Source organism: Microvirga sp. HBU67558 (assembly GCF_018069605.1).
In the GTDB taxonomy this organism is placed as follows: domain Bacteria; phylum Pseudomonadota; class Alphaproteobacteria; order Rhizobiales; family Beijerinckiaceae; genus Microvirga; species Microvirga terrae.
In genome coordinates this window covers 1-104,761 of the sequence record NZ_JAGPUP010000555.1, presented here as the reverse complement: position 1 = coordinate 104,761, position 104,761 = coordinate 1, and the positions used below count along the sequence as shown (strand labels likewise).

The 104,761-nt window shown below is 66.9% G+C and carries 101 protein-coding genes and 1 riboswitch; of the genes, 44 read left to right on the top strand and 57 right to left on the bottom strand.

Annotated elements, in window-relative coordinates:
- Positions 1–338 precede the first annotated feature (338 nt).
- Positions 339–1,688 carry an aspartate aminotransferase family protein gene (locus KBI52_RS26605; RefSeq protein ID WP_210272236.1) on the bottom strand — a complete coding sequence of 450 codons (1,350 nt, stop codon included), beginning with the start codon at positions 1,686–1,688 and terminating at the stop codon, positions 339–341.
- Positions 1,689–1,791: 103 nt separating this feature from the next.
- Complete coding sequence (locus tag KBI52_RS26600; RefSeq protein WP_173948807.1) at positions 1,792–2,013, bottom strand: heavy-metal-associated domain-containing protein; 222 nt, start codon at positions 2,011–2,013, stop codon at positions 1,792–1,794.
- 178 nt (positions 2,014–2,191) lie between these two features.
- Here KBI52_RS26600 and KBI52_RS26595 point away from each other — a divergent pair, with 178 nt between their 5' ends.
- The 3 genes from KBI52_RS26595 to KBI52_RS26585 all read left to right on the top strand — a co-directional run bounded on the left by KBI52_RS26595 (position 2,192) and on the right by KBI52_RS26585 (position 5,686).
- Positions 2,192–3,445, top strand: a complete 1,254-nt coding sequence (locus tag KBI52_RS26595; RefSeq protein ID WP_173948808.1) for an EAL domain-containing protein — start codon at positions 2,192–2,194, stop codon at positions 3,443–3,445.
- 179 nt (positions 3,446–3,624) lie between these two features.
- Positions 3,625–4,500: a TIGR01459 family HAD-type hydrolase gene (locus KBI52_RS26590; RefSeq protein WP_210812276.1), complete on the top strand. Its 876-nt coding sequence runs from the start codon at positions 3,625–3,627 to the stop codon at positions 4,498–4,500.
- 241 nt (positions 4,501–4,741) lie between these two features.
- The gene (locus tag KBI52_RS26585) at positions 4,742–5,686 is read left to right on the top strand and encodes a bifunctional riboflavin kinase/FAD synthetase (RefSeq protein WP_210812275.1); all 945 of its coding nucleotides are present in this window, start codon (positions 4,742–4,744) and stop codon (positions 5,684–5,686) included.
- Between the two features lie 20 nt (positions 5,687–5,706).
- On the opposite strand, the gene KBI52_RS26580 is transcribed toward KBI52_RS26585, so the two are convergent.
- The 3 genes from KBI52_RS26580 to KBI52_RS26570 are packed head-to-tail and all read right to left on the bottom strand — an operon-like array spanning position 5,707 to position 8,187.
- Positions 5,707–6,876, bottom strand: coding sequence for a DUF3095 domain-containing protein (locus KBI52_RS26580; RefSeq protein ID WP_210812274.1), 1,170 nt, complete (start codon positions 6,874–6,876; stop codon positions 5,707–5,709).
- Positions 6,877–6,884: 8 nt separating this feature from the next.
- A complete protein-coding gene (msrB, locus tag KBI52_RS26575) occupies positions 6,885–7,388 on the bottom strand; it encodes a peptide-methionine (R)-S-oxide reductase MsrB (protein WP_173948812.1) in 504 nt (167 codons plus the stop codon).
- Positions 7,389–7,419: 31 nt separating this feature from the next.
- On the bottom strand, positions 7,420–8,187 hold the full coding sequence (locus KBI52_RS26570; RefSeq protein ID WP_315974842.1) for a catalase family protein: 768 nt from the start codon (positions 8,185–8,187) through the stop codon (positions 7,420–7,422).
- A 656-nt stretch (positions 8,188–8,843) separates the two neighbouring features.
- Between KBI52_RS26570 and ileS the strand changes: the two genes are divergently transcribed.
- The 8 genes from ileS to KBI52_RS26530 all read left to right on the top strand — a co-directional run bounded on the left by ileS (position 8,844) and on the right by KBI52_RS26530 (position 20,709).
- Complete coding sequence (ileS, locus tag KBI52_RS26565; protein ID WP_210812273.1) at positions 8,844–11,792, top strand: isoleucine--tRNA ligase; 2,949 nt, start codon at positions 8,844–8,846, stop codon at positions 11,790–11,792.
- A gap of 167 nt (positions 11,793–11,959) precedes the next feature.
- Positions 11,960–12,424: a signal peptidase II gene (gene lspA / locus KBI52_RS26560; RefSeq protein WP_247654672.1), complete on the top strand. Its 465-nt coding sequence runs from the start codon at positions 11,960–11,962 to the stop codon at positions 12,422–12,424.
- Positions 12,425–12,511: 87 nt separating this feature from the next.
- Positions 12,512–13,150 carry a hypothetical protein gene (locus tag KBI52_RS26555; protein ID WP_210812272.1) on the top strand — a complete coding sequence of 213 codons (639 nt, stop codon included), beginning with the start codon at positions 12,512–12,514 and terminating at the stop codon, positions 13,148–13,150.
- 212 nt (positions 13,151–13,362) lie between these two features.
- A complete protein-coding gene (locus KBI52_RS26550) occupies positions 13,363–14,694 on the top strand; it encodes a pitrilysin family protein (RefSeq protein ID WP_173948815.1) in 1,332 nt (443 codons plus the stop codon).
- A 32-nt stretch (positions 14,695–14,726) separates the two neighbouring features.
- Positions 14,727–16,004 (top strand): pitrilysin family protein, encoded by a 1,278-nt coding sequence (locus KBI52_RS26545; protein WP_210812271.1) that lies wholly within the window; start codon positions 14,727–14,729, stop codon positions 16,002–16,004.
- A 167-nt stretch (positions 16,005–16,171) separates the two neighbouring features.
- The gene (locus tag KBI52_RS26540; RefSeq protein WP_173948817.1) at positions 16,172–17,488 is read left to right on the top strand and encodes a glucose-6-phosphate isomerase; all 1,317 of its coding nucleotides are present in this window, start codon (positions 16,172–16,174) and stop codon (positions 17,486–17,488) included.
- A 299-nt stretch (positions 17,489–17,787) separates the two neighbouring features.
- Complete coding sequence (mutL, locus tag KBI52_RS26535) at positions 17,788–19,638, top strand: DNA mismatch repair endonuclease MutL (RefSeq protein WP_210812270.1); 1,851 nt, start codon at positions 17,788–17,790, stop codon at positions 19,636–19,638.
- A 216-nt stretch (positions 19,639–19,854) separates the two neighbouring features.
- On the top strand, positions 19,855–20,709 hold the full coding sequence (locus KBI52_RS26530) for a transporter substrate-binding domain-containing protein (RefSeq protein ID WP_210812269.1): 855 nt from the start codon (positions 19,855–19,857) through the stop codon (positions 20,707–20,709).
- A gap of 32 nt (positions 20,710–20,741) precedes the next feature.
- On the opposite strand, the gene KBI52_RS26525 is transcribed toward KBI52_RS26530, so the two are convergent.
- From KBI52_RS26525 to KBI52_RS26505, 5 genes are all read right to left on the bottom strand, one after another.
- Positions 20,742–21,146, bottom strand: coding sequence for a PilZ domain-containing protein (locus KBI52_RS26525; protein WP_210812268.1), 405 nt, complete (start codon positions 21,144–21,146; stop codon positions 20,742–20,744).
- 243 nt (positions 21,147–21,389) lie between these two features.
- Positions 21,390–22,433, bottom strand: coding sequence for an L-glyceraldehyde 3-phosphate reductase (gene mgrA / locus KBI52_RS26520; protein WP_173948821.1), 1,044 nt, complete (start codon positions 22,431–22,433; stop codon positions 21,390–21,392).
- A gap of 76 nt (positions 22,434–22,509) precedes the next feature.
- Positions 22,510–23,553: a zinc-dependent alcohol dehydrogenase family protein gene (locus KBI52_RS26515; protein ID WP_210812267.1), complete on the bottom strand. Its 1,044-nt coding sequence runs from the start codon at positions 23,551–23,553 to the stop codon at positions 22,510–22,512.
- A 92-nt stretch (positions 23,554–23,645) separates the two neighbouring features.
- Positions 23,646–24,203: a 16S rRNA (guanine(966)-N(2))-methyltransferase RsmD gene (gene rsmD, locus KBI52_RS26510; RefSeq protein ID WP_173948823.1), complete on the bottom strand. Its 558-nt coding sequence runs from the start codon at positions 24,201–24,203 to the stop codon at positions 23,646–23,648.
- Between the two features lie 13 nt (positions 24,204–24,216).
- Positions 24,217–26,316: a pseudouridine synthase gene (locus KBI52_RS26505; RefSeq protein ID WP_247654671.1), complete on the bottom strand. Its 2,100-nt coding sequence runs from the start codon at positions 26,314–26,316 to the stop codon at positions 24,217–24,219.
- Positions 26,317–26,421: 105 nt separating this feature from the next.
- On the opposite strand from KBI52_RS26505, the gene KBI52_RS26500 reads away from it, so the two are divergent.
- On the top strand, positions 26,422–26,850 hold the full coding sequence (locus tag KBI52_RS26500; RefSeq protein WP_173948900.1) for a nucleoside deaminase: 429 nt from the start codon (positions 26,422–26,424) through the stop codon (positions 26,848–26,850).
- A gap of 96 nt (positions 26,851–26,946) precedes the next feature.
- Here KBI52_RS26500 and KBI52_RS26495 read toward each other — a convergent pair whose 3' ends face one another.
- Both KBI52_RS26495 and purD read right to left on the bottom strand, forming a co-directional pair.
- Positions 26,947–27,855, bottom strand: coding sequence for an alpha/beta fold hydrolase (locus tag KBI52_RS26495; RefSeq protein WP_173948825.1), 909 nt, complete (start codon positions 27,853–27,855; stop codon positions 26,947–26,949).
- 151 nt (positions 27,856–28,006) lie between these two features.
- Positions 28,007–29,284, bottom strand: coding sequence for a phosphoribosylamine--glycine ligase (gene purD, locus KBI52_RS26490; protein ID WP_210812266.1), 1,278 nt, complete (start codon positions 29,282–29,284; stop codon positions 28,007–28,009).
- A gap of 188 nt (positions 29,285–29,472) precedes the next feature.
- Between purD and xseA the strand changes: the two genes are divergently transcribed.
- Positions 29,473–31,047, top strand: a complete 1,575-nt coding sequence (gene xseA / locus KBI52_RS26485) for an exodeoxyribonuclease VII large subunit (RefSeq protein WP_173948827.1) — start codon at positions 29,473–29,475, stop codon at positions 31,045–31,047.
- Positions 31,048–31,117: 70 nt separating this feature from the next.
- A complete protein-coding gene (locus KBI52_RS26480) occupies positions 31,118–31,339 on the top strand; it encodes a DUF2093 domain-containing protein (protein ID WP_173948828.1) in 222 nt (73 codons plus the stop codon).
- Between the two features lie 9 nt (positions 31,340–31,348).
- Here KBI52_RS26480 and lpxK read toward each other — a convergent pair whose 3' ends face one another.
- The 7 genes from lpxK to KBI52_RS26445 form a co-directional block, all read right to left on the bottom strand.
- Positions 31,349–32,362, bottom strand: coding sequence for a tetraacyldisaccharide 4'-kinase (gene lpxK / locus KBI52_RS26475; protein WP_210812265.1), 1,014 nt, complete (start codon positions 32,360–32,362; stop codon positions 31,349–31,351).
- A complete protein-coding gene (locus KBI52_RS26470) occupies positions 32,362–33,651 on the bottom strand; it encodes a 3-deoxy-D-manno-octulosonic acid transferase (protein ID WP_210812264.1) in 1,290 nt (429 codons plus the stop codon). The genes lpxK and KBI52_RS26470 overlap by 1 nt, the downstream gene beginning before the upstream one ends.
- The gene (locus KBI52_RS26465; RefSeq protein WP_173948831.1) at positions 33,648–34,382 is read right to left on the bottom strand and encodes a lysophospholipid acyltransferase family protein; all 735 of its coding nucleotides are present in this window, start codon (positions 34,380–34,382) and stop codon (positions 33,648–33,650) included. The genes KBI52_RS26470 and KBI52_RS26465 overlap by 4 nt, the downstream gene beginning before the upstream one ends.
- Before the next feature lie 14 nt (positions 34,383–34,396).
- A complete protein-coding gene (locus tag KBI52_RS26460; RefSeq protein ID WP_173948832.1) occupies positions 34,397–34,630 on the bottom strand; it encodes a DUF4170 domain-containing protein in 234 nt (77 codons plus the stop codon).
- Between the two features lie 60 nt (positions 34,631–34,690).
- Entirely contained in the window at positions 34,691–35,494 is an 804-nt protein-coding gene (locus KBI52_RS26455; protein WP_173948833.1) for a 3'(2'),5'-bisphosphate nucleotidase CysQ, read from the bottom strand.
- Between the two features lie 82 nt (positions 35,495–35,576).
- Positions 35,577–36,506 (bottom strand): 4-hydroxybenzoate octaprenyltransferase, encoded by a 930-nt coding sequence (ubiA, locus tag KBI52_RS26450; RefSeq protein ID WP_173948834.1) that lies wholly within the window; start codon positions 36,504–36,506, stop codon positions 35,577–35,579.
- A 17-nt stretch (positions 36,507–36,523) separates the two neighbouring features.
- Positions 36,524–37,000, bottom strand: coding sequence for a hypothetical protein (locus KBI52_RS26445; RefSeq protein ID WP_173948835.1), 477 nt, complete (start codon positions 36,998–37,000; stop codon positions 36,524–36,526).
- Between the two features lie 204 nt (positions 37,001–37,204).
- Here KBI52_RS26445 and KBI52_RS26440 point away from each other — a divergent pair, with 204 nt between their 5' ends.
- The 4 genes from KBI52_RS26440 (at position 37,205) to KBI52_RS26425 (ending at position 43,458) form a co-directional block, all read left to right on the top strand.
- On the top strand, positions 37,205–37,951 hold the full coding sequence (locus KBI52_RS26440; protein WP_210812263.1) for a 16S rRNA (uracil(1498)-N(3))-methyltransferase: 747 nt from the start codon (positions 37,205–37,207) through the stop codon (positions 37,949–37,951).
- Positions 37,952–38,126: 175 nt separating this feature from the next.
- Positions 38,127–39,266: a carboxylate-amine ligase gene (locus KBI52_RS26435; protein ID WP_173948837.1), complete on the top strand. Its 1,140-nt coding sequence runs from the start codon at positions 38,127–38,129 to the stop codon at positions 39,264–39,266.
- A 176-nt stretch (positions 39,267–39,442) separates the two neighbouring features.
- Positions 39,443–40,813 carry a glutamate--cysteine ligase gene (locus tag KBI52_RS26430; protein ID WP_210812262.1) on the top strand — a complete coding sequence of 457 codons (1,371 nt, stop codon included), beginning with the start codon at positions 39,443–39,445 and terminating at the stop codon, positions 40,811–40,813.
- A gap of 215 nt (positions 40,814–41,028) precedes the next feature.
- Positions 41,029–43,458: a hypothetical protein gene (locus KBI52_RS26425; RefSeq protein ID WP_210812261.1), complete on the top strand. Its 2,430-nt coding sequence runs from the start codon at positions 41,029–41,031 to the stop codon at positions 43,456–43,458.
- Positions 43,459–43,707: 249 nt separating this feature from the next.
- On the opposite strand, the gene KBI52_RS26420 is transcribed toward KBI52_RS26425, so the two are convergent.
- The 4 genes from KBI52_RS26420 to ilvD form a co-directional block, all read right to left on the bottom strand.
- Positions 43,708–45,201: a sensor domain-containing diguanylate cyclase gene (locus KBI52_RS26420; RefSeq protein ID WP_210812260.1), complete on the bottom strand. Its 1,494-nt coding sequence runs from the start codon at positions 45,199–45,201 to the stop codon at positions 43,708–43,710.
- 25 nt (positions 45,202–45,226) lie between these two features.
- A complete protein-coding gene (gene sugE, locus KBI52_RS26415) occupies positions 45,227–45,544 on the bottom strand; it encodes a quaternary ammonium compound efflux SMR transporter SugE (RefSeq protein ID WP_210812259.1) in 318 nt (105 codons plus the stop codon).
- A gap of 138 nt (positions 45,545–45,682) precedes the next feature.
- Positions 45,683–45,982, bottom strand: a complete 300-nt coding sequence (locus tag KBI52_RS26410) for a hypothetical protein (RefSeq protein WP_173948842.1) — start codon at positions 45,980–45,982, stop codon at positions 45,683–45,685.
- 143 nt (positions 45,983–46,125) lie between these two features.
- The gene (ilvD, locus tag KBI52_RS26405; protein WP_173948843.1) at positions 46,126–47,955 is read right to left on the bottom strand and encodes a dihydroxy-acid dehydratase; all 1,830 of its coding nucleotides are present in this window, start codon (positions 47,953–47,955) and stop codon (positions 46,126–46,128) included.
- 410 nt (positions 47,956–48,365) lie between these two features.
- On the opposite strand from ilvD, the gene KBI52_RS26400 reads away from it, so the two are divergent.
- Positions 48,366–48,602, top strand: coding sequence for a hypothetical protein (locus tag KBI52_RS26400; protein ID WP_173948844.1), 237 nt, complete (start codon positions 48,366–48,368; stop codon positions 48,600–48,602).
- Here KBI52_RS26400 and KBI52_RS26395 read toward each other — a convergent pair.
- Positions 48,599–49,036, bottom strand: coding sequence for a YqaA family protein (locus tag KBI52_RS26395; RefSeq protein WP_173948845.1), 438 nt, complete (start codon positions 49,034–49,036; stop codon positions 48,599–48,601). The two genes, KBI52_RS26400 and KBI52_RS26395, sit on opposite strands and share 4 nt — an antisense overlap.
- A gap of 164 nt (positions 49,037–49,200) precedes the next feature.
- Positions 49,201–49,671, bottom strand: coding sequence for an aminoacyl-tRNA deacylase (locus tag KBI52_RS26390; protein ID WP_173948846.1), 471 nt, complete (start codon positions 49,669–49,671; stop codon positions 49,201–49,203).
- A 447-nt stretch (positions 49,672–50,118) separates the two neighbouring features.
- Between KBI52_RS26390 and KBI52_RS26385 the strand changes: the two genes are divergently transcribed.
- The 3 genes from KBI52_RS26385 to KBI52_RS26375 all read left to right on the top strand — a co-directional run bounded on the left by KBI52_RS26385 (position 50,119) and on the right by KBI52_RS26375 (position 52,677).
- The gene (locus tag KBI52_RS26385; RefSeq protein ID WP_210812258.1) at positions 50,119–51,297 is read left to right on the top strand and encodes an NAD(P)/FAD-dependent oxidoreductase; all 1,179 of its coding nucleotides are present in this window, start codon (positions 50,119–50,121) and stop codon (positions 51,295–51,297) included.
- A gap of 92 nt (positions 51,298–51,389) precedes the next feature.
- Complete coding sequence (locus tag KBI52_RS26380; RefSeq protein ID WP_173948848.1) at positions 51,390–51,635, top strand: hypothetical protein; 246 nt, start codon at positions 51,390–51,392, stop codon at positions 51,633–51,635.
- Positions 51,636–51,747: 112 nt separating this feature from the next.
- Entirely contained in the window at positions 51,748–52,677 is a 930-nt protein-coding gene (locus tag KBI52_RS26375) for a D-alanyl-D-alanine carboxypeptidase family protein (protein ID WP_210812257.1), read from the top strand.
- 66 nt (positions 52,678–52,743) lie between these two features.
- On the opposite strand, the gene KBI52_RS26370 is transcribed toward KBI52_RS26375, so the two are convergent.
- Both KBI52_RS26370 and kynA read right to left on the bottom strand, forming a co-directional pair.
- Entirely contained in the window at positions 52,744–53,937 is a 1,194-nt protein-coding gene (locus KBI52_RS26370; RefSeq protein ID WP_173948850.1) for an aminotransferase class V-fold PLP-dependent enzyme, read from the bottom strand.
- 15 nt (positions 53,938–53,952) lie between these two features.
- Complete coding sequence (kynA, locus tag KBI52_RS26365) at positions 53,953–54,783, bottom strand: tryptophan 2,3-dioxygenase (RefSeq protein WP_173948851.1); 831 nt, start codon at positions 54,781–54,783, stop codon at positions 53,953–53,955.
- A gap of 169 nt (positions 54,784–54,952) precedes the next feature.
- Here kynA and KBI52_RS26360 point away from each other — a divergent pair, with 169 nt between their 5' ends.
- Complete coding sequence (locus KBI52_RS26360; RefSeq protein WP_173948852.1) at positions 54,953–55,195, top strand: DUF3297 family protein; 243 nt, start codon at positions 54,953–54,955, stop codon at positions 55,193–55,195.
- A gap of 179 nt (positions 55,196–55,374) precedes the next feature.
- The gene (locus KBI52_RS26355) at positions 55,375–55,632 is read left to right on the top strand and encodes a hypothetical protein (protein WP_173948853.1); all 258 of its coding nucleotides are present in this window, start codon (positions 55,375–55,377) and stop codon (positions 55,630–55,632) included.
- Between the two features lie 29 nt (positions 55,633–55,661).
- On the opposite strand, the gene KBI52_RS26350 is transcribed toward KBI52_RS26355, so the two are convergent.
- From KBI52_RS26350 to KBI52_RS26330, 5 genes are all read right to left on the bottom strand, one after another.
- Positions 55,662–57,065: a virulence factor family protein gene (locus KBI52_RS26350; RefSeq protein ID WP_173948854.1), complete on the bottom strand. Its 1,404-nt coding sequence runs from the start codon at positions 57,063–57,065 to the stop codon at positions 55,662–55,664.
- Positions 57,062–59,722, bottom strand: a complete 2,661-nt coding sequence (mprF, locus tag KBI52_RS26345; RefSeq protein ID WP_210812256.1) for a bifunctional lysylphosphatidylglycerol flippase/synthetase MprF — start codon at positions 59,720–59,722, stop codon at positions 57,062–57,064. The genes KBI52_RS26350 and mprF overlap by 4 nt, the downstream gene beginning before the upstream one ends.
- A 135-nt stretch (positions 59,723–59,857) precedes the next feature.
- Positions 59,858–60,211, bottom strand: coding sequence for a hypothetical protein (locus KBI52_RS26340; RefSeq protein ID WP_173948856.1), 354 nt, complete (start codon positions 60,209–60,211; stop codon positions 59,858–59,860).
- Positions 60,212–60,656: 445 nt separating this feature from the next.
- The gene (locus KBI52_RS26335) at positions 60,657–60,923 is read right to left on the bottom strand and encodes a hypothetical protein (protein WP_173948857.1); all 267 of its coding nucleotides are present in this window, start codon (positions 60,921–60,923) and stop codon (positions 60,657–60,659) included.
- A gap of 114 nt (positions 60,924–61,037) precedes the next feature.
- Entirely contained in the window at positions 61,038–61,451 is a 414-nt protein-coding gene (locus KBI52_RS26330) for a response regulator (RefSeq protein ID WP_210812255.1), read from the bottom strand.
- A gap of 202 nt (positions 61,452–61,653) precedes the next feature.
- On the opposite strand from KBI52_RS26330, the gene KBI52_RS26325 reads away from it, so the two are divergent.
- Positions 61,654–61,965 (top strand): hypothetical protein, encoded by a 312-nt coding sequence (locus KBI52_RS26325; protein WP_210812254.1) that lies wholly within the window; start codon positions 61,654–61,656, stop codon positions 61,963–61,965.
- A gap of 25 nt (positions 61,966–61,990) precedes the next feature.
- Here the strand turns inward: KBI52_RS26325 and ampC are convergent, their stop codons facing one another.
- Positions 61,991–63,142, bottom strand: a complete 1,152-nt coding sequence (ampC, locus tag KBI52_RS26320; RefSeq protein WP_210812278.1) for a class C beta-lactamase — start codon at positions 63,140–63,142, stop codon at positions 61,991–61,993.
- A gap of 229 nt (positions 63,143–63,371) precedes the next feature.
- On the opposite strand from ampC, the gene KBI52_RS26315 reads away from it, so the two are divergent.
- Positions 63,372–63,668 carry a hypothetical protein gene (locus tag KBI52_RS26315; protein ID WP_173948861.1) on the top strand — a complete coding sequence of 99 codons (297 nt, stop codon included), beginning with the start codon at positions 63,372–63,374 and terminating at the stop codon, positions 63,666–63,668.
- A gap of 30 nt (positions 63,669–63,698) precedes the next feature.
- On the opposite strand, the gene KBI52_RS26310 is transcribed toward KBI52_RS26315, so the two are convergent.
- From KBI52_RS26310 to KBI52_RS26300, 3 genes are read right to left on the bottom strand one after another with little or no spacing between them, the layout of a single operon-like run.
- On the bottom strand, positions 63,699–64,469 hold the full coding sequence (locus KBI52_RS26310; protein WP_210812253.1) for an ABC transporter ATP-binding protein: 771 nt from the start codon (positions 64,467–64,469) through the stop codon (positions 63,699–63,701).
- A complete protein-coding gene (locus KBI52_RS26305) occupies positions 64,463–65,503 on the bottom strand; it encodes a FecCD family ABC transporter permease (RefSeq protein WP_371823215.1) in 1,041 nt (346 codons plus the stop codon). Before KBI52_RS26305 ends, KBI52_RS26310 begins: the two co-directional genes overlap by 7 nt.
- A 28-nt stretch (positions 65,504–65,531) precedes the next feature.
- Positions 65,532–66,668: an ABC transporter substrate-binding protein gene (locus KBI52_RS26300; RefSeq protein ID WP_210812251.1), complete on the bottom strand. Its 1,137-nt coding sequence runs from the start codon at positions 66,666–66,668 to the stop codon at positions 65,532–65,534.
- Positions 66,669–66,877: 209 nt separating this feature from the next.
- On the opposite strand from KBI52_RS26300, the gene KBI52_RS26295 reads away from it, so the two are divergent.
- Complete coding sequence (locus tag KBI52_RS26295) at positions 66,878–67,660, top strand: class I SAM-dependent methyltransferase (protein ID WP_210812250.1); 783 nt, start codon at positions 66,878–66,880, stop codon at positions 67,658–67,660.
- Between the two features lie 55 nt (positions 67,661–67,715).
- Here KBI52_RS26295 and KBI52_RS26290 read toward each other — a convergent pair whose 3' ends face one another.
- On the bottom strand, positions 67,716–68,723 hold the full coding sequence (locus KBI52_RS26290; protein WP_173948866.1) for a threo-3-hydroxy-L-aspartate ammonia-lyase: 1,008 nt from the start codon (positions 68,721–68,723) through the stop codon (positions 67,716–67,718).
- A gap of 242 nt (positions 68,724–68,965) precedes the next feature.
- Between KBI52_RS26290 and KBI52_RS26285 the strand changes: the two genes are divergently transcribed.
- The gene (locus tag KBI52_RS26285; protein WP_210812249.1) at positions 68,966–69,991 is read left to right on the top strand and encodes a hemerythrin domain-containing protein; all 1,026 of its coding nucleotides are present in this window, start codon (positions 68,966–68,968) and stop codon (positions 69,989–69,991) included.
- Positions 69,992–70,012: 21 nt separating this feature from the next.
- Here the strand turns inward: KBI52_RS26285 and KBI52_RS26280 are convergent, their stop codons facing one another.
- The 5 genes from KBI52_RS26280 to KBI52_RS26260 form a co-directional block, all read right to left on the bottom strand.
- Entirely contained in the window at positions 70,013–70,216 is a 204-nt protein-coding gene (locus KBI52_RS26280; protein WP_173948868.1) for a hypothetical protein, read from the bottom strand.
- A gap of 12 nt (positions 70,217–70,228) precedes the next feature.
- Positions 70,229–72,730, bottom strand: a complete 2,502-nt coding sequence (locus tag KBI52_RS26275) for a glucose/quinate/shikimate family membrane-bound PQQ-dependent dehydrogenase (RefSeq protein WP_210812248.1) — start codon at positions 72,728–72,730, stop codon at positions 70,229–70,231.
- Between the two features lie 93 nt (positions 72,731–72,823).
- On the bottom strand, positions 72,824–73,597 hold the full coding sequence (locus tag KBI52_RS26270) for an ABC transporter permease (RefSeq protein WP_173948870.1): 774 nt from the start codon (positions 73,595–73,597) through the stop codon (positions 72,824–72,826).
- On the bottom strand, positions 73,594–74,400 hold the full coding sequence (locus KBI52_RS26265) for an ABC transporter ATP-binding protein (protein WP_173948871.1): 807 nt from the start codon (positions 74,398–74,400) through the stop codon (positions 73,594–73,596). Before KBI52_RS26265 ends, KBI52_RS26270 begins: the two co-directional genes overlap by 4 nt.
- Entirely contained in the window at positions 74,400–75,374 is a 975-nt protein-coding gene (locus KBI52_RS26260; RefSeq protein WP_173948872.1) for an ABC transporter substrate-binding protein, read from the bottom strand. The genes KBI52_RS26265 and KBI52_RS26260 overlap by 1 nt, the downstream gene beginning before the upstream one ends.
- A gap of 356 nt (positions 75,375–75,730) precedes the next feature.
- Between KBI52_RS26260 and minD the strand changes: the two genes are divergently transcribed.
- The 9 genes from minD (at position 75,731) to pepT (ending at position 83,990) form a co-directional block, all read left to right on the top strand.
- Positions 75,731–76,540 carry a septum site-determining protein MinD gene (gene minD, locus KBI52_RS26255; RefSeq protein ID WP_173948873.1) on the top strand — a complete coding sequence of 270 codons (810 nt, stop codon included), beginning with the start codon at positions 75,731–75,733 and terminating at the stop codon, positions 76,538–76,540.
- The gene (gene minE, locus KBI52_RS26250; protein ID WP_173948874.1) at positions 76,537–76,815 is read left to right on the top strand and encodes a cell division topological specificity factor MinE; all 279 of its coding nucleotides are present in this window, start codon (positions 76,537–76,539) and stop codon (positions 76,813–76,815) included. Before minD ends, minE begins: the two co-directional genes overlap by 4 nt.
- A 169-nt stretch (positions 76,816–76,984) precedes the next feature.
- Positions 76,985–77,920 carry a DUF5996 family protein gene (locus KBI52_RS26245; RefSeq protein ID WP_173948875.1) on the top strand — a complete coding sequence of 312 codons (936 nt, stop codon included), beginning with the start codon at positions 76,985–76,987 and terminating at the stop codon, positions 77,918–77,920.
- Positions 77,921–78,107: 187 nt separating this feature from the next.
- Complete coding sequence (locus KBI52_RS33175; RefSeq protein ID WP_247654670.1) at positions 78,108–78,839, top strand: helix-hairpin-helix domain-containing protein; 732 nt, start codon at positions 78,108–78,110, stop codon at positions 78,837–78,839.
- A 69-nt stretch (positions 78,840–78,908) separates the two neighbouring features.
- A riboswitch (TPP riboswitch) is annotated at positions 78,909–79,020 on the top strand.
- Positions 79,011–79,619: a YkoF family thiamine/hydroxymethylpyrimidine-binding protein gene (locus tag KBI52_RS26235; RefSeq protein ID WP_210812247.1), complete on the top strand. Its 609-nt coding sequence runs from the start codon at positions 79,011–79,013 to the stop codon at positions 79,617–79,619. Its footprint overlaps the riboswitch before it by 10 nt.
- A gap of 41 nt (positions 79,620–79,660) precedes the next feature.
- Entirely contained in the window at positions 79,661–80,245 is a 585-nt protein-coding gene (locus KBI52_RS26230) for an ECF transporter S component (protein WP_173948876.1), read from the top strand.
- Positions 80,217–81,917 carry an ABC transporter ATP-binding protein gene (locus tag KBI52_RS26225; RefSeq protein WP_210812246.1) on the top strand — a complete coding sequence of 567 codons (1,701 nt, stop codon included), beginning with the start codon at positions 80,217–80,219 and terminating at the stop codon, positions 81,915–81,917. Before KBI52_RS26230 ends, KBI52_RS26225 begins: the two co-directional genes overlap by 29 nt.
- Positions 81,911–82,651: an energy-coupling factor transporter transmembrane protein EcfT gene (locus KBI52_RS26220; RefSeq protein ID WP_210812245.1), complete on the top strand. Its 741-nt coding sequence runs from the start codon at positions 81,911–81,913 to the stop codon at positions 82,649–82,651. Before KBI52_RS26225 ends, KBI52_RS26220 begins: the two co-directional genes overlap by 7 nt.
- Positions 82,652–82,754: 103 nt before the next feature.
- Positions 82,755–83,990 (top strand): peptidase T, encoded by a 1,236-nt coding sequence (gene pepT, locus KBI52_RS26215; RefSeq protein ID WP_210812244.1) that lies wholly within the window; start codon positions 82,755–82,757, stop codon positions 83,988–83,990.
- A 47-nt stretch (positions 83,991–84,037) separates the two neighbouring features.
- On the opposite strand, the gene KBI52_RS26210 is transcribed toward pepT, so the two are convergent.
- Positions 84,038–84,937, bottom strand: a complete 900-nt coding sequence (locus KBI52_RS26210) for a CAP domain-containing protein (RefSeq protein ID WP_210812243.1) — start codon at positions 84,935–84,937, stop codon at positions 84,038–84,040.
- Positions 84,938–85,230: 293 nt separating this feature from the next.
- Here KBI52_RS26210 and KBI52_RS26205 point away from each other — a divergent pair, with 293 nt between their 5' ends.
- Together KBI52_RS26205 and KBI52_RS26200 are read left to right on the top strand one after the other, a co-directional pair.
- The gene (locus KBI52_RS26205; RefSeq protein ID WP_173948881.1) at positions 85,231–85,770 is read left to right on the top strand and encodes a hypothetical protein; all 540 of its coding nucleotides are present in this window, start codon (positions 85,231–85,233) and stop codon (positions 85,768–85,770) included.
- Positions 85,771–85,983: 213 nt separating this feature from the next.
- Positions 85,984–86,916: a Bug family tripartite tricarboxylate transporter substrate binding protein gene (locus KBI52_RS26200; protein WP_371823214.1), complete on the top strand. Its 933-nt coding sequence runs from the start codon at positions 85,984–85,986 to the stop codon at positions 86,914–86,916.
- 83 nt (positions 86,917–86,999) lie between these two features.
- Here KBI52_RS26200 and KBI52_RS26195 read toward each other — a convergent pair whose 3' ends face one another.
- The 3 genes from KBI52_RS26195 to KBI52_RS26185 all read right to left on the bottom strand — a co-directional run bounded on the left by KBI52_RS26195 (position 87,000) and on the right by KBI52_RS26185 (position 90,291).
- Complete coding sequence (locus tag KBI52_RS26195; protein ID WP_210812241.1) at positions 87,000–87,266, bottom strand: hypothetical protein; 267 nt, start codon at positions 87,264–87,266, stop codon at positions 87,000–87,002.
- Positions 87,267–87,463: 197 nt separating this feature from the next.
- Positions 87,464–88,612, bottom strand: coding sequence for a glycerophosphodiester phosphodiesterase (locus KBI52_RS26190; protein WP_210812240.1), 1,149 nt, complete (start codon positions 88,610–88,612; stop codon positions 87,464–87,466).
- Positions 88,613–88,851: 239 nt separating this feature from the next.
- Positions 88,852–90,291, bottom strand: a complete 1,440-nt coding sequence (locus tag KBI52_RS26185; protein WP_210812239.1) for a calcium-binding protein — start codon at positions 90,289–90,291, stop codon at positions 88,852–88,854.
- A 516-nt stretch (positions 90,292–90,807) separates the two neighbouring features.
- On the opposite strand from KBI52_RS26185, the gene KBI52_RS26180 reads away from it, so the two are divergent.
- Complete coding sequence (locus tag KBI52_RS26180) at positions 90,808–91,176, top strand: hypothetical protein (RefSeq protein ID WP_173948885.1); 369 nt, start codon at positions 90,808–90,810, stop codon at positions 91,174–91,176.
- Positions 91,177–91,266: 90 nt separating this feature from the next.
- Here the strand turns inward: KBI52_RS26180 and KBI52_RS26175 are convergent, their stop codons facing one another.
- Positions 91,267–91,656: a hypothetical protein gene (locus KBI52_RS26175; protein ID WP_173948886.1), complete on the bottom strand. Its 390-nt coding sequence runs from the start codon at positions 91,654–91,656 to the stop codon at positions 91,267–91,269.
- Between the two features lie 303 nt (positions 91,657–91,959).
- On the bottom strand, positions 91,960–92,250 hold the full coding sequence (locus KBI52_RS26170) for a hypothetical protein (RefSeq protein ID WP_173948887.1): 291 nt from the start codon (positions 92,248–92,250) through the stop codon (positions 91,960–91,962).
- A 376-nt stretch (positions 92,251–92,626) separates the two neighbouring features.
- Here KBI52_RS26170 and KBI52_RS26165 point away from each other — a divergent pair, with 376 nt between their 5' ends.
- Entirely contained in the window at positions 92,627–92,800 is a 174-nt protein-coding gene (locus KBI52_RS26165; RefSeq protein WP_210812238.1) for a hypothetical protein, read from the top strand.
- A gap of 83 nt (positions 92,801–92,883) precedes the next feature.
- On the opposite strand, the gene KBI52_RS26160 is transcribed toward KBI52_RS26165, so the two are convergent.
- The gene (locus KBI52_RS26160; protein WP_210812237.1) at positions 92,884–94,104 is read right to left on the bottom strand and encodes an MFS transporter; all 1,221 of its coding nucleotides are present in this window, start codon (positions 94,102–94,104) and stop codon (positions 92,884–92,886) included.
- An 8-nt stretch (positions 94,105–94,112) separates the two neighbouring features.
- Entirely contained in the window at positions 94,113–95,432 is a 1,320-nt protein-coding gene (locus KBI52_RS26155) for a tetratricopeptide repeat protein (RefSeq protein ID WP_210812236.1), read from the bottom strand.
- A gap of 132 nt (positions 95,433–95,564) precedes the next feature.
- Here KBI52_RS26155 and KBI52_RS26150 point away from each other — a divergent pair, with 132 nt between their 5' ends.
- Together KBI52_RS26150 and KBI52_RS26145 are read left to right on the top strand one after the other, a co-directional pair.
- A complete protein-coding gene (locus KBI52_RS26150; RefSeq protein WP_210812235.1) occupies positions 95,565–96,356 on the top strand; it encodes a helix-turn-helix domain-containing protein in 792 nt (263 codons plus the stop codon).
- Between the two features lie 164 nt (positions 96,357–96,520).
- Positions 96,521–98,014 carry a tetratricopeptide repeat protein gene (locus KBI52_RS26145; protein ID WP_210812234.1) on the top strand — a complete coding sequence of 498 codons (1,494 nt, stop codon included), beginning with the start codon at positions 96,521–96,523 and terminating at the stop codon, positions 98,012–98,014.
- Between the two features lie 66 nt (positions 98,015–98,080).
- Here the strand turns inward: KBI52_RS26145 and KBI52_RS26140 are convergent, their stop codons facing one another.
- Both KBI52_RS26140 and KBI52_RS26135 read right to left on the bottom strand, forming a co-directional pair.
- Positions 98,081–98,929, bottom strand: coding sequence for a type 1 glutamine amidotransferase (locus KBI52_RS26140; protein WP_247654669.1), 849 nt, complete (start codon positions 98,927–98,929; stop codon positions 98,081–98,083).
- Positions 98,930–99,074: 145 nt separating this feature from the next.
- Positions 99,075–99,266, bottom strand: a complete 192-nt coding sequence (locus KBI52_RS26135) for a hypothetical protein (RefSeq protein WP_173948893.1) — start codon at positions 99,264–99,266, stop codon at positions 99,075–99,077.
- Between the two features lie 199 nt (positions 99,267–99,465).
- On the opposite strand from KBI52_RS26135, the gene KBI52_RS26130 reads away from it, so the two are divergent.
- Positions 99,466–100,890, top strand: a complete 1,425-nt coding sequence (locus KBI52_RS26130) for an aspartate aminotransferase family protein (RefSeq protein WP_210812232.1) — start codon at positions 99,466–99,468, stop codon at positions 100,888–100,890.
- 71 nt (positions 100,891–100,961) lie between these two features.
- Here the strand turns inward: KBI52_RS26130 and KBI52_RS26125 are convergent, their stop codons facing one another.
- The 5 genes from KBI52_RS26125 to KBI52_RS26105 form a co-directional block, all read right to left on the bottom strand.
- Positions 100,962–101,435: a VOC family protein gene (locus KBI52_RS26125; protein ID WP_210812231.1), complete on the bottom strand. Its 474-nt coding sequence runs from the start codon at positions 101,433–101,435 to the stop codon at positions 100,962–100,964.
- 94 nt (positions 101,436–101,529) lie between these two features.
- Positions 101,530–102,579: a hypothetical protein gene (locus KBI52_RS26120; RefSeq protein ID WP_247654668.1), complete on the bottom strand. Its 1,050-nt coding sequence runs from the start codon at positions 102,577–102,579 to the stop codon at positions 101,530–101,532.
- Entirely contained in the window at positions 102,554–103,927 is a 1,374-nt protein-coding gene (locus KBI52_RS26115; protein ID WP_210812230.1) for an MBOAT family protein, read from the bottom strand. Before KBI52_RS26115 ends, KBI52_RS26120 begins: the two co-directional genes overlap by 26 nt.
- Before the next feature lie 274 nt (positions 103,928–104,201).
- On the bottom strand, positions 104,202–104,354 hold the full coding sequence (locus KBI52_RS26110; protein WP_173948897.1) for a hypothetical protein: 153 nt from the start codon (positions 104,352–104,354) through the stop codon (positions 104,202–104,204).
- A gap of 142 nt (positions 104,355–104,496) precedes the next feature.
- Positions 104,497–104,761: hypothetical protein (locus KBI52_RS26105; protein ID WP_210812229.1), on the bottom strand; the 265-nt coding region annotated here is incomplete at its 5' end.

Genomic DNA, 104,761 nt, shown 5'->3' with positions numbered 1-104,761 from the left:
CACACCTGTCCACCACTCCCACGTCATCACCGGCCTTGGGCCGGTGATCCCGATCAGAAAGGCACAGCGCTCTTCCAATCGGGATGGCCGGGACAAGCCCGGCCATGACGGGGAGGGTGTCAGGACAGGCGGAGGATGGCCGGGACAAGCCCGGCCATGACCTGGAGCGTGCTAGGACGGGCTGAGGGTGACGGGCGAGGTGCAGGCCTGATGGTACTCGACCGACCCCCGATCCCACACCCATAGTCCTCATCCTGAGGAGGGCCGATGAGGGCCCGGCGGCAGAGAAGAAAAACCGCTCAAGGCCAGCACGGGGCCGGCCATGAGGAAGGCTGAAATCAGGCGACCGCCTTGATCACTTTGGTCAGCTTGTCGACGATCTCGCCGATCTGCTCCTCGGTGATGATGAGGGGCGGGGACAGGGCGATGGTGTCGCCGGTGATGCGCATCATCAGGCCGTATTCCTGGAAGCCGCGGTCCATGGCCTCGAAGGCGCGCTTGCCGACGGCATCGGGCCGGGACGCGAGGTCGATGGCCCCCACGAGCCCGATCGTGCGGATGTCGAGCACGTTCGGCAGCTCCTTCAGCGAATGGATCGCATCGGCCCAGACCGGCTCCAGGGCCTTGGCGCGCTCGAACAGCTTCTCGTCGCGGTAGATGTCCTGGGTGGCGAGGGCCGCCGCGCAGGCGAGCGGGTGGCCCGAATAGGTGTAGCCGTGGAACAGCTCGATCATATGGTCGGGGCCGTTCATGAAGGTCTTGTAGAGACCCTCGCGCACCAGCACGCCGCCCATGGGCACCGTGCCCGAATTCACCCCCTTGGCGAAGGTGATCATGTCCGGAATGACGCCGTAGCGCTCGGCCGCGAAGGCCGTGCCGAGGCGGCCGAAGCCCGAGATCACCTCGTCGAAGATGAGCAGGATGCCGTGCTTGTCGCAGATTTCGCGCAGGCGCTTGAGATAGCCCTTCGGCGGCGGCAGCACGCCCGTGGAGCCGGCCATCGGCTCGACGATTACGGCCGCGATGGTCGAGGCGTCGTGGAGCGCCACGATGCGCTCCAGCTCGTCGGCCAGATGCGCGCCCCATTCCGGCTCACCGCGGGAGAAGGCCTGCTCGGCCCGGTTGTAGGTGTGGGGCAGATGGTCGACGCCCGCCAGCAGGGTGCCGAAGAACTGGCGGTTCTTGACGATGCCGCCGACCGAGATGCCGCCGAAGCCGACGCCATGGTAGCCGCGCTCGCGGCCGATGAGGCGCGTCTTGCTGCCCTGGCCCTTCGCGTTCCAGTAGGCCAGCGCCACCTTGAGCGCCGTGTCCACCGCCTCGGAGCCCGAGTTGCAGAAGAAGACGTGGTTGAGATCGCCCGGCGCGAGCTGGGCGAGGCGCGAGGCCAGGGTGAAGCCGCCCGCATGGCCGAACTGGAAGGCGGGCGAATAGTCGAGTTCCTGCGCCTGGGCCTGGATGGCCGCCGTGATCTCGTCGCGGTTGTGGCCGGCATTGCAGCACCAGAGGCCGGCGGCGCCGTCGATCACCTCCCGGCCGTCGGGGGTGTAGTAGTACATGCCCTTGGCGCGGGCGATCATCCGGGGGCGCTGCTTGAAGGAGCGGTTGGCCGTGAACGGAAGCCACCAGGCATCCAGGTCGTTGGGTGCGATGAGGTCGTTGGCGGCTCTGGATGTCTGTGCGGTCATCATGGTCCCCGAGAATGTCTGGCTGATCGGGAACCTAGCAGCCGTTTCCGGGCGCGGCAAAAAGAACTTTGGGCGGAGCCATGAGCCCGGCGCAGCTCTCGGCTCAGCCGGTCATGGCGCGGGCTTCATAGCCGGCGGCGTCGAGGGCTCGCGCCACCTCGACGCTCTGCGCCGTGGTGGTGACATGCACGCGCCCATGCTCGAGGTCCACGTCGACCCTGGCGCCGGGATCGAGGCGCTGGATGGCCCGGGTGACCGAATTGACGCATCCCTGGCAGGTCATTCCATCCACCTGCATCAGCAGGTCCTTGCGCGGTTCTTCCATCGGATCGGTCCTTTCGTCGGCTCTGACGGGATGGCCGACATCATGGGCGGGCAACGCCGGACTGCGTAAAAATGTCCATTGCGGGAAAGCGAAACTTGCCCCGCGAATCGCGGTGATTCATTGTCTGTTAACACACTGATTCGCGCATATTCGCCGAGCCAGGGGAGCGGGGGCACCCATGGTGACGAACAAGAAAAACACTTCAGTCCTGCGGGACAGGAAGGCGGCGCTGCTCGCCTTCGCGCCGGCCATCCTGACGGCAGCCGCCTCGGCCACCATGCCGATGGAGGCGGGGCTCGTCCTGCCGGTTTTCGGCTTTCTGGTCATGACCGTCTTCTTCGGTCTCGTGGTCCTGTGGTGGCAGGCGGAAACGGAGCGGCAGACGCTGGCCATGCGGTTCGCGGCCGCTCCGCCGGACGGACAGGTTCCGCCGGCGCCTCTGGTCCTGCGTTCGCCCATGCTGGCGGGCGGCCCGGCGGCCGTTCTGCGCGAACTGGCCCGGTCGGCCGACGCGGTGGTCGACCCGCCTCCGCCGGCCCGCGCGCAGGTGGTCCGCTTCCCCGAACCGTCCCTGCTGCCGTCGATGCGCAGCCCCTCGACCGAAGAGGTCAGCCGGATGAGGCTGGTGGCCCAGGCCTTCGAGGCCGACCGGATCGAGCTGCACCTGCAGCCGGTCGTGTCTCTGCCGCAGCTCAAGATCCGCTTCTACGAGGCGCTGGCGCGGCTGCGCCTGGCCGATGGGACGCTCCTCGGACCGGCGGACTTCCTGCCCATCCTCGAAGCCTCCGGCCGCGCGTCGGATTTCGACCGCCGGGTCCTGATGCGCTCCATGGCGGTCGCGCGCCATCTCGTCGCCCGCGGCAGCGAGGCCATCGTGAGCGTGAACCTGACGGCCCATGCCGTCGCCGAGCCGGGCTTCCTGTGGTCGCTGGCGGGGCTCGTCGACGCCAGCCCGGATCTGCTCGGCAAGATCGTCCTGGAAATGCCTCAGCACAGCTGGCGCCATCTCGATGCGGATCACAGGGCTGCGCTGTCCGCTCTGCGCGAGCGGGGCGTGCCGTTCTCCCTCGACCGCGCCGCCGACCTGAGGTTCGATCCCGTGACCCTGGGCGACCTCGGCATCCGCTTCATGAAGTTGCCGGCGGACCTCATGATCAAGGCGGCCGAGCAGACGGACGGCCGCTATGCCGGGCCGGAGCTCGACGTGCGCGACTTCGCCCCGTCCCTGCGCCGCCAGGGCATCCGGCTGATCGCCGAGCGGGTGGACCAGGACGACATGGTCCCGGTCCTCTGCGATCTCGGCGTGCCGCTGGGACAGGGCTTCGCCTTCGCGGCTCCGCGCCCGGTCAAGCCGGAGATCGCCGGCGAGCAGGCGGCTCCGCAGCCCTTCGGCCTGGAGCCCGCGCCGACCCTTCTGCGGCGCACCGGTTGACTTGAGCGGCGCAAGGGCCTACCCGCCCGGTTTCAGAGCACAAGCATCGCACCTGAAAGCGCATCCCACTTTCAGGTGCGATGCTGATCATCAAAGTGCACATCGTTCGGCGCGGACGCAGAGGGCCGCGTCAGCGAAATCCGGGTCCACTTTTCCGCACGATGTGCCAGGGAGACCTCATGACCGCTCCGTCCCGTCCCGTTCACGTCGAGGGCCTGCAGCCTCTCGCCGAAAACTACGATCTCGTCCTGTGCGACGTCTGGGGCGTGCTGCACAACGGGATCAAGGCCTACGAGGCGGCCAGCGATGCGCTCACCCGGTTTCGCGCCAAGGGCGGACGGGTCGTCCTCGTGTCCAACGCGCCCCGGCCGGGGGCTTCGGTCGGAACGCAGCTCGACGGCTTCGGCGTGCCCCGCACGGCCTATGATGCCATCGTCACCTCGGGCGACCTGACGCGGCTCGCCATCCAGGAGCGCATCGACAGGATCGTTCACCATATCGGGCCGCCCCGCGACATGCCGATCTACGGCGGGCTCGATGTCCGCTTCGGCTCCATCGACGAGGCCGACTACGTGGTCTGCTCGGGCTTCGACAACGACGAGGAGGAGACGGTCGAGGATTACCGGCCGCAGCTCGAGGCCATGCTCGGCCGACGCCTGCTCATGGTCTGCGCCAATCCCGATCTCGTGGTCGAGCGCGGCAACATGATCCTGCCCTGCGCCGGAACGATCGCTCTCGCGTACGAGGAGATGGGCGGCGACGTCTTCTATGCGGGCAAGCCGCATGGTCCCGTTTACGACCGGGCTCTCGCCGTCGGGGCGGAACTCGCCGGCCGTTCCATCCCGAAGGAGAGGGTGCTCGCCGTCGGCGACGCCATCCGCACGGACATCGCGGGCGCGGCGGGTTACGGCATCGACTCGCTGATGGTTGCCCGCGGGATTCACGCCGAGGAGCTGGGCCTTCACGCAGGCGGCCTGATCTCCGACCACGTGCAGGACTGGGTCGACCGTCAGCCCGTCCGGCCGACGGCCTTCACGGAAGTCCTGTCCTGGTAGCGCGCGACGGGACATGAACCTGTCGTCACCGGGCTTGTCCCGGTGATCCCGATTGGCTGGAACGCGGCGCCTTTCCGATCGGGATGGCCGGAACAGGCCCGGCCATGACGAGGGAGGCCATCGTCGTCCGCGAACCACGCCCGATCGAATCCAAAGCGCCTCCCTTGACCCGCAGGCTGGTTTTCGACAGGGTCGCGCCCGCACCGATATCCGCCCGATGAGTTCCGAGGTCTCTCTCCCGATGCCCACCCCGTTCGCGATCTGCCGCGATGGCGAGCCCGTGCCCGAGAGCCTCGCGGGAGCCGTGGGGGCCATCGGCAATTTCGATGGCGTGCACCGGGGCCACCAGCATCTCCTGAGAATGGCCCAGGGTTCCGGGCGACCGTCCGCCGTCGTCACCTTCGAGCCGCATCCGCGCACCTTCTTCCAGCCCGACAGGCCGCTGTTCCGCCTGACCCCCGAGCCGGTGAAGCTCGAGATCTTCGAGCGACTGGGCCTCGACGGGGTCTTCCAAAGGCGCTTCAGCGGCAGCCTCGCGGCCCTGACGGCGCCGGGTTTCGTCGATCTGCTGGCCCGCGAGCTGCAGCTTTCGGGCGTGGTGATCGGCCACGATTTCCATTTCGGCCGCGGGCGCGAGGGCAATCCGGCCCGCATGGCGGAGCTCTGCCGGGAGCGCGGGCTCGACTGCCTGGTCGCCCCCGCAATCGTCGAGGGGACCGAGCCGGTCTCCTCCAGCGCCATCCGGGCCGCCCTGGAGGCGGGCGACATCGCCACGGCCAACCGGCTTCTCGGCTATCGCTGGTTCGTGCAGGCGCACGTGCGCCACGGCGACAAGCGCGGCCGGGAGCTCGGCTACCCCACGGCCAATATGCGGCTTTCCGACGATTGCCGCCTCCGCCACGGGATCTACGCGGTCAAGGCCAGCGTGGTGGGCCGGCCGGTTGACGGCGTCGCCAGCTTCGGCCGCAGGCCCACATTCGACAATGGCGCCCCGTTGCTCGAGGTGCATCTGTTCGACTTTTCGGGCGATCTCTACGGCCAGATACTCGACGTGGAATTCGTCGGCTGGATCCGCGGCGAGGAGCGTTTCGACGGCATCGACGCGCTGATCACCCAGATGGACCGGGATTCGGTCGAGGCGAAGCGGATGCTGGCCGAGGACACCACGGTCTCGATGATTGGCTGAACGTCCGACGCGATCCCGCTTCACACCGCCGGCTTGAGAGCCTGGGCGGCCATGGCGTAGCCCCCCATGGCGCCGTCGACGAAATGGATGTGGTCGCTGCGGGTCGCCGAGGGCACGAAGCAGGTCATGAGGGCGGCCTCCTGCCGGTGCAGGCCGTAATGGGCGATCCCCGCCCGCCGCGCCTCCGTCAGCAGGGCTTCGATCCGGTCGGCGAGCGCCGGGGTGCAGTCGAGGGTCATGCGCAGGCCGTCGTCGAACTTGCGGAAATCCGTGTTCTCGACGAGCTGGCGCCGGTAGCGGGCCGGATCGAACCGGCCGACCTTGAGCCCGAACCGGAGGACCACGAACGAGATCAGGCGGCGCACCGCCAGTTTCCCCAATGTAAGGAGGCCCGCCCCGTCCCTCGAGACGGTTTTCGCCTCGATGCCGAAGCCCCTGAAGGGCGTGGTCAGGGCCGGCCCGTTCTCAGGAAGGGGCCGGCCGGCCTCCTGGCCCTCGGCCAGGGACAGGACCTGCCCGACGAGGGCGTTGAAGGCGTCCGGGCCCGCCGTGGTCTCGGGCAACAGGATCAGGGACAGGATGACGCCGCGCTGGGGCGTGATCTCGTCGAAGCGGCAGGTCAGCCCGGTGAGATCGGGTAGGGTGCCGGGCGGTGCCGGAGGAACCGCAAAGGCGCCGTCCTTCATCCGCCGCTCGGCATAGGCGAGGCCGCCGCCGGAGAACATCGCGTAGGAAACGTCCGGGGAGGCCGCGAAGCGGGCGATCCGCACGTCGTGGCCCTTGGCCCGGATCTCCGCGACCGGGACCATGGCGATGCGCAGCTCGAAGCCGAAGACGTCCCGCACCCAGGCGGCCGCGGCGGCGAGCGCCTCGCGGGCGGGACCGGATTGCGAGGCCGGCAGGGCGAAGCTTGCTCCGTCGCCGCCGAACACGAAGGGGAATTCGCTCGTGCCGAGCGTGTTGGACACGGCCGCGATGACGGAGGCCGCCGCCGTGTTGACCTCCTTGTAGCGCCCGGCCGCGATGGCGGCGGTCGAGCGCACGATGTCGCTGAGGCCCAGCACCCAGTCGTCCGGCACGGGCATGTAGAGCCCGGGATCGGTCAGCTGGGAAAAATGGTCGAAGACCGGCAGGCGGGCGTAGAAATCCGCCTCCGCCTGCCGGCCCGGATCCTGAAGAGAAACGCCCATGGTGGGCGTCAGCCCGCCGTTTCGCCCTCCGGGGCTCCTCGGCCCAGCTCGTCCGGAAGCGGGTCGCCGTCGGCGACGAAGCGCATCGACACCGAGTTCATGCAGTAGCGCTCGCCGGTCGGCGGCGGGCCGTCGTTGAACACGTGGCCGAGATGACCCTCGCAGCGGGCGCAGCGGATCTCGGTGCGGACCATGCCGTAGCTGGTGTCGCGCACGAAGGCGATGTGCTCGCGGTCGATCGGGTCGAAGAAGCTCGGCCAGCCGGTGCCCGACTCGAACTTGGTGCCCGCATTGAACAGCGGCAGCCCGCAGAGGCGGCAGCAATAGGTGCCTTTTTCCTTGGCCTCGTTGAAGATGCCGCAGAACGGTCGCTCGGTGCCGTGCTCCAGCAGGACCCGGCGCTCCTCGTCGTCGAGGTTCGCCGCCAGGGCGTGCAGCTGCTCGCGGCTGGGCGGGGTGAGGTCGAAGCCGGCCTTCGAGCGCCGCTTCTCGTCCACGGGGGAGTGAGCCATCGTTCTTCCTCTCAATCAGCTTGGAGAAACCTTACACCGGAATCGCGTCCAGCGTCTTCGGCTCCTCGTTCGAATGCCCGTTGCGGGCCGCCCTGAACGCGGCGGAGGCCGCGTAGGCCGTTCGGCGCAGGCGCATGACGACGCCGAGGGGCTGGTGCGCGGCAAGGCCGTGCCACGGACTGAAGGACAGGCCTTCGTCGATGGCGGCCGCTTTGCCGTCGCTCCAGGCCTCCTGTGGCTCAACCGTGATGCGACCGACCGGAATATAGGGACTCCTGTCCTCCGGCCACAAGACGGAGGCATCCTCGACCGGCATGGTGTCGAGATCGGCGCAGAGCTGGACCCGGATTTCCCATTCCCCGCCATGCCGGTGGAAAAAATCCACGACGGCTTCGCGCAGGCCGTCGGACCTACGGTTCAGGTCGAGCGGAGCGCCCTTGAGCTCTTTCAGCTCCGCGCTTATCGGCGCGACCGAGACCTTGGCGGTGTAGGCGCCGTAGCGGATCGGCGCCTGCGAATAGAAGGTCTCGCCCAGGATATGGGTCTCCGGGTGCCCGCCGAGGGCCTGGAGCTTGGCGCTCTCGCCGCCGAAGGCCTCGATCAGGCTTTCCAGGCCGCGCGAGATGGCCGAGACTGCCTTCTTGGTCCGGTCGAGCCGGTCGGTAGTCTTCTCGAGGAGCTTGAGGTTTTGGGCGAACATGGACGGGCTCGACTGGAAGGCCGGGCCGTTCACCAGCACGAAATCCTGGGTCGTGGCGCCCTCCGAGCCCGGCAGGCGCTCGCCTTCGACGCCCGACACCTTGATCGAGAGGCCGCGCGGGGTGGAGATGCTGTCGTCAAGGATGTCGCCTGGCGTGGTGGAGAGCCGGAGAACGGCCGGGTAGGTGCCGGGCTTGGCGAAGAGGCCCTGGGCCAGGACCCCGGGCAGACCGGGCAGACCCGAAGTTCCCCTTTCAGGGCGCCGTGGCCTTCGGCGTGCACGCTGCGCATTGCGCGGCCGTAATCCGCAAAAGTCTTTTCCCGGATCTTCCGCATCGAATCCAGAATGCTCGCCCCGATCTCGGCCTCCTTCGGATGCGGCGTCTCGACGGACGGTTCGTAGCGGACCGGGGAGGAGGGGGGCATCGGGGACATGCTGGGGCTCCGTCTTCGAGCATAGGAGGGGCCATTCGGCCCGAACGAGGGCAAGGCGGAACTGTGGCAATGGTTCCGCGCCGGCTCCCGGCCGTTCGGCAAACCCATGTGTCTGCGCTTTATTATCCGGCCCGGCGCTGCTAAAAGGCTCGTCATGTCCACGGCTTCTCAGGCTCCGCTGGCCGCCCGCATAGGCGCTGCGCGAATTATCGGCCCGGCTTTCGCATGACCCGCGAAGGTCCGGGATCCTAGCCGTTCGCCTCCGACAGAAGCCCGATGCGCCCGCCTGATTCACGGGCCACACAAGACCGATTGACCACGATGACCGACAAGCCCGAAAGCGCCGCCCGCGATTATTCCGAAACCCTGTTCCTGCCCCAGACCGAGTTCCCCATGCGGGCCGGCCTGCCGCAGCGGGAGCCGCTCCTCCTCCAGCGCTGGAACGAGAACAGGCTCTACCAGCGCCTGCGCGAGGTCCAGAAGGGCCGTCCGCGCTTCGTGCTGCACGACGGCCCGCCCTATGCCAACGGCAACATCCATATCGGGCATGCGCTGAACAAGATCCTCAAGGACATGGTGGTCCGCTCCCAGGGCATGCTGGGCTTCGATTCCAACTACGTGCCCGGCTGGGACTGCCACGGCCTGCCGATCGAATGGAAGATCGAGGAGGAATACCGCGCCAAGGGCAAGAACAAGGACGACGTGGACATCGTCGAGTTCCGCCGCGAGTGCCGGGCCTTCGCCGAGAAGTGGATCGACGTGCAGCGTGAGGAGTTCAAGCGCCTCGGCGTCGAGGGCGACTGGACGAACCCCTACCAGACCATGTCCTATGACGCGGAAGCGCAGATCGCCCGCGAGATCATGAAGTTCGCGGTGAGCGACCAGCTCTACCGCGGCTCGAAGCCCGTCATGTGGTCATCCGTGGAGAAGACGGCGCTCGCCGAGGCCGAGGTCGAGTACCACGAGAAGACTTCCACGACGATCTGGGTGAAGTTCAGGATCACCAACACGCTGGACGGCGATCTCGACGGCGCGTCCGTGGTCATCTGGACCACGACTCCCTGGACGATCCCGGCCAACCGCGCCATCGCGTATGGCGACACCATCGCCTACGGGCTCTACGAGGTCACGGAGGCGGCGGACGACAACTGGGCCAAGGTGGGCGACCGTCTCGTGATCGCCGACAAGCTCGCGGCCGATGTCTTCGCCACCGCACGCGTCGCCGAATACCGACGCGTGAAGGACGTGCTGCCGGTGATGATCGAGCGCTGCGCGCATCCGTTCCGCGGGCTCAAGGGCGCGCACGGCTATTGGGATTTCGGCGTTCCGGTCCTGCCGGCCGACTACGTGACCGACGACGCGGGCACGGGCTTCGTGCATACGGCTCCCGGCCACGGCGCGGACGACTACAATACGTATGTGAAGCACCGCGACGTCTTCGCCGCCTGCGGCACCAAGGAGGTGCCGCACACGGTCTCGCCGGATTCGTCGTATTTCCCCGACGTGCCGTTCTTCGCCGGCGAGCGCATCTACGATGACAAGGGCAAGGATGCGGGCGCCAACGAGGCTGTGATCCGCAAGCTGGTCGAGGTCGGGGCGCTCATCGCGCGCGGGCGCCTCAAGCACCAGTATCCCCATTCCTGGCGCTCGAAGGGGCCGCTGATCTTCCGCAACACGCCGCAATGGTTCATCTCGATGGACAAGCCGCTCGACGGCAAGGGCGACACCCTGCGCCAGCGCGCGCTGCACGGCATCAAGACCGTCGAGTGGGTGCCCGAAACCGGCGAGAACCGCATCACCGGGATGATCGAGAACAGGCCCGACTGGGTGGTCTCGCGCCAGCGCGCCTGGGGCGTGCCGATCGCGGTCTTCGTCCGCAAGGGCACCAACGAGATCCTCAAGGACGAGCGCGTCAACGACGCCATCGCGCAGGCCTTCGAGCAGGACGGCGCGGATGCCTGGTATGCGGATGACGGCTCGCGCTTCCTGAAGGCGGGCGGCTACGACCTGAATGACTTCGACAAGATCAACGACATCCTCGACGTCTGGTTCGACTCCGGCTGCACCCACGCCTTCGCGCTCGAGAAGCGCGAGGACCTGAAGGTTCAGCGCAAGGTCGACGGCGGGCCCGATCAGGTCATGTATCTCGAAGGCTCGGACCAGCACCGCGGCTGGTTCCACTCCTCGCTGCTCGAGAGCTGCGGCACCCGCGGCCGCGCGCCCTACGACATCGTCGTCACCCATGGCTTCACGCTCGACGAGCAGGGCCGCAAGATGTCGAAGTCGCTCGGCAACACGGTCGCGCCGCAGAGCATCATTAAGGAATACGGCGCCGACATCCTGCGCCTCTGGACGGCCTCGGTCGATTATTGGGACGATCAGCGCATCGGCCCGGAGATCATCAAGACGACGGCCGAGACCTACCGCAAGCTGCGCAACACGATCCGCTGGATGCTGGGCTCGCTGGCGCATTTCCGCGAGGCCGACAAGGTCGCGTTCAACGAGATGCCCGATCTCGAGCGCTTCGTGCTTCACCGCCTGGTCGAACTCGGCGACGAGGTGCGCGAGGCCTACGGCAACTACGACTACAAGCGCGTGGTCGCGCTGCTGACCTCGTTCATGACGACGGATCTGTCGGCCTTCTACTTCGACATCCGCAAGGACTCGCTCTACTGCGATCCGATCTCCGGCAAGGTGCGCAAGAGCGCCCTCACGGTGATCGACCAGACCTTCCGCTGCGTGGCGACCTGGATCGCCCCGATCCTCGCGTTCACGGCGGAGGAATCCTGGCTCGCGCGCTATCCGCAGGCGGAGTCGGTGCATCTCGAAACCTTCCCGCAGGTGCCGGCCGAGTGGCGTGACGAGGCGCTCGCGGAGCGCTGGGCGAAGGTCCGCCGCGTGCGCCGCGTCGTCACCGGCGCGCTGGAGATCGAGCGCGCCCAGAAGCGCATCGGCGCGAGCCTGGAGGCGGCGCCCATCGTGCACATCGCCGACGAGAGCCTGTTCCGGGCCGTCGAGGGCCTCGACCTCGCCGAGATCTGCATCACGTCCGGCATCCAGGTGGTGCAGGGCGAAGGCCCGGCCGAGGCCTTCCGCCTCGAGGACGTCAGGGGCGTGGCGGTCGTGCCGGGGCTGGCCCAGGGCCGCAAATGCGCCCGCTCCTGGAAGGTCACGCCCGATGTCGGGACCGATCCCGATTATCCGGATGTGACGCCCCGCGACGCGGCGGCCCTGCGCGAGTGGGACCAGCTGAAGGCGGCGGCGGAATGAGCAAGCCCGACGACACCGGCGTGCCGCTGACGGATGCGGGAATGACGCCTCAGGCCGCTTCGCCGCGTCCGCGCGTAGCGAACCGGTCAGGAGGCTCGAAAGGCGGGAGCTCGAAGGGAAGGGGCAGGGGCCGCTCGGTCCAGAAGGGCCTGTCGGCCGCGGCGGTCCTGGGCTTCACTGCGGCCTTGCTCACCCTCGTGCTCGATCAGGCCACCAAGCTCTACACCCTTTTCGTCTACGATCTGCCGGTGCGGGAGCCGGTCGAACTCGCTCCTTTCGTCAATCTGATCGTCGTGTGGAACCGGGGCATTTCCTACGGCCTGTTCCAGCAAAGCTCGGAGGTCGGCCGCTGGGGGCTGATCGTCATCTCGATCCTGGCCGCCATCGGCCTGTCCTTCTGGATCCGGCGCACGACGGCCAAGCTTCTGGCCGTATCCCTCGGCCTGATCGTCGGCGGCGCCATCGGGAACGTCATCGACAGGCTGGCCTACGGGGCCGTGTTCGATTTCATCCAGATCCATGTCGGAACCTGGTCCTGGTACGTGTTCAACGTGGCCGATGCCGCCATCGTTGCGGGGGTGGTTGGTTTGCTTTATGACTCCTTCGTCCTGGAGGGGCGACGAGCGAAATAACGATATGTTGTGGCGCCGTTTGCCATATGTTCGCCAGAATGAGCGATCAGGCCTTCCGGCCACAATGAGAAACGAATGGTGGGTGCCATGAAGGGAATGAAAATCATAGGCCGCGTGGGGGCCTTGGCGCTTCTGATCGCCGCCACCGGCGCTTCGGCCCAGGAAGGCGAGGCCGTGAAGAGCATCCTCGGCGCCATCGGCATCATTCCCAAGGAAAAGGCACCCATCGCCTACAACGAGCGCGCGCCGCTCGTGCTTCCGCCCAAGATGGATCTGCCGGCTCCGGTCGCGAGCAGCGGTGCCGAGGCGCGCAACGCCAACTGGCCGAAGGATCCGGACGTGGCGGCCCGCCGCAAGGCCGCGGCCGAAGCCCGCATGCCTTATACCAATTCCGAACTCTACAAGAACACGGAAGGCAAGCGCCTCTCCATCGAGGAGATGCGTGCCGGACGCAATCCGAACGCCGCGGCCGCCGGCCCGCAATACCCGGTCGGTCGGCAGGCCGATATCGCCCGCATGAGCCCCGACGAGCTGCGCGCCTTCTCCAAGGAGGACAAGCCGCAGCTTGAAGGCAACGGCCTCGACCGCCGCTATCTCAGCGATCCTCCGGGCGATCTGCTCAGGGCCCAGGGCGGCCGCCGCATCAAGGCCACGGCCGATCCGATCGTGTCCGGCGATCCCGACAGCCCGTCGGCCTATCTCCGCCAGCAGCAGAGCAGGCAGTAAGCATTGTCTCCTCCCTCTTCCTTCAGGCGAACGGATCGACCGTTCGCCTGAAACCGTTATGGGGCCATCAAAAGCCAAGCCTGATCGGACATTTCCGGACAAATCGCGCCGCACAGGAAAGATCAGCGGCTTCGCTTGCATAGCCCCTTAATTTGACTATCCCGTAGGAACTGCCCTGCGAAACGCATTGATGTCGCCAAGGTTGAAACGTCATGGACACTGCCTCAAAGCCCCTTCTTCGCGCTGACGCCGCCTCATTCGGGCGGACGGAAGGCAGTGGCCCGAACCTGTCATCCTTCACGCTCGACAATGGTCTCGACGTCGTGGTCATCCCGGACCGCCGGGTCCCTGTCGCGACGCACATGATCTGGTACCGCAACGGTTCGGCCGATGATCCGCTCGGACAATCGGGCATCGCGCATTTCCTCGAGCACCTGATGTTCAAGGGCACGGAGAAGCACCCGGCCGGCGAGTTCTCGAAGGTTGTCTCGGGCCTCGGCGGTCAGGAGAATGCGTTCACGTCCTTCGACTACACGGCCTATTTCCAGCGCGTCGCCCGCGAGAACCTCAAGACCATGATGGAGTTCGAGGCCGACCGTATGACGAACCTCCTCCTGGAGGAATCCGTCATCGCGCCTGAGCGCGACGTGGTGCTGGAAGAACGCCGCATGCGCGTCGAGACCGATCCGTCGGCGCAGCTCTCCGAAGCGATGGCGGCTTCCCTGTTCGTGCATCACCCCTACGGCATTCCGATCATCGGCTGGATGCACGAGATCGAGACGCTCAATCGCGACCACGCGCTCGACTACTATCGCCGCTTCTACACGCCCGAGAACGGCATTCTGGTCGTGGCGGGCGACGTGAGCGAGGACGAGGTGCGCCGGCTGGCCGACGCCACCTACGGCCGCATCGCCCCGCAGGGCAAGCGTCCGGTGCGGATGCGTCCGCGCGAGCCCGAGCCCGTGGCGGCGCGCCACATCACCGTGGCCGATCCGAAGGTCGAGCAGCCGACCATGCAGCGGCTCTACCTCGTGCCGTCCTGCCGCACGGCCTCGCAGCGCGACTGCTACGCGCTTGAGCTTCTCGCCGAGGTGATCGGCGGCGGGCCGACCTCCTATCTCTACCGCAAGCTCGTGATGGAGCGCGGCATCGCCGTGAACGCGGGCGCCTGGTACATGTCCTCCGCCATGGAGGATACGCGCTTCTGCGTCTATGCGGTGCCGGCCGAAGGCGTGTCGCTGCAGGCGCTGGAAGAAGCCGTCGATCAGGTGCTCAAGACCATTCCGGCCGAGGCGCTCGACGCGGATTCCGTCGAACGCGCGAAGACGCGCCTCGTGGCCGAGACGATCTATTCCACCGACAGCCAATCGTCGCTCGCGCGCATCTACGGCTCGGCGCTCGCCATCGGCGAGACCATCGAGGAGGTGCGCCGCTGGCCGGTCGAGATCGAGACCGTCCTGAAGGACGATCTCGCCTCCGCGGCCGAGCGCTATCTCATCCCCCGCCGTTCCGTGACGGGCTATCTGCAGAAATCGGCCTCTTAAAAAAGCCCGCCTGCACAAGAACCGAGGTACCCATGACAGCTTCTGTCGAAACCATGTCCTCGTCTCCGACCACGGTAAAGGCGCTGACCTCCGCCCGTGGCGTCGAGGCATGGCACGTCGAGTCCGACGTGGTTCCGCTGATCGCCGTTTCCTTCATTTTCGAGGGAGGCTCGGCGCACGATCCCGCGGACAAGCCCGGCGTGGCGCAGATGCTCGCACGCCTGCTCGACGAAGGGGCAGGCGAGTACGATTCCGATGCCTTCCAGGAGCGCCTGGCCGCCCATGCGATCGAGCTGTCGTTCAATGCGGGCAATGATGCCCTCGGCGGCTCCCTGAAGACGCTGGTCAAGCATGCGGACGAAGCCTTCGAGCTGCTGCGCCTTGCGCTCGCCGAGCCGCGCTTCGATCAGGATTCCATCGAGCGCGTGCGCGCCCAGACCATCGCGGGGCTGAAGTACCAGCAGAACGATCCGGGCGTCATGGCGACGCGCCGCTTCTTCGAGGACGGCTTCGCCGGCCATCCCTACGGGCGTCCGACCTCGGGAACGCCCGAGAGCATCGCGGCGATCACCCGCGACGACCTGATCGCCATGCACAAGGCGATCATCGCCCGCGGGCGCGTCAAGATCGCCGTGGTCGGAGCCATCGGAGGCGACGATCTCTCCAGCCTGCTCGACAAGGTGTTCGGCGCCCTGCCGGACGCCAAGCCCCTCGGTCTCATCGAGCCCGCCTCGCTGCAGAAGCTGGGTTCGCGCATCGTGGTCGATCTCGACGTGCCCCAATCCGTCATCCGCTTCGGCATGAACGGCATCGCCTGGCGCGATCCGGGATTCATCCCGGCCTACGTGCTCAACCACATCCTGGGCGGCGGCGCGTTCACCTCGCGCCTGTTCCAGGAGGTCCGCGAGAAGCGCGGCCTCGCCTACAGCGTCGGCACCTCCCTCGTGAGCTACCGTTCAGCCAGCATGACATGGGGCTACACCGCCACCAAAAACGAGCGCGTCGTCGAGGCCCTCGACGTCATCACCGACGAGATGGCGAAGCTGACGAGCGAAGGCCCTTCCGACGAGGAGCTGCAGAAGGCCAAGGATTATCTCACCGGTTCCTACGCCCTCGGCTTCGACACCTCGACGAAGATCGCCCATACCCTGGCGCAGATCGCCTTCGAGGGCCTCGGCATCGACTACATCGCCCGCCGCAACGGCCTTGTCGCGGCCGTGACGCAGGCGGACATCCGCAAGGCCGCCGCGCAGATCTTCGGCGACGGCAAAATGCTCACCGTGATCGCCGGCCGGCCCACCGGCGTTTGATCGCCACGCCGTCACCGGGCTTGTCCCGGTGATCTCGATCCGAGGGGCGCGGCGCTCCAGACCAGCCTTCGGAGGCAGACGCTTCAGGCCTGTTGCGACGGCCCTAGCCTCGGGCTCCTCTCTGCCCTAATCTTTCGCTCCTGCTTTGAACGAGTCGGAGTACGCCCATGGCCCTGCAGCAATCGATCGATCTTGCCCTTGACGTGAATATCGGGGAAGGCGGTCTGCCGCAGGCGGCGCTCGACGATGCGCTCGGGCTCGTGGGCGAGGCCATGAAGCGCCTCGCAGAGGACGATGCGTCGGGCCGGCTGCCGCTTCTCCACATGCCGCGCACCACCGACGATCTGGCGGACATCCGTGAGGCGGCCGCGTTCCTGCGCGACGATGCGACCGACGTGGTCATCCTGGGCGTCGGCGGATCGAGCCTCGGCGGCCAGACCTTGGCGCAGCTGAAGGATTACGCGGTGCCGGGCACGGGCCGCTTCACCGAGAGCCCCCGCATCCACTTCCTCGACAACCTCGATCCGATCACCTTCGACCGCATCCTGCACAAGCTGCCGCTCTCCTCGAGCAAGTTCGTGGCGATCTCGAAATCCGGCGGCACGGGCGAGACGCTGATGCAGACCATCGCGGTCCTCACGGCCCTGGAGAAGGCCGGCCTGCGCTCCCATCCCAACGATCTCTTCCTCGGCCTGTCCGAGCCCCGCAAGGACGGCGGCAAGAACGCCCTTCGCGATCTCCTCGAGCCGGAGGGCGTGCGCTTCCTGGAGCATCACACCGGAATCGGCGGACGCTACTCGGTGCTGACCAATGTGGGGCTCCTGCCGGCCGCCGTGCTCGGCCTGGACGTCGAAGCCATCCGCCAGGGCGCGGCCGACGCCTACGCGCCCTTCCGCAGCGGGGCCGCGGCCAAGGACGCGCCGGCCGCCCTCGGCGCCGCGCTCAACGTGGCGGCGGCCAAGGCCGGCAAGGGCATCGCGGTCACGATGGCCTATGCGGACAGGCTTGAGCGCTTCACGCGCTGGTGGGTGCAGCTCTGGGCCGAGAGCGTCGGCAAGGACGGCAAGGGCACGCAGCCGGTCGCCGCCATCGGTCCGGTGGACCAGCACAGCCAGCAGCAGCTCTATCTGGCCGGCCCGAACGACAAGCTCTTCACGGTGCTGACCACCGGCGTCGCCGGGAAGGGGCCCGTGATGGATGCGTCCCTGGCCAAGCGTGCGGGTCAAGCTGCGTTCGCCGGCAAGACCATCGGGGATCTGGTGGCCGCTCAGGGCCGTGCCATGGCCGACACCTTCGCCAAGAACAGCCGTCCGACTCGCCAGATCCATGTCGAGACCCTGAACGAGCGCACCCTGGGCGAGCTTCTCATGCATTTCATGCTGGAGACGATCCTGGCCGGCTACGCCATGGGGGTCGACCCGTTCGATCAGCCAGCAGTCGAAGAGGCCAAGATCCTGGCCAAGGAGTATCTAGCGCAGGGCTAGAGAGCGTAGGAGCACGAGTCCCGTCCCGCCATCTTCCCCGTCGTGGCCGGCCTTGTGCCGGCCATCCCGATCCGGGAAGACGCGGCGCTTCAGACAAGCGGGATCACCGGGACAAGCCCGGTGATGACGAGAGGGCGTTCAGTCCCGCAACGAGATCCGGAAGCCACGGATCCGGAGGCCGCGCAGCGGAGCCCGCGACGGGGGCCGAAGAGAGCAGGGGAATAACGTCGCGCGTTCTGGTTTCCGCCGCCTTCAGCCCCTATCTTCCCCTTGTCGAATCCGGAGCCCGGACGTCTCGCATGCCTGTTCGCCGCCTCGATCCCATCCTCGTCGACCGCATCGCTGCGGGCGAGGTCGTCGAGCGCCCGGCCGCGGCCGTGAAGGAACTCGTGGAGAACGCGGTCGATGCTGGCGCGACCTCGATCGAGATCGCCGTCGAGGCCGGCGGGCGGCGCCTGATCCGCATCGTCGACGATGGTCGGGGCATGACTCCGGAGGATCTCGAGCTCGCGGTCGAGCGCCATGCCACCTCGAAGCTTCCGGACGGCGACCTGTTCTCCATCAACACCCTGGGTTTCCGGGGCGAGGCGCTGCCGTCCATCGGGGCGGTCGCGCGCCTGTCCATCGTGACGCGAACAGCGGAGGCGGAGACCGGCTCCTCCATCCTGGTGGAGGCGGGCGTGAAGGGGCCCGTGCGCCCGGCTCCCGCCTCGAAGGGAACCCGGGTCGAGGTGACGGATCTGTTCTCCGCCACGCCGGCGCGTCTCAAATTCCTGAAGAGCGACCGCTCGGAAGCGCAGGCGGTGGCCGAGATCGTCAAGCGCCTCGCTGTCGCGCATCCGACGATCCGCTTCACCCTGTCGGGCGAACACCTGACCGCCTTCACCTGCCCGCCGGAGGAGCCCGGCGAACATGGATTCCTGCGCCGCCTCTCCCGGGTGCTCGGAGCCGAGTTCCATGAAAACGCCATGTCCATCGGGGTCGAGCGCGAGGGCGTGCGGCTCACCGGGTTCGCGAGCCTGCCGACCTATCACCGTGGCACCGGAACGGCGATCCACTTCGTGGTCAACGGCCGGCCGGTGCGCGACAAGCTGCTGCTCGGCGCGGTGCGCGGCGCCTACGCGGACGTGATGGCCTCCGACCGCCATCCGGTGCTCGCCATCATGATCGATCTCGATCCGCGCGCGGTGGACGTCAACGTGCATCCGGCCAAGACCGAGGTGCGCTTCCGCGATCCGGCCTTCGTGCGCGGCTACGTGGTCGGCGCGCTGAAGGAAGCGATCACCCGCTATTCGTTTCGCGCGTCGTCCACGGGCGGCGCGCGCGCGCTGGAGAGCCTGCGCCCGCAAGGCGCGCTGCCCATGCGCCCATCCTACCCGCACCGCACGCATGCGATCCGGCCCACCAGCGCCTTCGCCAATTGGCAGGCGCCGCTCGATGCGCCGGAGCGACCCTCTGCGCCCGCGTCCGGCTTCGCGGACAGGCAGGCGAGCCTGTCCGATCTGTCGGTTCCTTCCGCTGACAGCCGCGCGGCGACCCATGAGGTCGAGCCCGAGGCCGGGGAGGCGCCTCTGGGCGCCGCCCGCGCGCAGCTGCATGGCACCTATATCGTCGCACAGACCCAGGACGGCATCGTCATCGTCGATCAGCATGCGGCTCACGAGCGCCTGGTCTACGAGCGCCTCAAGCGTGAGCGCGCCTCGGCGGGCATCGCCCGTCAGTTGCTGCTGATTCCCGAAGTGGTCGACCTCGATTCCGTGGATGCGGACCGGGTGCTGGCGCAGGCCTCGTCTCTGGAAGGGCTCGGCCTCGTGGTCGAACCCTTCGGCCATAGTGCTCTGCTCGTGCGCGAGGTGCCGTCCGCGCTTGCGGGCGGTCGCATCAAGGCGCTGGTGCAGGACGTGGCCGACGCGCTGGCGGAATGGGGGCAGGGGGCTGCGAGCCCGCTGGAGGAGCGTCTCGACGCGGTGCTCTCGCGCATGTCCTGCCACGGTTCGATCCGGGCGGGGCGGCGCATGCGGCCCGAGGAGATGAACGCCCTGCTGCGCGAGATGGAGGCGACGCCGCTGTCCGGCCAGTGCAACCACGGCCGGCCGACCTATGTCGAGCTCAAGCTGACGGATATCGAGCGCCTGTTCGGACGGCGCTAGCGCAGCGCGCGGAAAAGCGCCCCCTTTTGGATCCGATGATCGAGGGAACACGGACCCGGTGCGTGGGCGTTTTCAGCATAGGCGTGACGATGTGCCGACCGTGCGGTGCCCCGGCGCCTTGTCGGCCCCGGCCCTTGCATCGGGCTGACGTCCATCGCAGGAGCGCGAGCGGCACCATTTTTCTTCAGGCCGGCCCTTTGAATCAGGAGAATGGCAATGAAGGTCTCAAGAATCGTTGGTCTCTCTCTCCTCGGCGCGGCACTGGCGGTCGGTGGCGCCGTCGCGCAAAGCAAGAAGTGGGAAACCGTCAAGATTGCGACGGAAGGTGCCTACGAGCCGTGGAACTTCACCGGTCCCGGCGGCAAGCTCGAAGGCTTCGAGATCGACCTCGCCAACGAGCTGTGCGCCCGCATGAAGGTGAAATGCGAGATCGTCGCCCAGGATTGGGACGGCATCATCCCGGCACTCACGGCCAAAAAGTACGACGCCATCATGGCCGGCATGAGCATCACCGACGAGCGCAAGAAGACCATCGATTTCTCGAACCCCTATGCGGCCGGTCCCAACGGCTTCCTCGTTTCGAAGGATTCCCCGCTCGCCAAGATGCCCGGGACGGGCCAAGCCTTCAACCTGTCGACCCAGCAGGCGGCGGCGGAGAAGGCGATCGCCGACCTGAAGCCGCTCCTGAAGGGCAAGACCATCGGCGTTCAGACCTCGACCATCCACTCGAACTTCGCCGACAAGTACCTGAAGGACGTGGCCGAGATCCGTGAGTACAAGACCACGGAGCAGCACGACCTCGATCTCGCGGCCGGCCGCATCGACGCGGTGCTGGCGGACGCGACCGCCCTGGGCGGAACGCTGCGCAAGCCCGAGTTCAAGGACTTCGCCATCGTCGGGCCATCGATCACCGGCGGGCTGCTCGGCCCCGGCGTCGGCGCGGGGATGCGCAAGGAGGACGCCGATCTGAAGGCCATGTTCAACGAGGCGATCGCGGCCGCGAAGGCGGACGGCACGATCAAGAAGCTGTCCGAGAAGTGGTTCAAGATCGACATCACGCCGACGACCTGAACGGCGTTCCGATCCGACGCGACGGCCTTCGATCAGACCGTGGTGCGATAGAGCTTGAGATCCTTGCGCGCCGGCTTGGACGCGAGATGCGCTGGCATGGCGGCCTGGTCGAGGCAATCCGCGAAGCTCAGCCCGTCGGCGGCTTCGCCGACCGGTGTCATGTCGGCCTCCTCGGCGCTGAACGCGATGCCGGCGAAATCGCCATGCCGCCAGCAGACCCGGGCGCGGCGCACCTGCAGGTCATGAGCCGCGATATACAGCTCGAAGGTTTCCGGCAGGTCCGTGTGCCGCTTGACCGCGATCCTGGCTCCGCCGGTCGAGATGTCCTTCACCGTGCAGGAGATCATCGCCTCGGGACCCAGCATGATCTTCGCCGGGTGATGCGTGGGGAAGCGCCTGGCTTGCCGACGATTATCGAGAGCGGTGACGGGAACCATGGAGGTGACCTTCGGTCAAATGGCCAACGAAGCTTGGCTTTAACCATTTGTTAACCGACTTCTCAAGTCCCTCCGAAGGAGTAGTCCCCCGGAAGCTGGGGCTTTGCCCCGTATTCTGTGGAGAAAGGGTGCCGTGTCGGCGCGCGCCGGGCTCGGTCGGCCACACGCGATCATGCCCAAGTCGAGGGTGGAGGGCCAGACCCGAGGGGACTTTCCCCCTCGGGCCCGGGCCTCGGCTGTGGATTACCGGGACGGGCCCTTCCGCTCGGCCGAGGCCGCCCAGATGTTCAGGTTGCCCTCGCCGGCATATTGGTCGATCTCGGCGAGCTCGTCGGCGGTAAACGATGGATTCTTGAGCGCGCCGACGCAGTCGACGACCTGTTCGGGGCGACTCGCCCCGATGAGCGCCGAGGTGACGCGTCCGCCACGCAGGACCCAGGCCAGGGCCATCTGCGCCAAGGTCTGGCCGCGCCGTTCGGCGATGCCGTTGAGGCCCCGGATGCGGGCGATGTTGTCATCATTGATGAAGCTCGTGCGCAGGGACTTGCCCTGGGCGGCGCGGCTCTCCTCGGGGATGCCGTTGAGGTATTTCGTCGTCAGCATGCCCTGGGCCAGGGGCGAGAACACGATCGACCCCATGCCGAGGTCCTCGAGCGTGTCGAGCAGCCCGTCCTCCTCGACCCAGCGGTTGAGCATGGAATAGCTCGGCTGATGGATGATGCAGGGGGTTCCGAGTTCGCGCAGGATGGCGAGCGCCTCGCGGGTGCGCTGGCTGTTGTAGGACGAGAGGCCGACATAGAGCGCCTTGCCCTGCCGCACGGCCGAGTCGAGCGCCAGCATGGTCTCTTCCAGGGGCGTGTCCGGGTCGAAGCGGTGGGAGTAGAAGATGTCGACATAGTCGAGCCCCATGCGCTTGAGGCTCTGGTCGAGGCTCGAGAGCAGATATTTGCGGCTGCCCCACTCGCCGTAGGGGCCGGGCCACATGCGGTAGCCGGCCTTGGTGGAGATCACGAGCTCGTCGCGCAGCCCGTGGAAGTCGTTGCGCAGGATCTCGCCGAACAGGGTCTCGGCCGAGCCCGGGGGAGGGCCGTAATTGTTGGCGAGGTCGAAATGCGTGATGCCGAGATCGAAGGCCGTCCGGCAGATCTCCCGCGCGGTCGCGGTCGACTTGTCCTCGCCGAAATTATGCCAGAGCCCGAGCGAGATCGCCGGCAGCAGAAGTCCGCTGCGGCCGCAGCGGTTGTAGAGCATCTCGTCGTAGCGGTTCTCGGCGGGCAGGTAGGCCATCGAATTCTCCGGGCATGTTCTGTGTCGGGCGCGAACAGGTTGATACCTGTGTCGTGCGGGGGCTAAATCCAGTTGCTCAGGAAAATCGCGTGATCACGCTGATGCCGAGCCCCTCGAACCGGTCCATGGCCATGAGCGCAGCCGGCGCCTCGTCGAGCCCGATATGCCGGCCGACGAGTTGCTGCGGCGTCAGCTTGCCGGTCCGGATCATGGCCATCATGTCCTGGTAGCGGAAGGCCTGCATGCCGTGGCTGCCGTAGATCTCCAGCTCGTGCGCGATGACCTGCGCCATCGGCACCTGAGCGCGGGCGTGCTCGCCCACCATCAGGCCGACCTGCACGTGACGCCCACGGCGGCGCAGGTTCGCGATGGAGTTGAAGCAGGTCGCCGGGTGACCGAGCGCATCGATGGACACATGCGCGCCGCCCTTCGTGATCTCCTTCACGGCCCCGACCACGTCCTTGCCGTCGCGCGCATTCACCGTCGCCACGGCTCCCATCGTCCTGGCGAAGGCGAGCTTCTCGTCCGTGAGATCGATGGCGATCACGTCCGCCCCCATGGCGGACGCGATCATGATGGCCGACAGGCCTACGCCGCCGCAGCCGTGCACGGCCACCCATTCGCCGGGCTTCACCCGGCCCTGGTCGACGATGGCGCGGAACGACGTGACAAAGCGGCAGCCGAGGCTCGCCGCGGTGGCGAAATCGAGCTCGTCCGGCAGGGCGACGAGGTTGGTGTCGGCGTAATCGACCGCGACGTATTCCGCAAACGAGCCCCAGGCCGTGAAGCCCGGCTGGAACTGCTGCTCGCAGACCTGGTGATTGCCGGAATGGCATTCATGGCAATGGCCGCAGCCGCCGACGAACGGCACCGTGACGCGGTCGCCCTTCTTCCAGCGCGTGACTTGGCGACCGGCGGCCAGCACCGTGCCGGCGAGCTCATGCCCCGGCACATGCGGCAGCACCACGTCGGGATCGTGCCCCATCCAGCCGTGCCAGTCGCTCCGGCACAGGCCCGTTGCCTCGACCTTGATCACGACGCCTTCCGCCGAGGGCGTCGGATCCGGTACGGTCTGCACGCGCGGCGGCTGGCCGAACTGCTCGAAGAGAACCGCTTTCATGATGGAGCTTCCTTCACGACCGAGAGGAAAAGGCGGTATAGCGGGCGGCCCGTGAGGGAGCAAATGCAGGATTGCGTGCGGCCTGCTGAAGGCTAAGCGCGGTACCGCCCGAACACCACCTTGGTCTCCCCGTAGTCCCGTCGCTCGATCTCCTCGAAATCGTCGGGCAGCGTCACCTCCACACCTTGCGCCTCCTCGACGATCACGAGCGCATCGGGCACGAGCCAGCCACCCTCGGCGCAGGCGCGCAGGGCCTTCGGCGCGAGGTCCCGGCCGTAGGGCGGATCGCAGAAGACGACCGAGAAGGGCGCGTTTGGAGCGGCCTCGCCCATGCGGGTGGCGTCGCGGCGGAAGAGGCGGGTCGCGCCGCCGGCCCCGAGAGCCTCCACGTTCTCGCGGATGATGCCGCGCGACTGCGCCCCGTCGTCGACGAAGAGCGCGAAGGCGGCGCCGCGTGAGAGCGCCTCAAGGCCCAGGGCGCCAGTGCCGGCGAAGAGATCAAGCACGCGCGCTCCCGCGATGGGATCGTCGTAGCCGTGCTGGAGGATGTTGAAGAGCGTCTCGCGCAGGCGGTCCGAGGTCGGCCGGATGGCGTCCGAGCTCGGTCCCTTGAGCGAGCGGCCGCGCCAGCGCCCGCCCACGATTCTCATCGTCTAGCCCTCATCAGCGGCGGCCGCGCGGACCGCCCTTGGAACCGCCGCCTTTGAAGCCGCCTTTGGAGGCTCCACCCTTGGACGCCCCGCCCTTGGAGGCACCCCGGGGACCACCCTTGAAGCCGCCGCCCCGAGGACCGCCGCGCGAGGGTGCATCACCCCGTGGCGGACCGCGACGGGGGCGATCGTCGTCGCCGCGGGCGCGGAACGGCCGGTCGCCCTGAGGCTTGCGCGGACGGTCGTCGCCGCCCTCGCGGGCGCGGAAGGGGCGCTCGCTCTGACGGGCGCGGGGACGATCCTCGCCGCCCTCGACCCGAGCCCGGAAGGGTCTGTCGCCGGCGGGGCGACGCGGACGCTCGTCGTCGCGCCGTGCCGGACGTTCACTGCCTTCGCGGCTGCGGCGAGCCGGCGCTGCGTCGCGGTCGTCGCGACGGCGGGGACGATCCTCGCCGGCAGCGGAGCCGCGGCGCCCGCGCGGCGCAGGCGCTTCCTCGTCCTCGGCCTGCCGCACTAGGCGCTCCACCACGACCTTGCGGCCTTCGCGCGACGCAATCGCCCCGACGCGCTCACGCTCGCGCTCGCCACTCGCCGCGCGCGCCTCCTTCGGATCGGTGCCCCGGCGCGGGACCCTCCGGCGCGGAGCGTCCTCGTCCGTCTCGCCGGCCCGCCACACGCTCGTCTTCACATCGAGGCGGGAGGGGCGCTTCCTGGGCTCCTCCTCGTCGCGCTCGAAACGGTCGGCGCCACGGCCGCGCGACGGGCGCTCATCGTCGTCACGGCGACGGCGCGGGCGTTCGTCGTCCCGGTCGCGGCTGAAGCGCGAGGGACGCTCGCTGCGCTCCTCCCGATCCTGCTTCTTCGGAGAGCCGAAAGGCGCGATGGGCTCGCGCACCGGGCTCTCGAAATCGACGCCGGCCTCGGCCGCGAGCGCCTCGCCGAGCTGATCCTTCAGCACCTTGGTGCGCACCTCCTCGACGAGGCCGACCTCGAGGTCGCCGAGCTGGAACGGACCGAAGGACATGCGGATCAGGCGGTTCACCTGCACGCCCATGTGTTCGAGAATGCGCTTGATCTCGCGGTTCTTGCCCTCGCGCAGGCCCATCGTGATCCACGCGTTGTCGCCCTGAATCCGGTCGAGGCGGGCCTCGATCGGACCGTAGTCGATGCCGTCGATGCTGATGCCGTCGCGCAACTTGTCCAAGTCTGCCTGATTGATCTCGCCGTGGGCGCGCACCTTGTAGCGGCGCAGCCAGCCGGTGTCCGGATGGGCGATCACGCGGGCGAGGCCGCCGTCGTTGGTCAGGAGCAGGAGGCCTTCGGTGTTGATGTCGAGCCGGCCCACCGCCACCACACGGGGCAGGTCCTCGGGCAGGTTATCGAACACGGTCGGCCGGCCTTCCGGATCCCGGGCCGTGGTCACGAGGCCGCGCGGCTTGTGGAAGAGCCACAGGCGCGTGCGCTCCTTGGCGGGCAGGGGCTCCCCATCCACGGTGATCCTGTCCGCCGCCGTCACGTTGACGGCAGGGGATTCGAGCACCGTGCCGTTGAGGGTGACGCGCCCCTCGGCGATCAGCACCTCCGCGTCGCGGCGGGATGCGATGCCGGCACGGGCGATCACCTTGGCGATCCGGTCCTCGGTAGGCTCCTGAGGCTCGGCCTGCACCTCGGGGCTGGTCTCGCGGGTGCGGCGCGGACGGTCCTCACCGGCGCGGTCGAAGCGGCGCGGGCGCTCATCGCCGGAGCGGCCCCGGAATGGCTTGTCCCCTGCGCTGCGGGCACGGAACGGCTTGTCGCCGCCCTCGCCGCGGGGTCGGAAGGGTTTCTTGTCTCCGCCCTCGAAGCGGCGGGGACGCTCATCGTTGTCGCGGCTGCGGAAAGGCCGGTCAGCTCCTTCTCCGCGCGGGCGGAACGGCTTGTCGCCGTCGCGGCTGCGGAAAGGCCGGTCGCCTCCGTCACGCGGCTTGCGCGGGCGGTCGTCGTCGCCGCGGGCGCGGAAGGGGCGCTCGCCGCCCTCGCGGGATTTGCGGAAGGGCTTGTCACCGGAGGTGCGGCCACGGTCGGAGCGTCCCGAGGAGCGGCCCCTGCGATTATCGTCGTTGCTGTCGGTCATGGGAGCCTGATAGCAGAGGAGTGTCAGAGAAGCGAGGACTAAGGAGCGAACCGATTGACGGATAACGCCGATCTGGAGCCGCTTGATCCGGTAAAACCGGATCCCATGAGCGTGGCCTTCGACGAGGCCCGGGCCGCCGCCGCGCGCGGGGAGGTGCCGGTAGGAGCCGCCATCGTCAGGGATGGCCGCATCGTCGCGTCGGCAGGGAACCGTCCGCGGGAGCTGCGCGACCCGTCCGCCCATGCCGAGATGCTCGCCATCCGTCAGGCTTGCGAGGCTCTGGACGACGAGCGGCTCACGGGCTGCGATCTCTACGTCACCCTGGAGCCCTGCACCATGTGTGCGGCCGCCGTCTCCTTCGCCCGCATCCGGAGGGTTTATTATGCGGCCTTCGATCCCAAGGGGGGCGCGGTCGACAACGGCGTCCGCTTCTTCGACCAGTCCACCTGCCATCACGCCCCGGAGGTCTATGGCGGCATTCGCGAGAGCGAGGCGGCGACGCTGTTGAAGAGCTTTTTCGAAGGAAAGCGTTAGAGCGCTCGCCAAGCCCGCGACGACGAAGACGCCCTGGGCGGACAGCGCCGCCCTGGCGCATCAGGCGGACGGGTGGGGCGATCCTCGGCCCGGAGCCTAGGCCGCCAGAAATGCCTGCAGGGCTTCCAGCGTCGCGCCCGGATTCTCCTCCGCCACGAAGTGGCCCGACGTCACGCCGATGCCGGTCGCTTTGGGCGCGAAGCTCTTGTGCCAGATGTCGAGCGGCTGCTTCCTGTCGCCGACCGGGCCGCTGACGAGATAATAGTCGCTCCAGATCACGTAGGTCGGGCATTGGATCGTCTTGCCCGCGGCGAGATCGGCCTCGTCGGCCTCGATGTCGCGGGTGGCTCCGGCGCGGTAGTCTTCGCAGAAGGCGTGGATGCGGTTGGGTTCGTTGCAGCTCTGCCAATAGGCGTGCAATGCGCGGGGATCGAAGGCGCCGAGATCGCCGGCGCCCGACCATTGCCGCATCAGCCCCTCGAAATAGGGAATCGGATCGCGCTCGATCTCTTCTTCCGGCTTCGGGTAGGCTTGCGAAAGATAGCCCCAGTGCGCCTCCGGCACCTTGCCTGTCCGCATCTGCTCCCACACATGGTAGGTCGGCAGGATGTCGAGGAGGGCGAGGCGCTCCACCCGACCCGGATGGTCGAGAGCCAGCCGATAGGCCACGCGGGCGCCGCGATCGTGCCCGGCCACGGCGAAATGCACGTGTCCCAGCGCTTCCATTACCTGGACGACGTCCCGGCCCATGGCACGCTTCGAATAAGTCTCGTGCTTCGCGTCGCCCTTCGGGGCCGACGACCAGCCATAGCCGCGCAGATCCATGCAGACGACCGTGTAGGTCTCGGCGAGCGCCGGCGCGAGGTGGTGCCACATGGCATGGGTTTGGGGAAAACCGTGCAGCAGCACCAACGGCTTTCCCGTCCCCTTCGAGCGCGCGAAGATTCGGCCGATCTCGGTGTCAATCCAGTGGCTGTCGAAACCGGGAAAGAGATCGTCGCTCATGGATGGCTGCTCGCTGGTTGCAATCACGAATGCTCCAGGAAGCTAGAGCATTTGCCCGCGAATGGGATGAAAAAGCTTAGCAATAAAAGGGATTACAACTATGAGTGGATAACATTCCGCATCGTCATCCCTCGATGGAATCATTTCATGCTCACTCCCCCTCGCGCTCCACCGCGCGCCAGCCGATATCCTTCCGGCAGAAGCCGTTCGGCCACTCGATCCTGGCGACAGCCTCGTAGGCCTTCCTCTGCGCGTCGGAAATCGTGCGTCCGAGCGCAGTGACGTTGAGCACGCGTCCGCCATTGGCAACGATCCTGTCGCCGTCCTGTTTCGTCCCCGCGTGGAAGACGATGACATCGTCGAGCGCTTCGGCCTTGTCGATGCCCCGGATCTCCGATCCCTTCTCGACCGAACCCGGATAGCCCTTCGCGGCCATCACGACAGTGAGCGCCGCCTCATCCGCCCATTGCAGGGAGACGCTGTTGAGAACGCCATCGCAGGCGGCAAGCAGCGCCGTCACGAGATCGGATTTGAGGCGCGGCAGCAGAACCTGCGTTTCAGGATCGCCGAGGCGGGCGTTGTATTCGATGAGCTGCGGGCCGTCTCCGGTGAGCATCAGCCCTGCATAGAGGATGCCCGTATAGGGCGTGCCGCGCGCCTTCATGCCGGCCAGGGTCGGCTCGATGATCTCACGCATGGCGCGGGCCTGGAGCTCCGGCGTCATCACGGCCGCCGGCGAATAGGCCCCCATGCCGCCGGTGTTGGGGCCCCTGTCCCCGTCGAAGACGCGCTTGTGGTCCTGCGCCGTGCCGAACGGGATCGCGTGCGTGCCGTCGCAGAGCGCGAAGAAGCTCGCCTCCTCGCCCTCGAGGAAGGCCTCGATCACGACCTCGGCGCCGGCTGCGCCGAGGCCGCCGCCGATCATCATGTCGATAGCCTCTTCGGCCTCTTCGAACGAGGTCGCGACCACCACGCCCTTGCCGGCGGCAAGCCCGTCCGCCTTGACGACGATCGGCACGCCGTAACTGCGGGTATAGGCCTTCGCCGCCTCCGCGTCGGTGAAGCGGCGGTAGGCGGCCGTCGGGATGCCGAACTCCGCGCACAGATCCTTGGTGAAGGCCTTGGAGCCTTCGAGCTGGGCAGCCGCCTTGCTCGGTCCGAAAGCCTTGATGCCGGCGGCCGCGAGGTCGTCTACGAGGCCCGCCACCAGGGGAGCCTCGGGACCGACGACCACAAAATCGACCTTCATGACCCGGCAGAACTCGATCACCGCTCCATGGTCGGTTACGTCGAGCACCACATTGGTTCCGTGCTGCGCCGTGCCGGGATTGCCCGGAGCGACGAGGAGCTTGCCGCACAGAGGGCTCGCCGAGAGGCTCCTGGCCAGAGCATGCTCGCGTCCGCCGGATCCGATGAGAAGGATGTTCATGGCCTCGAGCCCTCCCTGATGACGTTTGGGCTCTTAGCGCCTGTGGGCTGCTGCGCCTAGTCTCGAAGTGCGGATCCGGGGCCCGATCGACGGGCGCGGCGAAATGCACAGGGGATAGCTCGCCATTGTGAAGGCCAGTTGCGCCGCCGCCCTTGGCAGGCCCAGGGCGGAAAGATTAGGTTCACGGCATGTTCGCAGCCAAAGCTCCCTCCAATGCTCCCGAATGGTCGGTCTCCGATCTGGCGGGCGCCCTCAAGCGCACCCTCGAGGATGCGTTCGGCCATGTCCGCCTGCGGGGCGAGGTCTCGGGATATCGCGGCCCCCATTCCTCGGGTCATGCCTATTTCTGCCTGAAGGACCAGAACGCCCGCATCGACGCGGTGATCTGGAAGGGGGCCTTCGCCAAGCTCAGGATCCGCCCCGAGGAGGGGATGGAGGTCATCGCGACGGGGCGTATCACCACCTTCCCGGGCTCGTCCAAGTACCAGATCGTCGTCGAGTCCCTGGAGCCGGCCGGCATCGGCGCCCTCATGGCGCTGCTGGAGGAGCGGCGCCGCAAGCTCAATGCGGAAGGGCTGTTCGCCCAGGAGCGCAAGCGCCGGCTCCCCTTCCTGCCGCGGGTCGTCGGGGTCGTCACCTCGCCGACCGGGGCGGTGATCCGCGACATTCTTCACCGTCTGGAGGACCGGTTCCCGCGCCGTGTCCTGGTCTGGCCCGTGCGTGTGCAGGGCGAGACCTGCGCGGCCGAGGTCGCGGCGGCCATCCGGGGCTTCAACGCCCTCGAGCCGGGCGGACCTGTTCCGCGGCCGGACGTGCTGATCGTGGCCCGCGGCGGCGGCTCCATCGAGGACCTTTGGGGATTCAACGAAGAGATCGTGGTGCGGGCGGCGGCCGAGAGCGGCATCCCGCTCGTCTCGGCGGTCGGGCATGAAACCGACTGGACCCTGATCGACCATGCGGCCGACATGCGGGCGCCGACGCCCACGGGCGCCGCCGAGATGGTGGTGCCGGTGCGGGTCGAGCTCATGGCTGCCGTGAACGACCTGTCTCGGCGCCATGTGGAAGCCGCCCTCCGCCTCGTGGAGCGCCGCCGTTCGGACCTGCGCGCCACGGCCCGCGCGCTTCCCAGCCCCGAAGCCCTGGTCTCGCCCAAGCGCCAGCGGCTCGATCTTGCCGCCGCCAAGCTCTATCCGGCGCTCGCCCGCAATGCTCGCGGCCACGAGGAGCGGCTGCTCAAGGTGGCGCGACAGCTTGCCCACGTCTCGCCGGTGGCCAATGTCGCCCGCATGCGCGCCCGGCTCGATGCCGTGGGGCCGCGCCCTCACAACGCGGTCTGCCGCTCCATCCTCCTGCGCGAGGAGAGCCTGAAGCAGGTCGGCCGCCGCCTGGTCGTCTCCCGAGAGACGCTGCTGCGCGCCGAGCGGACGCGCCTCGCCCAGGCTCATGAACTCGCGCAACGGGTCGCCGAGCGCCTCGGCCCGGCGCTGCAGGGGCAGATCGCCCGCAAGGGCGACAGGCTGGAGGCCGTGTCCAAGCTCTTCGACAGCCTGAACTATAAGTCGGTGCTCAAGCGCGGCTTCGCTCTCGTCCGCGATGCGGACGGTCAGCCCCTCAACTCGGCGGATGCGGTGCTGGACGGCCAGGCGCTCGTGCTCGAGTTCGCCGACGGTCGGGCGGACGCGACCGGCGGCCGGATCGGCACACGGCCGAAGATGGCCAAGCCCAAGCTCGTGGTCGCAGAGGAGCAGGGCGCCTTGTTCTGAACGGGGATTGGAAATCCTCTCCGGGCCTGCTTATGTGAAGGACAGCGCAACGCATTCCTCGATGTCATCGATGTTGAACAAGATCGAACGCAGCGGCGGCGAAGCCGTCGTGCAATATCTCGACAGCAACCTCCGGGTCGTGAAGCCCGGGGCCTATGTGCGCTGCGCGGTGACGGGAGTCGCGATTCCCCTCGACGAGCTGAAGTACTGGAGCGTCGAGCGGCAGGAGGCCTATGCCTCTCCAGAAGCGGTGATGATGCGCATTACCGGCGGGAAGGGCCCTCAGACGTAGCGCCGCCGTTCAGGCGCCATGCAGGCGCCTTTCATTGATGCGGCGCAGGAGCAGGTTTCGCAGCCCGGTCTCGTCGTCGATTCGAAGGCGGACCGGCACGATCATCAGGTCCGGCCAGGGCTTGGCATCCTTCACGGCTCCGACCCGCGCACGATCCTTCTCCGTCGTCACGGCCTGAAGCCCGCGTTCCGCTGCCTCGCGGCGCAGAGCCGTGAGCTCGGACGCCGTGTAGCGATGATGGTCGGGAAAGGAACGAGCCGCCTCGACGAGTGCGCCGCAGCCCCGCAGGGTCTCGAAGAATTTCTCGGGGCGCCCGATACCGGCAAAGGCGAGCACTTTCCGGCCCTTGAGAGACCTTGTGGTCTCCATCGGCGGTTCGAGCCTCGCCATAAACACGCACTTGTCGCGCCGCTCCGCCTCCTCGGCGATCCGGCGCCCCGGCTCTCCCTCGCCGATGACGAGAACCGCATCTGTCTTGGGCCATTGCGCGTCCATGACGGCGCGCAGGGGGCCTGCCGGCAGGGGCAGTCCGTTGCCGATTCCGGTTGCCCCGTCGACGACCGCAATGGCGCAATCCTTGATCAGCGAGGGGTTCTGAAGTCCGTCATCCATGATGACGACCGTCGATCCGATCTCATGAGCCAACCGCGCTCCCGCGGGGCGGTTTCGGGACACGATGGTCTGCGCTGTGCCCGAGAGCAGGATGGGTTCGTCGCCCACGTCCCGGGCCGTATGCTCCGTCCGGACCTGCACCGGGCCGGGCAGGGAGCCGCCATAGCCGCGGGACAGGAAGGCCGGGCTCTCGCCGGCGGCATCGAGGATCCTTGCCACGGCCAGGGCTGTCGGCGTCTTGCCGGCGCCGCCGACGGTGAAGTTGCCGATGCAGATGACGGGAAGATCGGCCCGCTCGCCCGGCCGTTGCATCCGCCGTGCGGCGACGGCGGTGTAGAGAAGGCCTGCCGGACGCAGCAGCTCGGCCTGGAACGATGGGGAAGGCGCCCACCAGAAGCGCGGCGCCCGCATCAGCGGCGCGCCCCCAGTTTCGCCTGCACGATGAAGGGCTCGACCGATTGCATGGTCCGGTCCACAGCGCCGCCCAGGGCCTGCACGGCGTCTCCGGCCTTGCGGGCCATGTCGCGCGTCAGAGCCGCGTTGTTCAGCAATTCGTTGGCGGCCCGGGCCAGGGTGGCGCTGTCCTTCACCATCACGGCGCCGCGCGACCGATCGAGGGCGTCGTAGATCTCGGCCGCGGTATGGACATGAGGGCCGTGCAGGATGGCAGCGCCGAGCTTGGCCGGCTCGATGGGATTGTGGCCCCCGATCGGCACCAGGGTTCCGCCCATGAGAACGATGGGCGAGAGGCGGTAGAACAGGCCCATCTCGCCGATCGTGTCGACCACGTAGACGTCCGTGGCGCGGTCCGGGTGAATGCCCTCGGACCGTCGGCTCGCCCGCAAGCCTGCCTGTCCGGCCAGACCGGCGACCTCCGGGCCGCGATGGGGATGACGCGGCGCGATGATGGTGAGCAGGTGAGGGTGTCGGGCCGCCAGCGCGCGATGCACCGCGATGATCGCGCTTTCCTCGCCCGGGTGGGTGCTGGCCGCAAGCCAGACCGGGCGCCCGGCGATCAGCCCTGAGAGATGCGCCACCACGCGCGGATCGGCCGGCGGGGGAGCCGCGTCGAACTTGATGTTGCCGGTCACGATCACCCGGGGGGCGCCGAGCCTCGCCAGCCGTTCGGCATCCTCGGACGTCTGGGCGAGGCAGAGGGCGAAGCGCTCGAGAAGGCCCCGGATGATCCCCGGCATCTTCTGCCAGCGCCGGTACGATCGATCGGACATCCGGCCATTGACCATGACGAGCGGGATATCTCGCTCCGACAGCGACATGAGCGTGTTCGGCCAGATCTCGGATTCGGCAATCAGGGCCAGATCGGGCTGCCAGTGGTCCAGAAACCGTCTTATATAACGTGGCACGTCGAGCGGAACAAACTGGTGCAGGGCCCCGGGTGGAAGGCGCCGAGCGATCAGGGACGCGGAGGTCTTGGTCCCCGACGTGACGAGGACCGCAAGGCCACGCTGTGTCATCCGCTCCACGACCGGCAACAGAGACAGGGTCTCTCCTATGCTGGCGCCGTGAACCCAGATCAGGTGGCCCTTGGGCCGCTGCCGGCTCGGATAGCCCTGGCGCTCGCCGAGCCGCGTCCGGTCCTCGCGGCCCTTGTGCTGGCGCCAATAGAGGAGACCCAGCACAGCCGGCTCCAGGACGGACACGGCCGTGCGGTACGCCTTGAAGATGATCGGGAAGCTCATGCCCGGGAGCCTCCCATGAGCACGGAACTGGGCTTCGCGCCCGGATCCTTCGACCCCACAAGATCATAGGCGCGCGCATGCACCCGGTCGAGTTCCCTCTCGACGGCTCTTCTGAGGGATTCTAGCGTCTCTCCGTCCGCATCGCGCGGCACCGGGACCGGATCCCCGAGCACCATGGCGCCGCGGCCGAAGGGCAGGCCGATGCTCGCCTTGTCCCAGCTGTCGAAATCAATGCGGCGGCTGGTGACGACGGCAACCGGCACGATGGGGCGTCCCGACAGTTGGGCGAGAGTCACGATTCCCTGACCGCAGACCCGCGAGATCTTCGGGATGTCGGCCGTCATCACGACCATCTCCCCGTCGCCCAGTGCCCTGAGCATGGCCCGCATGGCCTGAGCCCCGCCCTTCTTGCGGATGTCGCGGCCGCGGGCACCGGAACCCCGGATGGCCCGCACCCCCAGATGGCGCAACGCGATGGCGTTGAACTCGCCGTCACCCGAGCGGGAGACGAGGCTTGCGGCCTTGTCCTGCGGCCTCCTGGCGAAGTGGATCATGAAATGCTGACCGTGCCACATGGCGGCGATCACGGGCATTTCGATCCGGTCATAGGCATCCGCCGGCTCCATGACGAACCGGTTCGTGCGCTGCACGAGTTTGAGATAGCCCGCGACGAGAAGACCCAGGACTTCCTGGACCGCTCGAGACCGGATGATGCGCTTGACGAGGCCCATGGTGACAGGAGGGATCAGCCGTTCTGCGGATCCAGCAGGCGGTGGAGGTGGACGATGAAGTAGCGCATCTGCGCATTGTCCACAGTCGCCTGCGCCTTGGCCTTCCAGGCCATGTGGGCGCTGGCGTAGTTCGGGAAGATTCCGACGATGTCGAGCTTGGAAAGATCCTTGAAATCGACGGATTCGAGACTGTTGAGCTCGCCGCCGAAAACCAGGTGCAGGAGTTGCTTGCCAGGCGTGTCGGTCATGGTGATAGGGCTCTTCTGAAGAGGGTTGGACGGATCGGTGGTAATACGAGCCGACGGTGTTCAGGCTCTCATGGCCCCAATAGCACGAGGATGCAACTGTGACGCAACGGCAATCATCTCACCATGCACGGGATGGGGACTGTTGTAGGTCGCGGTCGAACCGTCGAGCTCGGTCAGGCGTCCGCCCGCCTCCTGTAGGATGAGGTCCGCAGCGGCGATGTCCCAATCCTGGGCATGGGCTGAAACGAGTCCGACATCGATGGAGCCATCGGCGACCCGGGCCAGCCTGAGCGCCAGGGACGGCACTTTGGGCAGACGCTCCACCGGACCCATGTGGCGTTCGAGCCGGTCCACGAGGGGCTTGGGGCCCGCGACCCGGGGCGGCGGGACTCTGCCGGCCGCCGGCAATTGCAGCCTCTCGCCGTTGCACCAGGCTCCTTCGCCGAGCCTTGCTTCATAGAGACGCTCGTGGGCCGGAGCGTAAAGGACGCCGAGCACGGGCTTCCCGTCCCGCACCAGGGCGATGGAGACGGCCCAGTCCGGGTGGCCGGACGCAAAGGCCCTCGTGCCGTCGATGGGATCGACGATCCAGACATGGCTCTTCTCGAGGCGCGCCGGGTCGTCGGCGGTCTCCTCGGAGAGCCAGCCGGCCGCGGGAAACAGCCCGGAAAGATGGCCTTTCAGGAAGGTGTCGAGGGCGATGTCCGCCTCCGTCACCGGGGAGCTTTGCCCCTTGTACCAGAGCTTGGCCGCCGTCTGGGCGCCGGAGCGGAAATAGGGCAGGGCCAAGTCCCCCGCCCGGCGGGCAGCCTCGCGCACGGCAGGTGCGAGGGACGGGATGGAGAGGGGTGAGGAAGACGGCATCGAGCCTGAGATGGGAACCATGGGCAGGAGATACCATATCCCGCCTTCCCAAACCTTTCTTTTCGGAAGGAGCCGCGCCCGCCTAGACGAGGCAGTCGAGGGTGAGGGCGGCAAACAGGATCAGACCGGCGTCCCGGTTCGAGCGGAAGAGGCGCAGCGCGCCGGCCCCGTCCGAGGGGTCGATGCGCGCCACTTGCCAGCCCAGGTGAAGGGCGAAGAGACCCAGGCCCGCGAAGGACGTGAGGCCCGCTCCGGCCAAGCCCAGGGCAGCGGTGACGAAGACCAGGGTCAGCGCATAGCAGATGGCGACGCCGAGCCTGACGTTCTCGCCGAAATACCGGGCTGAGGATTTGATCCCGGCGATCTCGTCGTCCTCGATGTCCTGCAGGGCATAGATCGTGTCATACCCCACCACCCAGGCGATGCTGCCGAGATAGAGAAGGATGGCGGCCGGGCTCAAGGAGCCGAAGGTGGCGGCCCAGCCCATCAGGGCCCCCCAGGCGAAGGCGAAACCCAGGACGATCTGCGGCATCCAGAAGAAGCGCTTCATGAACGGGTAGAGGGCGACCACGCCCAGGGACGCGAAGCCGGTCGCGACCGCGAAGGCGTTGAACTGGAGCAGGACCAGCAGGCCGACGATCCCCTGGAGCGCGAGAAAGGCCAGGGCTCCCTTCAGGGTGACCTGGCCCGAGGGAAGGGGGCGCTGGCGGGTGCGCTCGACCCGGGTATCGAGATCCCGGTCGACGATGTCGTTATAGGTGCAGCCGGCCCCGCGCATGGCCACGGCGCCGATCAGAAAGAGCAGGCAGTGGACCGGGTTCGGCCAGGGCTGCCCGGCCGCGATGGCGGCGAGCGCGGCCGACCACCAGCAGGGCAGGAGAAGCAGCCACCAGCCGATGGGCCGCTCGATACGGGCGAGGCGCAGATAGGGCCTGAGGCCCGCCGGCGCCCACCGCTCGGCCCAATGGCCCTTGACGGCATCGGGCAGGGACGGCGCTGCAGGGGGCTCCATCGCTCAGACGGCCGGGCTTAGAGGGCGCCCTTCGGGACGGTCAGGGTGCCGGTCAGGCCGCCCCCCATCTTTCCCGCGATGCCGCCCTGCTGGCCTTGCTGCTGCTGCTGCTTGGCGCGCTTTTCCATCTCGGCCATCTTCGCGGCCGCCCCGCAGGCCTGGCCCTTGAACTGCTGGGAGCGCTTATGGTCCTCGGAGAAGCTCTGGATCAGCTGATCGGGAACCTGGCACCAATCCTTGTTGTCGGTCATCCATTTCTGGCCGGCGGCGCCGTTCGTCACGAGCTTGGTGAAGACCGTGCAGGCGGCGCGGGGGTCGATCTGTTTGTTCTTGCCGCCATTGGTGAGCTTGTTGACCTGCTGGATCAGGTTCTGCCGCTCCTGCAGGATCTTCTGGCCTTCCTGGCAGGCGCTCGACTGCGCGAAGGCAGGAGCCGTCACGAAAATGCCAGCGACGGCAAGCGCAGCCAGGATATGCGAACGGATATGCGTCATGCCCAAAATTCCCTCACTCGGCCCGCGACGTCTCGCAGGCCAGGGTTCTGTTAACAGGTTCAGGGCCTTGAGGCCAAGAGGCGAAAGGTCGCCTTGGGCATAAGCTGTGCCGTTTGGCACGTGAATATTCCGTGACCGATCGGACCCGGCCTCTCCCTCGGGGCTCGGGAACTTGATACAGGAGAGGCGGTTCGGAAGGTTCCCATGGCCGATTACGACTTCAAAGCCCCCCGCCTCTTCGTCGACACCCCTCTCCAGGCCGGGGCCAGGATCGCCCTCGACCGGGGGCAGGCCAATTACCTCCTGAACGTCCTGCGCCTGAAGGCCGGCGAGTCCGTGCTGATCTTCAACGGCCGGGACGGGGAGTGGCGGGCCGAGGTGGCCGTCGAGGGGCGCAAGGCCGCCGACCTCGTCTGTGCGGAACGGACCCGGGAGCAGGGGGCCGCACCCGACATCATCTACGCCTTCGCGCCGCTCAAGCATGCCCGCCTCGACTACATGGTCCAGAAAGCCGTGGAGATGGGAGCAGGCGTTCTCCAGCCGGTCCTGACGCGGCGGACGCAGTCCTCCCGGGTCAACCTGGAGCGCATGCGCAGCAACGCCGTCGAGGCGGCCGAGCAATGCGGGATCCTGTCGATTCCGGAGGTCCGCGAAGAGGAGAATTTGGAGCGTTTTCTCAAAGGCTTGGACAAGGACCGCCTGGTCGTCTTCTGCGACGAGAACGCGCCCGTTTCCAACCCCGTGGCGGCCCTGGCCAAGCTTGGGAACAATCAAGCTGGTCTGGCCGTTATCGTGGGCCCCGAAGGAGGGTTCACCGATCAGGAGAGAGCGCTTGTCGCCGCCCACGAAAGATGTGTTTGCGTATCGTTGGGTCCGCGAATCCTGCGAGCTGACACAGCCGCTGTGGCCGCGCTGGCGATCGTTCAGTCCGTGCTTGGCGATTGGAACTGACCTCGTCGTCCGACAACGCATAAAGCCGATCCGCCTCTAGCTTCAGAAGCTTAGCAGTTTCGCGCCGATTCGCCCCAATCTGGCCCCATTGAGCCGGAGTTTCGGCGCGGTCGCCGCAGGCCGATCCGCATGTGCGAAAGGTCATTTCTGAACAAGAACAGAGGACACCAAGGAAATGAGCTGGGACTTCAAGTTCGGCATCGAGGAAGAGTACTTCGTCAACGATGCGCCGAAACGGGATATCGCCAGGGGGAAAATCAAGGAATTCTTTGCCGCCTGCCGGGACCAGATCTCGGGCGACATCCAGCCCGAGATGCTCGAGCCGCAGATCGAGATCGCGAGCAAGCCCGCTCTGGAGTTCGCCGATGCCCGGGCGCAGCTGGCTGCGCTGCGCTCGTCGGTCGGGTCCGTCGCGCGTGATTTCGGCCTGTCGATCATGGCCTCGGGCACCCATCCGCTCGCCGTCTGGTCGCGGGTGCGTCCCACGGCGCAGCCGCGCTACGGGAAGGTCATGCACGACCTGCAGATGCTGGGCAGCCGCAACGTCCTGTGCGGCATGCATGTCCATGTGGAGGTGCCGGATCTTGACATGCGCGTCGACATCATGAACCGAATCCAGCCTTATCTGCCGCTCCTGCTCGCGCTGTCGACCTCCTCGCCATTCTGGCAGGCGCAGCGCACGGGCCTGCTCGGCTACCGGCTGGCCGCCTATCGCGAGCTGCCGCGCACGGGCCTTCCCGATCTGTTCGAGAGCGCGCAGGATTACCAGCGCTACATCGACACCCTCGTGGCGGCCCGCGCCATCGAGAATTCGAGCTATGTCTGGTGGGTGATCCGGCCGTCGCTGAAGCATCCGACCCTTGAGCTGCGCGTGGCCGACAGCTGCACCCGCCTCGACGACACCATCGCGATCGCGGCCCTCTACCGCTGCCTCGTCCGCCGCCTGAGCCTGGATACCTCGCTGAACGCCGGGCAGACTGGCGCCTCGCGGGCCATCAACGACGAGAACGGCTGGCGGGCCCAGCGCTACGGCATCCACGGCAGCTTCGTCGACGAGAAGACCCGCAGGGCCAAGCCCGTGCGGGAGCTCCTCGACGAGACCCTCGACCTCGTGGCCGAGGACGCCAAGGTGCTCGGCTGCCAGCGGGAGCTCGACCTCGCCCGCTGGATCGTGGCCCGCGGCACCAGCGCCGACCAGCAGCTGACGCTCTTCACGGAAGCGGTCGGCCGCGGCCTGTCGAACCGGGATGCGCTTGCCGGCGTGGTCGACTGGCTCAGTGCGGAAACGACGGGGGAAACGGCGATCCGGCATTAGCGTGCCGTGCGGATCCCGAGGTGGCATCCGCGCTTCACGTCCGATGCCGCGACGAGGGTGGTGACGCCCCCGTCGCTTTCTGCCGTCCCCCCTCATTGCGCCTTGGCCTTAAGCCCCTTATTGAGTCCCGACCCTGAGTCGGCGCGCCTTGAACGCGCTTTTTGATGAGGTGATGCATGGCGCGGGACGTATCCGATACGACCCCCATTGGTGCGCGGTCGGAGCTCGTGGAATGGATCGCCTCCGGCGAGAAGCCGCGCGAGGCCTGGCGGCTCGGCACCGAACACGAGAAGATCCCCTTCTATACGGCCGATGCCTCGCCCGTTCCCTATGAGGGGAGCCGGGGCATCCGCGCGCTCCTGGACGGGCTGCAGGCGCGCACCGGCTGGGAGCCGATCCTGGAGAACGATCGCCCGATCGGCTTGGCCGACGAGACCGACGGCGGCGCGATCTCGCTCGAGCCGGGCGGACAGTTCGAGCTGTCGGGAGCCCCGCTCGCGACGCTGCACGACACGGCCCGCGAGACGGCGCAGCACCTCGCGGACGCGAAGGCGGTGGGCGAGGGCCTCGGCCTCGGCTTCCTGACCCTCGGGATGAGCCCGCTCTGGACCCGGGCGCAGACGCCCGTGATGCCGAAGGCGCGCTACCGCATCATGACGGACTACATGCCGAAGGTCGGCTCGCTCGGCCTCGACATGATGTACCGCACGTCCACCGTGCAGGTGAACATGGACTACGCGTCCGAGGCCGACATGGTGAAGAAGCTGCGCGTCTCGCTGGCGCTGCAGCCGGTCGCCGCGGCGATCTTCGCCAACTCGCCCTTCACGGACGGCAAGCCCAACGGCTACCTGTCCATGCGCTCCGCCATCTGGCTCGACACCGACCGCGACCGGACCGGCATGATGGCCTTCGCGTTCGAGGACGGCTTCGGCTACGAGCGCTATGTGGACTGGGTGCTCGACGTGCCGATGTATTTCGTCAAGCGCGACGAGACCTATCACGACGTGGCGGGCTCGTCCTTCCGTGACCTCTTCGCGGGCCGGCATCCTCGACTGCCCGGCGAGCGCGCGACGCGCTCCGACTGGGCCAATCACGTGTCCACCGTGTTTCCGGAGGTGCGCCTCAAACGCTACCTCGAGATGCGCGGCGCCGACGTGGGCAACCTCGAGCACATCGTGGCCCTGTCGGCGTTCTGGACCGGTCTCCTCTACGACGAGACCGCCCTCGACGGGGCCTGGGAGCTGGTGAAGGGCTGGACCGCCCAGGAGCGCGAGCAGCTGCGCGCCGCCGTGCCGACGCAGGCCCTCAAGGCCCGCATCGCCGGCCGCTCCGTGCAGAACGTCGCCCGCGACGCCCTCGCGCTCGCCCGCACCGGCCTCCAGCGCCGCGGCTGCCGGGATGATTCCGGCCGTGACGAGACCCGCCATCTCGCCTATGCGGACGAGATCGTCGCCTCCGGCCGCACCCAGGCCGAGCGCCTGCTGGAGCTTTACCATGGGGAATGGAACGGCTCGGTCCTGCCGGCCTTCAAGGAATGCGTGTTCTAGAAACGCGGGAGCGGCAGGAACCCTGCCGCTCCTACCCTTCTGGACGCTGAAGATGACCCGTTTCCACGCGTACTATATCGATTTTCGATAGGGGACTTTTCTTATCGATTTATATAACTTAATAACGTTCATTGAAGCATCCGGTCGAACGGTCCCTGCCCAGGAACTATGCCAAGTCTCCTCGTCAGGACCGAACCCGGAAGAGGAGATGAACGATGGCCGGTCCGCAGATACTCAATTTTGGTTTTACGTCTATTCTTCGCGAGCCCGGGGAAACGGTTTTCATCGATCGAGGAACCGACGCGGTCGTTGTGGAAGGAGACCATCCCATCCGGTTCCTCGATGTTTACTTCGGCTCCCACGAGGTAACCGATGTTCTCGGTGTTCGCACTGCAGCGGGGGAGGTCGAGTTCCCGGACGGTCTCGAGACGGGCGAGAAGATCGTCGTTGCAGGCGTCGAAATCGGATTTGTCTCTTATGCCGATCAGGACCTCCTCCAATTCGAGTTCAATGACGATGCAACAGCCGAGCGGGTTCAAACTCTCGTCCGCTCGCTGACATACACCGACGAATCGACCGAAACCGGTTTCTCGAATACCCGGTACCTGACGGTTGCCCTGACCGACAGCAACAACCTTTATGCTCAGTTCGAGCTCACTGTCGGCGACAGCATCCAGGGAACGGCCGGGGACGACGTTTTCATGGCCGGCGAGGATGCGATCGGCTCAGGCGACGAACTGGATGGGGGAGCGGGCAACGATACCCTCAGCCTGACTGGCGGATATTACCGCCTTGATTCCATGAACAAGTTCACGAGTGTTGAAACCCTCGAAGGCTCGTCGACTGATGACTTGATCATCATCGGAAGTGAGCAGCTGGAGGATCTTCGGCGGATCGATGGAAAGGGCAGTGGAGCCGGAGGCGACAGGCTCTTCATCGACGGCATGGATGTCGATCTGACCGGCAAGACGATTTCGGGCTTCGACATCCATCTGCGATCCGACCATGCCGAGATCACGGTTGATACCTTCGATCTGGCGCAGCACGTCTACGGTTATGCCACGGCCGCTGACACGCTGATCTTGAAATCCGGAACGCTCACCGATCCCGAACGGCTGATCCTGCATCGGCATGGAATCGATACGATTACGGCAGGCGGCCGAACGACGACGCATCATGCCCCTGAGCTGACGGCCTTCGGCGAAGCCGCAATCCACGCGGAACGGGGAAAGCTGACCTTTCTCGACACGGGCCGAAACGCCGGTCTCAGCGCCGATGACGGCCTCATCAGAACGCTCAGTGTTTTTCTTCCCGGAGCTGACCAGAACGACCGATTGGGGATCGATGCGTCGAACGGAATTTCGCTCGTCGGCTCCCCTTCATCCGGACAGAAGCTCTTTGTCGATGGAACCCATATCGGCGAGTTCTACGACAACGACATCTCCATCAGCGTCTATTTCAACGGGAATGCGACGCCCGAGCGAGTGCAAAAGGTCATCCAGTCTCTGACCTACCGCAACGATGGCGAGGGTGGGGCAGGCACACGCTCGCTCTTCGTCATCCTTGATGATCCCGGCCGCCGCGAAAAGATCGTGCAACTTGACATCGATCTTGCGGCAACCGTGCCACCCGAGCCGAACCAGCGGCCGACGGATATCGTGCTTCAGGGCTCGTCCGTTCTCGAACTGGCGGCGAACGGCAGCAAGGTGGGCGACCTCTCGGCCACGGACGCCCCCGGCAGCACCTTCACGTTCCAGATCCTCAAGGCGGACGGGACCTGGGGAACGACGGATGGGCGCTTCACGATCGAAGGCAGCCAGCTCAAGGTGGCGAACGGCCTCCTGCTCGACTACGAGCAGGCCCGGTCCCACACGATCAAGATCAAGGTCACCGACGGCGGAGGTCTCAGCTTCGAGAAGGATGTCGTCGTCGCGGTCGGCGACGTGAACCCTGAGAACGCCGTCGGGTCGGCCGGGAGCGACTCGCTCGTCGGCGGTTTCGGGGACGATGTCCTGAACGGCATGGCCGGCGCTGACGTCCTGACGGGAGGCGCCGGGAACGACACCTACCATGTCGACAACGCAGGTGATCGCGTGATCGAGATGTCCAACGGCGGTGCGGCCGACGAGGTCGTCGCCAGCATCGGCTATACCCTGGCCGATCACGTGGAGAATCTCACGGCCAGCGGCCGGGACGCCATCAGCCTGACCGGCAACGCTCTCTCCAACCGGATCAAGGGCAACGCCGCCGGCAACGCCATCAGCGGCGGCAAGGGCGACGACACGCTCTTCGGCGGGGCAGGCAACGACACGCTCGCCGGCGGCGACGGGAAGGACGTGTTCGTGTTCGACACCGCCCCGGCGAAGTCGGGCAACAAGGACAAGATCATCGGCTGGAACGCCAAGCACGACACGATCCAGCTCGAGAATGCCGTCTTCAAGGCCCTGAAGAAGACCGGCGGGCTCAGCAAGGCTTACTTCGTCAAGGCCGCCAAGGCGCTCGACGGCAATGATCACGTCGGCTACGACGCCAGGACGGGCAACCTGTGGTACGACCCCAACGGCAGCAAGGCCGGGGGCCATGTCGTCTTCGCCCATATCGGGGCGCACAAGGCCATCGCGGCCAACGACTTCCTGGTCATCTGACGCTCAATCCCGTCATGGCCGGGCCCGGACTTGATCCGGGGAGCAGTCCCGGCCGTCCCGATACGGAAGAGCGCCGCGTTTCAGACGATCGGGATCACCGGCACGAGGCCGGTGATGACGGGGAGAGGAGTAGCAAGGTCAGCCGCGAGCCCGACATCCAGTATCGCACCCTGCTCGTCATGGCCGGCATGGGGCCGATGATGAGGTCAGGGGGATGCGCAACCGCTCGACGAGGATTCGTGCTCGTTCTCAGGCGGCCTTGGCGGTCGCGACGCGGTTGCGGCCAGCCTGCTTGGCCTTGTAGAGCGCGTCGTCCGCGAGGGCGATCAGGTCCGCCGGACCGATCCGGGTCCGGTCCAGGCTCGGAATGCGGGTCGCGCTGCCGATGCTGACCGTGAGAATCCGGGACGGGAAGCTGGCCTCGTGGCGCACGCGAAGCGCCTCGACCTTCGCCCGGATGTCCTCGGCCACGAGGGCCGCGCCGTCCTCGTCCAGATCCGGCAGGAGGACCACGAGCTCCTCGCCGCCGTAGCGGGCCGCCAGATCGCCGGGCCTGCGGGCCGCGCTGGCCACCGCCCGGGCGAGGGTGCGCAGGCATTCGTCGCCGGCCTGGTGCCCGTAGATGTCGTTGTAGGCCTTGAACTGGTCCACGTCGATGAGCAGCAGGGAAACCGGCGACTTCTCCCGCGACGCGCGGAGCCATTCGGTCTCGAGCTGCTTGTCGAACATGCGCCGGTTGGCCAGTCCCGTCAGGCCGTCGGTGACCGCCAGCACGGAGAGCTCGGCCTCCGTCTCCTCGCGCCGGCGCAGCTCCGCCGCCAGGGCCCAGCCGAGCGTGGCCAGCGTGCCCACGAGCAGGCTGATGACCACGCCGCGGAAAATGAATTCCCGGTTCCAGCTCGCCAGAGCCTCGTCCCGGCCCACGGACGCGAGGACCCCGATGGGGAAGACGTGGTTGCGGTGGTAGCCGCCCATGCGGGCCACGTTGTCGAACGGGGAGACGTAGTCGTAGGAGCCCGAGCCCCGCTTTTCCTTGAAGAGCGGATCGCTCGAGATGCTCGATCCGATGGCGCGCTCGATGTAGGGGGAGCGCGACAGGACCGTCCCGTCCCGGTGAATGAGCGTGATGCTGCCCTGCGTGCCGACATCGAAGCGGCCGAAGAAATTGGCGAAATAACGCGGCGGAATGCTGGCCTGGACGACGCCCCCGAAGCTGCCGTCCGGCTTGTCGATGCGGCGGGACAGGGTCAGAACCCAGTCTCCGCCGAGGGGATCGCGGATCAGGGGCCCCAGGAACCAGTCGCTGCTGGTGGATTCCCTGTGGTGCCGGAAAAAAGCCTGGTCCTCCACGTTCACCTTGCCCCGGTGCCCGGGCAGGGAGCTCGTCAGGAGGAAACCGTCGTTCTCATAGACCGACAGCGCCTTGATGCGCTGCAGGGATTGCACCCGCTCGACCAGGAAGGTGTCCAGCCTCTTGACCGCGTTGGGAAGGACGCCGCCCATCTCGACCCGGTCGACCACGTCCACCAGAAGCGCGTCCGCCACCTCGAAGGTATCCTCGGCATGCTGGACGAGCGATTTGGCGAGATTCACCGTCTCGGCGCTGATCCGGGCGGTTTCCTGCTCGCGCTCGCTCCAGTCGCGCCAGCCCTCGAGGCCGACGATCACGAGGCAGACCACGGCCACGAAGGCCTTGAGCCCTCGTGCCGCCGATTTCGGCCTGATGTGAGCGAATGCAGTCATGAGGCCCGCACCATAACCGCCGAGGCTAGCCTGAGGCTAACTTGAGGCCGAGGATTCCGGCCACGATCAGCCCGATGCAGACGAGGCGCATGGCGGTGGCGGGCTCGTTGAAGAGGATGATGCCGAGAATGGCCGTTCCGACCGTGCCGATCCCGGTCCAGACCGCATAGCCGGTCCCGACGGGGAGGGTTTTCAGCGCGATTCCGAGCAGCAGCACGCTGATGATCATGCTCACGGCCGTGAGAACGGACGGGACCGGGCGGGTGAAGCCATCCGTGTATTTCAGGCCGATCGCCCAGCCGATTTCGAACAAGCCGGCAAGAGCGAGCCAAGTCCATGCCATGACAGGACCTCCGTCATTGGCAGGGCCGTCCCCACCGGAGTCATGAAGGTGCGAGGTCGTCCTCACCTCTCCGAATATAGAGGGTCGGGAAAACCTTCTCAATACGATCCAGGCGCGGCCAAAGTGCTGTCTGCCGGCTTAGTTACCGGTCTCTTCCGACGGCTGGCCGGAGCGGCCGAGGGATGCCAGGGGATTGAAGGGAGCGTAGATCTGGTGCTTCCACGAGTCGCCGCAATTGATGCAGATCGACCGGATCATGTGGTCGCTCTGTTCGAGCCGCCTGAGCAGCCTCTCCTGCCGGGCCGTCGCTTCGTTGGCCTCGGCCTCGTAGCCCGAGGGCCGGACGGTCAGCTGCAGGGCGTTGCCGTCCGGCGCCTCCTGGGCGAAGCCGGAGCCGGCCAGGAGAAGGAGGCTGACGGTCAGGGCGAGGCGGGTCATTCAGGATCCTGCGGCTGATTTGGGTCTCTCCCCACAGGACTCCAGGAGACAGTGTTTCGTCAAGGCTCGAATGCCCGCCCGGGACCTTTGGCAGCGCCGGATTCATCCGGCGCCGCTTTCGTCAGGAACGCGGCCGGTTCGCGTCAGATCTGCCGGACCGCGCCCTTGGCCGCGCTGGTGGCAAGCATCGCGTAGGCCTTGAGGGCCGCCGAGACCTTGCGTTTGCGGGGAGCGGCAGGGTGCCAGCCCTTCGCCTGCTGGGCGGCGCGGCGGCGATCCAGCTCGGCCTCGTCGACGGCGAGACTGATGCGGCGGTTCGGGATGTCGATCTCGATCCGGTCGCCGTCCTGGACGAGCCCGATGGTGCCGCCCTCGGCGGCTTCCGGCGAAACGTGGCCGATGGACAGGCCCGAGGTGCCGCCGGAGAAGCGACCGTCGGTGATGAGCGCGCAGGCTTTACCCAGTCCCTTCGACTTCAGGTAGCTCGTGGGGTAGAGCATCTCCTGCATGCCGGGGCCGCCGCGCGGACCCTCGTAGCGGATCACCACCACGTCGCCGGCCTGCACCTTGCCGTTCAGGATGCCGCTCACCGCGTCGTCCTGGCTTTCGAACACGACGGCGGGGCCGGAGAACACCAGGATGCTCTCGTCGACGCCGGCCGTTTTCACGATGCAACCGTCGAGGGCGAGATTGCCCGACAGGACCGCGAGGCCGCCGTCCTGCGAGAAGGCGTGGTCCTTGTCGCGGATCGTCCCGGCGGCCCGGTCCGTGTCGACGCTGTCGTAGCGGCTCTCCTGGCTGAACGCGACCTGGGTCGGCACGCCGCCGGGCGCGGCGCTGAAGAACTCGTGCACGGCGTGGCTGTTGGTGCGGCGCACGTCCCACCGGTCGAGGGCCGTTTTCAGGGATTCGGAATGAACCGTCGGCACCGAGGTGTCGAGGAGGCCGGCGCGGTCGAGCTCGCCCAGGATGCCCATGATGCCGCCGGCCCGGTGTACGTCCTCCATGTGGACGTTGGCGACGGCGGGCGCGACCTTGCAGAGCACCGGCACGCGGCGCGACAGGCGGTCGATATCCGCCATGGTGAAGTCTACCTCCGCCTCGTGGGCGGCGGCCAGCAGGTGCAGCACCGTGTTGCTCGACCCGCCCATGGCGATGTCGAGGGTCATGGCGTTCTCGAAGGCCGCGAAGGAGGCGATCGCGCGCGGCAGCACGCTGGCGTCGTCCTGTTCGTAATGGCGGCGGGCGAGGTCGACGATCAGGTGGCCGGCCTCGACGAAGAGGCGGCGGCGGTCGGCGTGGGTGGCGAGCGTCGAGCCGTTGCCGGGAAGCGACAGGCCTAGCGCCTCCGTGAGGCAGTTCATGGAATTGGCCGTGAACATGCCCGAGCACGAGCCGCAGGTGGGGCAGGCGGAGCGCTCGATGACCTTGATGTCCTCGTCCGCCACCTTATCGTCGGCGGCCGCCACCATGGCGTCCACGAGGTCGAGCTTCTTGGTCACGCCATTGAGCACGACCTTGCCGGCCTCCATCGGGCCGCCGGAAACGAACACCACCGGGATGTTGAGCCGCAGGGCGGCCATCAGCATGCCGGGCGTGATCTTGTCGCAGTTGGAGATGCACACCATGGCGTCGGCGCAATGGGCGTTGACCATGTATTCCACGGAATCGGCGATCAGCTCCCGCGAGGGCAGGGAGTAGAGCATGCCATCATGGCCCATGGCGATGCCGTCGTCCACCGCGATGGTGTTGAACTCCTTGGCGACGCCGCCGGCCTTCTCGATCTCACGCGCCACGAGCTGGCCCAGGTCCTTGAGGTGGACGTGGCCCGGCACGAACTGGGTGAAGGAGTTCACCACCGCAATGATCGGCTTGCCGAAGTCGGAATCCTTCATTCCGGTCGCCCGCCAGAGGCCGCGGGCCCCTGCCATGTTGCGGCCGTGGGTGGTGGTGCGAGAACGATAGGCTGGCATGGTTTCCCCTCGAGCATTGGACCCAAAAGTCGTTGCACTTTTGGGATCGATCCGATGCTCCATCCCTTAAGCGGCGCATCATGGCCCACGACCCTCCGGGTCTGCACGACGCGCTGAACTTTGCGGCCTTGTTCGACTGAAATTGCGTAACTTGCAAGGAAAATTGCCATTCCTTGTGGTCGCGCCTGCTTTCCCGCAATGGAATTGCTGAGGCTTGGCGGTTCGTCCGTGATGGCCAGGCCTGTCCCGGCCATCCCGATCGGAAGAGCGCAGCGCCTCCGGGAGCGGGATCACCCGTGCAGGGCCGGTGATGACGTCGAGGGGCCTTCTGCCGATCACCAGGCTGCAACGCCTTGAGCCCGAAGAACGTTGTCCTGCTCAAATCCACACGAACGAGGCAGGACCGCGCCATGCTGAGCAAAGCCGAACTGGATGCCCCGGCCCATCTGCAATACGAACCGATCGGCACGGCCGGCCAAGGCCATCCGAGCGACGTGCGGGAATTCGCCACCCTTCGCGAGGCCGTTCACTGGGCCATGAACAACGAGCCGCCGGCCGGCATGGAGGCGGTCATCCGCGCCGCCTCCGGGGCCGTACTGGGGCCGCGGCACCTGGAGGAGATCTGGTCGAGCCTGCAGGGGCCTTAAATCCAGCCCAGGCTCAGGGCGCCGACGGCGAGATAGCGCCCCGTCTTGGCGAGGGCCACGAGCGGGATGAAGACCCGCAGGGGCTCGCGCATCACGCCCGCCACAATGGTGAGCGGGTCGCCGACGACAGGCAGCCAGCTCAGGAGCAGCGTCCAGCGCCCGTAGCGGTGATACCACCCCTCGGCCTTCGCCATCTGCCGGCGCTTCACCGGAAACCAGGCCCGATCCTCGAAGCGGGCGAAGAACCGTCCCAGGAACCAGTTCACGACGGACCCCAGGATGTTGCCCACGCTCGCCACGGCAATCAGGAGCCACCAGGGATAGTGCTCGGCCACCAGCATGGCGAAGAGCACGGCCTCCGACTGGAACGGGAAGATGGTGGCCGAGAGAAAGGCCGCGGCGAACAGGCCGCCGTATTCGGCAAGATGGGACATGGGGCGGAGCGGTGGGACCGGATGAAGGGAACACAGGATTTCAGGCCCCGCGCCGGGGCCTGAACGACAGGCGATCTATCACGGTTCCATCGTGCCGCCGAGCCGAGCCGAGCCGAGCCGCATGACGCGGACCGGCGATCAGGCTTCAGACCTCCCGGCCGAGGCTACATCCGGTCGCTGAACGTGCCGTGCTGGGCCCGCGGGTTGAGGCGCGCGAAGTCGTCGCCCTTCACGTGGACCAGGGTGGCGTGATCACCGCCTTCGAAATAGATGTCGGGCTGGCGTTCCACGCTGTCCTCGACGATGACGTCGAGGCCGTAGCACGTGCCGACGGGCGGAATGGCTCCGCGATCGCAGTCGCGGAACACCTCGACGATCTCGTCCTCCGAGGCCAGGCGCAACTCCTGGCCAAGCTCCGTCTTGAGATCGGACAGGCGCAGGTGGTGCGAGGCCGGCAGAACGGCCAGCATGTAGCTCTGACCATTGCTGAGCATGATGCCCTTGGCGAGCCGGTCCCCCGGCACATGCCCCGCATGGGCCGTGCCGAGCGACGTCATCGCCGGTTCGTGCGCGATCAGATCGTAGCTGATGCCTTGATCGGACATGTAGCGTTGAAGGGTGGGTGCGATCGTCATGACAACCTCCTGTGAGACGAGGACGCTCGCATGCCGGGAGGACGGCTCAACTGACACACCGTCGCTTCGGGCAGCGCGGTTGCTTTGAAACATCCCGATGGTACACCCCGGACCCATCGGCTTCAATCGATTGGGCGCTGCGGCCGCAAACATTGCCCGGCGAAGGGGCGCTCACCTGACCGACAATATCGCGTTATCACCGGCGTTGTGCCGGTGATCCCGATCATGGAAGCGCCCCGCTTCATACGACCGGGGTGACCGGGACAAGCCCGGCCATGACGTGAGAGGCCGTGGGGAGGTCGTGGGGAGGCTATGCGCTGATACTAGCACCCCTACTTGCGCCCCGTCCCGAGGTTTACTACCAACGGCACCATCTCGTTTCCACGCCAACCCTCCGTGCCAATTCCAAGCGGTGGCGCCGAGACATCTCTTTCAGGAAGACTTCTCTTGGATCAGTTCGACGTTGTGGTGATCGGCGCCGGGGCTGCCGGGATGATGTGCGCGGCGGAGGCCGGCAAGCGCGGCCGTTCCGTGCTCGTCCTCGACCATGCGGCCAAGCCCGGCGAAAAGATCCGCATTTCCGGCGGCGGCCGCTGCAACTTTACCAATCTCAACGCCGCCCCGGCCAACTTCATCTCGCGCAATCCGAGCTTCGCCATCTCGGCCCTGCGCCGCTATACGCAGCGCGACTTCATCGCTCTCGTGGAGCGCTACGGCATCGCCTATCATGAGAAGACCCTGGGCCAGCTCTTCTGCGACGGCTCGTCGAAGCAGATCGTCGATCTGCTCCTGAACGAGATGCGTCGGGCGAACACGGAGCTGCGGCTCTCGACCTCCGTCGACACCGTCGAGAAGACGCCGGATGGGTTTGCGCTCACGCTTTCGCAAGGCGCGGTGCGATGCCGGTCTCTCGTGGTCGCCACGGGCGGAAAGTCCATTCCGAAGATGGGCGCCACCGGGTTCGGCTACGATCTCGCGCAGCAATTCGGCCTGCCCATCGTCGAGACGCGGCCGGCCCTCGTGCCGCTCACCCTGGAGCCGTCGATGCTTGAGCGCCTCGCGCCCCTGGCGGGCGTCGCGGTTGACGCGGTGGCGGGCTGCGGGAAGACCACCTTCGCCGAGGCGCTGCTCTTCACTCATCGCGGCCTGAGCGGACCGGCGATCCTTCAGATCTCCTCGTATTGGCGCGAGGGCGACGAGATTGTGCTGTCCATGCTGCCGGGCGTCGATCTGTTCGAGGAACTGCGCGAGGCACGCGCGCAGAATGGCCGGCAGGCGCTTCAGACCGCTCTGTCCGCCTTCCTGCCCAAGCGCTTGGCCCAGCTGATCGCCGAAGCCGAGAAGGGACCAGCCAACCTAGCCGATTATTCCGACAAGAGGCTCAGGGCCATTGCCGAGACCATCAACCGCTGGCGCTTCAAGCCAGCCGGCTCGGAAGGCTACCGGACGGCCGAGGTGACGCTCGGGGGCGTCGACACGCGCCACCTCGATTCCCGGACCATGGAAGCCAAGGCGGTGCCCGGTCTCTACTTCATCGGCGAGGTGGTGGACGTCACCGGCTGGCTGGGCGGGTACAATTTCCAATGGGCGTGGTCGTCCGGCTGGTGCGCCGGGCAGGCGGCCTGACCGCGTGGGGGGTGAGCCATCCCCGTCCGCCTGTGTTCTCCCCCGGGCCTGTGCTATGCTCTCGGGGGTCGAACTCCATCGGGGAGGGGCGCATGCATTCGGGCATGGTCCTCATCTGGATCGGTGCGCTGCTCATCGTGGCCGGGATCGTGCTCGCGGCCGGTCAGGTGCTCTGGAAGGGGCGCCTGAGCGACCCTCATCGCATGGGCTCGACCGAGGGAGGCGCCACCCTGGAACCGCGGGAGCGGGCGCGTTCCCTGCATCCCAAGCATCATTGGCCCAGCATCGCCCTTGTGGCGCTCGGCATCGTGCTCATGCTGGCCGAAGCGGCCGTGTGACGGTTCCGCCCGCGGCCTCGAACCGGCGGTGCGCATCTCGAAAGGGGTAGAGCGGGGCAGTTTTTGCCCGGTTGCGCTTGCCTCAGGCCACGGTTCGGGCAACGATCCGGCCATGAAGCCGCTCTCGCTCCTCCTGGCTGCCGGCCTTCTCCTGATGCCTGCCGGCGTCGGCGCCTCTCCCATGTTGCTGGTGGACGCGTCCACGGGCGACGTTCTCGCCGCCCAGGAGGCGACCCGCTCCTGGCATCCAGCATCGCTCACCAAGATGATGACGGCGCATCTCGCCCTCTCGGCCGTGCGCGCGGGCCAGGTCGGCATGGACACGTCCGTGGTCATGAGCGCGAAGGCAGCGTCCCAGGCGCCCACGAAGCTCGGCATCCCGCCGGGCACGTCCCTGAGGCTCGAGGACGCGATCACGGTCATGATGGTCAAGAGCGCCAACGACGTCACCTTCGCGGTCGCGGAGGCCATCGGCGGCAGCGAGGAGGCGTTCGTGGCCGCCATGAACGCGGAGGCGCGGCGCCTCGGCATGACCGGGACCCGGTTCGCCAACCCGACCGGTCTGCACGACGACCGTCAGGTGACCAATGCGCGGGACATGGCCGTGCTCATGATGGTGCTCCTGAGCTACCACGGCGACCACATGGACCTGCTCAGGACGCCCTCCATCACCGTCAACGGCCGGATGCTCAAGAACACCAACAAGCTGGTGGAGGATTACGCGGGTCTCGAGGCCTCGAAGACCGGCTTCGTCTGCGCCTCCGGGTTCAACGTGGCCGTCTCGGCCCTGCGTGGAGACAGGCGCGTCATCGGGGTGGTGCTCGGATCGCCGAGCGCCGCGACCCGGACACTGGTCATGCGGGACCTTCTTAACACCGGCCTGTCGGAAGGAGCGAGCCCCGTCGGCAATCTGCGCACCATGAAGGCCGCAGGACCGGCGCCGGCCGCGGATCTGCGACGTCTCAAATGCGGTCGGCAGGATCCGGCCCGCCTGGAGGCGCGGGCCGCCGCGAAACGTGCCGAGGTTCAGCCGCTCCGCTGACGATCAGCGCATTGTGCGGCCCTTTGGGTCCGCGACGAACGATGCGCCGCTTAAGGGATCGATGCTCTAGGCGGCCGACGGCCTGTCGATGGGCAGTGATTCCAGCGCGCCGGCCTCGTCGATGCGGCGCACGAGATCGTCCACTTCCTCTTCCGTCTGATAGATGCCGAAGCCGACGCGCAGGCGCTGGCCGCGGACGTCGGTCACCACGCGCAGCTCCGAGAGGTCGCGATGGATCGTCTGCGCTTCGGGCGTCTGGAAGGTGAGGAAGTTGCCGCGCCGCGTCTCGTCCGCCGGCACCACGAGCGACGCGCGCTCGAACAGGGCCGACGCCTCGATGCGGCGCAGGAAGTGCTGCTGCAGCGCCTTCGCGTGGGCGTGAATGATGCCCGGCGTGATGCCCTCGTCCGCGAGCCAGCGCATCACCGCGTTGAAGCGGTAGAGGCCTGAGGGATCGAAGGTGGCACCCATGAATCGCCAGCCGTCGTCGCTGTAGCCGACTTGGCCGCCCTGCGCGTTGGTGAGGTTGCCGAAGGCCGCGTACCAACCGGTGTCGCGCGGGCGCAGGCCCCATCCGGGCGGGCAATGCATGAAGCACGCGCCTTCGCCGGCCATCGCGTATTTGTACCCTCCGGCCATGTAGAACACGCGCTCCGCGATGCCGCCGAGATCCGTCGGCCTCGCCATGAAGCCGTGATAGCCGTCGATTACGATCATGGCCCCGTCGCAGGCGCATTCGGCGAGCCTGCGACCGTCCGGCGCGAAGCCGGAATTGAAGAAGACCTGGCTGACGAACACGAGATCGTAGCCGTCCTGGGCGGCCGTGAAGAATCGGTCCTCGAAGGTCGTGAAGGGCTCCGCCGGCACGCGCGTGACGGCCACGATCCGCTCCTCCTCCAGCCGGGCGATCTGGCGCGTGAAGGAGTGGAATTCGCCGTCGGAGGTCAGGATCCGGACCGGGCGGTCCACCGGGAAGCAGGAGAGGATGCGCTTAAGGAATTCGTGGGTGTTGGGCGCCACCGCGATGGTCGACGGATCGGGCAGGTTGAGGTGCGAGGCCACGTGGCCGCGATATTCGTCGAGGACCGGGCCCAGGACATGCTCCCACTTGTCGTCGATAAGGCGGGCCGCATCGTCCCAGGCCTGGAGCTGCGCGTCGCGCGTCACGTCGGGCCAGGGATGATGGCTGTGGGCCGAGAAGTGCAGGCGGTCCGGTTCGGTGTTGAGGAAGCGGGAGAAATGCTGGCGAAGATCAAGCATGGCGCATCCCCTCCGTCAAAGCCTGCCGCGCACGGACCAGAGTTCGGGAAAGAAGTAGCGCTCGAGCGCCTTGCGCAGGTAGGTCACGCCGCTGCTGCCGCCCGTGCCGCTGCGCATGCCGATGATGCGCTCCACCGTCTTCATGTGCCGGAAACGCCATTGCTGGAAGGCATCCTCCAGGTCGACCAGTTCCTCGGCGAGTTCGTAGAGATCGAAATGCTCGCCCGCATGGCGGTAGATCTCCTCCCAGGCGGCTTCCACGCCCGCACTGGCCGCATACGGCTGCGTCACGTCGCGATCGAGCACCTCGGCCGGGATCGCGTAGCCGCGCCGGGCCAGGAGGCGCAGGGCCTCGTCGTAGAGGCTCGGCGCCCGGTAGGCGGCCTCGAGCTGCTCGGCCAAGTCGCCCCGGTGGCGGTGCGGCGCCATCTTGGCCGCGTCCTTGGCGCCGAGCTTGAACTCCACCAGCCGGTACTGCCAGGACTGGAACCCGGAGGACTTCCCGAGCGCCGGCCGGAAGCTCAGGTAATCGGACGGGGTCATGGTGGAGAGCACCGTCCAGGCCTGGATCAGCTGCTCCTGGATCCGGTTGATGCGCGCGGTGCATTTGAAGGCGGGCTGGAGCTCGTCGGCCCGGATATGCGCCAGGGCGGTATCGAGTTCCCGGTTGAGAAGCTTCAGCCAGAGCTCCATCACCTGATGGATGGTGATGAAGAGGAGTTCGTCGTGCTCGGCCGTCAGGGGAGATTGGGCGGAGAGGAGGGTGTCGAGCCGGAGATAGTCCCCATAGCTCATGCCGTCTGAAAAATCGGTGTGAATCCCGTCTGTCGCTGCGGACAACGCCATCTCCCTGATCTGCCTCCGCTTTGCTGCGGATTATTACGTTACCTTAGATGAATTCTACGAAAGTAGGACATTGCATCGGGCTTGTCACGTCGGGTCAGTCGGAATTGGCATTCCGTCCCCGACGGAGTAGGTTGCCGCCCGAACGATCCATCGCCGGAAAGAACCCCGCATGACTGACACCCTTCCCGACCGCCTGTCCTCGAACCCGAACAGCCCCTATTACGACGAGGAGCTGCTCGCGAAGGGGGTGGGAATCCGCTTCAACGGGGCCGAGAAGACCAATGTGGACGAGTATTGCGTCAGCGAGGGCTGGGTTCGCGTGACCGCCGGCAATGCCAAGGACCGCTTCGGCAATCCCATGACCATCAAGCTCAAGGGCAAGGTCGAGCCCTATCTCCAGACGAACGAGTGATGCCGGCCGTCGCCCTCGTCCCCTTGCGGCGCGTTGCCGCTGAGGCTCGGCCGTATCGGCCATGCCGGTGGGGTAGGGTGGCGCGAGCGCGGATCCAGGATAAGCTTGCCGCTTGGGGGATCCTCGGGAGGGGCTGAGCCAGGATGGTCGCTGGTCGGCGACGGACAACATTCGCAATCGTGGGCTGGCTCCTCGGCGCGCCGGCCTTGGCGCATGGCTGGTATCCGACATGGTGCTGCAGCGATCACGATTGCCGCGAACTGGCGCAGGCCAGAGGCGAGACCGTGACGGAGACCGAGGAGGGTTGGCGGCTCTGGGACGGGCGCCTCGTCGGTCGCGACGAGGCCAAGATGTCCCCGGATGGAAAGTTCCACATCTGCGAGGAGCCGACGACCCACGCGATCATCTGCTTCTTCGCCCCGCAGGGTTCGTCCTGACGGCCGGCTGATACGGGGCGTGCCGTCGTTTATGGGATCGGTTTGAGCCGCCCCCAGATCGCTTCCGCGGCCTTGGCGTAGTCGCCGTCGAAATGATGGCCGCCGTCCAGTTCGATCCGTTGCGTGTCGCCGAGTTCGGGCGCCGTGCAGGAGGTCTCGTTGTCCTCTGCCTCCTCCTTGCCGTAGATGCACTGCGTCCTGTCGAGAGGCAATTGATGGAGGAGAGGGGTCAAGGGCCGGCTCTCTGCTGAGGCCGCGCCGATGAAACCCTCCACGGTCACCTCGAAATCCGCGTTGGTGCCGAGCGCCAGGAGCGACACGAGACCGATCCGGTCTCTGATCGCCTTCGGCAGTTCCGGCCACACGTCGGGCATGATGTCGGAGCCGAACGAGAACCCGACGATCGCGTAGCGGTCGGTCCCGAATTCCGCACCGTAATGGTCGAACAGCAGGCCGAGATCGGCGGCCACGTCCTTCGGGCTCTTCTTGGACCAGAAGTAGCGCAGCGAATCGAGCCCCACGACGGCGATGCCCTTCTGCGCGAGCCATTCGCCGATGGACTTGTCGATGTCCCGCCAGCCGCCGTCTCCCGAGATGATGATGGCGAGACCTTTCGCCGGCCCCTCGGGGGCGATCACTGAGACCGGCAGCTGCGAGTGGCCGCGCTCGCCGGTCTTGCCCAGTTCGACCGCGCTGTCGACCAGGGCATCGCGAGTGGCGGCGTCATCCTCGGCCGGCACGAAGGCGACCTCGTCGCCGTCGCCCTGGAAGGCCTCGACGGCCTGACGCTCGCGCTCCGGTGCGATGGCCCGCCACGGCGCGGGCAGATCCGGCACCCGGCGCAGGGCGAAGAAGCCGTCGCCCGCAGGTTCGAGCTTGGGATCGAAGCAATAGGTCCTGTCGGTTCTCAACAGGGGCCTGAACCCGATCCCGATGGCCCCCCCGAGGGTGTTGGCCGGAGCCTGCGCGAGGGCCGCATAGGCGAAGGCGGCTCCGTCGCCCCGTCCGGCGATCACCGGGAAGAAGTATCGCTGCAGTCCGAGCTTGCGCTGCACCGCCTGGGCGAGATCCTTCAGGTCGTCCGACACGTAGTGGCACTCGTCCTCGGGCGGCGACTTGGCGAAATCCGCGCGCAGGGCGTCGAAGTTGAAGGAGACCGCCACCAGCCCGGCCTTCGCCAGGGCCAGGGCGTCCTCGCGGCGCGCCAGCGCATCGGCTTCATCGGCTACCAGGATGACCAGGCCCCTCGAGGGACGATCCTCCGCCCGGACGATGTCGACGGGGCCGAAGCCCTCGACGTCGATGGTCGTGGTGGAGACGGTTGGCGGCGTCAGGGCCGACCATGCGGAACGGCCGAGCAGCACGCTTCCGAACATCAGAGCGACGACGGACGCCACGATGGTCAGGTTCTGGATATGCTTGAACGCCCTCATGATCTCGCCCCCTTGCTGATGGATTTGATCGGGCTTCCCGAAATCAGGTTGCTCACGTCGAGCAGGATCTGCGGCAGCGCCCAGCCGCCCGGGCTCGCGAGATAGCGCGGCTCCCAGGCGGGGCCGAACTTCTCCTTGTAGGCCCTCAATCCCTTGAAGCAGTAGAAGCGCTCCCCGTTGCGCGCCACGAAGGCAGCGACCTTGTGCCAGCTCGGGGCCAGGCGATGCTCGGACAGGCCCGAGAGCGGCGCCATGCCGAGGTTGAACCAACGGTAGCCGCGCGCCTTGCCCTCCTGCATGAGGCTGACGAAGAGCAGGTCCATGATTCCGGAGATGCCCGGAAGATAGCGCATGAGATCGATGGTGATCTCGCCCCCGGGCTGGCCGTACCAGATGTTCGCGAAGGCCACGATGCGGCGGTCGCGGCGGATCACGGCCACGTCGAAATACGACAGGTAGCGCTCCGACCAGAAGCCGATCGAGAAGCCCTTCTCGCCGGCGCCGCGCCCGGCGAGCCAGGCATCCGAGACGCTCTTGAGTTCGGCGAGATGGCCAGGTACCTCGGCAGCCGGGATGATGGCGAATTCTAGGTTCTCCCGCTTGGCGCGGTTGAGCGCCGCACGCCAGTCCTTGCCGGCCTTGCCCTCCGTCGTGAAGGTTTCGAGATCCACATGCGCTTCCTCGCCGAGCTTCACGAGGGACAGCCCGCCGTCGAGATAGAGCGGCAGGTGAGTCGGGCTGACCTGATAGAACACGGGCCAACCCGCATGCCGGTCCACCTCCTCGAGGAACTGCCACATGACGTCGGCGGCATGTTCGGGCTTGCCGATGGGGTCGCCCATGGCGATCCAGCTCTTGCCGCGCACGGCATACATGAGGAAGGCTTCGCCCGAGGGGTGGAAGAGGAAGCGCTTGTCTTCGAGGAGGGCGAGATGCGCGTCCGCGCGTTCGGCGCAGGCGAGTGCGGGCGCGAGCGCGTCAGGCTTCAGGGGCTCCACGCGGCGCGCATCGGGATGACGATGGATCATCGCGTAGAGCGATAGGGCGGCCCCGATGATGATGGCCCCGAGGCTGCTGCGCAGGAAGCGGGACGCATCGTCGTGCCAGTTGAACTGCCACCACAGGTCATGGCTGTAGTCGACGTCCTGGAAGGCCGTGAACCCGAGCCAGAGGGAGCAGCCGAGAATGAAGGCCACGGCCACGAGCCAGCGCGGCTCCAGCGGTTCGGCGAAGATCCCGGCCTTGCGGTAGAAGGCCGAGCGGTGGGTCAGAAGCAGGGTGAGAACGGCCCCGAGAACAAGCGCCTCCTCCCAATCGAAGCCTTTGGCCAGCGACACCACGATGCCGGCCCCGATGACGACGACCGACAGGGTCCAGGCACTGGCAAGGCGGCGCATCAGGCCGCGAGACAGGATGAGGAGCACGACGCCCGCCGTGCTGCCGACGAGGTGCGAGACCTCGGCGAAGGGCAGGGGCACCAGAAGCCGCAGGGCCCGCACGCGCGAGTAATCGTTGGGAAGCGCGCCGGACGTGAGCAGCACGAGACCGCCGATGAAGGTGAGAATGGCCAGCGCGGCCGGCACGAAGGGCAGCACGAGACGCCGGACGCGCCGCGCCGCGAGGGTGAGTTTCGCATCCGAGCGCCGCACCTCGTGGGCCAGGAACAGTGCCACGGCGAACAGGAACGGAATCAGCGTGTAGGTGAGCCGCCAGACGAGGACGGCCGAGAGCAGCTCGGCTGCCGGAGCCTGCGGAAAGGCCAGCAGGATGGCCGCCTCGAAGGCGCCGAGCCCGGCCGGCACGTGACTGACCACGGCCAGCAGGATGGCGCTCGCGAAAACGGCCGCGAAGACAGGAAAGCCGATGCCGAGATCGGCCGGGAGAAGCACCCACAGGGCTGCGGCGGCCGCGCAGATGTCCGTCAGGCCGAGGCCGATCTGGACGAGCGCCGCTCCGCCGCCCGGCACGCGGATCTGCATCCGGCCCCGTCCGATCTCCCGTCCGCTCCCGCGGCTCCAGGCCAAGTAAGCCGCAAGGCCGGCCAGCAGTGCGATCCCGAGGCTGCAGTTGAGACCTGTGGGCAGATGGTCGAGGGCGGCGAGGGCCTGCGGCTCGAGAGCGGCGCTCAGCCCGAGCACCCCGGCCATCCCGACCCACAGGGTCATGGCGGCGACGGCGGTGAGCTTGGCGACCTCGCTCAGGCTCAGACCCGCCCCGCCATAGATCCGCCAGCGCACGGCGCCCGCCGTGACGAGCGGAAAGCCCAGGGTATGGCCGATGGCGTAGCTCGTGAAGGACCCAAGCGCGACGGTCCTGAGCGGCACCGTCTTCTCGGTGGCGGCACGGACGCCGAAGGCATCATACCCGATGAGGGCCCCATAGCTGACGGCGGCAAGGAGCAGGGAGATTCCGATAAGTGGGACCGGTGTGCTGAGGGCACTGGCGGCCACAGTCGCGAGATCGAGCCCGGACACAAGCCGCATGAGCAAGGCTGCGAGGGCCCCGCATCCTGCCAGGGCGAGAGCCGGCATCATCCAGCGCAGGAACCAAGGGCGCCGGTGAGGAGGGGTGACCTCAGCGGCCGGGGCCATCCCGGGCGTCTGCTGCGCCTCGGCGGCGGGACACGCCTCGGCTGTGCGAAGAGCGGTGGTGGGCATGGGAGATCTCGCCTGAGTGGTCTTTCGGCGCCGTCAATCGGGCGCCTGGGTGCTTTGAACCGCGTCAAAGCATGAGCAGGGGTGTGCCGCGACAGGGGCACACGGGAGCGCGGCGCACGACGGCGCCGCGAAAGCTCAGACGAAGGGAGGACCGGTCGGGGGAGCGGCGCAGGGCCGGTGCGAGGGTGGGGCGTTCGGATAGGCGATGCAGCCTGTCCTGATCAGGCGGGCATGATCGATCACGACCGTGGGGGTGACGCCCGGCAGGATGGAGCCCGGGGCATCGTCGCCACCCGGCACGGCCTGGAGGTCTGCCAGGACGCGTTCCGGCGATTCGACGATATCGCCGGGAAGAGCCAGCGCGGTCTCGGCCGCGCCGAGACGATCCCGGTCATCGATCAGGCACGGCTTCGCCTGCGCGGTTCCTGCCATGAGCAGGAGCGCCAGCAGGGACTGGGCAAGCGCCAGAAGGATGCGGTGCGGGATCACGGAAAATCGCCTTAACGCCGGTGCGATCATCTCACAGGAAACCTGAATGCTTCCTGATTATGGCGGAAGCAAGTGGAGCCTCGAACAGGTGGAGGCTCCGGCCCCAAAAAGAAAGCGCCCGCGTTCGGGGCGCTTCAAGGTCCGACCCGTAGGGGCAAATAATCAGGTCGGTGAACCTATCTATTCAGGGAGTAGTTTGGCCAAATTGTGACGGTCCGTGACACGAATGAGGCGTGTCAATAGAATATCTGCGCTATTCTGACGCTTCAGACCGTTCATTTGCGAACTATTTGCCCTTGATCGATCATCTCATATGATTTAATCCGAGCAAACCGTAGGGGCAAATACGGTTCGAAGGGTCGCGAACACGGTCGTTAAAGACTGGGCGCGGCCCTTTTCTTTTCTTTTTATTTCTAGGAGCCGGCTCTTTTAGGAGTCCTGTCCGTCATCGGGGCTTGGTACGGGCTTCCTGCAGCCGCTCCATGGTGGCCTTGATCTCATCGACCGCTTTTGGCCCCCGGATGCCAGCCACCCCGCGGTCGACCGTCTTCCCGTTCTCGTCTTTCCGCCCGTTGAAGAAGACATCCCGCTCCTGCTTGGACATTTTCAGGACGGTCCGGGCTTCGGTCTCGATCCGCCATTCCTCGGACCAAGTGCTGACGGGTTCGCCGGTGAACTCGGAGACGGCTTTGGTGTCGCGGGAATAGGTCATCCTGTCGGTATGCCGGACAGGGGTAACGAGATCGTTAACGCACGAGAGAGGCAGAAGGGCCCGCGTCCGGGCTCCGGCGCAACGGTGCCGCACGGCGCTGGGCCGCCGGAGCGATCAGGCCGCCTTCGCGCTCGGAAACGGCACAACCCGCGGCGTATCCGGGCTTGTGAGAACCTGCAGAGCCTCGAGCACTCTGACCGGAGCCGCAGGAGGGACGAAGACCGCGCGTGCCGACGACATCCGGGCTGGATCGAGGGATGTGATCAGCAGCGCGGGCCGATCGGGATGAAGCCGCTCATACTCGTCTTTCAGGATGAAGCCGCAGACGAGTCCCGGCAGGTCCAACTTGCTCACGAGCCAGTCGATCTCGTCACCCTGCTGGCACAGGATCAGCAGCGCGCGCTCTCCATTGGGGACGGCTGTCACGTCGTATCCGCCCGCTCGAAGAAGATGAGTGACGAGCTCGCGGGCGATAGCGTCATCGTCGACGACAAGGACCATCGCCTTGGAACGGGAATCGGAAACCATAGCGGTCTTCCCTGGATGATCGACGATTGTCCGCCACGGCCGATTAACATCGTGTTAATCGCGGCCGCTCCTTCGAGGGATCGTCCCAAAGGGTTGTAGCCGCAGTCTCGAGGCCACAACCCCCGCAATGGCCACGCTGAAACGCGGCGCTGCCTTCACCGTTGTCATGGCGGAGTCTTCTTCGACATGTGGAGAGCAGGTCATGCGTGTTTCTGATCTCAAGTTCGCGGCTGCCGCGCTGCTTCTGACGGTCCCGACCCTGGCAAGCGCGGAGGAGGGCGGCGCCGCGGCCGGCGCAATCGCCGGCGGCACGGCCGGAGCCGTGGTGGGCGGGCCTGTCGGCGCGGGCATCGGCGGCATCGCCGGTGGCGCCGCATCCGGTCCCGACCGGAAGGACGTGATCATCGAGCACCGCGACGTGGGGGCGACCGGCAGCACCGGATGCTCGACAACGACGCAGCAGAAGACGAACGAGTTCGGCGACACCACGACGAAACAGAAAACCGAGTGCTAGCTCGCCCTCTCTTGTTTGGCGCGGCCTATTCCGTCAGGCTCGAGAGCACCTGGTGGGCTGCCTCCACCCGGGCCTCGTTGGGATAGGCCTTGTTCGCCAGCATGACGATCCCGACCCTCCTGCCCGGAACGAAGGCCGCATAGGCCCCGAACCCGAGGGTCGACCCGGTCTTGTTGACGATTACGTCCTGCTGCGGCGCTATGGGCGGGTCGATCGCGACTGCCGGATGGACCTTCTGGTTCATCGTGTTGCCGGCGATGAAGGTGTCGAGGGCGACCGGATAGGGATATTGCTCCCACACGAGATCCTGGATCAGTCCGCCGGAGCGGAAATAGCCGGTCTGCGTCGCACGAAGTGCCTGGGCGAGTTTCTCCGGAACCGGGCCGATACTCATGTTCGCCTCAAGGAAGCGGAGCATGTCGACCGCGTTCGACTTCACGCCATAGGCCTCTGCCGCGAGGGGAGCGTCCGACACGCGGACGGGCTTGCCGTCGCGATTGTAGCCCCAGGCATAGGACGCCATCTCCGCCGCGGGAACGTCGATGAAGGTGCGCTGCAGGCCGAGATCGCGGAACAGCCGTCCCGCCAGGATCTCGAAGCTTGCGTCCATGGCGCGGGCGGTCGCCAGGCCGAGAAGGCCGATGCTCGGATTGGCGTAGCTGCGCTGGGTGCCGGGGGCGGCTTTCGGTTTCCATGCACGGTAATAGGCAGTGAGTTGCTTCTGATCCTTCACGGCTGCCGGCAACTGAAGGGGAAAGCCGCCCGCCGTATGCGTCGCGAGGTCGAGGAGCCGCACCTGATCGAGAGCGCTGCCCTTCAGTTCCGGCATGTGCCGGCTGACGGGGTCGGTCAGTGACAGCCGGCCTTCGACCGCCGCGAGGGTCGCCAGGGTGGCGGTGAACGTCTTGCTGATCGATCCGAGCTCGAAGAGCGTCTCTCGCGTGACAGGAACACGAGGATCCTTCGAGGCCACGCCGTAATCCATGAAGTGGCGCCTGCCGTCGACCGTCACCGCGACGGCCAGTCCAGGGATGCCGAAGCGTTCGATCACCGGCTTCACCGCCGCGTCGACGGCCTGGCGCACCTTCGCGTCCCGATCGGAGCCGGCGGCTAAGGCGGGGGACAGGGTCAGGACGGAGGCCATAAAAGCACCCGCAAGCCTGGAATAACGTCGCATCGGCACGGACATCTCCTTTCGATTCGGCAGGCGCGCCTGCGATGAGGACAGGTTCGGGCAGATGCCCGGAATGGCGAGCGAAATGACCCTGTAGGGTAAAGAAGCCGTTATGACGGTTCAGACGGCACGCACCTGTCTTTCAACAAAGAACGCGTCGCCGCCTGAAGAAAGTCTTTGCTTTGCTGCCGACATCTTGAGATCTCTTCTTGCCCTCTCCTGGAGCCCGACAATGCGCCTCGTGGTCATCGCCTCTGTTCTGACAATCGGTTTCGCCTGCCAGGCCGCAGCCCAAACCAGCCCTGCGACGTCCGCCGACGCGGTGACCGCGACACGCTCGGAGATGCGCGAGTTGATCGAGGCCGTGCAGGCGACCGCGAAAGCGTCCCGCGAGAATGTCGATCATGCCCGTGTCGTGCCTGACCTGCTGTACCAGATCCTGACGAAGCTCGATAAGATCGAGGACAAGCTCGACAAGGTCGAGACGACCCTGAAGGAGACTCAGGCTTCCGCTTCCAGGAAGCGCTGAGAGCGGCTATCGTGCCGGGACGGTGCTGCCTCAGGCCCGCCCAAGCGGCCCGTCGATGATCACGTGCGGGGATTGGCGCGAGCAGCGCTCGATGCGGCCTTCCACCCGGTAGATGGTCTGGAGCAGAGCCGGGGTGATTACCGATTCCACCGGCCCGCAGGAGACCATCGTGCCGGCATCGATCACCATCACCCGGTCGGCCACCCGCAGGACCTGATTGAGATCGTGGATGGCCAGGATGACGCAGATTCCGCGATCCCTCGCGAGCGTGCGGATCAGGGCCAGCACCTCCACCTGCCGGTGCAGGTCGAGGGCGCTCGTGGGCTCGTCGAGGAGCAGGATCTTCGGGTCGCGTACCAGCACCTGAGCGAGCGAGACCAGCTGGCGCTGACCGCCGCTGAGTTCGTGCAGGCCCTTGAAGGAGATAGGCTCGATCTGCAGGTCGTAGAGGATGCGGTCGACCTCATGAAGATCGTCGTCCGTCACCTTGCGGCCGGCGCCCTGCTTGCGGGCGAGCAGCACCGATTCGTAGACGGTCAGCACCGTGTTCACCGACGTGTCCTGCGGCATGTAGCAGACATGGCCCGGGTCGGGCCGGAGCGCCCCGTCGCCGATGCGGATGGTGCCGGGGCCGTCGAGGAGGCCCGCGATGCGCCGGAACAGGCTCGACTTGCCGGCGGCGTTCGGCCCGATCACGGCCGTGACCTCGCCGCCCTTCAGCACCGGCGTGGTGACGCCCGAAAGCACCTCCTGCTTGCCGTAGCGCACGCCGACATCGGTGAGTTGCAGGGTCGCTACCATGAGCGCCTCCGGCTGGACATGATCAGGCTGAAGAGGAACGGCACACCCACGAGAGCCGTGATGATGCCGATAGGAAAGATCGTTCCCGGCACGATGGACTTGCTGATGACGGACGTCAGCGACAGGATCGCCGCGCCCGACAGCACGGAGGCGGGCAGGAAATAGCGCTGATCCTCGCCCACCAGCATGCGGGCGATGTGCGGACCGACAAGGCCGATGAACCCGATGGTGCCGACGAAGGCGACCGGCACGGCGGCGAGCAGGCTGATGATCATCATCGTCTCGAGGCGCAGCCAGCGCACGTTGACCCCGAAGCTCGCAGCCTTGTCGTCGCCGAGACGAAGCGCCGTGAGCGCCCAGGCGCGGCGCATGAAGAGCGGGAGGGAGATCGCCACCACGGCCGTGGTGATGGCCAGCTTCGGCCATGTGGCGCGGGTGAGGCTGCCCATGGTCCAGAACACCACGGCGGCGAGCGCCTGCTCGGAGGCGAGATACTGCACCAGCGCGAGGAGCGCGTTGAAGGTGAAGACCAGGGTGATGCCGAGCAGCACGATGGTCTCGACCGTGACGCCGCGCCTCTGGCTCATGAAATGGATGAACAGAGCCGCCGCCATGGCCATGAGAAGCGCGTTGATCGACACCACGTAGTCGATGGCCCAGGGCAGGATGCCGACGCCGAACACGAGGGCGATCGAGGCGCCGAAGCTCGCCGCCGCCGAGATGCCCAGCGTGAAGGGGCTGGCGAGCGGGTTGTTGAGGATCGTCTGCATCTGCGCGCCCGCGGCCGACAGGGCTGCCCCCACCACGACCGCCATCAGTGCCACCGGCATGCGGATGTCCCAGATCACCACGCTGGTCTGCAGCGAGACGTCGGGGGAGCCCATCAGCGCCAGCACGACCTCACGCATGGAATAGCGCGCCGGTCCCAGGCCGGGATCGGCGATCACCGAGAGGACGAGGACAAGGCCGAGCGCAAGAAGCACGAGCTTCTTGCGCTGGACGAGGACGCGGTAGGCTCCGCGCCCCTGCGGCATGGCGATGGCGGGCGAGTGGGCCAAGGGCCTATTCCTTGTCAGCGAGGGAGACCCAATAGCCGGTCTTGTAAGGGACGGGCAGGAAGCGCTCGTAGAGCGTCTTCATGGTGGTCTCGGGATCGAGGTCCTTGAACAGGTCCGGGTGCAGCCACTTGGCCATGGCCTGGATGGCGATGAACTGGTAGGGGCTGTTGTAGAACTGGTGCCAGATGGCGTGGACCTGGTTGTCGCGCACGGCTTTCACGCCCGTATAGGAGGGGCGCTTCATCAGCGCGGCGAGCTTTTCCCGGGCCTTGGCCTTGTCTGCGCCGGAGCCGACGCCCACCCAGGCGCCGCCCGGAACGTAGAGTTCCCAGTTCGAGCCCGTGACGATGACCTGATCCGGATTGGCCGCGATGATCTGCTCCGGGTTCACCACGCCGAAGGTGCCCGGAATGATCTTGGCCGCGAGGTTCTGCCCGCCTGCGACCTCCACGAACTTGCCGAAGTTCTCGTTGCCGAAGGACATGCAGCAATCGTCGGAATAGCCGGCTGCGCGCTCCACCATCACGACGGGCTTCGGCGGATTCGCCTTGGAGAGGCGATCGGTTACGAGATCGATCTGCGCCTTGCAGAACGCGATGAACTCCTCCGCGCGCGCCTCCTTGCCGAACAGCTTTCCGATGAGGCGCATGCTGGCATCGGTGTTCTCGAAAGGCTTCTCGCGGAAGTCCACGAAGACGACCGGAATGTCGATCTTGGCGAGCTTCTCGATGAGCTTGGCGTCGTCGGTGGCGGTCTTGGCCTCGATGTTGAGGAGGATCACGTCGGGCTTGAGGGAGACGGCCTGCTCCACGTCGAAGGTGCCCTCCTTGAAGCCGCCGAAGGTGGGGATTTTGTCGATCTGCGGATACTTGGCCAGGTAGTCCTTGTAGCCGTCGAGATCCGCCTTCTGCAGATCGTCGCGCCACCCGACCACGCGCTTGAACGGCTGATCGGTGTCGAGCGTCGCCACGAAGTACATCTGGCGTCCCTCGCCGAGGATGACCTTCTCGACCGGCGCCTTCACTTCGACCTGGCGGCCGGTGATGTCGGTCACCTTGATCCTGTCGGCGGCTTGAGAGGAGATGGGCAGAAGCCCGACAAGCGCCAGGGCGGCGCCGAAGATCAGCTTGGAGAGTTGCATGACGCGCCTCGCATCTTGAGGAAAGCGCGCATTTCCTATGTCTCGAATAGTTGCCGTGCAAGGAATATCTTTTAGAATTGCTATAAGGAATGAAAGTATTCGCCTAGTTTATAATCGTTCTATTCTACAGTTTATAATGATTATAGTTTGACGGTTCCAAAAATTCTGCCTAGAGGAGCGCGGAATTCACCTGCGTTCGTGAGCCTTCAATGAACTCGAACTACACTCTCCGAGACGAGATCCGCGACTACTGGTCCCTGCGTGCGCCGACCTTCGACGAGCAGGTCGGGCACGAGATCTTCTCGGAAGAGGAACGGCAGGCATGGCGCGATCTCTTCCTGCGCCATCTCGGTCCCGGCGAGGGCCGAAAGGCCCTCGATCTCGCCAGCGGCACGGGCGTGATCTCCCATCTGCTGCATGGCCTCGGCTTTACCGTCACGGGTCTCGACTGGTCGGACGCGATGCTGAACCAGGCCCGCGCCAAGGCGGCCAAGCGCGGAGCCGACATCCGCTTCGTCATGGGCGACGCCGAACGCACCCTGGAGCAGCCGGAGAGCTATGACGTGCTCGTCACGCGTCATCTTGTCTGGACGCTGGTCGATCCCAAGGCCGCCTTCCGGGAGTGGCATTCCCTGCTCAAGCCCGGCGGATGCCTGCTCGTCGTCGATGGCGATTTCGTCTCGGATACGATCGTCAAACGCGTGATCCGCTTCGTCGAGAAGCTCGTACCGGGGCTCGCCGGGGCTCCGCATGCGCCCAATGCCATGCGCGAGACCCACGAGCGCATCCTGAGCCGCGTGTACTTCTCAAAGGGAGCGCAGGCACAGGAGGTCGCGGGGCTTCTGCGCGAGGCGGGGTTCGCCCGGGCGATCATCGACCGCGACCTCAAGCCGATCCACCGGGCCCAGGCGAAGAACCTGCCGCTGCTCAAGGGGCTCGAGCGCGCGACGCAGCATCGCTACGCGGTTCTCGCCGTGAAAGCCTCAACCTGAAAAGCCGTGGCGTCCCGGGCCGACAGGGCCGCCCGCGACGATGTCGCGAGAGGTTCTACCCCGCGAGAAAGCCTGCGAGCGCCCTCGGGTCGACGTTGCCGCCGCTGATGATGATGCCGACGCGTTTGCCCCTGCAGGGCACGATGCCGTGAAGCGCCGCCGCCGCCGCCAGGCAGCCCGTAGGTTCGACCACGATCTTCATGCGCTCGGCGAAGAAGCGCATGGTGTCCACGAGCTGCGCGTCCGACACGGTCAGGATGTCGTCGACCAGGGCGCGCATGATGGGAAAGGTCTTGTTGCCGACATAGGTCGTCTGCGCGCCGTCCGCGATGGTGGCGGGCACGGGGATCCGGACGATGGACCCCGTGCGGAACGATTGCTGCGCATCGTTGCCGGCTTCCGGCTCGATTCCGAAGATCCGGCAATCGGGCGAGAGCGCCTTGGACGCGAGCGCCGAGCCGGCCAGCAGGCCGCCGCCGCCGACGCAGACGAGCAGCATGTCGAGCGGGCCGACCTCTTCGATCAGCTCCTTCGCGGCCGTGCCCTGGCCGGCGATCACGTCCTCATGATCGTAGGGCGGAATGAGGGTCAGCCCGCGCTCCTGCGATAGTTTGCGGCCGATCGCTTCGCGGTCCTCCTTATAGCGGTCGTAGAGCACCACCTCGCCGCCATAGCCCTTGGTGGCTGCGACCTTCATGGCCGGGGCGTCCTGCGGCATGATGATGACGGTCGGCACGTCCTGCAGCTGTCCGGCATAGGCGATGGCCTGGGCATGGTTGCCGGAGGAGAATGCGACCACACCGCGCTTGCGCGCATCGGGGGATAGCCTGGCGATCGCGTTGTAGGCGCCGCGGAACTTGAACGCGCCGCCGCGCTGGAGGTTCTCGGCCTTGAAGAAGAGCCTTCCGCCCGTGCGCTCATCGGCGGTGCGGGACGTCAGAACCGGCGTTCGGTGGGCCACCCCGTCGATGCGCCACGCCGCCGTGATCACATCGTCATAGGTCGGCAGATTCACGGGGGCAGGAGCGACGGCGTCGAAGGCTTGCGGGGTCTGCGCGTTCATCGATCTCTCACGCTTCTTGGGGCTTCGGACAAGCCCTTGCGCCTCCCATGCGCAAGGCCCAGCTTTGACTTTGTTCATAGCAATTCCGGATTAACCTTGTCACCTCTGCGGCATTTTTAAGGGCCGGAGGGTCTTTGGGGCTAGCCGGGCCAAAGTCCGCCGGCGGCGGAACAGCGGTCCACTCTGACCGTTCATGCTTATCAGGCATGGTTCATGCCTATCCGGCATGAGAGGAGGCCCCCATGGAATTGTGGCAGATGGTTGTGGCGGACCACGCGAACATCGAGGAGCTCTGCCGTGAGGTGCTGCGGGCGACGGGGAGCGGGCCCAACAGCCGCGCCGAACTCTTCGCCGATCTCCAGGACGAGCTGGAACGGCATATCGCCGCGCAGCAGAACGTGCTCTATCCGGCCCTGTCGGGGCATGAGCGCACGGCGAGCTATCTGGCCGATCTCGAAGGCAAGCAGGACGAGATCCTCCGTGAGCTCGACAGGCTCGCCGCCCGGCCCGATAAGGATAGCGCCGATTGGGCTTCCGACTTCAAGGACCTCACCGGTTCGATCCGCCACGCGTTCACGCTGGAGGAGAACGGCGTGATGATCGTCGCCCGGGGCGCATTTTCCCCGTCCGAGATCAAGCACCTGTGGCGCCAGTACGAGCGCGAGCGGATCGCCTCCTACGAGGCCGAGCGCTGGCATATGCCGCAATCCATGATGCCCAGCCGCTACGGTCTTCCGACCGGAACCGTGTTCGGGGTCCTCGGCGGTCTTGCGGCCGTCGGGGCCGGGGCGCTCCTGTGGACCATGACCCGCTCCGGCCATGCCGGCTCGCGGCAGAACAGGTCGGTGCACGTGCCGCCCCGGCGTCCGGAGCCGCCATTCCCGCTCGAGAGCGGAGTCATCGACCGCAGCCTGGAGGGCTCCCGTCGCGGCACGATGGACAAAACCGGCTCAGGAGCCAGCACCTACAGGGCGGGCGGCTCGTCGAGCCCGGCCGGCATGCAGCAGGGGAAGGGATCGGCCCCTGGGGATGATGCGCTCCTGCATGGTGCGGGCGGGGCCTCTCCGGCGCCGGGCGGAAGCCCCTCGGACGACGACTGGTTCTCATCCGCTCATCCGCCGCGCGCCCCATCAGGGCTCTCGACGCCGCTGCAGCCGGGCGGCACGCTTCCGGCCGGAGGCCCGGGGACGTCCACGGGCTCGCTCGGCACCGGAGGCGCTCCGACGGGCGGCGCGGATTCCGGATCGTTGAAACAGGATGGGCGGTAACAACCGGCCGCGACCTATGGCCTAAGGCCGGTTTCGCCGTCGGGCCACGAACCAGATGGCGATGATCGCCACTACGACCACAACGATCAGCCACCAGCTGCTCCCGGTGCCCTCCGCGGCACCGGGCGTATTGGCGGGTGCGCCTTCCACGGGCGGGCTCGCCTGCGCCAAGGCGGCGGTCGCGGAAAAGAACAGCGTGACCAAGCCAGCAATGATTCGGTTCATGAACGCCTCCCGTCAGGTTCTCGGCAAGGCATAGGCGATCACATAATCGCCCGCCTTGGTGCCGAGCGAACCATGGCCGCCCGCCACCACGAGCAGATATTGCCGTCCGTCCGCGCCGGTATAGGTCATCGGCGTCGCCTGACCGCCAGCGGGGAGCCGCGACTCCCAGAGCTGGTTGCCGTTCGAGACGTCATAGGCGCGGACGTAATAGTCGATGGTTCCCGACAGGAACGCGACGCCGCCGGCCGTCATCATCGGACCGCCGAGATTGGGCACGCCCATCGGGAAGGGGAGCGGGATCGGCGAGGCATCGCGCACGGTGCCGTTCTTGTGCTTCCAGAGAATCTTGCCGGTGGTCAGGTCGGCCGCCGCGACGTAGCCCCAGGGCGGCGCCTGGCAGGGAACGCCGAGCGCCGAGGTGAAGGCGGAGAGCTTCACGGCGAACGGCGCGCCGAAATTCTCGTTCAAGGCCGGCAGGCTGCTCTCCGGCCGGTTCTCACCCTGGACGTAGAGCGTCTTGTCGTCCTGGCGCGGGACGAGCTGCGACACGAAGGCGATGTAGGTCGGCGTCGTGAACGCGATCTGCCGCTCCGGATCGACCGCGACGCTGCCCCAGTTGAACACGCCGAAATTGCCCGGATAGACCAGGGTGCCCTGCAGGGAGGGCGGCGTATAGCGGCCTTCGTAGCGCAGCTTCTTGAACGCGATGCGGCAGGCGAGCTGATCGAACATCGTCGCGCCCCACATGTCGCGCTCCGTGAGCGGCGGCGGATCGTAGGACAGGGCCGAGACGGGCTGCGTCGGCGCGGTGCGGTCGCCCTGCGCGGCGCCCTGCGGGGCGGGCTTCTCGGTCACCGGCAGGACGGGCTGGCCGGTGCGCCGGTCGAGCACGTAGAGCTCTCCCTGCTTGGTCGGCTGCACGAGAGCCGGTACGGTCTGCCCACCGACCGTCAGGTCGACGAGGCTCGGCTGCGAGGGGACGTCGTAATCCCACAGATCGTGGTGGACGGTCTGGAACACCCAGCGCAGCTGACCGGTCGCAATGTCGAGCGCCACGACGGAGGAGGAGAACCGGTCCACATTGGCGCTGCGGTTGCCGCCCCATTGATCCGGCGGCTGGTTGCCGAGCGGGATGTAGATCAGCCCCAAGGCTTCGTCGACGCTGGAGATCGACCAGGAATTGGGCGAGTTGGGAACATAGGTTTCGCCCTGCGCAATTGGCGTTGTCACGTCCGGCCGGCCCGAGTCCCAGTTCCAGACCAGAGCGCCCGTGTTTACGTCGAAGGCGCGAATGACGCCGGACTGCTCGCTCGTCGACACGTTGTCGAGCACGGTGCCGCCGACGATGATCAGGTTTTTCGCGACGGCGGGCGGCGAGGTGGAGTAATAGGCGCCGGGATTCACGTTGGGCATGTTGGCCCAGAGATTGATCTGTCCCGTGCCGCCGCCGAAGGCCGTGCAGACGGCGCCGTTCTCCGGGTTCAGCGCGATCAGACGACCGTCCGCGGTGGGCATGAAGAGCTTCGTCGGGCAGTTGTCGGCGGCTGGCCGCTCACTCGCCGCCACTGGCAGATCCAGGGGCGGAGAGGCGGTCGTGAGGGGCGTAGGCGCAGGCGCCGGCACGGGGGCTGCCGCGGCAGCGCCATTGCCACGGTAGTAAGAGAGGCCGCGGCAGGTGAGATGCTGGAGGGCGAGTTCGCCGCGGATCTTCGGATCGTAGCGCCAGACCTCGCGTCCCGTCGTGTCGTCGAGCGCGATGATCGATTGATGCGGCGTACACAGAAAGAGGCGATTGCCGAACTTGAGCGGCGTGACCTGGAAGGTGGTCTCCTCCGGGTCGCCGGGACGGCCCCGCACGTCGCCTGTGCGATAGGTCCAGGCTTCCTGGAGCTGGGCCGCGTTCGCCGGGGTGATCTGGTTGAGCGGCGAGTAGCGCTGGCCGTAGGCCGTGCGTCCGTAGGCGTGCCATTCGCCGGGCGGAACGCCGAGTGCATCGTCGGGCACCTCGGCCCGCGGCCCCGGAGCCGTGCCTTCGATCCGTGTGGGATCGGTGAACCAGGAGGCCACCGCGACCGCGAGAGCGATGGCCAGGATGCCCGTCAGCGGCAGCCCCGCGCCCCGAAAGGCGGAGACGGGCCGCACGGCCTCGCTGCGATGGTCCGACGCGGTGCTGCGCCGATCGGCGAGGTTGCGCGTCACCCAGGGCGTGAGCAGCAGAAAGCCGATCAGGAACACCACGTCGCCGCGTGCCGCCAGCGGCCACCAGTGCAGACCCACCTCCCACAAAGCCCAGCCAAGCGTACCGGCGACGACGAGCGCATATACCCAGAGGGCTGCGGGCCGTCGCGCGAGGAGAAGGATGCCGGTCAGGAGGAAGCCAATGGCCGCGATCAGGTAGTACCAGGATCCGCCCAGCGTGATCAGCCATACGCCCCCGACGGCGAGGGCGAGTCCGATCAGGAGCGTGAGGATGGCCGCGATGATGAGAACAGGACTGCGTCCCTGGCCCGGCATGACATCACTCCTTCGGACATTCGGCTTCCAACGACAGGCAAGCGGAAATGTTTCATAAGGTTGTGATGCCAAGAGAGCCGCGATGCAGCCCTGCTATGTCTCCTTGACATTCGTCCCCCAGCGCCGGTGCAGGAAGCGCTCCCAGGGCGAGAACAGGAGGCGGTCGACGAGCAATCCGATGACGACAATCACGATCATGATGCCAATCACCTGCTCCATAGCGTTGAGCTCGCGCCCGTAATGCAGCAGGTGGCCGAGGCCGAAACCGGTGAGGATCGTCACGTAAATCTCCGCCGCCATCAGCGAGCGCCATGCGAACGCCCATCCCTGCTTCATCCCGCTGACCAGGAAAGGAAGCGAGGCCGGGAGAATGACGCGCGTCCACTTGTGGAAGCCTTCCGATCCCATGGTGCGCGCCGCGCGCGCGTAGATCGGCGGGATGTTGCGCGCTCCGTGGTCGGTCGCGATGATCACGGACCAGACGGTGCCCATGATCACGACGAACAGCATCGCGCCTTCCGTCTGGCCGAACCAGACGAGCGCCAGCGGCACCCAGCAGACGCTCGGCAGGGTCTGAAACCCGAGGGCGAGCGATCCGATCGTGTCTTCGAGCACCTGCGTCGTGCTGGTCAGCAGGCCCAGGGGCAGGCCGATTACGACGCCGGCCGCATAGCCGATCAGAAGCCGCTTGAGGGTCACCCAGGTCGACTCGATCAGCGTGCCGTCGAGCAGCGCCCCCCAGATGTATTCCGCCACGAAAACGGGCGAGGGGAGAAGCACGATGGACCAGCGCCCGCTGCGCACGGCGAATTCCCATATGCCGATCAGCACGGCGAAGAACAGGAGGGCGACGGCGAGACGCTTCATTCGAACACCGCTCCCTTCAACGTGCCTTTGAGCGCAGCCGCGATGGTGGACGTATAGCCAGCGAGATCACGGCTGTTGATGTCGCGGGGATGCGGAAGATCGATCTCGAAGATCTGCGAGATGCGCCCCGGCGACGGCGACATGAGAACGACCCGGTTCCCCAGGCATACGGCTTCGCGCACGTTGTGCGTGACGAACACGATGGTCTTGCGGCTTCCCATCCAGATGCGCTGGATGTCGTCATAGAGCTGATCGCGCGTGAGCGCATCCAGGGCGGCGAAAGGCTCGTCCATGAGCAGCACCTGCGGATCGGGAGCAAGCGCGCGTGCCAGCGCGACGCGTTGCTTCATGCCGCCGGAGAGCTCGTGCACATGCGCGTGCCTGAATTTCTCGAGGCCGACGAGCTTGAGAAAATGATCGGCGATGTCCCGGCGCTCGGCGCCCGTCAGGTCGGGTCGCAGCTTCAGCCCGAACATGACGTTGCCGAAAGCGTCGAGCCAGGGAAACAACGCCGATTCCTGGAACATGACGAGGCGCTGCCGGCCGGGACCGTCCACGAGTTTGCCGTCGGCCAGCACCCGCCCGGAATCCGGCATGGTCAGTCCCGCCATGATGTCGAGGAGAGTGGACTTTCCACATCCGCTCGGTCCGATCAGGCAGACGAATTCCCCTTCGGCGACGGTGAGAGACACGTTGTCCAGCGCCTGCACGGTGGCGCGCGATGACGTGAATCGCTTGAAGACGTTCTCCACGATGAGCTTGGCAGGTGCGGCCGTCAGCGACTCAGGGTGGGACAGCTCCATCAAGGCGTCTCGATCAGGCGGGAGAGGTCGGGCGTGTCGCGCAGGAAACCCACCCGTTGAGCGCTGGTCACGAAGGACTGGAATGCCTCCCGGGTGGTGTCCGGCGTGATGACCATGCGGCTCCAGGCACGGGCGACGAGCTCCGGCGGCATGTCGAGGCGGAACGAGGCCTGCAGCTCCTCCCGGGCCAAGCGCTGCGCCTCGTCGGGATTGTTCCGGATCCAGTCGGTGAGCTCGCGATGGGCGGCCACGAAGCGCTTGGCGAGCTCGCGGTTTTTCGACAGGAAGCCGGCGCTCGAGACAAGGATCGTCGTGATCGCGTCCTTCTCCTCGACCAGCACCTTGCCGCCGGCCTCGGATTCGAGCCGCGACACCCAGGGCTCCACGGTCCAGACCGCGTCGAGCTGCTTGCTCTGGAAGAGGGAGAGCTGGTCCGGATTGCTGGTGGGCACCACCTGCGCATCGCCGCCGGTCTGGGTGATGCGCAATCCGCCTGCGACGAGCCAGGCCCGGGCCGCTACGTCCTGCGTGTTGCCGAATTGCGGCGTGGCGATGCGCTTGCCCTTGAAGTCGACAGGCTTGGACAGGGTGGAATCCCCCTGGACCACGAGGGCGGAGCCGCCGTTCACGGCACCGCCGACGACGCGGACCTCGGCGCCGCGGGAGCGGGCATAGGCGTTGAGCGCGGGATTGGGACCGACATAAGTCAGGTCGAGCGAATTGGCGAAGATCGCCTCCATGGCGCTCGGGCCGGCATTATAGGCGTACCACTCGATCTTCACCCCTGGCCCGAGCCGCTCCGCGAACCAGTTGCGCCCCTGCCGCTCGAAGGCGCGGGCCACCAGGGCCTGCACATGGGTGATGTTGGGGAAATGCCCGACCCGGACGGTCGTGGATTGCTGGGCAGCCGTGGGCCCATGAGCCGCAACGAGCGACAACGCCGCCAAGAGAAGAAGCCGCCATCCGTACCGCATCGCAGGATCTCCAGTGACATCGGATCAAGGCTAGGGGTTCCCAGAGGAAGGTCAATGGGAGGCTGGCGGAAGGATCCGGCAAGCTCGGCTTTATGTCCGGCATGAGGACGGGATTCCTTGGTCCGTGCCTGGAGTGGCGGAAATCCTTGGTTTTTCAACAAAAAATTCGGTTTCTTCGGAAAATCTTAACGGATCAGTAACCATAACGGGCGTCGAATAATAGGCATTACGTAGCGTAAGAAATCCGCGACAGCCTGACCCGCCTCCGCTCTCCGAACATTAGTTCTGCGGTTCTCCGGGGAACCTGCTGGTGATGCCGTCGCAGGAGCAGCATTGTAGGGCGAGGAGAACCAAGGATGGCGAAAGTACTTGTCGTGACATCGGGCAAGGGCGGTGTCGGAAAGACGACCTCGACCGCGGCTCTGGGCGCGGCGCTGGCGCAGAGCGGCCAGAAGGTGGCGGTGATCGATTTCGACGTCGGCCTGCGCAACCTCGATCTGATCATGGGTGCCGAGCGCCGCGTGGTGTTCGACCTCATCAACGTGATCAAGGGCGATGCGAAGCTGGAGCAGGCACTCATCCGCGACAAGCGCGTCGAGACCCTGTCCCTGCTGCCTGCCTCGCAGACCCGCGACAAGGACAATCTCACGGAGGAAGGCGTCGAGCGCGTGATCAACGGCCTGCGCGAGAAGTTCGACTGGATCATCTGCGACAGCCCGGCCGGCATCGAACGCGGCGCGACGCTTGCCATGCGTCACGCGGATGTTGCGGTCGTCGTGACGAACCCGGAAGTCTCCTCCATCCGCGACTCGGACCGCATCATCGGCCTCCTCGATTCCAAGACCGAGAAGGCCGAGAAGGGCGAGCAGGTCGAAAAGCATCTTCTGCTCACGCGGTACGACAATGCCCGCGCTCAGCGCGGCGAGATCCTCAAGGTCGAGGACGTGCTCGAGATCCTCTCCATCCCGCTTCTGGCCATCATTCCCGAGAGCACCGAAGTGCTGCGCTCGTCGAACCTCGGCGCCCCGGTGACACTCGGCAGTCCGAATTCGGCCCCGGCCCGCGCCTATCTCGATGCCGTGCGCAAGCTCCAGGGCCAGACGGTCGTCGAGGTGCAGAAGCAGCGCGGCCTGTTCAGCAAACTCTTCTCACGGAGGGCCGCATGAGCCTTTTCAGTTTCTTCAAGCGCAACACGTCCGCGCCCGTCGCCCGCGAGCGGCTGCAGGTTCTGCTCGCTCATGAGCGCACCATCGTCGGTGGGGCCGAGTCCGATCTCGTGGCGATCCTGCGGGAGGAGATCATGGCGGTGATCGCCAAGCACATGGCGGTGCCGCAGGACAACGTGCAGATCAAGATGGATCGCGGCGCCTCCGTGTCGACGCTCGAAGTCGACATCGAGATCCCGACATCCATCGCCGCGGGCATGCGCCCCGCCGCGTAACGACGGCAAATGCTGGAGCGGCATGCTCTTCCACCGGGAGGATGCCCGCTCCAGCCATGTGCTGCATCGGTGCGGAGGGCGGCTGTCGGTTTGCCGCCGACGGCCGGGTTGTCCACCCCGACCGATGCGCTAGCTCTGCTTCATCTTCGTTCCTCAGGGGAGGCGCTCGATGGGCGACACGTCTTGGCCGCAACTGCCCTATCCCGCCTGGCGGGACACGGCGGCGACCCTCCAGCTCTGGACCCAGATCGTGGGCAAGATCCGGCTGTCGCTGTCGCCCTGGCTCAATCACGGCTGGCAGGTTCCGCTCTACGTGACCGCAAGGGGGCTGGGAACGTCGCCCATCCCTGTCGGGCACGACATCCTGGAGATCGAGTTCGACTTCCTGTCTCATCTCCTGCGCATGCGCATGAGCAACGGCGAAGAGCGTGAGTTGCCGCTGCAGCCCCAGAGCGTGGCGGATTTCTACGCGCGGATCCGCGCCATCCTGGAGGATCTGCGCATCGAGGTCGCCATCAACGAGATGCCGAACGAGGTGGCGGATCCCATCCGCTTCTCCGAGGATCGCGTCCATGCCTCTTACGACCGCGAAGCCGCGCATCGCTTCTGGCGGGCGCTCGTTCAGGCGGACCGGGTCTTCAAGCTCTTCCGAAGCGGGTTTCTGGGAAAGTCGTCACCGGTGCACTTCTTCTGGGGCAGCTTCGACCTCGCGGTGACGCGCTTCTCCGGGCGGTCTGCGCCCCTGCATCCGGGAGGCGTGCCGGGTCTCCCGGATCCTGTGACCCGCGAGGCCTATTCGCACGAGGTCTCCAGCGCCGGATTCTGGCCTGGCAGCGACGCCTTTCCACAGCCGGCCTTCTACTCCTACGCCTATCCCGAGCCGCCGGGCTTCCGCGAGGCCGCGGTGCCAGCGGGCGCGTCGTTCGACACGACGCTGGGCGAGTTCATTCTGCCCTACGACACGGTGCGCCAATCGACCGATCCCGATGCGCTGCTGCTCGATTTCCTTGTCGCCACCTACAAGGCCGCGGCCGACGCGGGGCATTGGGACCGTGCGGCGCTCGAATGCACCGTCGGCGCGCCGGCGCAGGTACGGGCGGTTTAGGGACGTCGTTTCGCAAGGTGATGACGTTTCCGCTTCTCTTCGGCAGCTCTCGAAAGAGATGCGCGCCTATCCCGAATTGCCGTTGAAGTCGCAAGGACGGCGGAGATTGCCACGTCTGCGCCACATACCCTCTCTAGCCCTAAGGCCGGACCAAGGCTCCGTCGTCGAGTAGATGTGCGAGGATCCCATGCAGGTTGGCGATTTGTCCCGGACCCAAACGCCACGCGAACCGCGCGACAATGCGGCCCTTCAGGCCATGCGCGTTCTTCTGGTGATCGGTCTCATGAGTGCCGGCTGGCTGGCTCTGTGGCGGTTCCAGGCCGGCAGTCCAGCCGCGGAGGGCATGGTGTCCGTGGCTCCGCCGCAGACGGTCGCCGTGGAGGTGCGCCCTGCCGCTCCCCCGGATCGGGCCGAACCCGTTCAGGTGGCCGATGCAGATGCATTGACGCCGGCTGCCTTGCCCGTGAAGCGGTCCGCCGTCGTCTCTCCGCCGGACCCCGATGAGGACGATCTTGAGCCCTCCCTCGCCGAACCGGTCATCGATCCCGCCTCCCTCGGGGCCTCTCGCGATCAGTCCCTTGCCGTTCTGAAGCAGTTCCAAGCCATCGTCGGACAATCGTCCAAGAGCGGAGCCGCCAAGCCGCCGGCGGATCCGCCCGCCGACATGAACATGACCGGCACCGTCACGCAGCAGGCGACCCGAACGGCGTCCTATGTGCCTGCCGGTGAGTCCGCTTCAGCCCTCGTCGATCTCAACAGGGGCTCCGTCGACCAGTTGAATACGTTGAGAGGCGCAGGATCCCTCGGCCGCGCCATCGTGAGGGGGCGCCCGTACAGGTCCGTGGAGGATCTCGTGACCAAGAGGGTGGTGCGCCGCACCGCGTTCGAACGGATCAAGGATCAGGTCACCGTGCAGTAGATGCCGCGATCCGTCGCCCGCAGGCGCGTGATCCGCTTGCCATCGTGCGACGAAAGGTGCTAAGCAAGTCGCATCAAACAGGGGTGCTCCGTATTGCCGGGGCTGAGATGACGGCGCGAAGCCGTTGGACCCTCAAGCTGATCTGGGTAATGCCAGCGGAGCGAGGTGACGATGTTTTCCGGCGCACAGATTTCCCTCTATCCGATGAGCGACGATTTCGTCGACGTCATCCTCGGCGCCATCGGGGCGCTTGACCCGTATAGACCCAATTTCCGCATCGAAACCGACGACATCTCCACGTTAATCGTCGGCCCGCCGGAGCAGCTGTTTCCGGCAATGCGCGACCTGTTTCTCGCCGCATCACGCCGCGGTGTTCATTGCGTGCTCGCCGCCACCGTCTCGCGTGGTTGTCCGGGCGAGCCCGACGACCCGATCTGCACGCCGATCACGGGTTCGAACCACGATCAGCCCCTCGCGGCGCGCATCACGGCCGCCGTACGGCGCGTGGAAACGGCGCCTCTGACCGGCCAGGTCGTGGCCGCGCAATTCTCGCTCTATCCGCTCGGCAGCGGGCACCATATGAACGAGATCTACGGCTGCATCGACTTCCTCAAGGCATCGGGCGTGTTCGACCGCTCGAAGAACTTCTGCACCAAGCTGCGCGGCGATGCGGGCCCGGTCTTCGCGACTCTGAGCGAAGCCTTTCTGCGCTTCGGCGCCCCGCAGGGGCATGTCGCACTCGATCTCAAGGTCTCGGCGAACAGCCCGAGCAAGTCCTGATCCTCCGCACACGATTCTCGTCTCACATCAAGGAGTTTGTCATGTCCGTGGCTCGTGGCTGGACATTGAGGGAGATCCTCATCGTCACCGTGATCGGCGCGGTGTTCGCCGTGCTGTATCTCGGCTGGGTTCAGGTGTGGCTGATCGCCCAGGCGGTGTTCGGTCCTCTGACGATGGACGTGGTGATGGGCTTCTGGTTCGTCGCCTCGATGGTGGCAGCCGCCATCATCCGCAAGCCCGGCGCAGCCCTCGGGGCCGAAGTGCTCGCGGCCGCCGTGCAGGTGCTGCTGGGAAGTCCCGCGGGCCTGCTGCTCGTCGTCAGCGGCCTCGTCCAGGGCGCCGGCGCGGAAGCGGTCTTCGCGGCAACCCGCTGGCGCAACTACTCGCTGCCGGTGCTGATGGCGGCGGGCGTGGGCGCGGCGATCTTCTCTTACGTCTATACCTGGATCCGGTTCGATTATGGCGCCCTGCAGCCGGCGCTGCTCATCGCCATGTTCGTGCTGCGCTGCGCGAGCGGCGCGCTGCTCGGCGGGTGGCTCGCTCACGTGATCGTGCAGGCGCTCTACAGGACGGGCGCGCTCGCGGGCCTTGCGATCGATGTCGAGAAGCGCTCCGCCGCCGCCTGAACCCGCCGCGGAATGGCGCGGGGTCGAGGTCGCCTATCCCTTCGCCAGGCGCCCTGCGATCGGACCCGTCGATTGTCAGGTTCGGCAGGGCGAGCGGGTTCTCCTCCTCGGCCCGTCGGGGTCCGGCAAGTCGACGCTGCTGCTGGCGCTGACGGGTCTCATCCCCGACAGCATCCCGGCGGAGGTGAAAGGCGACATTCGCCTCTTCGGCAGGGATGCCGGCTCCCGCAAGCCGTGGGATTGGGCGCGCCATGTGGCCCAGTATTTCCAAGACGCGGACCAGACGCTCTGCGGCATGCGCGTGGAGGACGAACTCGCGTTCGCGCTCGAGAACCGCGCCATGCCGCCGGAGACCATCGCGCGCGCCGTCACGGAGGTCATGCAGGCGGTCGGCCTGCCGGAGGAATGGCGACACCGTCCGTCGGCGCAGCTCTCGGGCGGGGAGCGCCAGCTCGTGGCTCTCGCCGCGACCCTGATCCAGGACGCGCCGCTCTTCGTGGCCGACGAGCCGACCGCGCATCTGGCTCCGGAGGCTGCGCGGCGCCTGCATGCGCTGCTGACTGGCCGCGAGGGCGGACGGACCGTCCTCATCGTCGACCACAGGCTCGACGGACTGATCGAATCGATCGACCGCATGATCGTGCTCGGACGCGGCGGAACCGTCGTTGCCGAGGGCGACCCGCGCCGGATCTTCCGCGAGGAGCGCATGCTGCTGCAGTCGCACGGCATCTGGTGTCCTGCCTCGAGCGCCCTCGATGCAGAGCTGATGCGTGCAGGCGTCGCGGCGCCCATCGGCCCGTTGTCGGTCGCGGAAGCGCTCGCGCATCTCGATCCTGAGAGCCTATCTCCCTCCTGCCTCGACAAAGCGCGTCCAGCCGTCGAGGCCTTCGTCGCCTCCGTCAGCCCCCCCATCGACCTGCATGAACCGCCCATGCTCGTTCAGGTGCGGCAGGCCGCGTGCGCGCCGTTCCTGGGCCCCACCGTGCTGCGCGGCGTCGATCTCACGATCCGTCAGGGCGAGATCCTCGGCGTGCTGGGACGAAACGGGGCCGGCAAATCGACGCTGGGCTTGTGTCTCGCGGGTCTCCTGCCGCTGAAGGCCGGCACACGCCGAGGCCCGGCGGGCGGGTACGCCTTCCAGCGCGCGGAAAACCAGTTCACTGCCGGCACCGTGCATGAGGAACTGCTCACAGCGCTGCCGGCGCGGATGAAGGCAGACGAGAGAGACCGGCGCGCGGCGGCGGCGCTGGAAACCTGGGGGCTCGCGGCGCTCGCGCGCAACCATCCCTTCGAGCTGTCGCAGGGCCAGAAGCGCAAGCTCGCGCTGGCCACGCTCACGCTCTCCGACCACTGGCCGCTCCTCGTGCTCGACGAGCCCATGGCCGGGCTCGATGCGTCCGGAGCCGCGCTGCTCTCGCAGGAGATACTGTCGCTGCGCGAGAAGGGACGCACCATCGCGCTGATCACCCACGACATGGATCTTGCCTTGAGGCTCTGTCCACGCTCCATCCTGGTGGGGGAGGGAGGGATCCTGGCCGACGGCCCGACGCAGGAGCTGATGAACGACGGCGTTCTTATGGCGCGCGCCGGGCTCACGGAGCCGGCATCGGCTGCCGCGACGCGATGGCTCAAGGCTGCGGCCCTGCGTCTGGGGGCGCCGGTTCCATGCTGACGTCCCTCAACCCGCTCTCGAAGCTGGCCGTCTGCTGCGTCTGGCTCGTCGCGGCCGTGCTGGTCTTCGATCCCCGGTTCCAGCTCGCGGCGATCCTGGCGCCCGCGCTCGCGCTCGTCGGCCTCCATCGCACCTCGCCCCTGGTGCTGCTCGCCCTCATGGTGCCGTTTGGCCTGTTCGGCTTCGGCTTCCTCACCACCAGCCTGCTGTTTCGCCAGGAGAGCGACTTCGCCCTGCTCATGGCGGGAGAGTCTCTCCTCTCGTCGCCGGGATTCTCGGCGGGCATCACCCTGTTCCTGCGCGCGCTCGCCTGCGGCATGATCTCGGTGTTCTTCGCACTCACCACCGATCCTGGGCTTTTCGTGCGCGCCCTCATGCAGCACGCGAAGCTCCCGCCGCGCATCGGCTACTCGCTGTTCGCCGCCCTGCAGCTCGTGCCCGATCTCGCCGGCGAGGCGCAGCAGATGCGCTTGGCCCGCGCCATGAAGTCCGGACGGCGCCTGCGGCGGGTTCCCGGCCCGTTCGAGCTCATGAGCCTCGTCATCCCGCTGCTCGCCTTCGCGATCCGCCGCGCCGGCCGCACTGCGATCGCCATGGAGGCGAGGGGGCTCGGCCCCGATGCGCCGCGCACGATCATGAACGCGCCTGCGTTCCAGGGGCGGGATGGCCTCTTCGTTGCCGCGGCCCTGGGCCTCCTGGTGCTGTGCGGCGCCGCGACGCTCATGCGTATCTGATCGGTCAGGTGGCGGGAGGGTAAGAAATTTCCCGCCGCCCATTCCCGGGGCGGGATTGTCCCGCTACAACTCCGTCACCTCCTCGCAGAACGGATCCCGAGCCATGGCCGCCAGCGTTACAGACCGTTTCCTCCGATACGTCGTCATCGATACCCAGTCCGACGCCAAGTCCCAGTCCCAGCCGTCTACCGAGAAGCAGAAGAATCTCGGCCGCCTGCTGGTCGAGGAGCTCCAGGAGATCGGGATCTCCGACGCGCATCTCGACGAGCATGGCTACGTCTACGCGACCATCCCGGCGACGACGAGCAAGAACAACGTGCCGGTCATCTGCTTCTGCGCCCACATGGATACGGCGCCGGACTTCTCCGGCACCGGCGTGAAGCCGCAGCTGGTCCGCAACTATCAGGGCGGCGACATTCGGCTGCCGGGTGATCAGAGCCAGGTCATCCGTGTCGCCGACCATCCCGTGCTCGACGACCTGATCGGCCACGACATCGTCACGTCGGACGGCACGACGCTGCTCGGCGCCGACGACAAGGCGGGGATCGCCGAGATCATGGCGGCGGCCGAGTTTCTGATTAGCAACCCGGACGTCCGGCACGGCACGATCCGCATCCTTTTCACCACCGACGAAGAGATCGGCCGCGGCGTCGACAAGGTGGATCTGAAAAAGCTCGGGGCGGATTTCGGTTATACCCTGGACGGCGAGACGGCCGGCACCATCGAGGACGAGACCTTCTCGGCCGACGCAGTCGAGATCGGCATCAAGGGCGTGGCGATCCATCCCGGCTTCGCCTACGGCAAGATGGAGAACGCCATCCGGATCGCCGGCGACATCGTCGCGCGCCTGCCGAGAGAGATGGCGCCCGAGACGACGAAGGGACGCGACGGCTTCATCCATCCGACCGGCGTGACCGGCGTGATGGAGAAGGCCAGCCTGAGCTTCATCATCCGCGACTTCACGGAGGAGGGGCTCACGAGCAAGGAGACGCTCCTGGAGGGCATCGTCGAGGACGTGATGCAGGCCTATCCGGGCTCCAGCTACACCTTCACGGTCAAGGAGCAGTACCGCAACATGAAGGTCGTGCTCGACCGCAAGCCGGAGATCGTCGAATACGCCGTGGAGGCGATCAGACGCGCCGGCATGGAACCGGTGCGCGGCAGCATCCGCGGCGGCACGGACGGTTCGCGCCTGTCCTTCATGGGCCTGCCGTGCCCGAACATCTTTGCCGGCGGCCATGCCTTCCATTCGCCGCTGGAATTCGTCAGCAGCCAAGACATGGAGAAGGCCGTGACGACCATCGTCGAACTCGCCAAGCTCTGGGAGGAGCGCGCCTGACCTGCTGAGGGCAGGGAGGCCCCCGGCGGTACCGGGGGCCGTTGTTGTCAGAGCACGAAGTCGGCGCTCGCGAAGACGTGGGCGCCGAGGGCCTTGATCGCGAAGTCGGCGACGCCGTCCCCGTTGACGTCACCGGCCACGTAGGTGTTTCCGCTCGACTGATACGCCTTCAGCTCGCCGGCCACCTTGTGGAAGCTTTGCGCACCGATGAACGTGAACGCCTGGTTGCCGGACACCCGGGTGTCGGCGTCGATGCCCGACAGGCTGATCCTGTCGGCGCCGTGAACGAAGTCGCTGACGGTGTCGCCGTTGGCTTCCGATGCCGTGTCGAACACGAAGGTGTCGTAGCCCTGGCGGCCCCAGAGCACGTCCCGGCCGCCATTGCCGTTGAGGGTATCGTCCCCGGATGTGCCATACAGGGTGTTGTTGTAGCTGTTGCCGACAAACGACTGACCGGTGATGGTCGGCGTCGTCGGGGCCGTCGGGATCGTGGTGCCGACGTCGTCCGCTTCGGCCCGCTCGAGGGCATTCGGCGTGCCGAAGTTCTGCGTCACGAAAACGACCTTGTAGCCGTTGATCGTGCCTTCCTTCAGGCCGATTCCCATTTCCTCGAACGACCCGTTGACGATGTTCGCGTAGTGACCGGGCGAGTTCATCAGGTTGGTGTGCAGCTGGCGCACGGTCGCCTCGGTGAGATCGCCGCTCACATAGGCGATGTTCTCGCCCCAGCCCTGCCATCCGTAGCCGGCCGTCGTCATGCGGGTGCCCGCGCTGGAGCCGTTCACGCCCGTATGCGAGAACGTGTCTGTCTGATCCATCCATGCGCTGTGAGCGTCGGAGGAATCGAGAAGCTCGCCGTCGAAGGTGAGCGGCCTGACGCCGGCACTGGTGCGCGCCTCGTTGACGAGCTGCAAAAAGTAGGTTTCCAAATTGGTTGGTGTCGTCATTCTAGAAATGCCCCTTGGGAAAACATCTTAGGCTTACATTCCGTCGCAATATCGGTCTTGTCGGACGTCGGAATGCACATCCGCGCATGGCCCGCCAATGTGTTGACAATGTGATGGGCGCGACTGCTCTCTCGGACCAACGTGCGGCACGGCGCGGGACGTTAAGAGATCATTCACCATAAGAACGGGAAAAGGCACTTGCCGCATGCGACGGCGGGGATCCTGCGTTAGGTTAAGCGAGTTCCCAGGACAAAACATTCATTTCGCACGATACCGCGCGGGCACGATCCATTATGCTGCGTTTCCTCATTCTCCTCACCCTCGTTGCCGTTTTCCTCCATCTCTACGGGCCGATCCTCTTCGGCCGCGGCCCCCTGTCGAGGAAACTGAAGCGGATCCCGATCCAGATCGGCGTCTTCGTCGTTCTGGCGCTCACCACGATCAACGGATTCCGGAGCGCTGCGCCGGCCTCCGAGCCGCAAGCCGCCGCAACGCAGGCGGCGCCCGACGTGGAGACGACCGCGGCGATCGCGCCCCCCGCCGTCGTCGAGCCTCTGATGCCGAAGGATGCGGCCGCCGCCTGCGTGGAGCAGGCGCTGAACGAGGCGCGCGCCACCGAGGATGTCGTCGGCCAGACCTGGCTGTCATCCGTCGAGGGCTTTCTCGAGACGGCGCCCGGAGAGGTGACGGTTCAGTTCGCCGTCGGGCCGAGGGTCGGGCCGCCGAAGGGGCCGCAATGCCGGTCGGAGGCGCGCCTGACCTGTTCCGTGGCCGGCCGCGACGTCAGGCCCATCACGCCCGTTCACATGACAGGAGCCCAGATCTCCTGCTGAGGCGATTGGTCTCATCAGCGGACCTCCGGCGCGCGAGCGATCAAGCAGAGTTCAACAGCCGCGGGCTGCAAGGTCATGGACATGGCCCGCCTGTCGGTTATGTGAGACTTCCATGGGCGGCCCCGCCGCCGGCCTCGCACCATGGGAGACCTAATCGTGACCACACCAACCCGACGCCAAGCCCTTCTCGCCGGCGGTGCCCTCCTGGCCGGAATGGCCCTGAGCCTGGCCCCCGCTGCCGCCCAGACCTTCCCGGTCCGTCCGATCACCATGGTGGTGCCCTTCGCGGCCGGCGGCTCCACCGACGTGGTCGCCCGCATCATCGCCCAGAAGATGTCCGAAGGCCTGGGCCAACAGGTGATCATCGAGAACGTCGCCGGTGCCGGCGGCAGCACGGGGGCGGCCCGGGTCGCGAAGGCGGAGCCCGACGGCTACACGATCCTGATGGGCACGGTGGCCACGCACGCGCTGAACCCGCTCATGCTCAAGCGCAAGCCCTACGACGCGGTGACGGACTTCGCCCCGGTCTCGCTGCTCGTGGTCGTGCCCAACGTGCTGGTGGTTCATCCCAGCCTGCCGGCGAAAACGGTGCCGGAACTGATCGCGCTGCTGAAGGCGGATCCATCCAAGTACAATTACGCTTCGTCCGGTGTCGGCACGCCTCTGCACCTGTCGGGCGAATTGTTCAAGAGCATGGCCAAGGTGTCCATGCAGCACATCGCCTATCGCGGCTCCGGTCCGGCCCTCAACGACGTGGTGGCGGGCCAGGTCCCGATCATGTTCGACAACCTGCCCTCCGCGTCCGAATTCATCCGCGCCGGAACGCTGCGCGGAATCGCCGTGACCACCAAGGAGCGGGCGCCGTCCTTCCCGGACATGCCGACAATCGCCGAAGGTGGGCTTGCCGGCTACGAGACCTATACCTGGAATGCTCTATTCGCACCCCCCAAGACCCCGAAAGAGGTCATCGACCGGCTGAACGCCGAGGCCCTCAAAGCCGTGAAGGATCCGGCCGTGCAGGAGCGGCTGAAGACCTTCAGCGCCACGGTCGTCGGATCGACTCCGGAGGTCCTTGGTGAGCACGTCAAGACGGAGATTGCCAAATGGACCCCGGTCGTGAAGGAGGCCGGCGTTCAGATCGACTGATTCGGTTCTTGCTCATGAGGCTCCTCCCGGCGACGGACCCGTGGCCGGGGGCGACGCCCCCGGTTGGAAGGAACCGCCCGGCTTCAGTGCAGCGCGGCCATGATGCGCCGGATGGTCGACTGGAGGAGCTCGATCGCGGATTCCGCCCGGTCTCCGCCGGCGAGCATCGCCAGGGACGCATCGCCGCGGCTGGCCATCGCGGTCTCGAGCACGGCGTAGTAGGCGAGATCGCGGGTCCGGCCGCTGGCCTCCTCCCGGAGCGAGCTGATCGCTTCGATGATCCCGAGGGATTGCCCGCTGCCGACAAGGTCGCAGGCCTTCTTCAGGACGCCGAGGACTGTGGTCTCCATGACATTTTCCCCTCTTCGGCCGGGTTCGGCCCGGCCTTGATCCGTTGTGGTCTCGAAGGGCCCGTTGGCCCCGAGGGGAAGGATAACATAACGCCCCGCCATGGAACCACGCCGATTGTCGCGCCGGACGGGCAGACGAACGACAGCACTCCGGCCCGCGCGGGAGCCGGAGCGCTGTCGCGGGGTCGCGAAAAGCGTCAGCGCGCCTTCACCGCATGGTCGGTGAAGTCGCTGAAGAGGCCGTCGACGCCCAGGGCATAGAAGGCCTTGTACTCCGCCGCCGGGTCGCCCTTGAAGTCCGATGTCAGGCGCTTCGGCTCGCTGCGGAACGTCCAGGTGAACACCTGGAGGCCGGCCGCATGAGCGTCCCTGACGACGCTGGAGGGCTCGGTGAGCACGCGGTCGCGCTCGTCGATCGTGCCGTCGCCGTTGAGATCGTCCGGCTTGCCGTCGTTGTTTCGGTCGACCTGCCGGCTCGCCAGGATGTAGGGCTTCCAGGGCGCGATGATGTCGGCATAGGTTTTCACCTCGGCGAGGCCCTCCCTGGTCAGGAGGTCCTGGTTGGTGCGCCTGTCCCCGATCACCACGAAGTCATAGGGCTGCGCATAGGGCGTCTCCATGACCATCCTGCCGTCCTTGTCGACGTCCGCCCCGTCGACGAGCTGCGCCAGGCGCACGTCGATCCGGGTGTTCAGGTATTTGAGGTTCGCAGTCTCGAAGCTCTGGATCACCACGGGCGAATCCTTCGCCGTCCAGCCGGCCTTCGTCAGCACGGCGACGAGACGATCCTCGATCGGCAGGCCGAGCGCCGCATGGAAGGTGGGATGCTTGGTCTCCGGCGCAATGCCGATGGTGCGCCCGCGGGCGGCCGATTCCTTCTTCACCAGGTCGATCACCTCGTCCAGGGTCGGGATCTGGAACTGGCCGTTCTTCGACTGGTCGCGATCCGCCATGGCCTGCTTGGCGCGCAGCTGCTTGATCTCGGCCAGGGTGAAGTCGCCCGCGAACCAATCGGTCGTGTCGACGCCGTCGACCTTGCGGGTGGTCTTGCGGGACGCGAATTCTTGCCGCTCGGCGACATCGGTCGTGCCGCTCAGCATCGGCTCGTGACGGGCCACGAGCATCCCATCCTTCGTCACCACGAGATCGGGTTCGACGAAGTCGGCCCCCATCTCGATGGCGAGCTTGTAGCCCTCGAGGGTGTGCTCGGGGAGATAGCCGCTGGCGCCGCGATGGGCGACCACGGTCGTGCGCTCGCCGGTCAGCGTCTTCTCCTGGGCCGCGACCGGCTCGAGCAGCGCGGGCAGGGAGACGGCGAGCGTGCTCAAAATGGCAATGTGCTTCATGGAATCCTGTTCCTCCTGGCCGGTCACCTGCCATCGAACCCGTGACATCCCGATGACGGAATCACGGGCCAGGGGACAGGCCTGCGGGAGAGGGTGTCACAAGGAGGGCGGGCGCGGAACAGGCAAGGCGAGGGGATCGTGCCGTCACTCATCGGCTCATGCTCCAGGCCCTTCCGGCGACCTTTGATGACGTGCCGTCGCGAGAAGGCCCGGCGGCACGTCACATGAGAGCGTGGTCGTCAGAGGACGAACGTCACGTCGTTGATGTTGGTGATGCCCTGGAGGATCACCACGTCGTCGTCACCACCCGCAAGGGTCAGCTGGAGATTGCCTCCGACGACCGTACTGCTGAGCACGGATCCGCCGGCGCCCAGGTCGACCACGTCGCCCTCGGTTTCGCTGTAGTCGACAATCAGGTCGGTCTCCGTCACGTCATTGTCCCTCTCAGGTCCGAACACGAATGCATCGGCGCCGGCCCCGCCGATCAGCGTGTCGTTCCCGGCACCGCCGGTGATCTCCAGGGCAACCGCAGTGCTCGTCTGAGCCGAGCCGTCGATGGAATCGTTGCCGCCCAAGCCGTCGACATCAACCCGCTCGACATTGGTGGTGTCGACCGTGATGCTGCCGACGTCGCGGAAGAACCTGAAGCCGCCGGCCTGGGTGGTGACCGTCATGACCTCGTTGCCGTTCGATCCGTTGAAGATCAGCGTATCGGTGCCGCCGCCACCGTCGAAGACGTCGTTGCCGTCGCCGGGATCCCACTGGAAGCTGTCGTTGCCCAGGCCGCCGGATGCGCTGTCGTTGCCCGTGTTGCCGAGCATGGTGTCGTTGCCGTCGCCGCCGTCGAGGCTGTCGTTGCCGGCGCCCCCTTGCAGACTGTCGTCACCGGCCCCGCCGCTGATGTCCAGCACGACGCCGACATTGGTCTGACCGGACCCATCGATGGTGTCGTTGCCGCCACGGCCGTCGACTTCGACCCGTTCCACATTGGTGGTGTCCACGGTGATGTCGCCGAGATCGCGGAAGAACTGGAAGCCGCCATTGGCAAGCGTAGTGATCGTCATCCGCTCGGCGCCGTCCGAGCCATTGAAGATCAACCTGTCCGTGCCGCCGCCGCCGTCGAAGATGTCGTCGCCATCGCCCGGGTTCCAGGTGAAGCTGTCATCGCCTTCTCCGCCGTACGCGGTGTCGTCGCCGGTCCCGCCCCGCAGGTCATCGTTGCCGTCGCCGCCATCGAGCCAATCGTTGCCGCTTCCGCCCAGCAGCGTGTCGTTGTCGGCTCCGCCGAAGAGGCGGTCGTCGCCGCTGCCGCCATCCAGCCAGTCGTTGCCCCTGCGGCCGAGAAGGCGATCATGGCCGTTGTTGCCGAAGAGGCGGTCGTGACCGTTGCCACCATCCAGCGTGTCCTGGCCGCTGCCGCCGAGCAGCCAGTCGCGGCCGTCATTGCCGAACAGGCGGTCGTTGCCCGCGCCACCGTCGAGCGAGTCGTTGCCACTGCGACCCAACAGGCGGTCGTGGCCGTTATTGCCGAAGAGGCGGTCGTTCCCGCCCCCGCCGTCAAGCGTGTCATTGCCGCTCAGGCCGGTCAGGCGGTCGCTGCCGCCCCTGCCGAAAATACGGTCGGCGCCAAGAGTGCCGATCAGGTTGTCGCGGCGTCCGCCGCCAAATATGCGTGCCATTCGATCCTCCCGGTCATGGGAAACTGATGACTTTCACTACACCTTCTGCGGTACACCTTTTTCAGTACGCGATCCCGTATAACTCGGCACTCATTCCTATTGATGAGTGTATATTGAACGAAATCGCCGTTTTCTGGCACTGTCGTGTGAGCCTATTCCTGCTTGATCTTGGAGATAGCGTCCCTCTTCCAAAATATTCCAAAGATAGCGAGGGGAGTACTCCCGACGTTACTTGCCAGTACGCATCTGCACTGTGTCGAACCTTAGTGCGAGAATAAGTCTATTTGGCGTCAGAGGGCAGGCGCCGGTCATGCCGGAGCGGCGGCGCTCCCGATTCTTTGCCGCTCCTTGCATCTCGTGGCCGTGAGCCTCCTGGTCGTGCTGGAGGATCGACCGGGATTGACAGGGACATGGCCGGACGGGTTATCGGTCGCCATGTCGGATCGTCGGCGCGGTGACGGGCCTCGTCGGGCCGCGATGAGCATCCGGTCGACGGTGCATGGAGGAGAGCGGATTTTGGTCAAGCGGATTGGTTCACAGGCCTGGCGGGTCCAGGTGTCGGACGACGGAGCCATCGTGGCATTGGGGATCCGCGCCGACACGGGCCGGGAATACGAGGTTCTTCTCGGCGCGGTCGATTCAACGCCCCTCGTGACGGACTTGCTCCGCGAGATGGTGCGGACCCACAGGGACAAGCCGCCCAGAACCTTTGGCGCGGATGCCGGGCCCAATCACGCCAAGAGCGTGCCGGTGCAGCCCTTGAGCACGCGGATCGAGCAGGCCGGCGGCGACCCCGTCCTGGTGCTGGATTTCGGCGGAACGGTGCTCAAGGTCGCGGTCGATCCCGCTCAGCTCCGACAGGCCCTGTCCACGCCTACGCCGTGAGGCGGGAGCACGACCGCCCCACAAGTGCAGGGCCGAGATGAAGCGGGAGCGTCATCGGCGCGGCCGATGACGCTCCCTCGCCGGCGGGACTTACCCGAACGGGAAGAGATGGTCGACGTCGACGGCGGTGTTGACGGCCGTCTGGTTGATCAGGTTGGTGGAGATCTGGAAGTTGAAGTCCGGCGAGTGATCGTAGCTGCCGGAATCCACGAGCGCGTCGGGGTCATTGATGGCCGCCGCCTGGGCCGATGCCGCATCGCCGCCCAACGCCGTGTTGACCGCCGTCTGGTTGACGACGTTCGTGTCGAGCTGGACGTTGATCTCCGGGCCGCCGGAAGACCAGTCCCAGCTGTCCCCAGTATCGAAGATGGTATCGGGATCATGGATGGTGGCGAGTTGAGCGGACGACGCATCGGCGCCAACGCCCGTATTGGCCGCCGTCTGGTTGATGTCGTTCAGGGAAATTTGAAAATTCGGCATGAAATGTCCTTTTCAAGTCGGTGTTGCGCTCAGTACCGCCCGAGATGCCCTCTCAGTTGGCGATCGTTGAAGATTGAACGGCTTTCGGCACAAGGGCTGTGAACCGCATCACAGGCGGACGCCGCCGGCCGAGAGGCCGGGGGAGGCGATCCCGATCCCGGCCTTGCTGCTTTATCCTGCCGTGACAGCTGCGTCGGTGAACGTCGAGCGCGAGATGCGAAAAGGCCCTCCCAGGGAGCTGAGAGGGCCGGGGGGTGGAGCGCCGGGCCTTGGTGGCGATGGCGCCCCGAACGGAGAGAGTTCTTAGAAGAGGGGCAGGCCGTGGCTGGTGTCGACCATCGTGTCGCTGTCGACGATGCCGGCCACCTGGGCCGAGGTCGCGCTGCCGCCGTAGGCGGTGTTCGTCGCCATCTGGTCGATGTCGTTGTAGGAGAGCTGTTCGTTGTAGCCGCCGCCGAACCAGTCGGTGCTGCCGTCGAGAAGCTTGTCGGCATCCGTGATGTTGGCCACCTGGGCCGAGGTCGCATTGCCGCCGAGGGCCGTGTTGAAGGCGTCCTGGAAGATGTCGTTTTCAGAGAACTGGAAGTTTTCCATGGTAGGTTCCTCTTCGTGTTAAGCGTTGCTCTCAAGACCGCCTGAGATGCTCTCTCCGTTGGCGATGATGAGACTTTGAACCATCGTCGAGGGCTGCGCTGTGAAGCGCTTCACACCGGCGAATTTTCTGCAAATTCGTTTGATCGTCGGGAGACGACGTTCAAAATTCCGGCGGCTTTCGCGTCGAGAAACGCAGCCGGATTGCGGCTAGGCCGGAGGAACCAGCTCCTCCCGTTCGAGTTCAGACCCTGAAGCATCGACCGGGACGCAGACACGCTTCCGGGTCAATTCCAGATTTCGTTTCTGATGACGGCGCATCGTTCGGCGCGGACCTAATGTTCCGCGCGATGCGCGAGCCTCAGGCCAGGAGAGCACGATGGGCATTCGCAATTGGACGGCATTGGCAGCGGTTGCCCTTGCCGTCGTGGTGATTTTCTTCGCCTTGCGCGAGACGCATTCCGGTCCGGAGAACGCCCCGGGACGGGCCGCGAGCCAGGAAACGATCAAGCCGATCCCGTCAAACCCGGATACCGTCGCCCCGCGCCCCTGACGGCCGAAGTCCAGCACATGCCGCCGCGCCCGCCAGAGCGGATCGGGCCGTGAGGGGCCTGCGGGACGGTTGTCTGATCCGGGCTAGGTTGTTTTCACGCCCCGAACCGGCCCCGTGACCACGAGGGCCGCGACCGCCACGGCCAGAGGGGCGAATGAGACCCACAGGACCGTGTCCCATCCGTAGGCTGTCAGCAGCCCTCCGGAGGAGAAGGAGCCGACGGCCATCGTGCCGAAGACCAGGAAGTCGTTGAGCGATTGGACCCGCGTGCGCTCCTCTGGGCGGTGACATTCCAGCACGAGCGCCGACGCGCCCACGAAGCCGAAGTTCCAGCCCACGCCCAGCAGGATCAGGGTCAGCCAGAAATGCGCGACGTCCACCCCGGTCAGCCCGATGGCCGCGGAGGCGGCCGTCAGGGCCAATCCCGAGGCCACCACGCGGGGCGCACCGAAGCGGGTGATCAGCCGGCCGGTGAAGAAGCCCGGGCCGTACATCGCGATGATGTGCCATTGCAGGCCGAGATTGGACGATTCCTGCGACAGACCGCACAGGCGCATCGCCAGGGGGGCGGCCGTCATGATGAAGTTCATGAGCGTGTAGGAGACCACTCCGCAGATCACCGCGGTGATGAAGCGCGGCTGGCGCAGGATCGCGCCGAGCGGACGGCCGCCGGCCATCTCCGCGGCCGTGGGCATGGGGACCCGCACGCCGAGCAGCACGAGGGCGGACAGAGCCGCCACGGCGGCTTGCGCCAGGAACGTCGCCGCGAACAGGTAGGGCTGCCACAGGTCCATGGTGTAGGTGACGAGCTGCGGGCCGATGATCCCGGCGAACACGCCGCCCGCCATGACGGCCGACAGGGCCCGCGGACGCCGCTCCGGCGGGACGCAGTCGGCGGCCGCGAAACGGAACGACAGGACCACGGCCGCGTAGGCGCCGCCGAAGAACGTGCCGAGGCAGAGCAGCCAGAACGAGCCGAGCACGATGGCCAGGGCGGCGAGCAGCCCGGTGAGCACGCCGCATCCCGTCCCGGCCAGGAACGCCGCGCGGCGCCCATGGCGGCGGGCGATGGCGCCGGCCGGCAGGGTGCAGGCTGCCATCCCGACCACGAAGATGGAGATCGGCAGCGTGGCGAGAGCCCGGCTGGGCGCGAGCATGTTGCCGAGAATGGCCCCGGTGGCGTACACGACCGCCGAGTTGGCGCCTGCGAGCGCCTGCGCAATTGCGAGTCTCAGGACGTCGGTGTTTCCGGACCGGGCCATGGGCGCGGGCCCGGCTGCGATATCGGCATCGGCGCGTGACATGGCAGTTCTCAGGCGGCGAGCAGGCCGTGCCAGCGCATGTCGCGCGACGACGGGCGGCGATGGAGGCGACGGTCGAGTAATTCACCGGCCTTCGCGGCCTCGCCGCTGCGCATCAAGGCCAGCACCAGCATGTCCTCCATCATCTCGCGCTGGGCGCCGCTGCCGCCGATGCGCACGACCTCGGCCGCGACCGGCTCCAGGATACGCGCGCAAGCCGCGTAGTCCTCCTCCGCAAAGGCCAGGGCCGCGCGGCAGATCGTCGGCACCACAGGGCCGGCGGCCAGGGCGCCCGCGTCGATCAGCGTCATCTGAGCCTTCACGCGCTCCTCGACTGCGGCCTTGTCACCGGTCGCCGCCGCGATGAGCGCCATGTGGACGTCCGCGAAGGCAAAGCCGGCCTTCTGGAAGTAGCCTTCCGAATAGGCTGCCGCGTCCTGCCACAGCCCCGCCGGCACCGTGTGGCCGTAGGCCTTGAGCCGCCACAGGAACGAGGCAGTGTCGCTGACCACATTGATGGGCATCCCGGCGGTCACCGACGGCTGGATGTAATCCGCATAGATCGAGAGCGCCTGCTCGGGATCGCCGCGCTCCAGCGCGCCCAGCGCCGAGTGCCAGGCGATGTGACCATGAAGGATTCCCGAGCGGTCGTAGCCCGGCAGCCAATCCGCGATCAGCCGCTCTGCCTCATCGTGCGCGCCGCCCTCGTACATGGCGTGCGACAGCGCGTGTGCCGCGTTGGCGTTGTTCCGGCGCAAGTCGTAGCCGCGCTGCGTCAGCGTCCGACCGTGCGCAACGTTGCCGTTCTCCGCATGAGACCAGCCCCGGTAGGTGAGAAACCACCAGTCGTCAGTCTCGAAATGCCGGGCGTGGCGCTCGCAGAGATCGACGCGCGCCTGGTCGTGGTCCGCCATGCCGGAGAAGGCGAAGAGCCCGAAGGCCCCGAGCGGCAGGGACAGGATCAGCACGTCCCGCGGCCAGATCTCGGCATGGGCGAGCGCCCGCTCCAGCGCCTGGGCCGATTGCCCGTTGATCGCCAGCGAGAGGACAGCCACGTGGCTGCGCTCGCGCTCGGTCCCGCGCCGCGCGACGATCTCCTTCGCCGTAGCGATCCGCGCCTTGGCCTTCGTAACCTCACTACGGATGACGTGCAGGCGGGCGCGGGCCGCGTGGGCGAGAGCGAAGTCTGGATCGGCTGCGATCGCCTCCTCCAGGACCTCGGCCGCGTCGGGCCAAGCCGAGAGGAGCAGGTCGACACCTTCCCGGTAGCGTTCCGCCGCAGGGTCGGACGTGGTCGACAGGGGAAGGCCACGGCTGTCGAAACGGGTCATGGCTGGATCCTCATTTGGGAGCGGACAGGAGCATCGGTGCTCGTTGAGAGGTCTTATACGGCATACCGTCCTGGCCGTATTTTGACAGTCGGCCAAATGATGTAGAACAACTGCCAAATGGGGGAACGCGACATGGCGTGGGAGACGATCGAAGCGCCACCCGGGGCGGCGGCGCCTCGTCCGATCACCGTGCGGGCTCAGTCGATTCCGGCCCGCCATTCCTTTCCGGAACACGAGCACCGCTGGAACCAGATGGTTTATGCGATCTCGGGGGTGCTGACGGTGGCGGCGGAGGGGCACTCCTTCGTGATCTCGCCGGAGCAGGCCGTCTGGCTACCGACCGGCCTGCGGCACCGGACCGGATCCCTGCTCGGAGCCGAGTTCCGTAGTCTCTGGATCGCCGACGAGGCCGGTCGTGGCCTGCCGGCGCGCCCGACCGTGTTCGGCGTCACGCCGCTGCTCAAGGCGCTCATCGTCGAAGCCACCGCCATCGAAGGGGAGGAGGATCGGGACGGCTATGCCGGCCGGGTGACCGACCTGATCCTGGACCAGCTCCGGCGCGCGCAGCCCTTGCCCGGCGCGCTCCCGTGGCCCCGCGGGGAATCGCCCCTCACGGGCCTGTGCGAAGCGCTCTACGCGGATCCGGCCGACGCGCGCCGTCCGGAGGCATGGGGCCGGGAACTCGGGATGTCGGTACGCACGCTTGCCCGCCGCTTCGAGGCGGAGATCGGCATGAGCCTGCGCTCCTGGCGGCGGCGCCTGCGCCTGTTCAAGGCCATCGAGCTCATGGGCGGGGGCCTCGACGTGACCCGCACCGCCCTCGAACTCGGCTATGGCTCCAGCTCGGCCTTCGTCTATGCGTTCCGGACCGAGATGGGGTGCAGCCCTCAGGCCTACATGCGGGGACGCGGGACCGATCGGTGACGCCGATTGTCACGGATCGGAGGCACGTGTCCGGGCGAAGCTCCCGCCAGGTTGATGGGGTTCGGCGCCATGCCGCGTCGGCCTGCAAGGTCCAGCAAAGCCAGAGCGGCTAATTCTTGATCCCACGACCTGCCTCCGGCGCAAATGATTTTTGGATCCATTTCATGACGACCATTCAGCTTCCCGACGTCACCGTCACGATGACGCTCGTGGCAACCCTGCAGGCGAGCCTGCCGCATTTCGGCCGTATGATCGATCAGTGCGGCCATCCGGCCCCGGCACTGCGACAGCTCGGCCTCGTTCACTGGGAGAACGGACGTTTCGACGCGGCCGCCCAATGCTTTGCCGCCGCACTCTCCCTGGCGCCCCAGAACCCCGACCTCTGGCGCGATCTGGCGAGCGTCACCAGCGCCGCGGACCGCGACGACGAGGCGCTGACGGCGATCAGGACATCCCTCGACCTCGATCCGCTGAACGCGCAGTCCTGGCAGACCCTCGCCGGCGTGGCCGACCGGCTGGACGACGTCGAGACGGCCGAGGACGCCTACCGGCGTACCATCGCGCTCAAGCCGGAGGCCGCCGCGGCTCATCTCGGGCTCGGCCTGCTGCTGTTCAGGAAGAAGCGTTACGATGACGCCCTGACGGCCGTGCGCGCGTCCATCGCGCACGATCCGGTGAACGGGCTCGCCCATTACGCCCTCGGGCACCTCTCCTTCATCGTGTCCGATTTCGCCGGCTGCGCGCGCGCATTCGACGAGGCTGCCCGGCTGACGCTGCCGCTCGATCCGCCGACCCGGCAGAAGCGCGCCCGCGCGCTGACGTTCCAGGCCATGATCGAAGGCAGCGTCCAGGACGCCCTGCGCGATTATGCCGAGATTGCGGGTGAGGACCGCGAGGATCTCGAGATCATCGCGCGCGACGCGTTCTCGGTTCTCAGCGCCGCCGGTCATCTCGAAACCGCCGCGGAGCTCGGCTGGTTGCGACTTGCCGAGAAGCCGAACGATCCGGTCAGGCGCTATCTGCTCGACGCCGTGCTCGGTCGAGTCATGACGGCTGCTCCCATGGAGTACATCGAAACCTATTTCGATCAGTTCGCGCCCCAGTTCGACAGCAAATTGCTCGAGACGCTGCAATACGAAGCCCCGCGCCGGATGGCGCAGCTCGTGGCCGGGCACCGGACCGGGTTCAGGACCATGCTCGACCTGGGCTGCGGCACCGGCCTGGCCGCCGCGGAACTGCAGCCCCTCGGGACGAGCCTGGTCGGGGTCGATCTCTCCGCCGGCATGCTGGCGGAGGCTGCCCGGCGCGGCGGCTATGCCGAACTCGTCAAGGCGGAGGCCGTCGCCTATCTCGAGGCGTCGCAGAACCGCTTCGATCTCGTGTTCGCGGCGGATTCGCTGATCTATTTCGGTGATCTCGGACCGCTCCTGCGCGCGGCCGCCGGCGCCCTGGTGCCGGGCGGGTTGTTCGTCCTGAGCATCGAGCTCGCAGCCGGGGAGGGCTTCACGCTGCAGCCCTCCGGCCGCTTCGCCCATTCGCTCGAACACGTCCGGTCGACGGCCACGGACTTCGTCGTCCTGGAGACCGTGGAGAGCCGCATCCGTCTCGAGGCGGGGCGCCCGGTGCCCGGCCTTTACGTTCTCCTGGAAAGACGCTGACGCGGCACCGGTGCGCCGCGCGCCTGCGACGGACAGATCTTCGCCGCGCACCGGAACCCCGGTCGGTTATCGACCCTCGATCACGAAGCGAATGAAATTGCGCAGTTCCGCTAGGCGGTGCTCCACCTGGGTGACCTGCGCGTCGAGCCCGAGCATCCAGGCAAGATCTCGTCGGTCGGGGGCCTGGTGGAGAGCCTCGATCATGGCAGCGTGCTTCTCGAGATCGCCGGAGCTGCCCACATATCCTTCCCTGACCAGGTCGTCGCACTGACGCCGCAGCGCTCCCGCGACCTCGCGCAGGTCGAGTTCGGGATGGTACTGGACACCCCAGAACACGCCCGCTTCATGCCGGATCTCGACGGCCTGAACCTCGGTGACCGTGTTGAGCGCCAGCAGCGTTCCTCCTTCCGGCAGTGTCTCCACCTCGTCCGAGTGGAAGGCCGGAGCGTCGAAGGAGGCCGGCCGGCCGGCAAGGAGCGGATGCCGATGCCCTGCCTCCGTGCGCGTGATGCGGCGCGCGAAGCCCGCCTCCCGGCCTCTGCGACTGGGACGCACCATGCCGCCGGCCGCCATAGTGGCCACCTGCAATCCGGCACAGGATCCGAAGGAGGGGACGCCCGCCTCGAACACGGCCCGCATCAGGTCGACCTCGCGGCGCGTCTCGGGGGTGTCCTGGTAGAGGTGAAGCGGCGAGCCGGTCACGAACACCGCATGATAGGCCTTCAGGCCGGCCCGGTCGGGCAGCGCGGCTCCTTTGTCGGCCGGCTTCACCCGATGGCAAACGGCCTCGGGTGCAAGGAAGCGCAAGGTATCGACATAGGTTTCTCCCGAACTGCGTCCCACGCTCTCGCGGCGGCTTTCCCGGGCTTCGGGCGGCTCGCTTTCGGCAACGAGGAAACGCAACTGATCTGGCAACGGGAGCTTTCCGGAAGGGTCGAAACGATAGGGAGACCGAAACACCCCGAACCGCGATCGGGTTCCAGGCGGCACCTGCGGCATGTCGGACGGCGCGGCCGTTCGATGACGAGGCGTGCTCCAATCGTTCCGGGATCCGTTCCCGTCAGGTTTCCTTTCGCCCGAGCTCGCGCTCGGCCCGCCGCAGGGCGAGCAGCAGGTCGATCTGATCGTCCGGGATCGGCTGACCCTCGATCTCCGCGAAGATGGCCTGGAGGTGGGCTGCGATCCGCTTCCGCGCATCGGGGCCAAGCCGCGGACCCGACACCTTGTGATCCGAATTTCTCTCGGTACTCATTGGGCTCCCTGTTGGTACTCCGCCCCTGACGTGATCGGCTGCGAACCAGCCTGAGATTGTCACAAGAGTATTTCCCATCGTGGTTAACAGATCGTTACAGTCGCGCCTCGGTCCGGCGCCGGGACGGGTCGGGCCGTCCCGGTTGTGATCGCCCCGGGGATGCGTCATGCTGGGCGCAAGGTTGCCCGGAGCCCGAGCCATGGATCGGAGACAAGCGGCCGATGCCGGCCTGACGCGCACGCTGTTCGAGACCGTGGCGTCCGCGGCCTCCGACTTCCGCAGCCTCATCGGCCGGCGCCTCCAGCGACCCGAGCAAACCTACTCCGACGCCCTGGCGGCCTTCACGCAACCGACGCCCGAGACCGGCCTGCCGGCCGAGGACGTGATCCGCGATCTCGTCCGGCGAGCCACGCCGGGCCTCCACGCCACGACGGGTCCACGCTTCTTCGGCTGGGTGATCGGGGCCTCGCATCCGGTTGGCGTCGCGGCGGATTGGCTGACCTCGGCCTGGGGGCAGAATGCGGGCAACCACACGGCCTCTCCGGCGGCCGCCGCCGAGACGGTTGCGGCCGGGTGGCTGCTCGAACTGCTGGATCTCCCGCGGGAGGCCTCGGTCGGCTTCGTCACGGGCGCCACCGTGGCGAATTTCGTGTGCCTGGCGGCCGCCCGTGGCGAGGTGCTGCGGCGCGCGGGCTGGGACGTGGAGCGCCAAGGTCTGTTCGGTGCGCCCCCCATTCACGTGCTCATCGGCGACGAGGCCCACGCGACCGTGTTCTCGGCGCTCCAGTTCCTGGGGCTCGGCCACGACCGGGTGGTGCGGATCGGCACGGACGGCCAGGGACGCCTGCGCCCGGACGCCTTCGCCCAGGCTCTCGGCCGGTGCCAGGGGCCCACCATCGCGATCACGCAGGCGGGCCAGATCAACACCGGGGCGTTCGACGACCACGCGGCCATCGTGCCGCGGGCCCGCGCGCAGGGCGCCTGGGTGCATGTGGACGGGGCCTTCGGCCTGTGGGCTCGGGCCTGCCCGTCCCGGGCGGATCTGGGCGCCGGCATCGAGGGCGCCGATTCCTGGGCGACGGACGGGCACAAATGGCTCCAGACCCCCTACGATTGCGGCTATGCCATCGTCCGCGACGCGGACGCCCACCGGCGCGCCATGACCAGTGCGGCGAGCTACCTGCCGGGCATCGGCGAGGGCGAGCGCGACCCGTCCCACTACGTGCCGGAACTGTCCCGCCGGGCCCGCGGCTTCGCCACCTGGACGATGCTCAGCCATCTCGGGCGCGACGGGATCGCCCGCATGGTCGAGGAGCATTGCCGGCTCGCGCAGCGCCTTGCCGGTCGCCTTGCCGCCGAGCCCGGCCTGCGCATCGTCAACGATGTGGCGCTCAACCAGGTGATCGTCCGGTTCGGTCCGGACGAGCCCGTCGCGGACGGCGACGCCCTGACCCTGCGGACGATCCGGCGCATCCAGGAGGACGGGACGCTCTTCGCCGGCGGGTCGCAATGGCGCGGCGCCTGGGTGCTGCGGCTCTCGGTGATCTCGGGCCCGACCACCGAAGCCGATATCGACCGTTCCGCCGACGCGATCCTGGCCGCGTGGCGGCACGTGCGCGCCTAGAGCATCGGACGGACCCAGAGGGCCACGTCAGCGAAAAGTGGATCCGGTTTTCCGTCCGATGCTTGAGGGTCTCATCCGCGCCGCGCCGCCTCGATCGCCGCGACGTCGATCTTCTTCATGGTCATCATCGCGTCGAAAGCGCGCTTGGCTTCGGCGCCGCCGGCCGCGAGTGCTTCCATCAGGACGCGCGGGGTGATCTGCCAGGACACGCCCCACCGGTCCTTGCACCAGCCGCATTCGCTCTCCTGGCCGCCATGGCCCACGATGGCGTTCCAGTAGCGATCGGTCTCGGCCTGATCGTCGGTGGCGATCTGGAACGAGAAGGCTTCGGTGTGCTTGAACGCAGGGCCGCCGTTGAGGCCGAGACAGGCCACGCCCGCCACCGTGAACTCGACCGTCAGCACGTCGCCCTCCCGGCCGGACGGGTAGTCGCCGGGGGCGCGGTGCACGGCCGTTACCCGGCTGTCGGGAAAGGTCTCGGCATAGAAGCGGGCCGCCGCCTCGGCATCCTTGTCGTACCAGAGGCAGATCGTGTTCTTCGCCATGGCGTGCTCCTCGTCTGGGCGGAACCGGAGGCTCCGGCTTTTCTCCTGCCTTTCTTCCTACCCTTTTTCCGGCCGGTGCGGCAAACCGCACGCGTCAGCGCAGACGCCGGAACGTGTCCGCGATGTCCGCCTCCATGGCCCGGGCGACGGGCTGCCGGTAATGGACCCGGTCGAAGAACCGGGCCGGATCCCGGGTTTCCGGACGGTCGGTCCGCCAGTCGATCAGCGCCGTGCGCGCGTGACCTTTCCGGGCGGCCTCCGCGAGGGCCGCCGTGCAGGCCCGCAGGCGGAAGGCCTGCTCGGTGCCCTCCGGGGGCAGCGCGTTGATGTAGAGCGGCGGCACGACCAGGATGAGGACCGCATCGCCCGGGAGCGCGGCCGCGAGGGTTCCGAGCCGCTCGGCTGCCGGGAACGAGCGCGTGCCTTCCGCCGGGTCGCGGTCGTAGCGCTGGGCATTCGCATAGGGCCGCGCCCGCATTTCCTGGCGGTGGGCGGCGGCCGCCTTGTCGCCCTTCTGGGTGTATTCGGCGTCGTAATCCCAGTAGCCGTCCGGGCGCAGCCGCTCGGCGCTCATGCCCAGCAGATGGGACAGTCGCGGAGGCACCTCCTCCAGAACCTCCCAGCGCAGCAGCCCGCGGGCGTAGTCGAGGCGGCTTGCAGCATAAAGCCAGAACGGGAAGGGCCGCTCGCTCGGCAGGGCGGGATCGGCCGTGCACCAGCTCTCGTCGATGCTCACCAGCAGGGCCTTCACCGGCGCCCGCCGATGGCCGAGGAACCAGTCGATGAGGGCGAGCTGCTCCCTGGGCCCCGAGCCCGGAACCGACATCTGGACGAAATCCAGCCCCGTGGCGGCCTTCAGCCGCTCCGGCGAGATGAGCTGGATCCGGGAATTCCCCGCGATCATGGCATCGAAGGCCGGGTCGCGCCCGCGGCTGGCGTTGCCCGTCGCCGGGGCCAGCGCGCGCACGCCCGCCTGGGAGAAGAAGGGCGAGCGGCCGGTGTCGTAGGGGTCGATCAGGAAGATCGCCGCCAGGGCGAGGGCCAGGACGGCTGCCGCGCCCGCCACGAGGGTGACGGCGAAGCGCCGCCAGAGCGGGCCGTCGGGCCGGGCGGCCGCGTCAGAACTGGAAATAGATGAATTCATAATTCGCATCGTCGCCGAGCTTGAACAGAACGACCACCAGGAGAACCGCGAAGCCGATCGCGATCGCCCGGCGCGGCGGAATCCGGTGCACGAAGGTCCAGGCTGTGGGGCCGAGCACGGCGACCAGCGCGGCGACCAGGATCGTCCGCCACTTGATCGACGGATCCGCCCCGCCCAGGCCGATCAGGCCCTCGTAGATCCGCAGCGCCGCGTCGAAGCTCGTGGCGCGGAAGAGCACCCAGGTGAGCATCACGAACAGCATCGTCAGGACCCAGCCCGCCGGGCGCGGCAAGGCAAGCCCGGCGCGCCGCCAGAGCACGCCGGCTCCGAGCGCGAGCCCGTGGGCGGCCCCCCAGGCGACGAAGGTCAGCCCGGCGCCGTGCCAGAGGCCGCCCAGGGTCATGGTGGCGAACAGGGCCGCGAGCTGGATCGCCAGGCCCTTCCGGTTGCCGCCCATGGCGATGTAGAGATAGTCGCGCAGGAAGCGCGACAGGGTCATGTGCCAGCGTCGCCAGAAATCCTGCAGCGACACGGACCGGTAGGGCGCGTCGAAGTTCTGCGGCAGAACGATGCCGAAGAGCAGCGCGAGGCCGAGCGCCATGTCGGTATAGCCCGAGAAGTCGAAATAGATCTGGAACGTGAAGCCGAGCATCGCCTGCCAAGCCTCGCCCAGCGCGATGGCCTTGCCGGCGGCGGCCGCCTGGAAGATCGGGTTGACGTATTCGGAGAGCGGATCGCCGAGCAGGGTCTTCTTCGCCAGGCCGCAGACCAGCAGCATGAGCCCGCGCGCGATGCGCTCGCCGGCATCGGGCCGCCGGTAGGGCCGCTCCTCGAACTGGTGCATGATCTCGCTCCAGCGCACCAGGGGGCCGGCGAGAACCTGCGGGAAGAACGCAATGTAGAGGCCGTAGCGGACCGGATCGTAAAGGGGCGCTTTGCCCTTCTTCAGATCCGTCAGGTACATGATGTGGTGGAACGTGAAGAACGAGATGCCGAGCGGCAGCGCGATCTCCATGTGAAGCGTCGGCAGCCCCGGCACGAGGGTGGCGAGATCCATGAAGAAGTTGAAGTACTTGAAGACCGCCAGGACGAGCAGGTTGGCGGTGATCGCCAGCGGGATCAGGATCGACAGCCCCGAGCGCACGAAGGCCCTGGCGACGAGCCAGTTGACCACGATGGAGCCGATCAGGAGCGGCACGAACCGCCAGTCCCAATAGCCGTAGAAGAACAGGGACAGCCCGAGCAGCACGGGCAGCCGCCATGCGGGACGAAACCGCTCCACGGCGCCATGGGCCAGCAGCGCGGCCGGCAGGAAGGCGAACAGGAAGATGAACGAGTTGAAGAGCATTCCCGCAACAGCATCGTTGAGCGGCGCGGAATGCTCCGTTCCGCGCCCTGAAAGCGGTTCTTGTGCGGGAAGGCGGCCCCGGCGTCAACGTTTGGGCCGGGGAGGGGGCGGAATAGCGCAGGTCAGTGCCCGGTCGTCATCGGGTTCGTCCCGCTGATCCGGACTTCCTGTGGCGCCGCGCTCTTCCGCATGGGGATGGCCGGGACAGGCCCGGCCATGACGCACAGGGCGGAGCTCCGTCAGTCCCGGGCATCCTCGCTCGTGAGCGACGGCCTTACCCGATCTGCTCGAGGATGATGGCCCGGATCTCTTCGCGGGTGAGAGTGCTTTGCTGGGGCTGCCAAGTGAGGCTGGCCTTGCGGGGAGGCTTCGTCGTCGAGAGCTGAAGGCGGCCTTCGGCGGGCTTGGAATGGGAAAGGGTCTTCATGATGTCCTTGGGCGGCTCCGACATCGCGCCGGGCCGACATTATTGTTCGTTGATGATGTCGAGTGCGGTGCAAAACGACGGATCCGCCGCGTTGTTCCACGCAGCGACCAAACTTCAAAGATGCGGAAAGCGGGCTCGGCGCTCAATCATGAGCTTCAGAGAGCAGGCCGAACATGTCGGTTGGATGAATGGTATATGGGCGATGTTCGGGATCAATGCAAGGTAAAAGCGAGGAGAGGACAGAAAATCGAAAAACAACGGCTGCGCAAGCCATGTCGGCGGACAGCTGAAACCCTCGCAGGTTCAAGTTTTTCGAAGCGCACCGAGAAACAAATCCCGACTCCGCCTTGTATTCGCCGCAAGGAGACCCTAGATAACCGTTATCGACATTTGGCCGGACAATCGGG

Excerpts from the sequence above, each read along its gene's own strand:
- KBI52_RS26605 (WP_210272236.1), bottom strand. The coding sequence starts at position 1,688 with ATGACCGCACAGACATCCAGAGCCGCCAACGACCTCATCGCACCCAAC.
- KBI52_RS26600 (WP_173948807.1), bottom strand. The coding sequence starts at position 2,013 with ATGGAAGAACCGCGCAAGGACCTGCTGATGCAGGTGGATGGAATGACC.
- KBI52_RS26595 (WP_173948808.1), top strand. The coding sequence starts at position 2,192 with ATGGTGACGAACAAGAAAAACACTTCAGTCCTGCGGGACAGGAAGGCG.
- KBI52_RS26590 (WP_210812276.1), top strand. The coding sequence starts at position 3,625 with ATGACCGCTCCGTCCCGTCCCGTTCACGTCGAGGGCCTGCAGCCTCTC.
- KBI52_RS26585 (WP_210812275.1), top strand. The coding sequence starts at position 4,742 with ATGCCCACCCCGTTCGCGATCTGCCGCGATGGCGAGCCCGTGCCCGAG.
- KBI52_RS26580 (WP_210812274.1), bottom strand. The coding sequence starts at position 6,876 with ATGGGCGTTTCTCTTCAGGATCCGGGCCGGCAGGCGGAGGCGGATTTC.
- msrB (WP_173948812.1), bottom strand. The coding sequence starts at position 7,388 with ATGGCTCACTCCCCCGTGGACGAGAAGCGGCGCTCGAAGGCCGGCTTC.
- ileS (WP_210812273.1), top strand. The coding sequence starts at position 8,844 with ATGACCGACAAGCCCGAAAGCGCCGCCCGCGATTATTCCGAAACCCTG.
- KBI52_RS26555 (WP_210812272.1), top strand. The coding sequence starts at position 12,512 with ATGAAGGGAATGAAAATCATAGGCCGCGTGGGGGCCTTGGCGCTTCTG.
- KBI52_RS26550 (WP_173948815.1), top strand. The coding sequence starts at position 13,363 with ATGGACACTGCCTCAAAGCCCCTTCTTCGCGCTGACGCCGCCTCATTC.
- KBI52_RS26545 (WP_210812271.1), top strand. The coding sequence starts at position 14,727 with ATGACAGCTTCTGTCGAAACCATGTCCTCGTCTCCGACCACGGTAAAG.
- KBI52_RS26540 (WP_173948817.1), top strand. The coding sequence starts at position 16,172 with ATGGCCCTGCAGCAATCGATCGATCTTGCCCTTGACGTGAATATCGGG.
- mutL (WP_210812270.1), top strand. The coding sequence starts at position 17,788 with ATGCCTGTTCGCCGCCTCGATCCCATCCTCGTCGACCGCATCGCTGCG.
- KBI52_RS26530 (WP_210812269.1), top strand. The coding sequence starts at position 19,855 with ATGAAGGTCTCAAGAATCGTTGGTCTCTCTCTCCTCGGCGCGGCACTG.
- KBI52_RS26525 (WP_210812268.1), bottom strand. The coding sequence starts at position 21,146 with ATGGTTCCCGTCACCGCTCTCGATAATCGTCGGCAAGCCAGGCGCTTC.
- mgrA (WP_173948821.1), bottom strand. The coding sequence starts at position 22,433 with ATGGCCTACCTGCCCGCCGAGAACCGCTACGACGAGATGCTCTACAAC.
- KBI52_RS26515 (WP_210812267.1), bottom strand. The coding sequence starts at position 23,553 with ATGAAAGCGGTTCTCTTCGAGCAGTTCGGCCAGCCGCCGCGCGTGCAG.
- rsmD (WP_173948823.1), bottom strand. The coding sequence starts at position 24,203 with ATGAGAATCGTGGGCGGGCGCTGGCGCGGCCGCTCGCTCAAGGGACCG.
- KBI52_RS26505 (WP_247654671.1), bottom strand. The coding sequence starts at position 26,316 with ATGACCGACAGCAACGACGATAATCGCAGGGGCCGCTCCTCGGGACGC.
- KBI52_RS26500 (WP_173948900.1), top strand. The coding sequence starts at position 26,422 with ATGAGCGTGGCCTTCGACGAGGCCCGGGCCGCCGCCGCGCGCGGGGAG.
- KBI52_RS26495 (WP_173948825.1), bottom strand. The coding sequence starts at position 27,855 with ATGAGCGACGATCTCTTTCCCGGTTTCGACAGCCACTGGATTGACACC.
- purD (WP_210812266.1), bottom strand. The coding sequence starts at position 29,284 with ATGAACATCCTTCTCATCGGATCCGGCGGACGCGAGCATGCTCTGGCC.
- xseA (WP_173948827.1), top strand. The coding sequence starts at position 29,473 with ATGTTCGCAGCCAAAGCTCCCTCCAATGCTCCCGAATGGTCGGTCTCC.
- KBI52_RS26480 (WP_173948828.1), top strand. The coding sequence starts at position 31,118 with ATGTTGAACAAGATCGAACGCAGCGGCGGCGAAGCCGTCGTGCAATAT.
- lpxK (WP_210812265.1), bottom strand. The coding sequence starts at position 32,362 with ATGCGGGCGCCGCGCTTCTGGTGGGCGCCTTCCCCATCGTTCCAGGCC.
- KBI52_RS26470 (WP_210812264.1), bottom strand. The coding sequence starts at position 33,651 with ATGAGCTTCCCGATCATCTTCAAGGCGTACCGCACGGCCGTGTCCGTC.
- KBI52_RS26465 (WP_173948831.1), bottom strand. The coding sequence starts at position 34,382 with ATGGGCCTCGTCAAGCGCATCATCCGGTCTCGAGCGGTCCAGGAAGTC.
- KBI52_RS26460 (WP_173948832.1), bottom strand. The coding sequence starts at position 34,630 with ATGACCGACACGCCTGGCAAGCAACTCCTGCACCTGGTTTTCGGCGGC.
- KBI52_RS26455 (WP_173948833.1), bottom strand. The coding sequence starts at position 35,494 with ATGCCGTCTTCCTCACCCCTCTCCATCCCGTCCCTCGCACCTGCCGTG.
- ubiA (WP_173948834.1), bottom strand. The coding sequence starts at position 36,506 with ATGGAGCCCCCTGCAGCGCCGTCCCTGCCCGATGCCGTCAAGGGCCAT.
- KBI52_RS26445 (WP_173948835.1), bottom strand. The coding sequence starts at position 37,000 with ATGACGCATATCCGTTCGCATATCCTGGCTGCGCTTGCCGTCGCTGGC.
- KBI52_RS26440 (WP_210812263.1), top strand. The coding sequence starts at position 37,205 with ATGGCCGATTACGACTTCAAAGCCCCCCGCCTCTTCGTCGACACCCCT.
- KBI52_RS26435 (WP_173948837.1), top strand. The coding sequence starts at position 38,127 with ATGAGCTGGGACTTCAAGTTCGGCATCGAGGAAGAGTACTTCGTCAAC.
- KBI52_RS26430 (WP_210812262.1), top strand. The coding sequence starts at position 39,443 with ATGGCGCGGGACGTATCCGATACGACCCCCATTGGTGCGCGGTCGGAG.
- KBI52_RS26425 (WP_210812261.1), top strand. The coding sequence starts at position 41,029 with ATGGCCGGTCCGCAGATACTCAATTTTGGTTTTACGTCTATTCTTCGC.
- KBI52_RS26420 (WP_210812260.1), bottom strand. The coding sequence starts at position 45,201 with ATGACTGCATTCGCTCACATCAGGCCGAAATCGGCGGCACGAGGGCTC.
- sugE (WP_210812259.1), bottom strand. The coding sequence starts at position 45,544 with ATGGCATGGACTTGGCTCGCTCTTGCCGGCTTGTTCGAAATCGGCTGG.
- KBI52_RS26410 (WP_173948842.1), bottom strand. The coding sequence starts at position 45,982 with ATGACCCGCCTCGCCCTGACCGTCAGCCTCCTTCTCCTGGCCGGCTCC.
- ilvD (WP_173948843.1), bottom strand. The coding sequence starts at position 47,955 with ATGCCAGCCTATCGTTCTCGCACCACCACCCACGGCCGCAACATGGCA.
- KBI52_RS26400 (WP_173948844.1), top strand. The coding sequence starts at position 48,366 with ATGCTGAGCAAAGCCGAACTGGATGCCCCGGCCCATCTGCAATACGAA.
- KBI52_RS26395 (WP_173948845.1), bottom strand. The coding sequence starts at position 49,036 with ATGTCCCATCTTGCCGAATACGGCGGCCTGTTCGCCGCGGCCTTTCTC.
- KBI52_RS26390 (WP_173948846.1), bottom strand. The coding sequence starts at position 49,671 with ATGACGATCGCACCCACCCTTCAACGCTACATGTCCGATCAAGGCATC.
- KBI52_RS26380 (WP_173948848.1), top strand. The coding sequence starts at position 51,390 with ATGCATTCGGGCATGGTCCTCATCTGGATCGGTGCGCTGCTCATCGTG.
- KBI52_RS26375 (WP_210812257.1), top strand. The coding sequence starts at position 51,748 with ATGAAGCCGCTCTCGCTCCTCCTGGCTGCCGGCCTTCTCCTGATGCCT.
- KBI52_RS26370 (WP_173948850.1), bottom strand. The coding sequence starts at position 53,937 with ATGCTTGATCTTCGCCAGCATTTCTCCCGCTTCCTCAACACCGAACCG.
- kynA (WP_173948851.1), bottom strand. The coding sequence starts at position 54,783 with ATGGCGTTGTCCGCAGCGACAGACGGGATTCACACCGATTTTTCAGAC.
- KBI52_RS26360 (WP_173948852.1), top strand. The coding sequence starts at position 54,953 with ATGACTGACACCCTTCCCGACCGCCTGTCCTCGAACCCGAACAGCCCC.
- KBI52_RS26350 (WP_173948854.1), bottom strand. The coding sequence starts at position 57,065 with ATGAGGGCGTTCAAGCATATCCAGAACCTGACCATCGTGGCGTCCGTC.
- mprF (WP_210812256.1), bottom strand. The coding sequence starts at position 59,722 with ATGCCCACCACCGCTCTTCGCACAGCCGAGGCGTGTCCCGCCGCCGAG.
- KBI52_RS26335 (WP_173948857.1), bottom strand. The coding sequence starts at position 60,923 with ATGACCTATTCCCGCGACACCAAAGCCGTCTCCGAGTTCACCGGCGAA.
- KBI52_RS26330 (WP_210812255.1), bottom strand. The coding sequence starts at position 61,451 with ATGGTTTCCGATTCCCGTTCCAAGGCGATGGTCCTTGTCGTCGACGAT.
- KBI52_RS26325 (WP_210812254.1), top strand. The coding sequence starts at position 61,654 with ATGCGTGTTTCTGATCTCAAGTTCGCGGCTGCCGCGCTGCTTCTGACG.
- ampC (WP_210812278.1), bottom strand. The coding sequence starts at position 63,142 with ATGCGACGTTATTCCAGGCTTGCGGGTGCTTTTATGGCCTCCGTCCTG.
- KBI52_RS26315 (WP_173948861.1), top strand. The coding sequence starts at position 63,372 with ATGCGCCTCGTGGTCATCGCCTCTGTTCTGACAATCGGTTTCGCCTGC.
- KBI52_RS26310 (WP_210812253.1), bottom strand. The coding sequence starts at position 64,469 with ATGGTAGCGACCCTGCAACTCACCGATGTCGGCGTGCGCTACGGCAAG.
- KBI52_RS26305 (WP_371823215.1), bottom strand. The coding sequence starts at position 65,503 with ATGCCGCAGGGGCGCGGAGCCTACCGCGTCCTCGTCCAGCGCAAGAAG.
- KBI52_RS26300 (WP_210812251.1), bottom strand. The coding sequence starts at position 66,668 with ATGCAACTCTCCAAGCTGATCTTCGGCGCCGCCCTGGCGCTTGTCGGG.
- KBI52_RS26295 (WP_210812250.1), top strand. The coding sequence starts at position 66,878 with ATGAACTCGAACTACACTCTCCGAGACGAGATCCGCGACTACTGGTCC.
- KBI52_RS26290 (WP_173948866.1), bottom strand. The coding sequence starts at position 68,723 with ATGAACGCGCAGACCCCGCAAGCCTTCGACGCCGTCGCTCCTGCCCCC.
- KBI52_RS26285 (WP_210812249.1), top strand. The coding sequence starts at position 68,966 with ATGGAATTGTGGCAGATGGTTGTGGCGGACCACGCGAACATCGAGGAG.
- KBI52_RS26280 (WP_173948868.1), bottom strand. The coding sequence starts at position 70,216 with ATGAACCGAATCATTGCTGGCTTGGTCACGCTGTTCTTTTCCGCGACC.
- KBI52_RS26275 (WP_210812248.1), bottom strand. The coding sequence starts at position 72,730 with ATGCCGGGCCAGGGACGCAGTCCTGTTCTCATCATCGCGGCCATCCTC.
- KBI52_RS26270 (WP_173948870.1), bottom strand. The coding sequence starts at position 73,597 with ATGAAGCGTCTCGCCGTCGCCCTCCTGTTCTTCGCCGTGCTGATCGGC.
- KBI52_RS26265 (WP_173948871.1), bottom strand. The coding sequence starts at position 74,400 with ATGGAGCTGTCCCACCCTGAGTCGCTGACGGCCGCACCTGCCAAGCTC.
- KBI52_RS26260 (WP_173948872.1), bottom strand. The coding sequence starts at position 75,374 with ATGCGGTACGGATGGCGGCTTCTTCTCTTGGCGGCGTTGTCGCTCGTT.
- minD (WP_173948873.1), top strand. The coding sequence starts at position 75,731 with ATGGCGAAAGTACTTGTCGTGACATCGGGCAAGGGCGGTGTCGGAAAG.
- minE (WP_173948874.1), top strand. The coding sequence starts at position 76,537 with ATGAGCCTTTTCAGTTTCTTCAAGCGCAACACGTCCGCGCCCGTCGCC.
- KBI52_RS26245 (WP_173948875.1), top strand. The coding sequence starts at position 76,985 with ATGGGCGACACGTCTTGGCCGCAACTGCCCTATCCCGCCTGGCGGGAC.
- KBI52_RS33175 (WP_247654670.1), top strand. The coding sequence starts at position 78,108 with ATGCAGGTTGGCGATTTGTCCCGGACCCAAACGCCACGCGAACCGCGC.
- KBI52_RS26235 (WP_210812247.1), top strand. The coding sequence starts at position 79,011 with ATGTTTTCCGGCGCACAGATTTCCCTCTATCCGATGAGCGACGATTTC.
- KBI52_RS26230 (WP_173948876.1), top strand. The coding sequence starts at position 79,661 with ATGTCCGTGGCTCGTGGCTGGACATTGAGGGAGATCCTCATCGTCACC.
- KBI52_RS26225 (WP_210812246.1), top strand. The coding sequence starts at position 80,217 with ATGTCGAGAAGCGCTCCGCCGCCGCCTGAACCCGCCGCGGAATGGCGC.
- KBI52_RS26220 (WP_210812245.1), top strand. The coding sequence starts at position 81,911 with ATGCTGACGTCCCTCAACCCGCTCTCGAAGCTGGCCGTCTGCTGCGTC.
- pepT (WP_210812244.1), top strand. The coding sequence starts at position 82,755 with ATGGCCGCCAGCGTTACAGACCGTTTCCTCCGATACGTCGTCATCGAT.
- KBI52_RS26210 (WP_210812243.1), bottom strand. The coding sequence starts at position 84,937 with ATGACGACACCAACCAATTTGGAAACCTACTTTTTGCAGCTCGTCAAC.
- KBI52_RS26205 (WP_173948881.1), top strand. The coding sequence starts at position 85,231 with ATGCTGCGTTTCCTCATTCTCCTCACCCTCGTTGCCGTTTTCCTCCAT.
- KBI52_RS26200 (WP_371823214.1), top strand. The coding sequence starts at position 85,984 with ATGGCCCTGAGCCTGGCCCCCGCTGCCGCCCAGACCTTCCCGGTCCGT.
- KBI52_RS26195 (WP_210812241.1), bottom strand. The coding sequence starts at position 87,266 with ATGGAGACCACAGTCCTCGGCGTCCTGAAGAAGGCCTGCGACCTTGTC.
- KBI52_RS26190 (WP_210812240.1), bottom strand. The coding sequence starts at position 88,612 with ATGAAGCACATTGCCATTTTGAGCACGCTCGCCGTCTCCCTGCCCGCG.
- KBI52_RS26185 (WP_210812239.1), bottom strand. The coding sequence starts at position 90,291 with ATGGCACGCATATTTGGCGGCGGACGCCGCGACAACCTGATCGGCACT.
- KBI52_RS26175 (WP_173948886.1), bottom strand. The coding sequence starts at position 91,656 with ATGCCGAATTTTCAAATTTCCCTGAACGACATCAACCAGACGGCGGCC.
- KBI52_RS26170 (WP_173948887.1), bottom strand. The coding sequence starts at position 92,250 with ATGGAAAACTTCCAGTTCTCTGAAAACGACATCTTCCAGGACGCCTTC.
- KBI52_RS26165 (WP_210812238.1), top strand. The coding sequence starts at position 92,627 with ATGGGCATTCGCAATTGGACGGCATTGGCAGCGGTTGCCCTTGCCGTC.
- KBI52_RS26160 (WP_210812237.1), bottom strand. The coding sequence starts at position 94,104 with ATGTCACGCGCCGATGCCGATATCGCAGCCGGGCCCGCGCCCATGGCC.
- KBI52_RS26155 (WP_210812236.1), bottom strand. The coding sequence starts at position 95,432 with ATGACCCGTTTCGACAGCCGTGGCCTTCCCCTGTCGACCACGTCCGAC.
- KBI52_RS26150 (WP_210812235.1), top strand. The coding sequence starts at position 95,565 with ATGGCGTGGGAGACGATCGAAGCGCCACCCGGGGCGGCGGCGCCTCGT.
- KBI52_RS26145 (WP_210812234.1), top strand. The coding sequence starts at position 96,521 with ATGACGACCATTCAGCTTCCCGACGTCACCGTCACGATGACGCTCGTG.
- KBI52_RS26135 (WP_173948893.1), bottom strand. The coding sequence starts at position 99,266 with ATGAGTACCGAGAGAAATTCGGATCACAAGGTGTCGGGTCCGCGGCTT.
- KBI52_RS26130 (WP_210812232.1), top strand. The coding sequence starts at position 99,466 with ATGGATCGGAGACAAGCGGCCGATGCCGGCCTGACGCGCACGCTGTTC.
- KBI52_RS26125 (WP_210812231.1), bottom strand. The coding sequence starts at position 101,435 with ATGGCGAAGAACACGATCTGCCTCTGGTACGACAAGGATGCCGAGGCG.
- KBI52_RS26120 (WP_247654668.1), bottom strand. The coding sequence starts at position 102,579 with ATGAATTCATCTATTTCCAGTTCTGACGCGGCCGCCCGGCCCGACGGC.
- KBI52_RS26115 (WP_210812230.1), bottom strand. The coding sequence starts at position 103,927 with ATGCTCTTCAACTCGTTCATCTTCCTGTTCGCCTTCCTGCCGGCCGCG.
- KBI52_RS26110 (WP_173948897.1), bottom strand. The coding sequence starts at position 104,354 with ATGAAGACCCTTTCCCATTCCAAGCCCGCCGAAGGCCGCCTTCAGCTC.